Raw genomic sequence first — 115,343 nt, forward strand, 5'->3', positions numbered from 1 at the left:
GCTGGCGCAAGGTTATTTTTATAGCCGTCCGGTGCTGGCACAGGATATGCTGGAGCGCTGGACCGATCCGCTGGATCAACCACTAACCAATTAAAGGGTATCCCATGGCCGGAGAAAAAAACACGTCGCGCCGCCGTTTCCTGCTCGGCGGCCTGGGTCTCGGCGTGGCCGGCGTGGGCGCCCTGGTGCTGGGCTGGGGCGTGTTGCCGCCGCGCCAGCGCCTGCATGGCAGCGCGCCGCTGCCGCTGCAGGATGGCGCCGTGGCCCTGAACGGCTGGCTGGCCATAGGCACGGACGGCACGGTAACCCTGGCCATGCCGCGCAGCGAGATGGGGCAGGGCGTGCACACGGCCTTGCCGATGCTGGTGGCCGAGGAACTCGACGTGCCTTTGAGCAGCGTCAAGCTGATCCAGGCGCCCATGGATAAAATCTTCGGTAATGTCGCCATGCTCAAGGATAGCCTGCCGTTCCACCCGGACGACCAGGGCCGCCTGAAGGCGCTGGCGCAGTGGACTGTGGCCAAGGCGGCGCGCGAACTGGGCGTGGTCGTCACGGGCGGCTCGTCGAGCGTGAAGGATGGCTGGGGCCCCATGCGCGAAGCGGGTGCGTCGGCACGCGCCATGCTGGTAGGCGCCGCCGCCGCGCTGTGGCAAGTGCCGCCCGCGCAATGCCGCACGGAAGATGGCGCAGTGGTCCACCCGGACGGGCGGCGCGCCAGCTACGCCAGCCTGGCGCAGCGCGCCGCCGGCATAGCCCCGGGCACGCCCGCGCTCAAATCCCCCAAGGATTTCAAGCTGATCGGCCAGCCGGCGCCGCGCCGCGACACGCCGTCGAAAGTCAATGGCAGCGCGCGTTTCGGCATCGATGCGCGTCCGCCCGGCATGCTGTATGCGGCCCTGCATCTGCCGCCGCGCCTGGGCGACACCCTGGCCGCGTTCGACGCGGTGCCCATACTCGCCATGCCGGGCGTGAAAAAGGTGCTGGACCTGACGCCGCAGTTGCCCCAGCGCGGCACATCGGTCACCTCGTGCGCCGCCGTGGTGGCCGACACCTGGTGGCGCGCGAAACAGGCGGCCGCCGCCTTGCCGACGCAGTGGAAGGCCGGTCCGCAGGCGAACCTGTCCAGCGCCGGCGTGTATGCGGAGTTTGCCCGCCTGCTCGACAGTGAGGCGGGCCATGCGTACCACGCCAGCGGCGAGGTGGAAAGCAAGGCCGTGCAGGGTTTGCGCAGCGTCAAGGCCGAGTACCGCGCGCCGTTCCTCGCGCACGCCGCCATGGAACCCGTCAACTGCACCGCGCAAGTCAAGGATGGCAAGGTGATGCTGTGGGTGTCGACGCAGGCGCCCGGCATCGCCGTCGACGTGGCGGCGAAAGTGGCCGGCGTCGATGCGAAAGACGTGACGATCGAGGTGCTGCTGCTCGGCGGCGGTTTCGGCCGCCGCCTGGAAGTGGATATGGTGGCCCAGGCCGTCGCCATCGCGCTGCAATGCGGCGGCGCGCCCGTGCAACTGGTGTGGACGCGCGAGCAGGACACCAGGCACGATATGTACCGTCCCGCCGCGCTGGCCCGCTTCGCGGCCCGCCTCGACGAGCACGGCCGCATCGCTTCCTGGGACAACAAATCCGTCAGCGGTTCCATCACGCATCAGTTCTTGCAGCGCAATTTCGGCTTGCCCGGTGCGGGGCCGGACAAGACGACGGCCGAAGGCGAATTCGACATGCCGTATGAAATCGCCAACCAGCGCATCGCCCACGTGATCGCCGACAGTGCCGTGCCGGTGGGTTATTGGCGCTCCGTGGGGCACTCGCACAATGCATTCTTCAAGGAAGGCTTTATCGACGAACTGGCGCACGCGGCGGGGCAGGACGGCGTCGCCTTCCGCCGCGCCATGCTGGTGAAGCATCCGCGCCACCTGGCTGTGCTCGATGCGGCTGTTGCCAGGGCGGGCAGTCCTCCGCCCGGCCATGCGCATGGCGTGGCCTTGCATCAGTCGTTCGGCAGCATCGTCGCGCAAGTGGCGCAAGTGTCCGTGGAAAACGGAGAAATTCGCGTGCAGCGCGTGGTGTGCGCCATCGATTGCGGCATTGCCGTCAATCCGAACATCATCGCCCAGCAGATGGAGTCTGCCGTGCTGTTCGGCTTGTCCGCAGCGCTGGGCGGCGAGATCACGTTCCAGGAAGGCAAAGTGGCGCAAAGCAACTTCCACGATTATCCCGTGCTGCGCATGGGGCAAACGCCCGAGGTGGAAACCATCATCATCGCCAGCGCGGAACACCCCGAAGGCGTGGGCGAGCCGGGCACGCCGCCGATCGCGCCGGCCGTGGCCAATGCCGTGTTCAGCTTGACGGGAAAACGGCTGCGCAGCCTGCCGCTGCGCCTGGGCTGATCTTACTGATCGAGTGTCGCGGCCAGCATGTGGCGCAAGTTGCAGTCGCGCTGCCAGTCGCGCCGCTCCTGCGTGCTGTTGGCCAGCGCCGCCAGTTCCTGCGCGCTGAGCGCCTGCTGCGCCTGCACCATGCGGTGCGCCAGGCCGCCGTCGGGCAGCACGGTGCCGAAGAAGGCCACGTTGTCGTCGTGCTGGATCAGCAGGGTGGGGAAGTTGTCGATGTCGAGGTCGCCCACCACGTCGGCCTGGTCTTCGATATCGACCCAGACGAAGACGGTGTCCGGGTGGCGCGCGGCCAGTTCCTCGAACGTGGCGCGGTAGCTGCCGCAAGTGCCGCACCACAGCGCGCACAGGCAGGCCACCGTCCAGCGCGGGCCGGCCAGGGCTGCCGCGACGTCGGCGCGGTTATCGGTCGTGAGGGTCAGGCTGTGCATGGTCGTATCTATTCAGTAGGGCGATGGGCGCCGGGCGCCCGATGCGCGTATTCTACCGCGCCCGGCGACGCCAGTCGCGGGAATGCATGAGCTTGTTTATCCGTGTTTTTTGATGCAACGCACCTTTCTGGTGGATAATGCTGGTAATTGCGCGCTGATTACGCTGGTCCATGCTGTTTCCTGGCCCCGCAGCCTGACCCCTCCAGTCTGTTTTCATGCCCTGCCCGGTGTCAGCGCTCCCGCCTTTATTTATTTTTATTATGGAATTAGCCAGCTTATGTTGAGTTACCGCCACGCCTTTCACGCGGGTAATCACGCCGATGTGTTGAAACATTATGTGCAGATTCAGTTGTTGCAATATCTGAATCAAAAAGATACCGCCTATAGTTATATCGATACCCATTCCGGCGCGGGCGTGTATGCGCTCGACGGCGGCTATGCGTCGAAAAATGCCGAGTACGAAACGGGCATCGCGCCCCTGTGGGACCGCACGGACTTGCCGGCCTCGCTGGCCGAGTACATGAAGCTGATCAAGGAAATGAATCCGAGCGGCAAGATGCGCTACTACCCGGGTTCGCCGTACTGCGCCGACAAGGTCAGCCGCGAGCAAGACCGTCTGCGCCTGTTCGAGCTGCATCCCGCCGATGCCAAGATTCTGGCCGACAACTTCCGCAAGGTCGAGGCGCATGCGCTGGCCCAGGGCGAGCGTCCTACCGTGCGCGGCAAGCGCGTCATCATCACCAAGGCGGATGGCTTCCAGAGCCTGAAAGCCCTGCTGCCGCCGCCATCGCGCCGCGCGCTGGTGCTGATCGACCCGCCGTATGAAGACAAGATGGATTACCGCAAGGTCAAGGACACCCTGGCCGACGCCCTCGTGCGCTTCCCGTCGGGCATGTATGCCGTCTGGTACCCGGTGCTGCAGCGCATGGAATCGCGCCAGTTCGCCGACAAGCTGAAGCAATTGCCCAGCTCGGACTGGCTGCACGTGACCCTGACGGTGAACACCCCGTCGCCGGACGGCTTCGGCTTGCACAGCAGCGGCATGTTCATCCTGAATCCGCCGTACACCCTGGAGCCGATGTTGCGCGAAGTCATGCCGTACCTGGTCAAGGTGCTGGGTCGCGACGACGGCGCCAAGTTCGTGCTGGAAACAGGTAAAGGTGGACAGAAGAATACGGGCACCAGAAGAGTGTAATCACACTTGTCTTGGTAGTGCTGTAATAAAAAAACGCCACGGATAATGTGTCCGTGGCGTTTGTCGTTTACTGTCCCAGCAGCAAGAACACGGTCGGTTTCTTGTGGAAGTCAGGAGCCTTGCCTGCAGCCAATTGTTTCTTCCACTGTCCGCCATTCCACGTTTGCACGTTTTCCGTGTCCAGGCTCAGGTCGGTGGCGACGCAGATCAGGGTCGATGGCGCGCATTGCGCCACGAGGGCGTCGAGCATGGCGGCGTTGCGGTATGGGGTTTCGATGAACAGCTGGGTCTGCTTTTCATTGCGCGAACGCCCTTCCAGTTCCTTGATGCGCTTGGCGCGCAGGGCCGCATCCGTGGGCAGGTAGCCGTTGAAGGCGAAGCTCTGGCCGTTCAAGCCGCTGGCCATCACGGCCAGCAGGATCGACGACGGGCCCACCAGCGGGCGCACTTTAATGCCGTGCTGATGCGCCAGACGCACCAGGTCGGCGCCAGGGTCGGCCACGGCGGGCACGCCCGCTTCCGACACGAGGCCCGCGTCGCGCCCCGCCAGCAGGGGTGCCAGCAAGCCGGCCAGCGCTTGCGCCGGGGTATTCACGTTGAGTTCGGAAATCGTGATTTCCTGCAGCGGCTTGGCCAGCGGATGCTGGTTGCCGATCAATTTCAGGAAGGCGCGCGCCGTCTTGGCATTTTCCGCAACGAAATAATCGAGCTGGGACGTGATGTGCCGTACTTGCTCCGGAATGATGTGGGCCAGCGGGTCGGCCGGGCTGTCGGACAGGCCGAGGTGGTTGGGAATCAGGTACAGGGTGCCGGTCATATTCTTATTGTCGGTAAATTAAAGGGTAAAAAACGCCACGCCCGCCTTGCGCAGCATGCCGGTGAGGGCGATCAGCGGCAGGCCGGTGAGGGCGGTGGGGTCGGTGGTGGCGATGCGTTCGAGCAGGGCGATGCCCAGGCCTTCGTTCTTGGCGCTGCCGGCGCAATCGTACGGCTGCTCGATGCGCAGGTAGGCGTCCAGCTCGGCATCGGGCAAGTCGCGCACGGTGACGAGGGTCTGGACATCTTCCACCTGCGCCACAGGCACCGCCTGGCGCCCGTCCAGCAGGCATAGTGCCGTGTGGAACACGGTCTGGCGTCCGCGCATGGTTTGCAGTTGCAGCAGGGCATTCGCATGGTTGCCGGGCTTGCCGATCTGCGCGCCATCGAGGGTGGCGACCTGGTCGGAGCCGATGACGAGGCTGCCAGGATGGCGGTCGAGCACGGCCTGTGCCTTGGCCTGCGCCAGGCGCAGGGCCGTGGCGCTGGGGCTTTCGCCTAGCAGGGGGCTTTCGTCGAGATCGGGCACGGCGACTTCGAAAGGCAGGCGCAGGCGTTCCAGCAATTCCTTGCGGTAGGTCGAACTCGATGCAAGAATCAAGCGCAATGGGGCGGAAGTTGGTATCATTCGGTAGTGGATGGCGGCCGGCATGGCCGCGCTGGTCGATGTCAGTGGAATTTCACGCAAATTCCAGGGCGCAGAGCCCCTGACCGAGGCTCCATGCGGCATGACGGTGTTAATGAAGTTGTCATGTTTATGGCAATGATTGCGTCAAAAAAGATGCTTAGCCTTTGACTCCGTGCTAAAAACCCTGTTATTATCGCAGGTTTTCCGGGGAAATTTTCTACCAATGAATGCTTTTGTGATCGACGCCTTTGATTTTTGTCGTATCAGCGGGAGCCGCGAGGGTGTAACTCCTGTCGCTGAAATGACCCGGTTGACCAAGGATTGTGCAGATAATTCCGGCGAGATCGCCTGGAAGATCGTCGGCGGCACCAGCAAGCTGGGCTACCCGCAACTGACCTTGTCGGTCAACGGCACCGTTCAGCTGGTTTGCCAGCGCTGCCTGACTCCGTATGCTTACGCGATAGATTCTTCGACTGTTCTGATGCTGGGCAAGGATGATGAGCACGCGGACGAGATCGAAGAAATCATCAACGATGAAACGATCGACGTGATCGTCGGCAGCCGCAGCATGGATGCCGCGGCCCTGATCGAAGATGAAGCCTTGCTGGCCCTGCCGCAGGTACCCAAACACGACGTCTGCCCCGATACGGCGCAGCTCGATGCTCTCAAGACTGAAAAGAAGTCGCCGTTTGCGGCACTGAAAGACTTGAAGCCAGAATAAGTTAAGAGAATAAGTAGTAGCGGTAGTTTGTAGGGGGCCTCAGAAACCGTAGCGAGCGGCCCAATATCGTCTTGAGTAGCGCAAGCGTACGGAAGTACGCTGAGCAACGCCGAGGCGATAGTGGGACGCGCAGTAGGTTTGTGAGGGTCCGCTTAGAGAACGTGTCAAACGCGTGTAGTAATCGAGTATGGCAAGTGTAGTGAAATGTAATTGTAATAAACGATGTCGGTCCGGGCTATTTTCGGGTAGTCTTTGCCGCTGGGATACTCGATTCGCATGTATTTGCTAATCGATTGTGCTAAAATTTTAGAACTTATGTATTAGGAGTCATCATGGCAGTTCAACAGAACAAGAAAACCCCTTCCAAGCGCGGCATGCACCGTTCGCACGACTTCCTGGTCGCGCCGCAATTGAGCGTCGAGCCAGTTACCGGCGAAACACACATGCGTCACCATATCAGCCCTAACGGCTTCTATCGTGGCCGTAAAGTGTTGAAGACCAAAAACGACGAGTAATCGACGTTTTTGTTGGGTAAGATGAAAGCGGTGTTGCGTGGTTATTCGGCGTGGCGCCGCTTCTTCTTTTTTATCGGCTGCAATTCATCTTGCGCACCCGTCATTTTGAATCAAGCTTGCTCAGGCGGTGCATGACATGCTGCGCCCTGCATATGCTCCAGTCCGATTCACATCTTGCCGCACGCCCGCAGCGGTATTGAATCAACACAAATGACAATCAAAATTTCTATCGACTGCATGGGCGGAGATCACGGTCCCTCAGTCACTATCCCCGCAGCAATTTCCTTCGTAAAACATGAGCCTGAAGCCGAACTGATCCTTGTTGGATTGGAAGACGTGATCCGTGCCGAACTGAAAAAACATAAAGCCGACACGCATCCGCGCCTGTCGGTATTGCATGCCTCCGAACAAGTTACCATGGACGATCCCCTGGAAGTGGCCCTGCGCCGCAAGAAGGATTCCTCCATGCGCGTGGCCATCGAACAGGTCAAGAACGGCGTGGCGCAAGCCTCCGTTTCCGCCGGTAATACGGCAGCCCTGATGGCCGTGTCGCGCTATGTATTGAAAACCATGTCCGGCGTCGACCGCCCGGCCATCTGCAGCATCTTGCCGAATCAAAAGAACGGCCCCACCTACATGCTGGACCTGGGCGCCAACGTCGATTGCGAACCGCATCACTTGCACCAGTTCGCCATCATGGGTTCCGTGCTCGTGTCCGCCATGGAAGGCATCGCACGCCCCACGATCGGCTTGCTGAACGTGGGCACGGAAGATATCAAGGGCAATGAAGTGGTGAAACTCACCTCGAAGCTGCTGCAGGCCGACCACGAGCGTGGCGCGCTGAACTTCTACGGCAACGTGGAAGGCAACGATATCTTCAAGGGCACGACCGATATCGTCGTCTGCGACGGTTTTGTCGGCAATGTCACCCTGAAAGCCATCGAAGGCCTGGCGCGCTTCATGAAAGACGTGCTCACTTCCGAATTCAAGCGCAATCCGATTACCATGCTGGGCGCGCTGATCGCCCGCGGGGCCCTGAAAGCCATTGGCAACCGCTTGAATCCATCGCGTTACAACGGCGCCAGCCTGCTGGGCTTGCGTGGTCTCGTCTTCAAGAGCCATGGCAGCGCCGATGCCTATTCCTTCGAATGGGCCTTGCGCCGCGCCTTTGATGCGGCAAAAAATGACGTGCAAGCGCACCTGGCCAGCCTGATCGCCGAGCTGATGCCGCGCACGCCAGTACCGGACGAACCTACATCAACAAGCTCTACCATTTAGTGGACGGGTATTTGCATGACTGTTTTTAGCAAAACTTACAGCAAAATTATCGGCACCGGCAGCTACTTGCCGGAGAAGCGCGTCACCAACCAGGATCTGACCGAACAGCTCGCCGCCAAGGGCATCGAGACGTCGGATGAATGGATCGTGTCGCGCAGCGGCATTTCGGCGCGCCATTACGCGGCGCCGTCGCAAAACTCCTCGGACCTGGGCGTGGAAGCGGCCAGGAAGGCCCTGGAAATGGCTGGCCTGAACGGCAATGACCTGGACCTGATCATCGTCGCCAGCTCGACCCCCGATTTCTTCGGCAGCTTCCCAAGCACGGCCTGCATCGTGCAAAACAAGCTGGGCATCACGAATAACTGCGCCGCCGTCGACGTGCAAGCCGTCTGCAGCGGTTTCGTGTATGCGGTGGCCACGGCCGACAGCTTCATCCAGTCGGGCATGCACAAGAACGTGCTGGTGATCGGCGCCGAAGTGTTTTCGCGCATCCTCAATTTCGACGACCGCGGCACTTGCGTGCTGTTCGGCGACGGCGCCGGCGCCATCGTCATGACGGCATCGAAAGAGCCGGGCATCCTGGCCACCAAGCTGCACGCGGACGGCCGCCACTCGAACATCCTCAGCGTGCCGGGCAGCCTGGCTGGCGGCGCGCTGGACGGCAGCGCCTTCCTCTACATGGATGGCCCGGCCGTGTTCAAGCTGGCCGTGTCCGTACTGGAAAAAGTCGCGCACGAAGCCCTGGAACATGCCAACATGACCTCGGACCAGATCGACTGGCTGATCCCGCACCAGGCGAACATCCGCATCATGAACAGCACGGCCAAGAAACTCGGCTTGCCGCTGGACAAGATGGTCGTCACCGTCGACCAGCATGGCAACACCTCGGCCGCCTCGATTCCGCTGGCGCTCGACATCGCCGTGCGCGACGGCCGCGTCAAGAAGGGTGACAACGTCATGATGGAAGGCGTGGGCGGCGGCTTTACCTGGGGCGCCGTGCTGGCGCGCATGTAATCCCGCAACATTATTAAAAAAACGGAGTCGACATGACACAATTTGCATTTGTTTTCCCAGGCCAAGGCTCGCAAGCGATTGCGATGCTCGACGGTTTCGCCGGCAACCCCGTGGTTGCGCAGACCGTCGCCGAAGCGTCGGACGCCCTGCAATTCGACCTGGGCAAGCTGATCGCCGAAGGTCCGAAGGAAGAATTGGATCTCACCACCAACACGCAACCCGTGATGCTGACGGCGGCCGTGGCCTTCTACCGCGCCTGGCTGGCGGCCGGCGGCCCAGTGCCGACGGTCGTGGCCGGTCACAGTCTCGGTGAATACTCGGCGCTGGTCGCCGCCGGCGTCATTTCCTTCAAGGATGCCGTGCCGCTCGTGCGTTTCCGCGCGCAAGCCATGCAGGAAGCCGTGCCCGTCGGGCAGGGCACGATGGCTGTCGTGCTGGGCCTGTCGGATGACGACGTGCGCGCCGCCTGTGCGGAAGCGGCGGCGGAAAACCCGGCCCTGGTGGTCGAGCCTGTCAATTTCAATGCGCCAGCGCAAGTCGTCATCGCCGGCCATACAGCTGCGGTCGAGCGCGCCTGCGAACTGGCCAAGGCCAAGGGCGCCAAGCGCGCCATGAAATTGCCCGTCTCCGCGCCATTCCACTCGTCGCTGCTGAAGCCCGCGTCGGACCGTTTGCGCGAGTATATGGCCGGCCTGACGTTCGCCGCGCCGCAGATCGCCCTGATCAACAACGTCGACGTGGCCATCGTCAACGACGTGGCCGGTATCAAGGATGCGCTGGTGCGCCAGGCGGCCAGCCCCGTGCGCTGGGTGGAAACCATGCAAAAGGTTGCCGCGGACGGCATCACGCAAGTGATCGAATGCGGCCCGGGCAAGGTCCTGATGGGCCTGGCCAAGCGCATCGACCCGGTGCTGGTGGGCGACGCCATCGTCGACCAGGCTTCGCTGGAACGCATTTTGACGCAGCTCAAATAAACATCAGATCGCGGCAGCCTGCCTGCCGCGGTTGCTCTTAAGGATACTCATGAATTTAGCAAATCAAGTCGTGCTGGTCACGGGCGCCTCGCGCGGCATCGGCCGCGCCATCGCCACCGAACTGGGCAAGCAGGGCGCCACCGTGGTCGGCACCGCCACCTCGGAAAGCGGCGCGCAAGCGATTACCGATTACCTGGCCGCCGAAGGCGTGGCAGGCAAGGGCCTGGTCCTGAACGTGACCGATGCGGCGCGCTGCGCGGCCGTCGTCGATGAAGTGCAGAAAACCTACGGCAGCCTGTCGATCCTCGTCAACAATGCGGGCATCACGCAAGACCAGCTGGCCATGCGCATGAAGGATGAAGAGTGGGACAGCGTCATCTCGACGAACCTGTCGGCCGTCGGCCGCCTGTCGCGCGCCGTGCTGCGTGGCATGATGAAAGCCAAAACTGGGCGTATCATCAACATCACGTCGGTCGTGGCTTCGTCGGGTAATCCGGGGCAAATGAATTACGCGGCGGCCAAGGCCGGCGTGGAAGGCATGAGCCGCGCCCTGGCGCGCGAAATCGGCAGCCGCAACATTACCGTGAACTGCATCGCGCCGGGCTTCATCGATACCGACATGACCAAGGCCCTGAGCGAAGAGCAGCATGCGGCCCTGTTGACGCAAATTCCCCTGTCCCGCCTGGGCAAACCGGAAGACGTGGCAGCGGCCGTGGCCTTTTTGGCCTCGCCGCAAGCGGCGTATATCACGGGCACGACCCTGCACGTGAACGGCGGAATGTACATGAATTGATGTGAAAGGTAGACGGGGCGGGCGTTTGTGGCATGATTCAACGGTCGTTTTTGTCTATAATCGCATCTTTTAGCAGCAGCTTCGGTTGAATTAGCAGCAGACACCGAAATTAGTATTCGGACGCGCAAACCTGATAAAATGCGCGCACTTTCCGTAACACACACTTTGGAGCCATAACATGTCGGATATCGAACAACGCGTTAAGAAAATCGTCGCTGAGCAACTGGGCGTTGCAGAAGCAGACATCAAAATCGAATCCTCCTTCGTCGACGACCTGGGCGCCGATTCCCTGGACACCGTGGAACTGGTGATGGCCCTGGAAGACGAATTCGAAATGGAAATCCCTGACGAACAAGCTGAAAAAATCACCACCGTGCAACAGGCGATCGACTACGCCACCGCACACGTCAAGGCCTAAGCCTGTCTGACCGACTTCAGGAGAATCGCTTGAGCCGTTCTAAAAACCGTCGTGTTGTTGTCACCGGCCTGGGTTGCGTTTCACCAGTCGGCAATACTATTGCCGAGGCGTGGGGCGCAATCATTGAAGGTAAATCCGGCATTGCCACGATTACCAAGTTTGATGCACAGCCATTCACCACGCATTTTGCCGGTGAAGTCAAAGGTTTCAATATCGAAGAGTACATCTCCGGTAAGGAAGCCCGCCATATGGATACCTTTATCCATTACGGCATGGCTGCAGGCATCCAGGCGATGCAGGACTCCGGCCTGGAAGTGACCGAAGAAAACGCCGAGCGTATCGGCGTGATCATCGGTTCCGGTATCGGCGGCTTGCCGCTGATCGAGGAAACCAAGTCCGAGTACGAAAAGCGCGGTCCGCGCCGTATCTCGCCATTTTTCGTGCCTGCCTCGATCATTAACATGATCTCTGGCAACCTTTCGATCAAATATGGTCTGAAGGGCCCGAACCTGGCGATCGTTACAGCGTGCACCACCGGTTTGCACAGCATCGGTGCCGCAGCGCGCATGATCGAGTACGGCGATGCCGACGTCATGATCGCCGGCGGTGCCGAATCGACCGTGTCGCCGCTGGGCCTGGGCGGTTTCGCTTCGGCACGTGCCTTGTCGACCCGCAACGACGATCCGGCAACGGCATCGCGTCCGTGGGATGCCGACCGCGACGGCTTCGTGCTGGGCGAGGGCGCTGGCGTCATGGTGCTGGAAGAGTACGAGCACGCGGTGGCCCGCGGTGCCAAGATCTATGCCGAAGTGCATGGTTTCGGGATGAGCGCAGATGCTTATCACATGACCTCGCCGCTGGAAGATGGTAGCGGCGGCAGCAAATCGGTGATCGCGGCCCTCGACAACGCAGGCTTGAACGCGGATCAGATTCAGTACCTGAACGCGCACGGCACGTCGACCCCGCAAGGCGACGTGGCGGAAGTGATGGGCATCAAGCGTACCTTCGGTGATCACGCCAAGAAACTGGTCGTCAACTCGACCAAGTCGATGACGGGCCATTTGCTGGGCGGCGCGGGCGGTCTGGAAGCGGTGTTTACGGTCCTGGCATTGCACCATCAGGTGTCGCCTCCGACCATCAACATCTTCAACCAGGATCCGGCGTGCGATCTCGATTTCTGTGCCAACACGGCGCGTGACATGAAGATCGATTATGCAGTGAAAAATTCGTTCGGCTTCGGCGGCACGAATGGCACGCTGATTTTCGGTAAAGCGAAATAAGCAGGAACTTTCAAGCGCTCGCTACGGTCAAATCGTAGTGAGCGCTGATTCGCCGCCAACGTTCGTTGGCGGCTGAATTTGCCCGGCATGGTGCCGGCGCGCCTTTTTTCTCCCATGAACTATGTCGATCGCGGTAGCGGCTGTCATTCGCACGCCTGTCTGTTTGCGCCTGTTGCAAGCGGTGCTGGGACTGTGCGCCTTGCTGGCCGCCTGGCCCTTGAGCGGTCTCTGGCGCAGTCTGCCCGCGTCCGGCCAGCTGGTGGGCGGCTATGCGCTGGGCTGGAGCGGTGCCGTGCTGAGTGCGGCTGGCGGCGTGTTTTTGCTGGCTTTGCTGCGCCGGCGCAGAAAGCCGCAGGCGCTTGATATTTCGCCGGTCGGGCAGTTGCGGCTGGCGGTATATCTGGAGCATGGCGCGGCGCCGGACGCCGGTGCTGCCGGGCTGGCGCAACCGGCCGGGCCGGGGCCTGTGGCGGCGCCGGGGCTGCGCCTGTTGCCGGGCTCGACCCTGTGGCCGTCGCTGCTGGTGCTGTGCCTGGCGGATGCGGCCGGACGGCGCACGGCGGTGCTGGTGCAGCGCGGCGGCAGTTGCACCGCCTTCCGCCCGCTGGCCGTGGCTTGCCGGGCGATCGCGGCGCGGAACAGGGAAGAATAAAAGTGGGACGAACACTGAACTTCTTGCAGCGGGCCAACTCTATATCCATACAGGCGCCCACGCTGCATGACTACAGGGACATCGGGCGTGAGGACAGAGCGCGAGTATGATCAGTTACTGGTCGAGCGGGTGCAGGCTGGCGACAAACGGGCATTCGATGTGCTGGTATCGAAATATCAGCGCCGCTTGATGCGCCTGGTGTCGCGCCTCGTGCATGACCCGGCGGAGGCCGAAGATGTGGTGCAGGAAACCTTTATCAAGGCATACCGGGCGCTGCGCCATTTTCGCGGCGAGGCCGCCTTTTATACCTGGTTGTATCGCATCGGCATCAACACGGCCAAGAATTATCTCGTCACGCAGGGGCGGCGCGCCGCCACATCCAGCGACGCCGACGCCGAGCAGGCGGAGTCTTTCGATGACGGCAATAAATTGCGCGACAACAATACACCCGAATCGGTGCTGGCCAGCAAGCAGATTGCCGCCACCGTCAATGCGGCCATGGATGTGCTGCCCATCGAATTGCGCACGGCCATCGTGCTGCGCGAGATCGAGGGCCTGAGCTATGAAGAGATATCGGAGATCATGGCGTGCCCCATCGGCACCGTGCGCAGCCGGATTTTTCGCGCGCGCGAAGTGATTGCGGAGAAATTGAAGCCGTTGTTGGACATGCCGATTGACAAGCGCTGGTAATCTGGAGAGTATGAGGTTGGCATGGCTGCGACCGGTTTCCGCACCGATCCTCTTGAAATGGCAGGACCCATCATGGATACGCATACACGATTGCACGAGACTATTTCCGCGCTGGCCGATGGCGAGCTGGCGGCGAGCGAACTCGAACTGGCGTTTGCCGCCCTCGATACGCCATCGGGACGGCAAGCCTGGGATGCCTATCGCCATATCGGTGAGGTGCTGCGCTCGGAGCAGTACGGCCATGCGCTGAGCGCCCAGTTCGATGCGCGCCTGGCCAGCCGCCTGGCCGCGGAGCCGGCACCCGAAGAGTCCGCTGCCCATGCGGAACCGCTGCCGCCCCTGGCCGCCGGCATCGTGCCGCCTGGCGTGGCCGAACCGCTGGAGGCGGGGCCGCTGGCGCAGCGCTAGCTGGCCCCTCGTCCATCTTATGCCTGGCTTAACCTTCCCGTCGCCCCCTTGACACTGGCCTTCCGTACGATTGACACTGTGCGCAGGCAATATCTTGCTTTTGCGATATATTGTTGCATTGTTTGCCATGCGCGCTGTCAGGTGGGTTTGCCCCTGGATTTCCGTCATGACGGCCAATCATGCGCGCAGGCAATCGCCTGATCCGCGTTTTGAACCGTTTATATACTCGAAAAGATCCTTTCCATGAAAAAAAACATGTGTGCCGCCAGCAAGTCGTTTTCAGTGAAGACGCTTTCCGCCTTATTGTTCGGTACGGCTGGCGTCTTCCTTGCTCCCACCATGCTGGGCCTGGCGCCACAGGCGCAGGCCGCCGTGCCGGCCGTGAAACTGCCTGATTTCTCGGACCTGGTCGACGCCGTCGGCCCGGCCGTGGTGAATATCCGTACCACCGAACGCCTGAAAATGGGCGGCGCCGGGGCTGGCGTGGGCGGTCAGGATGAGCAGGAAATGCAGGAATTCCTGCGCCGCTTCTTTGGCGGCGCCATGCCCGCACCGCGCCAGCAGGCGCCCCGTGGCGGCCGCCGCGCCGTGCCGCAGGAGCAGGAAGTGCAGCGCGGCGTCGGTTCCGGCTTCATCATTTCGGCCGATGGCTACGTGCTGAGCAATGCCCACGTGGTCGATGGCGCCGACGAGGTGTATGTGACCCTGACGGACAAGCGCGAATTCAAGGCCAAGGTGATCGGTGCCGATGCGCGCACCGACGTGGCCCTGCTGAAAATCGAGGGCGCCAACTTGCCGCGCCTGACCATCGGCGACTCGAACAAGATCCGCGTGGGCGAGTGGGTGATCGCCATCGGCTCGCCATTCAACCTGGAAAATACCGTGACGGCCGGCATTATTTCCGCCAAGTCACGCGATACGGGCGATTACCTGCCCCTGATCCAGAGCGACGTGGCCGTCAACCCCGGCAACTCCGGTGGTCCGCTGATCAATATGCGCGGCGAGGTGATCGGCATCAATTCGCAGATCGCCACCTTGTCCGGCGCCTACAATGGCATTTCGTTTGCCGTGCCCATCGATGAAGCCATGCGCGTGGGCGAGCAGCTGAAAAAGACGGGGAAAGTCGTGCGCGGACGCATCGGCGTGCAGATCGGCGAAGTGAGCAAGGATGTGGCGGAATCGCTGGGCTTGCCGAACGCCAAGGGTGCGCAAGTGTCGATGGTGGAGCCGGGCGGTCCGGCCGACAAGGCGGGCATCAAGCCGGGCGACATCATCCTGAAATTCAACGGCGCGCAGATCGAGCGTTCATCCGACCTGCCGCGCCTGGTAGGCGGCGCCGCCGTCAACGGCAAATCCACGGTCACCGTCTGGCGCAAGGGCGCGCAGCAGGATATTCCCGTCACCGTCGTCGAGCTGGAAAGCGAGAAAACGGCGAAGAAGGGCGCCAAGGAGCCGGAAGCGCAAGCCGTCAATGCGCTGGGATTGAAAGTCAGCGACGTGCCGGCCGCGAAGAAGCAGGAGCTGAAGATCGAGGCGGGCGTGCTGGTCGACGATGCCGACGGCGTGGCGGCCCTGGCCGGCTTGCAGCCTGGCGACGTGATCTTGCAATTGAACAACGTTGCCGTGAAAGACGCCAAGCAGTTCAATGCCCTGGTGGCCAAGCTCGATCCGAAAAAGTCGTCGGCCGTGCTGGTGCGCCGTGGCGACGTGGCGCAATTCGTTTCGCTGCGTCCGTCTGCCAAGTGAGTTTCTGATTCCATCCGCATCCCGGCTCCGGCCGGGATGCCCTTCCCTTTTCTTCATGCACTTCACCCTCTATTCCCGCAGTTATTGCCATTTATGCCAGGACATGCTCGATGCCTTGCTCCTGCTGCAAGCGCCCGGAAAACCGTTCACCGTCGACGTGATCGATATCGATGCGTCGCCCGACGCCTCGCTGCTGGCCCGTTTCGACGAGCTGGTACCGGTGCTGTTTGGCGACCTGGCGCAGCCCGAGCTATGCCATTATTTCCTCGATGAGGCAGCGGTACGGCGCTGCCTGACGTAGCTTAAATACCAATATTGACACTGCATTGCACCATTCTGGTGCTGAAAACAGCCGAAAATGTCGGCTTGGCCCGGTGCCGGCCTCATAAGACGGGCTTTCTACTCTGAAATCCGGTAAAATGGGGAGGTCGAAAAAGCTACTGTCCGAGGCAGCAGCTTCTGTCGCTTCAAAAGCGCTCGCCTGGGCATGCAGATGTCCTGCTCGGAGCGCTTTTTTCATCATGAGTGGGGCGCCTGGTTCTGGCCCTGTTTGGCCCGGACATGATTCCCCTGATTCCTGTTAAAGCAGTGTCGTCAACTTCGCACTTATATTAGTTAATGAACAACATACGCAATTTCTCCATCATCGCCCATATTGACCACGGTAAATCGACCCTGGCTGACCGCATCATTCAATTGTGCGGCGGCTTGTCCGACCGCGAGATGGAGGCGCAGGTGCTCGATTCGATGGATCTGGAGCGCGAGCGCGGCATTACCATCAAGGCGCAAACGGCGGCCCTGCACTACAAGGCGCGCGATGGCCAGATCTACAATCTGAACCTGATCGATACGCCAGGCCACGTCGACTTCAGCTATGAAGTGTCGCGCTCGCTGTCGGCGTGCGAAGGCGCGCTGCTGGTTGTTGACGCATCGCAAGGCGTGGAAGCGCAAACCGTGGCCAACTGCTACACGGCGCTGGACCTGGGCGTGGAAGTGGTGCCCGTGCTGAACAAGATCGACTTGCCGAACGCGGATCCTCCGAGCGCCATTGCCGAGATCGAAGACGTGATCGGCATCGACGCGGGCGACGCCGTGCATTGCTCGGCCAAGACGGGCTTCGGCGTGCTGGACGTGCTCGAACAATTGATCGTCAAGGTGCCGCCGCCGAAGGGCGACCCCGATGCGCCGCTGCAGGCGCTGATCGTCGATTCCTGGTATGACGCCTATGTGGGCGTGGTCATGCTGGTGCGCGTCATCAACGGCACCCTGAAACCAAAAGACAAGATCCGCCTGATGGCCACCGATTCGGTGCAACTGGTGGAAGACATCGGCGTGTTTTCGCCCCGTTCGCAATCCTTGCCGCAATTGTCGGCAGGCCAGGTGGGCTTCATCATCGCCGGCATCAAGGAATTGAAAGCGGCGAAAGTGGGCGACACCGTCACCCTGGCCAACCGTCCTGCCGCCGCGCCATTGCCAGGCTTCAAGGAAGTGCAGCCGCAAGTGTTCGCCGGCCTGTTCCCCGTGGAAGCGAACCAGTACGACGCGCTGCGCGACTCGCTGGAAAAGCTGAAATTGAACGACGCGGCCCTGATGTACGAGCCGGAAGTGTCGCAGGCGCTGGGCTTCGGCTTCCGCTGCGGCTTCCTGGGTTTGCTGCACATGGAAATCGTGCAGGAACGCCTCGAACGCGAATTCGACATGGACCTGATCACCACGGCGCCTACCGTGGTGTACGAAGTGATCCAGCGCGACGGCACCATGATCAACGTCGACAATCCGTCGAAGATGCCCGATCCGTCGCGCATCGAGGAAGTGCGCGAGCCTATCGTCACGGTCAATCTGTACATGCCGCAGGAATACGTGGGTTCCGTGATCACGCTGTGTATCGGCAAGCGTGGTATCCAGATGGACATGAGCTACCACGGCCGCCAGGTCAAGCTCGTGTATGAGATGCCGATGGCCGAGATCGTGCTGGACTTCTTCGACCGTCTGAAATCGACGTCGCGCGGCTATGCCTCGATGGATTACGAGTTCAAGGAATACCGCGCGGCCGACGTGGTCAAGGTCGACATGCTGATCAACAGCGAAAAAGTCGATGCGCTGGCCATCATCGTCCACCGCTCGAACAGCCAGTACCGCGGGCGCCAGGTGGCTGCCAAGATGCGTGAACTGATTCCGCGCCAGATGTTCGACGTGGCCATCCAGGCCACCATCGGCGCGAACATCATTTCGCGCGAGAACGTGAAAGCCTTGCGCAAGAACGTGCTGGCCAAGTGCTATGGCGGCGACATCAGCCGCAAGAAAAAATTGCTGGAAAAACAAAAGGCGGGTAAGAAACGCATGAAGCAAGTGGGTTCCGTGGAGATCCCGCAAGAAGCATTCCTGGCAATTTTACAAGTGGATGGTTAATACATGAACCTGCAAGTGATTTTAGGAAATTTCGCTTTAATCCTGTTCGTGCTGATGGTGTTGACGGGCCTGGTCTGGTGCCTGGATGTGTTTTATCTGTCCAAGCAGCGCCGCAAGGCGGCCGACCTTGCCCTGGCCGAGTTCGATGCGCGCCAGTCCAAGCTGGCCGCCGAGGGCATCAAGTCCGATGCGGGCGGCAGCCGCGCCACCATCGAGGCGGCCCTGTTGCGCCAGCCGACCTGGGTCGAATATTCGGGCAGCTTCTTCCCCGTCATCGCCCTCGTGTTCTGCCTGCGCTCGTTCCTGTACGAGCCATTCAAGATCCCGTCGAGCTCGATGGTGCCGACCTTGCTGGTGGGCGATTTGATCCTGGTCAACAAGTTTACTTATGGCATTCGTTTGCCGATCGTCAACAAGCGCATCATTGAAGTCAACGATCCGCAGCGCGGCGATGTCATGGTGTTCAAGTACCCGAAAGATATGTCGCAAGACTATATCAAGCGCGTGATCGGTGTGCCCGGTGATAAAATCACCTATGAAAACAAGCGTTTGACGGTTAACGGCAAGGAAGTGCAATACACGCCGCTGGACGACTACCTGGACGATGAAAGCACCGTTTACCACAAGCAGCTGGAAGAAAACCTGACAGGCGTGAGCCACCGCATCCTCAACGACGAGCCCGCTCCTACGTTGAACTTGCGCGAAGTGAAGGATTTCCCGCACAAGGAGTCGTGCGACTACAACGAAGACGGTTTCACTTGTGTAGTACCAGCAGGCAACTACTTCATGATGGGCGACAACCGCGACAATAGCGCGGACAGCCGCTACTGGGGCTTCGTGCCGAACGAGAACATCGTCGGCAAGGCTTTCCTGGTGTGGATGAACTTCAGCAATCCGAAACGCGTGGGCGGCATACACTAAGCCGTCCCTATGGCTGCCGCGCCGATTCCCCGCGCGGCGGCCAGCCGAATTACTCAGATGACACAGAAACAACAATGAATCTTCAGTTATTGCAAACCCGTTTAGGCTATACGTTCCAGGATGCTGGCCTGTTGCAGCAAGCCTTGACGCATCGTAGCCACAGCAGTTTGCATAACGAGCGGCTGGAATTCCTCGGCGACTCCATCCTCAACTGCGTGGTCGCTTCCATCCTGTACGAGCGCTTCAAGTCCATCGACGAGGGCGACCTGTCGCGCCTGCGCGCGAATCTGGTGAAGCAGCAGTCGCTGTATGAAATCGCGCAAAAGCTGGAACTGTCGCAATTCCTGCGCCTGGGCGAAGGCGAGCTGAAATCGGGCGGTTTCCGCCGTCCGTCCATCCTCGCCGACACCCTGGAAGCCTTGCTGGGCGCGATTTTCCTCGACACGGGCTTCGACGCCGCCAGCACGGTGATCCGCGCCTTCTACATCCCCATCCTCGACTCGGTCGATCCGCAAACCCTGGGCAAGGATGCCAAGACCCTGCTGCAGGAGTTTTTGCAAAGCAAGAAAATTTCGCTGCCACAATACAACGTGGTGGCTACCCACGGCGCCGCCCACAGCCAGGAATTCGAGATCGAATGCCTGGTGCCGAAATTGAACATCCAGGTCTACGGCCGTGGCGGAAGCCGCCGCGCCGGTGAGCAAGCCGCCGCCAAACTGGCGCTCGACGTGGCCGAGCAGGCGCTGTTGAAGTCGCCAGCCGCCAGCCGCAAGCCGAAACCGCGCGCCGCCCAGCTCAAGCTGGCCGGTATTGCCACCATCCAGAGCGACGACGCGGCAGCCCCAGCTGCCCCGGCGATCGCCGCTCACACTAAACAGAATCGACACTAGCATGACAGCCACCAAAATGCCCGACAACTTCCGCTGTGGCTATATCGCCATCGTGGGCCGCCCGAACGTGGGCAAATCGACCCTGATGAACGTGCTGATCGGCGCGAAGGTCAGCATCACTTCGCGCAAGGCGCAAACGACGCGCCACCGCATCACGGGCATCCAGACGGTGCCGGACGCGCAATTCATCTACGTCGACACGCCGGGCTTCCAGACGCGTCATTCGAACGCGCTGAACAAGACGCTCAACAAGACCGTCACCAACACCCTGATTTCCTCGGACGTGATCTTGTACGTGATCGAGGCGGGCACCTTCGGCCCGGCCGACCAGCAAGTGATGGATCTGCTGCCGAAGGAAGTGCCGTGCATCCTCGTCATCAATAAATCGGACCGCGTGAAGGACAAGGCCGTGTTGCTGCCGTTCGCGCAAAAGATCGCCGCCATGCGCGACTTCGCCGCCATCGTGCCTGTTTCCGCCAAGCTGCACTTCCAGCTGGAAGGCTTGCAGGACGAGATCAAGCGTTTCCTGCCGGAAAACCAGCCTATCTTTGGACCGGACGATATCACGGACCGCAGCGAGAAATTCCTCGCCTCGGAAATCGTGCGCGAAAAACTCTTCCGTTTTGTCGGCGACGAACTGCCGTACACGAGCACCGTCCTGATCGAGAAATTCGAACAGGAAGGCGATCTGCGCCGCGTGTTTGCCGCCATCCTGGTCGAGCGCGATACGCACAAGTCCATGATCATCGGCAACAAGGGCGCGCGCCTGAAGGAAGTCTCCACCCAGGCCCGCCTGGACATGGAAAAGCTGTTCGGCGGCCCCGTGTACCTGGAAATCTGGGTCAAGGTCAAATCGGGCTGGGCCGACAACGAGGCGGGCTTGCGCGCCTACGGCTACGAGTAATCCGCAACCCGGGGGCGACGCCACACGCATGAGCACCACCACGCCAGCGCTGCACGATCTTGCGCCAGCTTCATCTGCTGCATCCGCACCTGTCCCCGCGCCGGCGGCCATCGCGCCGCCGGCCGCAGCTCCTGTCACTCCTGCCGCGCCGCGGCGCAGCCGTCCGCCCGCGCGCGACGGACGCATCACGGGCCAGCCAGCCTTCGTGCTGCACAGCTATCCGCATAAAGAAACCAGCCTCATCGTCGACGTGTTTACGCGCGAATACGGCCGCATCGCGCTCGTCGCCAAGGGCGCCAAGCGGCCCCATTCGCAGTTGCGCGGCGTGCTGCAAACCTTCCAGCCCCTACAGGCGGGCTGGACGGGCAAGTCCGAGCTGCGCATCTTGACGGGCGCCGAATGGGTGGGCGGTATGTTGCCGCTGGAAAAGACCGCCTTGCTGTGCGGCTTCTATTTGAACGAATTGCTGGTCAAATTGCTCGCGCGCGACGATCCGCATCCCGTCCTGTTCGACCACTACGTTGCCACCTTGAATCAACTGGCGCACAATGAGCCGCCGCCCATCGTGCTGCGCAAGTTCGAGCGCGCCCTGCTCAAGGAAACGGGCGTGGCGGCCGACCTGACGCGCTGCACGGGCACGCGCCAGGCCGTCGAGGCGGGGCAGGTGTACGTGGTCGACCCGGAACGGGGGCCGCGCCCGGCGCGCGCCAGCGATGCCTGGCCCAGGATCACGGGCAAGACCCTGCTCGACATGGAGCGCGAAGATTATCTGGACGTGGCCACGCAGGCGCAAAGCAAGCTGCTGATGCGTTTTTTGCTGGCCCATCAACTGGGCGGCGCCACCTTGAATACGCGCCAGATACTGATCGATTTAATGCAGCTGTAGCTGCGGTTTGCAGCAGGACAGCACTTTACGGATACCATCACTATGAGCTTTTTGCAGCCTTCCGGCCCCGTCATCGACCTGGGCGTCAATATCGACCACGTGGCCACCTTGCGCAATGCGCGCGGCACCGCCTACCCGGACCCGATCCGCGCGGCCCTGCTGGCCGAACAGGCGGGCGCCGACGCCATCACCCTGCATCTGCGCGAAGACCGCCGCCACATCAAGGATGCGGACGTGATCGCCATCGCCCCGCAATTGCTCACGCGCATGAACCTGGAAGCGGCCGTGACGGCCGAGATGATCGACTTCGCCTGCCGCATCAAGCCGGCGGACGTGTGCCTGGTGCCGGAAAAGCGTACGGAAGTGACGACCGAGGGTGGCCTGGACGTGGTGCGCTATTTCAAGGAAGTGCAGGCGGCCGTGCAGCAACTGCAAGGCGAGGGTATCCGCGTGAGCCTGTTCATCGATGCCGATGAGCAACAGATCGCCGCCGCCGCCGAGCTGGGTGCGCCCGTGATCGAGCTGCACACGGGCCGCTACGCCGATACGCAAGGCGCCGAGCAGCTGGCCGAGCTGGAACGCATCAAGGCGGGCGTGCTGTTCGGCGTGGGGCGCGGCTTGAATGTCAACGCGGGCCACGGCTTGCATTACACCAACGTGCAAGCGATTGCCGCCATTCCCGATATTGCCGAGCTGAATATCGGCCACGCCATCGTCGCGCACGCCGTGTTTGTCGGCTGGGAAAATGCCGTACGCGAAATGAAGGCTATCATGGTGGCCACGCGCATCGCCGGCAAGGCATAAGCGCGCATAAAGGAGGCAGCATGATCTACGGCATCGGTACCGATATCTGCAAGATTCCCCGCATCGAGGCGGCCCTGGCGCGCCACGGCGAGCGTTTCGCGAAAAAGATACTGGGACCGCAGGAGCTGGAAAAGTTCCGTGCCCGCAGCGCCAAGAATGCCGTGCGCGGCGTGCGCTTCCTCGCCACGCGCTTCGCGGCGAAAGAGGCGTTTTCCAAGGCCATCGGCCTGGGCTTGCGCATGCCGATGACCTGGCCCGCCGCGCAGATGCTGAACCATCCCAGCGGCAAGCCGATGATCGTCTGCAGCGGCGTGCTGGCCGAGTTCATGGAAAAGCACCGCCTGAGCGCGCAAGTGACCATCAGCGATGAAGAAGAATATGCGGTCGCGTTCGTGATCGTGGAGCAAGCAGTGTAACTATAAGTGCGCAATGAGCCAGCAATGACCGAAGCAAGCCCAGAATCTTCCTTGGCGGAAACGCCGCCCGACCCGCGCGCGCAGGTGCTGGCCACCGTCGCCAAGCTGCCGAACTTGCCCGGCGTGTACCGTTATTTCGATGCCGCCGACAAGGTGCTGTACGTCGGCAAGGCGCGCGACCTGAAAAAGCGCGTGTCCAGCTATTTCCAGAAGAACCTGGCCAGTCCCCGCATCGCCATGATGGTCGAGCGCATCGCGCGCCTGGAAACGACCGTCACGCACAGCGAGGCGGAAGCCTTGATCCTGGAAAACAACCTGATCAAGGCGCTGCAACCGCGCTACAACATCCTGTTCCGCGACGACAAGTCGTATCCATACCTGAAGATCACCAATGGCGATGCGCCGCGCATGGTGTATTACCGGGGCGCGGTGGACAAGAAAAACCAGTATTTCGGGCCGTTCCCCAGTTCCTGGGCCGTCAAGGAATCGATGCAGATCCTGCAAAAGGTGTTTTTGATCCGCACCTGCGAGGACAGCGTGTACGCCAACCGCACGCGGCCCTGCCTGCTGCACCAGATCGGCCGCTGCAGTGCGCCGTGCGTGGACCTGATCAGCAAGGAAGACTATAAGAACGACGTGGAAAATGCGGCGCGCTTCCTGCGCGGACGCCAGAGCGAGGTGATGGCCGACCTGGAAAAGAAGATGCACGCGTTTGCCGCCGAGCTGAAGTTCGAACAAGCTGTGGTGGTGCGCAACCAGATCGCTTCGCTGTCGCGCGTGCTGCACCAGCAAAGCATGGAAACGACGGGCGACGCCGATGTCGACATCCTCGCCGTGCTGGTGCAGGGCGGGCGCGCCTGCGTCAACCTGGCCATGGTGCGCGGCGGACGCCACCTGGGCGACCGCGCCTACTTCCCCAGCCAGCTCAGCGATGCGGCTGCCATTGCCGAGGAGCCGATCGAGGTGGAAGTGCTGGCCGCCTTCCTGGCCCAGCACTACACGGAAAAATTCATTCCCGGCACCCTGATCCTGAATATCGAATTCGACCAGCCGGCCCTGATGGTGGCGCTGATGGAGCAGTGCGGCCACCGCATCAACCTGATCTTCCAGCCGCAGGGGCAGCGCCGCCAATGGCTTGAGATGGCGCAAAAGGGCGCCGAGATTTCGCTGGCGCGATTGTTGTCGGAGCAGGGCTCGCAGCAATCGCGCACGCGCGCGCTGGCGGAGGCGCTGCGCCTGGAAACGGAAGACCTCGACAGCCTGCGCGTGGAGTGTTTCGACATCAGTCACACGCAGGGCGAGGCGACGCAGGCGTCGTGCGTCGTATTCCACCACCACGCCATGCAAAACGGCGAATATCGGCGCTACAACATCAACGACATCACCCCCGGCGACGATTACGCGGCCATGCGCCAGGTCCTGATGCGCCGCTATGAAAAAGTGGCGAATGGCGATGGCGTCATGCCCGACGTGGTCTTGATCGACGGCGGCAAGGGCCAGATCGAAATGGCGCGCCAGGTGTTCGCCGAGCTGGGACTCGATATCAGCTTGATTGTCGGCGTGGCCAAGGGGGAGGGGCGCAAGGTGGGCCTGGAAACCCTGCTGTTCGTCGATGGCCGCGCGGCCCAGGAACTGGGCAAGGAATCGGCGGCCCTGATGCTGATCGCGCAAATTCGCGACGAGGCGCACCGCTTCGCCATCACGGGCATGCGTGCCAAGCGGGCCAAGACGCGCCAGACCTCGCGCCTGGAAGAGATCGAGGGCATCGGCGCCAAGCGCCGCCAGAAGCTGCTGTCGCGCTTTGGCGGCTTGCGCGGCGTGGTCGACGCCAGCGTCGAAGACCTGATGTCGGTGGAAGGGATTTCCACGCAGCTGGCGGAAGAAATCTACAAGCAGCTGCACTGATGATAGAGCTGCCTGGTCCGGTGCCGCGGCAACCGGACTAGGCTAATACCCTGGGGCCATGTAGACTAGTGGCGCTTTCTTCACACTTTCTTCATATTCAATTTACCCGTCGGCCGATTGCACCCTTATGCCTTTTAATATTCCCATCCTTTTGACCTGGCTGCGCGTGGCCCTGATTCCGCTCGTCGTCGGCGTGTTTTATTTGCCGCCGTCGATGCTGCTGCATGGCGACCAGAACCTGGTTGCCACCCTGGTCTTCATTGTTGCCGCCGTCACCGACTGGTTCGACGGCTTCCTCGCGCGACGCTGGAACCAGACCTCGGCCTTCGGCGCCTTCCTCGACCCGGTCGCCGACAAATTGATGGTGGCGGGCGCCTTGCTGGTGCTGGTGCAGCTGGACCGTGTCAATGCCGTGCTGGCCTTCATCATCATCGGCCGCGAAATCACGATTTCCGCGCTGCGCGAATGGATGGCGCAGATCGGCGCCTCGAAATCGGTGGCCGTCAGCTCGATCGGCAAGATCAAGACGGCCGCGCAAATGACGGCCATTCCCTTGCTGCTGTATCACGAAGTGATCTTTGGCGCGATCGATACCCATGTATGGGGCGAGAAGCTGCTGTGGATCGCCTGCGTGCTGACGGTGTGGTCGATGTTCTATTACTTGCGCCTGGCATGGCCGCTCATCAAGGAAAAAGCGGGAAATTTGCACTAAGAATAGGCAGGCGGCTGCTTTGTGCGGAATATTTTGCAAAAGACCAGATATTGCCCGTTGACAGCCCTTGTAATCCCTCTATAATGCTGGCCTGTTGTTGATGACGCGGGAGTAGCTCAGTTGGTAGAGCGCAACCTTGCCAAGGTTGAGGTCGAGAGTTCGAGACTCTTCTCCCGCTCCAGTTTTCTGGATCGTGTCATAGGTAAAAACAGCAAATGCAGTAAAAAGTAGTACTGGCGATGTAGTAGAGCTTCTGATACAATGTTGTCCACTGCGGGAGTAGCTCAGTTGGTAGAGCGCAACCTTGCCAAGGTTGAGGTCGAGAGTTCGAGACTCTTCTCCCGCTCCAGTGAATACTGGATCAGCAGTAAAGCAGCACTGGTAAACGGTAGCAAAAGGCAGTAAAATAGCGGTTCGTATGCGGGAGTAGCTCAGTTGGTAGAGCGCAACCTTGCCAAGGTTGAGGTCGAGAGTTCGAGACTCTTCTCCCGCTCCAGCGAAAGCTGAAGCAGTACAGCAAGAATGGCAGTAGCAGAAAATAGAAGCTCCAATGCGGGAGTAGCTCAGTTGGTAGAGCGCAACCTTGCCAAGGTTGAGGTCGAGAGTTCGAGACTCTTCTCCCGCTCCAGAATTCTAAAGGGAAGCTAAGCTGGCTTCCTTTTTTTATCCGCCGCCATGCGCGGCGCGATTATGCGGTAACCAAGCTCCAATGCGGGAGTAGCTCAGTTGGTAGAGCGCAACCTTGCCAAGGTTGAGGTCGAGAGTTCGAGACTCTTCTCCCGCTCCAGTTTTCAAGGTGGGCCGCAAGGCGCATCCAAGCAGTTCCTCTGGCGAGGTAGCAAAGAGGTTATGCAGCGGCCTGCAAAGCCGTTTAGACGGGTTCGATTCCCGTCCTCGCCTCCAGATGAAAAAAATAGCCCACTTTCGAGTGGGCTTTTTTTTTGTCTGCGCTTTGGCCAGGCTTTTGCCGGCGGCGCATCTTGTATAATGCCGGCAAGCTCAGCCGCGCCGCCTGGCGCCTTGATGAACCTCCCCCTTTCCGCCATACCGATGTAGTCACTGACGACTTTCCTGTTCCGTTCGACCTCAGCGCCGCGTTTCTGTGACGCCCGTTGGCATGGCTGCGCCTGATTATTCTCCATCCGGCCGGCATTTTCCTGTTCCGACTTTGGATACGTATCAATGATCAACACAACTTTTCGGGATGAGTGGTACTCGAACCTGCAAAAAAACGTTTTGGCGGGCTTGACCACGTCATTTGCCCTGGTGCCAGAATGCATCGCCTTTGCCCTGGTGGCGCAGCTCAATCCCCTGATGGGCCTGTATGGCGCCTTCATCATCTGTGCCATGACGGCCATCTTTGGCGGACGTCCCGGCATGATTTCGGGCGCCGCCGGCTCCATGGCCGTCGTCATCGTGGCGCTGGTGGCGCAACACGGCGTGCAATACCTGCTGGCCACCGTGGTGCTCGGCGGTATCTTGATGGCGCTGTTCGGTATCTTGCGCCTGGGCAAGTTGATTCGCATGGTGCCCCATCCCGTGATGCTGGGTTTTGTGAATGGCCTGGCCATCGTCATCGCCATGTCCCAGCTGGAACACTTCCGCCAGGCCACGCCGCAGGGCGAAGCCTGGCTGCAAGGCACGCCCTTGCTCGTGATGGGTGGCCTGGTGCTGCTCACCATGGCCATCGTCTACGTGCTGCCGCGCCTGACAAAAGCCGTGCCGCCGGCGCTGGTAGCCATCCTGGGCGTGGGCGTACTCAGCCATGTTTTGAGCTTGCCTACGCGCACCCTGGGCGACCTCGCGCATATCGCCGGCGGCTTGCCGGCCCTGCATTGGCCTGCTGTGCCGCTGGATATGGCTACCTTGCACATCATTTTCCCGTATGCGGCGCTGATGGCCATGGTGGGCTTGCTGGAAACCTTGCTCACTTTTAATCTGACAGATGAGATAACGGAAACGCGGGGGCAGCCGAACCGCGAATGCATCGCCCTCGGCGCATCGAACGTCGTCTCGGGCCTGTTTGGCGGCATGGGCGGCTGCGCCATGATCGGGCAGACGATGATCAACCTGAGTTCCGGCGGCCGCTCGCGCCTGTCGGGCGTGACGGCCGGCGTGATGATCTTGCTGTTCATTCTGTTCCTGTCGCCGCTGATCGAGCGCATCCCGCTGGCGGCCCTCGTGGGCGTGATGTTCGTCGTGGCGCAGCAGACGTTTGCCTGGGGTTCCTTGCGCGTGCTGGGCAAGGTGCCGTTGCAGGATGCGCTGGTGATCGTCGCCGTGACGGTGATCACGGTATTCACGGACCTGGCGATGGCTGTGCTGTGCGGCATCGTCATCGCCGCCTTGAATTTTGCCTGGCAACATGCACGCGACATGCGTGCCGACATTGATGACAGCACGCAAGGCATGCGCGTCTACCTGCCGCATGGCACCCTGTTTTTTGCTTCCACCACGCATTTCCAGGAACTGTTCCAGGCAGCGTCGGACCCGGCCCGTGTCATCCTCGACTGCCGGCATCTGCACATGGCCGACCACTCGGCCATCGCCGCCATCGAATCGCTGTATGAGCGCTATGACAGGGCAGGCAAGCATCTGCAGGTGACGCATCTGTCCGCCCGCAACGAGGCTTTGCTGCAGCGGGCCGGGGTGGATGTGGGCGTGGCGTAAAATATTGGATTGCTGAATGTCTGTGGAGTGTGAATGCTGTCGAACGAACAAGAACAATTATTGCAACAAAGCCAAACGGCTTTTGATGCCTACTATGACGCGCTGGGCGCTTCGCTGGTGAATTTTGTTGAGCGCCTGGGCATCCAGCCGGCGCACGAAGTGTTGACGAACGCGGCCGAATACCTGCCGTACATCGATGCGGCCATGCGCACCATCGTCATTCGCGACGAGAGCTGGCAGTGGGTGAAAACCATGCTCGGCTACTTTATCGGCGAATATTTCGTGCAAGGCCATGCGGGCTGCTGGTATGTGGAAACGCGGGCGGAGTCGCCGCATTTTTGCCGCATCATGGTGGGGGGCTTCGAGCATGGCTTGCCGGCGGATGCCGCCATCGATCCGGATGCGCTGGCGCTGGAATTTCTGGGGCAATCCGCGCCGCGCGAGCTGGCGGCACTGATCACCCAGGCGCAAGCCCGCGCGGCGTGATGCCGCACGGCTTGCAGAAGCGGATTTAAAACTCTTCCCACTCGCCTTCGGCCGGTGCGCTCGCCTTGCTGCTGGCGCGCGTCACGGGCAGGCGTAGGGCAGGGGCCGTAGCCTGGCGGGCCGGCGCGGCTGCGGGCGCTGCGGGCGCGCTGCGCTGCGCGGTTTTCACGCTGAAACGGTCGGTGGCCGCCGCGTTGGCGTCCAGGCGGAAGACGCTCACCACCTGCGCCAGTTCGCTCGCCTGTTCCTGCATCGCTTCGGCCGCTGCCGAGGCTTCTTCCACCAGGGCTGCATTTTGCTGCGTTACCTGGTCCATTTCGGAAATGGCCTGGTTGACTTGCTCGATGCCCGCGCTCTGTTCTTCGCTGGCGTTGCTGATCTCGCTCATGATCGACGTGACGAAGCCGATGCTTTGCACGATTTCTTCCATCGTCTTGCCGGCCTTGTCGACCAGGTCCGTGCCCACGTCGACTTTTTGCACGGAGTCGTCGATCAAGCCCTTGATTTCCTTTGCCGCCGCTGCCGAGCGCTGCGCCAGGTTGCGCACTTCCGTGGCGACCACGGCAAAGCCGCGACCCTGTTCGCCGGCGCGTGCCGCTTCCACGGCCGCGTTCAAGGCCAGGATGTTGGTCTGGAAGGCGATGCCATCGATGACCGAGATAATATCGACGATTTTCTTCGACGAGGTATTGATCTCGCTCATGGTAGCGACCACTTCGGCCACCACGGCGCCGCCGCGGCTGGCGATGCCGGCCGCGTCGCCAGCCAGTTTATTCGCCTGGCGCGCATTGTCCGCGTTTTGCTTGACGGTCGAGGTCAGTTCTTCCATCGACGAGGCCGTTTCTTCCAGCGAACTGGCTTGCTGTTCCGTGCGCGACGACAGGTCCTGGTTGCCGGCGGCGATTTCCGCGGAGGCCGTGGCGATGGTGTCGGTGCCGCTGCGCACCTGGCCGACGATGCCGACGAGGCTATCGTTCATGGTTTTCAGGGCATGCATCAGCTGGCCCGTTTCATCGCGGCCTTGCGCCGTGATGACGCTGCTCAAGTCGCCCGCTGCCACGGTTTCCGCCACTTTCACGGCGGCGCGGATGGGGCCGGTGATCGAACGCGTGATCCACCAGGCAAAGCCGATGCCCATCAGCACGGCCAGCACGCCCATGGTGATCAGGAAGATGCGGGTGCCGCTGTAAGCTTCGATGATGCTGGCGCCGACGCCGTCGGCCGCCTTGATCTGCATGCCGGCAAAGCGCTTCACTTCGGCCAGGTAAGCCACGGTGATGGGCGCGACTTCCTTGTCGAACACGATCTTGGCGCCCGCCACGTCGCCGTCGGCCTTCATCTTGAAGGCGCGTGCGCGCGTCGTCACGTAATCGGTGCGCACCTTGCGCACGACCTTGAACTGCTCGATCACGGCCGGGTTGAGCAAGGACGCGATGATGTCGTCCTGCAGCTTGCTGGAACGCTCCGCATCGACTTTCAAGTCTTCCTCGATCTTGGCGCGCACGACCGGATCGGTGATCTCGAACGAGGCGACGCCGCGCACGCTGTTCAGTTCGATGATCTTCGACCATTCGGCCACCATGCGCTGGTTCTTGATGCTGGTATTGATGAGGCGATAGGTCAGGTCGCTGGCCGTTTGCATGCGCACGAGGGCGGTGATGGTCAAGGCGGCAAGCAACAGCAATACGACAGCAAAGCCGACGCCAAGGCGGCTGCCGATGTTCAGGTTTTTCATGTAATTCCTAACAGTTTAATAGTCATGATCGCCGCCGCCAGCAGGGGCAGACAGGCGCCGCAAGGCGCAGGGGATCGGGGTCTTCGGGTGCCGCGTGATGGCTGTGCGGCGCGCCACGCTGAGCGTGGCGATGGAGGTAAAGCAAGGGGCATATCGGTCAGGCTGACCGCTGCCCAGCAAGCCGCAAGTATAGCATTGACGCAGGGAAATAGTTTCTGACGGCAATTTTAATTATTTTTTGATATTGATTTCCTGTTGCTTTTTTACGTCAAGTACCTAGTTAATAAGTACTATCACTTACATTCATCCTTACTTTTCCCATCGCTGGCTGATAAAATACTAATGATAATCATTCGTATTAAAACTTCGACCAGGGAATTGTATGCAGCAACAGCGCAAGCCAGGATGTAAACCGATCACCATCGCCGTACTGGGCGCCTTGACCTTGGGCGCCACGCCACTGGCGGCGTGGGCACAGGAAAGCTTGCCCGCCGTCACCGTGACGGCGTCGAAGGACAAGGATGGCTACGTGGCCGCCACCTCCGCCAGCGGCACCAAGACGGAAATGGCCTTGCGCGACGTGCCGCAAACGATCAACGTGGTGCCGGCCGCCGTCATCCGCGACCAGAACGCCATGTCTATCCAGGACATCATGAAGAACATCCCCGGCGTGGGCTTGTCCACGGGCGACGGCCAGCGCGACCAGGTGTTCATCCGCGGCTTCACGGCCATCGGCGACCAGTTCGTCGACGGCTTCCGCGATGATGCGCTGTATTTCCGCGACCTGTCGAACGTGGAGCGCCTGGAAGTGATCAAGGGACCGGCCGCCGTGCTGTACGGCCGCGGTTCCTCGGGCGGCCTGGTGAACCGCATCACGAAGAAGCCGGGCGTGGATATCGCGGACGTGGCGCTGAGCTTGACGAACACAGCAGGGCGCCGCGGCGAAGTCGACGTGGGTCGTGTCGGCGAGACGGTGGACTGGCGTGTCACGGGCGCGCGCGAATTGTCGGACAGCTACCGCGACCAGCAATTCATCAACCGCACGGCGCTGGCGCCGTCGGTGGCCATCCGCCTCTCCAGCGCCACCAAATTGCTGCTGCAGGGCGATTACCTGGAAGACCGCCGCCTGACGGACTTCGGCATCCCGTCCTACCAAGGCCGTCCCGTCGCCGTCGATGCGGGCACGTATTACGGTGCCGCCAACGCCCGCGATGCCGACTTCAGTCAGTCGCGCGTGGTGTCCACGGCCGCCACCCTGACGCACAAATTCAGCGATAGCTTGTCGCTGCGCAATGCTTTCCGTTACTACGACTATCACCTGGACCGCAACAACACGAATATTTTCGGCAACGTCAACGAAGTCAATGGCATGATGCAGCTGAGGCACGCCAAGCTCAACCGGGACGAGAGCGGCTGGTTCAACCAGACGGAACTGACGCAAAAGCTGGTCACGGGCACCATGCGCCACGAAGTGCTGTACGGCGCCGAATTCGGCAAGCAAAACAAGGATTCCAGCAGCTGGACTGGCCCTGTGCCGAAGGACTTTATATCGATCTTCAACCCCAAGTTGCCGGTAGTCGATCCGCGTAATCTCGGGTCGCGAAGCGATACGTTCGGCACCTACGACACGGCCGCCGCTTACGTGCAGGACGCCATCAGCTTCAGCGACGAGTGGAAGGCGCTGGCCGGCTTGCGCTACGACCGCTACAAGCAGCAGTCGCGCCTGGCCAATGCGCTTGGCGTGACGACGGCGGATCTGTCGCGCACGGATTCGGCCTACAGCCCCCGCGCCGGCCTCGTCTGGCAACCGGGCGCGACGCAATCGTACTACGCGTCGTGGAGCCGCTCGTTCCAGCCGAGCGGCGAGAACTTCGCCCTGGCCGCCAACAATGCCGACCTGGCGCCGGAAACCACGCGCAACACGGAAGTGGGCGCCAAGTATGACCTGTGGGGCGGCCGCGCCAACGCCACCGTGTCGCTGTTCCGCCTGGAGCGCGACAATATCAAGACCAGCGACCCGATCACGAACCGCATCGTGCCCGTCGGCACGCAGCGTACGGATGGCCTGGAACTGACCTTCAACGCGGACTTGCACGATGGCTGGAAAATGATGGCCGGCTACGCTTACCTGGACGCCACCATCACCGATTCCATCGCCAAGGACAAGAGCGTCAATGTGCCGGGCGGCACCGTCGCCAGAGAAGTGCCGGTCAAGGGCAAGCGCGCGACCTTGACATCGCGCAATACGGCCAACCTGTGGCTGACGAAAGACCTGGGCCACGGCTTCACGGTGGGCGGCGGCGCGAACGCCGTCGGCAGCCGCTTCGCCAATCCGGGCAACACGGTGGTGCTGCCAGGCTATGTGACGGCCGACGCCATGGCCGCGTACCGCACGGGCCGCTATGAAGTGCAGCTGAACGTCAACAATATCGGCGACACGCGCTACATCGTGTCGGGCCACGGTTCCAGCCCGAACCTGAGCTTGCCGGGCGCGCCGCGCAATGTGGCGCTGACCTTGCGCTACAGCCTGTAATTTGGCCTGGCAGTTCGGCCGCATCCCCAAAAACCCGCTCGCGAGCGGGTTTTTTTTCGTGGGTGGGTAGCGATGTGCAAGCGTGCCGGGCAGGCTGGCATTGTTTAGAGGGAACGTTCGGTATCGTCAAATTAATATTGACTAAAGGCAATTTTTCCAGCGGACTAAGCCTTGTCGGAGTTTGAGGGGTAAAATACTGTCATACGGCACAGGCATGGTGCTTATATCTTAGTGATATGACACTACCACGACGCCGTATGACTTTTTATTTACTCACATCATAGAGGCCTGAATATGGTTCAGATGTCCAGGCGCCAGTTCCTTCGGGTAACTGGCGCGACCATTGCTGGTTCCAGCCTCGCCCTGCTCGGTTTCGCACCGGGCCAGGCGATGGCGGAAGTGCGGCAATACAAGCTGTCTCGCACCACCGAGACACGCAATACCTGTCCCTACTGTTCGGTAGGATGTGGCGTCCTGCTGTATGGACTGGGCGACGGCGCGAAAAACGCCGTCTCCAGCATCATCCACGTGGAAGGCGATGCCGATCACCCGGTGAACCGCGGCACCTTGTGCCCGAAAGGCGCCAGCCTGGTCGACTTCATCCACAGCCCGAACCGCCTGAAAGTGCCCGAGTACCGCGCACCGGGCGGCACGGAATGGCAACCGATCTCCTGGGATGTGGCGCTCGACAAGATCGCGCGCCTGATGAAGGATGACCGCGACGCCAACCTGATCGAAAAGAATGCCGACGGCAAGACCGTCAACCGCTGGCTCTCCACCGGCATGCTTGCCGCGTCCGCCGGCAGCAACGAGGTGGGGTATCTGACCCACAAGACAGTGCGCAGCATGGGGATGCTGACCTTTGATAATCAGGCGCGTGTATGACACGGACCGACGGTGGCAGGTCTTGCCCCGACGTTTGGCCGTGGCGCGATGACGAATCATTGGGTCGATATCAAGAATGCCGATGTGATCCTGGTCATGGGCGGCAATGCAGCAGAAGCACATCCTTGCGGATTCAAATGGGTAACGGAAGCGAAGGCGCATAACAAGGCCAAGCTGATCGTTGTCGATCCGCGCTTTACCCGTACCGCATCCGTGGCAGATTACTACTGCGCCACGCGTACCGGCACGGACATCGTCTTCCTCGGCGCGATCATCAATTATCTGCTGACGAACGACAAGATCCAGCATGAGTACGTGCGCAACTACACGGACATGCCCTTCATCGTGCGCGAAGACTATGCGTTCGAGGACGGCCTGTTCTCGGGTTTCGACAAAGAAAAAGGCAAGTACACCAACAAGGCCACCTGGGATTACGAGATCGGCGAAGATGGCTATGCCAAGGTCGACCCGACCCTGGAACACCCGCGCTGCGTCTACCAGATGATGAAGAAGCACTACGCGCGCTACACGACCGAGATGGTCGAGCGCACGTGCGGCGTGTCGGCCGACAAGTTCCACAAGGTGGCGGAAGCCCTGGCTTCGACCGCCGTGCCGGGACGCGCAGGTACCATCCTGTACGCGCTGGGCTGGACGCACCACTCGACGGGCGCGCAAACCATCCGCACGGGCGCCATGGTGCAATTGCTGCTGGGCAATATGGGCATCGCGGGCGGCGGCATGAACGCCTTGCGCGGCCACTCGAACATCCAGGGTCTGACCGATCTGGGCTTGATGTCGAACCTGTTGCCAGGCTACATGACCTTGCCGAACGAGTCCGAGCAGGATTTCGACGGCTATATCGCCGCGCGCGCCACCAAGCCGCTGCGGCCGAACCAGCTCAGCTACTGGAGCAATTACCGCAAATTCCACGTCAGCTTCATGAAGACGTGGTGGGGCGACTTTGCCACGGCGGAAAATAACTACGCCTTCGACTACCTGCCGAAACTCGACAAGCCGTACGACTTGATGCAAGCCATCGAGAACATGCACCAAGGCAAGATGACGGGCTATATCTGCCAGGGCTTCAATGTGCTGGCGTCCGCGCCGAACAAGCAGAAGGTCACGGAAGCGCTGTCGAAGCTGAAGTTCCTCGTCATCATGGACCCGCTGGCCGTGGAAACGGGCGAATTCTGGAAGGCGCACGGGCAATATCACGAAGTCGATCCCACCAAGATCATGACGGAAGTGTTCCGCTTGCCGACCAGCTGCTTCGCCGAAGAGCGCGGTTCGCTGGTGAGCTCCTCGCGCGTGCTGCAGTGGCACTGGCAGGCGGCCGAACCGCCGGGCCAGGCGCGCAGCGACCTGGAGATCATGTCGGGCCTGTTCTTGCGCATGCGCAACATGTACAAGAAAGAGGGCGGCAAGTTCCCCGATCCTATCGTCAACCTGACGTGGAATTATGCGCAGCCGCATAACCCGCAGCCGGAAGAAATCGCCCGCGAATTCAACGGCAAGGCGCTGGCCGACTTGTACGATCCGAAAGATCCGACCAAGCTGCTGGTGAAGAAGGGCGAGCAGCTGGCCTCGTTTGCGCAATTGCGCGACGATGGCACGACCACCAGCGGTTGCTGGATCTTCGCCGGCAGCTGGACGCAGGCGGGCAACCAGATGGGCCGGCGCGACAATAGCGACCCGACCGGCATCGGCCAGACCCTGGGCTGGGCCTGGGCGTGGCCGGCGAACCGCCGCGTGCTGTACAACCGCGCTTCGTGCGACTTGAAGGGCAAGGCTTTCGACCCGACGCGCAAGTTGATCGAGTGGAATGGCACGAACTGGAGCGGGGCCGATATTCCCGACTTCAAGGTCGACGAACCGCCGGAAAACGGCATGGGTCCGTTCATCATGCTGGGCGAGGGCGTGGCACGCTTCTTTGCACGCGGCGCCATGGCCGAGGGGCCGTTCCCCGAGCATTACGAGCCGTTCGAAAATCCGCTGGGCTACAACCCCATGCATCCGAAAAACCCGCAAGCGACCAGCAATCCGGCCGCGCGCGTGTTCGCCGATGACCGGAAAATGTTCGGCACGCATGAGGAATACCCGCATGTGGCCACCAGCTACCGCCTGACCGAGCATTTCCATTACTGGACCAAGCATGCGCGCCTGAATGCCATCATCCAGCCGCAGCAATTCGTCGAAATCGGCGAAGAACTGGCCAAGAGCATCGGCGTCGTTGCCGGTGGGGAAGTGCGCGTCAGTTCCAAGCGCGGTCACATCATCGCCAAGGCCGTCGTCACCAAGCGCATCAAGGCTTTGATGATCGAGGGCAAGCCGGTGCATACCGTGGGCCTGCCGCTGCACTGGGGCTTTACGGGCGTGGCCAAGCCGGGGTATCTGATCAATACCCTGACGCCGGGCGTGGGGGATGCGAATTCGCAAACGCCGGAATTCAAGTCCTTCCTCGTGAAGGTGGAAAAAGCATGATGGGAGCTCAATAATGGCACTGCAATCCTTAGATATCCGGCGCCTGTCGGCTACCACGGTAACGCCGCCGCAAGCACGCAGCCCGGTGACGGGCACCGTGGCCAAGCTGATCGATGTGTCGAAATGCATCGGCTGCAAGGCTTGCCAGACGGCGTGCATGGAATGGAACGACTTGCGCGATGAAGTCGGCGAAAACCATGGCACCTATGACAATCCGACGGACCTGACGCCGCAATCGTGGACGGTGATGCGTTTTGCCGAACACGAAAACAACGACGGCAACCTCGAGTGGCTGATCCGCAAGGATGGCTGCATGCACTGCGAGGACCCGGGCTGCCTGAAAGCCTGTCCTGCGCCGGGCGCCATCGTGCAATACACGAACGGCATCGTGGATTTCCATCAGGAAAACTGCATCGGCTGCGGCTATTGCGTAGCCGGCTGTCCTTTCGACGTGCCCCGCATTTCGAAAAAGGACGACCGCGCCTACAAGTGCACGCTCTGCTCGGACCGCGTCGCCGTGGGCCAGGAACCGGCCTGCGTGAAAACGTGCCCGACGGGCGCCATCGTCTTCGGCACCAAGGAAGACATGAAGGTGCATGCGGAAGAGCGCATCGTCGACCTGAAGTCGCGCGGTTTCGAGAATGCGGGCCTGTACGATCCGCTGGGCGTGGGCGGCACGCACGTGATGTACGTGCTGCACCATGCCGACAAGCCGAAGCTGTATTCGAACTTGCCGGAACGCCCGCGCATCAGCCCGATGGTGGGTTTCTGGAAGGGCTGGTCCAAGCCGCTCGCGGTGGCCGGCATGGCCGCCACGGCGCTGGCAGGCTTCTTCCATTACACGCGTGTCGGTCCGAACGAAGTGAGCAAGGACGAAGAGCACGAGGCGCTGGAAGAGGCCAAACGCATCCGGGAGGAAGACCATGAGCCACAGTGATCTGCATGATGGCAAGCTGCGTGACAAGGATGGCAACCCGCTGATCCAGCGCTACGACCCGAACGAGCGCACGAATCACTGGGTGACCGCCATCACCTTCGTCATGCTGGCCCTGTCCGGCCTGGCCATGTTCCATCCCTCGATGGCGTGGCTGGCCAACCTGTTCGGCGGCGGGCAATGGACGCGCATCCTGCATCCGTTTGCCGGCCTGGTGATGTTCGTCTCGTTCGCGATCCTGGTGGTGCGCTTCTGGCACCATAACAAGTTCGAGGACGGCGACAAGCAGTGGCTGAAACAGATGGACGACGTGCTCAACAACCGCGAAGAAAAGCTGCCGAAGATCGGCAAATACAATGCCGGCCAGAAGATCCTGTTCTTTGTGCTGCTGGCCTGTATGGCGGGATTGTTGCTGTCGGGCATCGTGATCTGGCGCGCGTATTTCGCGTTCTACTTCCCGATTCCTGTCATCCGCGCGGCCGCCTTGCTGCACGCCGTGTGCGCGTTCGGCATCATCTGCGCCATCATCGTGCACATCTATGCGGCCCTGTGGGTCAAGGGTTCGATCGGCGCCATGGTGCGCGGCACCGTCACCTACGGCTGGGCGCGCAAGCACCATCCGAAGTGGTTCGAGGCGGTGATGCGCAGTACAAAAGACTAAGTTCTTGCTATTGATGCCAGCGGCATTACCCGGGGTCAGTCCCAGGACTGACCCCTTTCTTTTTATCGATTAAAATACTTTCGAAACACAGCCGCATCCGCCGGATGGGCTGGCCAGCTACGCTCGGCCTTTTTTGATGGGAAAACTCCATTGGTACAACGCATTCTTCAGCCAGGCGAAATCGAAGGTCTGGACCACAACGCGATTCCGCGCCTGCTGCTGCCGCAGCCTGACAGCCTCTTCAAGGCGCGCGCCTCGCGCCTGCGCGAATTGGCGCAGGGAAACATCAAGGGCATCCCCGTCGACGCGGGCATGAAGGGTTACCTGGTGCTGATGGCCGCGCTGGCCGATGCGCAAGCCGCCGTCGTGGGAAAACTGGCGCCCGGCGCCGTGCCTGCCGCCGACCCGGACGCGCTGCGCCGCGCGATGCAGCACCGCATGCCGGTGCTGCCCGTCAACGGCGCCCGCCCGCCCGTCTGGCGCGACATATTCGCCAGCCTGCTCGATGAACTGGCCGCCACGGCGGCAAGCCAGCCGGCCCTGTCCGGCGGCCTGACGCAGGTGCTGGCCCAGCTGCGCGTGCTCGACGCGCCGGCGCTGGACGCCTGCGCCGATGCCGTGCTCGATGAAAATGGCGATAACCTCAATCCCATGCATGCGCCGTTCGTCGCGGCCGCGCTGCAAATCTTGTGGTCGGTGTCGGCCAGCGAACTGCGCGCCGCGCGCGTGCCGGACCTGGAAACGGGCACCCTGTGCCCCGTCTGCGGTTCGCACCCCGTCGCCAGCGTGATCCGCATCGGCGGCGGGTCGCAGGGCTACCGCTACCTGCACTGCGGCATTTGCGAAAGCGAATGGCATATGGTGCGCGTGAAGTGTTCGACCTGCGAACAGAATGGCAAGATCGCCTACCAGGGCCTGGACGCTGCCGATGCGGCGCCGTTCGACCCCGTGACGGCAAAGGACGACAAATTGCCGAACAAGGCGAATGATCCGAAGAAAGTGGCGCGCGCGGAAACCTGCGACGATTGCCATACCTACCGCAAGGTCTTCAACCAGGAACACGATTACAACGTCGAGCCCCTGGCCGACGACCTGGCCAGCCTGATGCTCGACCTGCTGGTGGGCGAAGCGGGCTACCAGCGCGCCAGCGGCAATCCGCTGCTGTGGCTGGGGAAGAGCGACGGCAGCGAGGGCCAGCCAGCATGACGACGGGGCAAACCGTGCGCCTGCCATCGGTAGACCGTATCCTGGGCGACGCGGCTTGCCTGGCCCTGATTGCACACTATGGCCGCGCGCAAACCCTGGCCTGCGCGCGCGCCGTGCTGGCCGAACTGCGCACGGCCATGCTGGCGGGCGCAGTCTGCGAAGAGGGCGCATCGATCGCCGCCATCGCCGCGCAGATGACCGAACGGCTGCAGGCGCAATCGCGTTCGCAGCTGCGCGCCGTCTTCAACCTGACGGGCACCGTGCTGCACACGAACCTGGGCCGCGCGCTGCTGCCCGATGCGGCCGTGCAAGCCGTGGTGGAAGCGTTGCAGTGGCCGATGAACCTGGAATTCGACCTGGACACGGGCAAGCGGGGCGACCGCGACGACCTGGTCGAGGAATTGCTGCGCGAATTGACGGGGGCCGAAGCGGCCACCATCGTCAACAACAATGCGGCCGCCGTGCTGCTGATGTTGAACACCCTGGCGCAGGGCAAGGAGGTGGTGGTGTCGCGCGGCGAGCTGGTGGAAATCGGCGGCGCCTTCCGCATCCCCGACGTGATGACGCGCGCGGGCGCCGTGCTGCGCGAAGTGGGCAGCACCAACCGCACCCACCTGGCCGATTACGCGAACGGCGTGAATGCAGATACGGCCCTCTTGATGAAGGTCCATTGCAGCAATTACGCCATTACCGGCTTCACGAAAAGCGTGGAGCTCGACGAACTCGTGCCGCTGGCGGCACAACACGGCGTGCCGACGGCCGTGGACCTGGGCAGCGGCACCCTGGTTGACCTGGCGCAATACGGTCTGCCGCATGAAACGACGGTGCGCGAAACCATCGAGGCGGGCGCCGACCTGGTCACCTTCAGCGGCGACAAACTGCTGGGCGGGCCGCAATGCGGCGTCATCGTCGGGCGCGCCGACCTGATCGCGAAGATCAAGCGCAACCCCCTGAAACGCGCGCTGCGGGTCGGCAAGCTGACCCTGGCCGCCCTGGAACCCGTGCTGCGGCTGTACCGCGCGCCGGATTTGCTGGCCGAACGGCTGACCACCTTGCGCTTGCTGACGCGTCCCGCCGCCGCCATGCGCGCGCAGGCGGAAATGCTGCTGCCGCTGCTGCAAGGGGCGCTGGGCGCCGCGTACGCAGTCACTGCCGAAGCAATGACCAGCCAGATCGGCAGCGGCGCCTTGCCCGTCGACCAGCTGCCCAGCTTTGGCCTGGCCATCCGCAGCGCGCCAGGCTCGCGCCTGAGCAACCCCTTGGGAGCGCTGGAACAGCGGCTGCGCGCCTTGCCGTGCCCCGTGATCGGGCGCATCGGGCAAGACACCCTGTGGCTCGATTTGCGCTGCCTGGAAGCGGCGCACGAGACGGCCTTCGTCGCGCAGCTCGCCGAGTTGTCCGCATGATCGTCGGCACCGCGGGCCATATCGACCATGGCAAGACGACGCTCACGCGCGCGCTGACGGGCGTGCACACGGACCGCCTGAAGGAAGAGCAGGCGCGCGGCATCTCGATCGAACTCGGCTACGCCTATCTGCCGCTGGCGGACGGCACGGTGCTGGGCGTGATCGACGTGCCGGGCCACGAAAAATTTATCCGCACCATGGCTTCCGGCGTGACGGGCATCGATTTCGCCTTGCTCGTGGTGGCCGCCGACGATGGCGTCATGCCGCAGACGCACGAACACCTGGCCATCTTGCAGCTGCTGGGCGTGACGCGCGGCGCCGTGGCGCTGACGAAGGTCGACCGCGCTGATAGCGCCCGAGTGGCGCAGGTGGAAGCGGACATCGAGGCGCTGCTGGCCGGCACGCCGCTGGCGGGCAGCCCGATTTTCCCCACCGCCGCCAATCGCGACGGCGATGCCGGCGTGGCAGCCCTGCTGGCGCACCTGACGCAGGTGGCGCGCCGCTTGCCGCAACACGACGAGCGGCGCTTGTTCCGCCTCGGCGTGGACCGCGTGTTCACCTTGTCGGGGCAGGGCACCATCGTCACCGGCACGGCGCTGGCGGGATGCGCGCGGGTGGGCGACATGCTGCAGCTGGCGCCCGGCGGCGCGCCAGCGCGGGTGCGCAGCATCCATGCGCAGAACCGCGCCGCCGAGACGGGCACGGCGGGCCAGCGCCTGGCGCTGAACCTGGCCGGCATCGACCGCGAGCGCATCGAGCGGGGCAACTGGATCGTCGCGCCCGAGCTGGCGCAGTGTTCCGAACGCCTCGACGTGGAACTGACCCTGCTGCCCGACGCGGGCGTGCAACTGAAAGCCTGGTCGCCGCTGCACGTGCACCTGGGCGCGGCGCACCAGCTGGCGCGCGCCGTCATGCTCGATGGCGAGACCCTGTCGCCGGGGCAGACGGGTAGAGTACAACTGGTGTTCGATGCGCCCATGCACGGCGTGCCGGGCGACCGCTTCGTCGTGCGCAATGCGCAAGCGACGCAGACGGTGGGCGGCGGCATGGTGCTCGATCCGTTCGGCCCCGCGCGCAAGCGGCGCAGCCCGGCCAGGCTGGCGTGGCTCGATGCGCTGGCCGCGTTCGTCGCGCACGGCGACTATGCGGCCCTGCTGGCGCAAAGTCCGCTGGGGTTGCGTTTATCGCTGCTGGTGCGCTTGTCCCTGCTGCCGGCGGGAGCCCTCGCGCTGCCGCCCGACACGCGGCGCATCGCCCTGCGCGCCGGCGACGCCCTGCTGCTGGCGCCGGATGCGTTGCTGGCGCTGGAAGCGCGCGTGCTGGCAGCCCTGGACGTCTTCCACGCGCGCGCGCCCGACGAGGCCGGACCGGAACTGTGGCGCCTGAAACGCATCGTCGACGCCGAGATGGAAGATGCCTTGTGGAGCCACCTGGTCGAAGGCTTGCTGGCGCGCGGCGAGATCCTGGCGCGCGGCGCCAGCCTGCACTTGCCGACGCACAGCGTGGAACTGACGCCGCAGGAGCAGGCCATGGCCGAACCCTTGCTGGCCGCCCTGGAGCAGGGGCGTGCCGATCCGCCGTGGACGCGCGACCTGGCACGCGGCTTCGGCATGGCCGAGGATGACGCTCGCCGGCTGTTGCGCAAACTGGCCAAGGCTGGGCAGATCAGCCAGGTCGTGCACGACCTGTTTTATCACCAGGCGGCGCTGGCCGAACTGGCGCAACTGGTGCGGCAACTGGCGCACAAGGCGGAAGAGGATGCAGGCTTGCCAGCGGGCAATGGCGCCGTGGGCGCGGCCACGTTCCGCGACGCCAGCGGCCTGGGCCGCAAGCGGGCGATCCAGGTCTTGGAATTCTTTGACCGCGTCGGTTATACTCGCCGTGTTGGCAATGGGCATCTATTGCGCCCGCAAGCGCTGTGGTCCTACACCGCGGCCTTGCCCAACAGCTAAGTACTAGCTCAGGCACCGCGGAAAGCACACTCATCCGGTGATGTGGCCGGGCTTCAAACCCGGTGGAGGGCGTCAGACGTTCTCCCGTAGGTTCGACTCCTACTGTTTTCCGCCAGTTATTCTTCCTTCCCCCTGCACGGTGATCGTCCCGGCGTTGGCTTGTTGTCACGTTTCGGAAAATAAATGGTGTTATTGACAATATGCAACGATGCCAGGGTGAGCCGATGGTAACATCGGCTTGTATCCCCTGTGGCAGATGAAAGCAAGCATGAAACAAGCAAGCATGGCGTGGCTGCTGGCAGTGGCGCTGCTGATGCCGGCGCTGGCCGCGGCGGTGGATGTGCGCATCGTCGGCGAGCATTTGCCGCCGTCGAGCATGATGGAAGGCAATGTCGTCGTCGGACGTGAAACGCTCAAGGTGCGCGACATCATGGCGCGCGCCGGTCTTTCCTACAGCATCGAGCTGTTGCCGTGGAAGCGCGCGTACGCGCAGGCGCTGCGCGAAGCCGACACCTGCATCTTTTCCACCAGCCGCACGCAGGAGCGCGAAGCGCAATTTCGCTGGATCGGACCCTTGAATGAAGCGGAATGGATACTCTACGGCCTGGCCGAACGGCATTTGGCGCTGCGCACGCTCGATGATGCGCGCGGCCTGGTGATCGGCACGGTGCTGGGCGACGCGCGCGACGATTTCCTGCGCCAGCGCGGCCTGAACGTGGCGCCCGTGACGCAGGAGTGGCTCAATCCGCAAAAGCTGCTGCTCGGACGCATCGACCTGTGGGCCGTCGGCATGGCGGTGGGCAGCAAGCCGTTTGCCGGCAAGGAGTGGGAGGGCAAGGTGGTGCCGCTGCTGACCTTCAACCGCGTGCAGACTTACCTCGCCTGCAACAGGCAGTTGCCCGAGGCGCAGGCCTTGGCCATGCAGCGGGCGGCGGCGGCCATGCGCCGCGACGGCAGCATGGCGCGCGAACATATCCGCTAAGGCCCGCTTCAGCTTTCCAGCCACTGGCGCACGCAGTTGCGCCCCTCGCGCTTGGCCTGGTACAGGGCCTGGTCCGCGTGGCTGTAGGCCGTTTCGAAGGCCGTGCCGGCGCGGTTCCAGCTCAGGCCCACGCTGACGGTGATGGCGCGCGTGATGGGCGCCGCATGGCGCTGGCGGCCGACGCTCTCGCAAATGCGCTGCGCCACTTGCGCCGCGTCGTCGCGCGAGGAAGTGGGCCAGACCACGGAAAACTCTTCGCCGCCGACCCGGCCGATGGCCGTTTCCTGTCCCAGCAGTGCCTTCAGGCAGTCCACCACGGCCTGGATCACGCCGTCGCCGGCCGGGTGGCCGAAATCGTCGTTGACCTGCTTGAACAAGTCGATGTCGAGCACGATCAGCGCCATGTCGCCCTGCGCCAGGCAGCGCGAGGCGTGGTCGATCACGGCGCCGCGGTTCAGGGCGCCCGTCAGCGGGTCGTGCGTGGCGCGGTATTCGAGCTGGCCGGCCAGGGTTTGCAATTGGCGGTTCAGCAAATGCATGTCGCGCTCGGCGCGGTCGCTGCGGCCGATCAGGCGCCGCGTCTCGCGCATCAGTCGTTCGTAGTGATTGATCAGCTCACCGAGCACGCGCCGCTGCGCCTCGCCGCTGGCGTGAGTATCGGCGTGCATGCGGCGCGCGGCAGCCAGCGCCGCCGCTTCCACGGTGAACAGGTCGGGCTCCAGGTCGGACTCGGAGATGGCGGCGCGCATGCCCTAGCTGCCCTGCACGGGATGGTCGTGGAAGTCCAGCGCCGTAAAGTCCTGCTGCAGCTCCTGGCCGAATTCCAGGATGGTGTCGTCGTCCTCGTCGTGATACCAGTTCAGGCGCACCTGGTTGCCATCGACGGCCGCCTGGTTCAGGGTGTCGAACAGGGTAAACAGCATCTTCGTGCTGGAGCTGTTGAAGTAGGCCAGCGAGACGTTGACGGTGATGGCGCTTTCGCGGCAGCCTTCCAGGTAGGCGCGCACGGCGGCGATCAGCGGGCCATAGAAGGCGGCTGCGTTTTCCGGATACGACTCGCCCTTGATCGACAGGGTGTGCTGCTCGAAACGGAAGTCGATTTCGGGCGAACTCGGGGTCGCGGCGATGAACAGTGGTGACGGTAATTGCATATGCTTTCCTGAGTCGGCTCTTTCAAATGATGGCTTTGATGCAGAAGATGGTGTGGCCCGGCTCCTGGGGATCCTGGACGAATTCGAATTCCAGCGGCTCGCTGGCGTCGCGCGCCATGGTCAGAAAACCCAGGCCCGCGCCCTTGCTGTCGGCCGGCGCTTCCTCGCGCAGGGCCTTCTTGTACGCCAGGCGGATTTCTTCCATCGTCATGGTGTGCAGCGGTTCCAGCCGGGCGCGGATCTGCGCCACGTTGTCCGTCGAGACGGGGTTGGCGCACAGGAGGAAAAAGCTGTCGCCGCGCGTGCCGATGCAGAACGAGCCGCGCCGCATCTGCTGGTCCAGCTGTGCATCGGGCGTCAGGCTGTCGGCGGAATAGTGCATGATGTTTTGCGACATCTCGATGAACGAGGAAAAGATGCGCCGCCGCGTGGGCCCGGCCGCGCCGGCCGTGTCCAGGCGCGCCTTGATGGTTTCGGAAATGGCGCTGACCACGTGCTGCGAGAAATAGCCCACGTAAAAAAAGATGATGTTGCGCTTGCGCGCCACATCCCAAAACTCGTTGAATTCTTCGTACAGCACGTCCGTGCTCCTGGCTAGCCGGTGACCCGGTTTCTTGTTGATAAGGTGGCTCGTTGGCGCCCGACTACAGGCGAAAACAGAAAAAGGTCAGGTCGTCGCGGCGCGGCTGCTTGCCTTGCCATGCCGCGCTGTCCTGCAGCAGCGCCGCCGCCACGTCGCCGGCGGGCGCATCGCGCTGCGCCAGCAGCTGTTCGCGCATGCGCCGCTTGCCGTAGGCGATGTCGCGCGCGCCGCCGATCTGGTCGAGCAAGCCGTCGGTGGTGAGGAACAGCAGGCTGCCGGCGGGAACGTCCAGCGTCTCGTTGTGCCAGCAGTAGCCGGCCGGCGTGTCGACATAGCCCACGCCCATGCGCGCGCCATCGATGGCGCGCACGGCCTCTTCGCCCGGCGCGACCACGTGCAGCGCCAGTTTCGCCCCCGCGAAACGCAGGCTGGCGCCGGCCGTGTCGTAGCACAGGAAGGCGCAATCCATGCCGTCGTTCGAGCCGGCGTGGCCGGTGGCTTCGCCGCTGCTGGCGCCGTCCTGGCCCAGCAGGGTCTTGATGGCGCGGCTGACGGCGCCGATCAGGGCGGCCGGATCGTGCGGCCCCAGCTCGCGCAAGGCCTGGCTAAGGGCCGACGAGGCGATCAGGGTCATGAAGGCGCCCGGCACGCCGTGACCCGTGCAGTCGGCGATGGCGGCAAACCAGCCGCCCGCGTGGCGCTCGAAAAAGTAAAAATCGCCGCCGACCACGTCGCGCGGCTGCCATTCCAGGTGCGCGTCGGGCAGGGTGGCGCGCAATTCCGCATCGGAGGTGCGCAGCAGCGCGCGCTGGATCACGCTGGCGTAATCGATGCTGTGCATGATTTGCCGGTTCTTTTCCGCCTGCATGGTGGCGACCACGTTCATCAGCTGCAAGCCGAAGCCCACGCCGGCCAGCGCGCCATCTTCGGTGATGATGAAACCGTCGGCCAGCGCCTTCTCGCCCGCTTCCACGGCGCGGAAGGTGAGGTCTTCGATGCTCATGGCGCCATCGACGATCAGCGGCTCCTTGTCCATGAAGGCGATGCAGCTCTTCTTGCCGTACACCTCGTGATAAAAGGGCTTGGACATCTGCGACATGAAGATGTTGCGGCTGATCAAACCGATGGGCTTCTGCTGCTCCGTGACGGGCAGGCTCATCATGTCGCGCCGTTCCGTGAACAATTCCAGCACGGCGAAATTGCTGGCGTCGGCCTGCACGGATTCCGTGGGAATGCACAGATCAAACGCCACGGACGTGCGATAACGGGGAAGATGCAATCGAGAAGCGTTGAACTCCACAGCGGCTACCTTTACATGACGATCGGACCCTTGTTGTCGCGACGGCAAGGCGACTGACAAACAGGCAATATCATCATGGTAGCCTTGGAATATGACGGCTTGATTACCAGCTTGTCAAAACCGTATGCAAGATGGCTGCATGGCAAGCCGTTGCCGGGCTTACAGATGGCGCGCCAGCGTCCTGGCCTGGGCCAGCCAGCGTTCGCGCTTTGCTTCGGTGGAATCGATGAGGGGGCCGAAACTGGCTACCCTGACGGGTTTGATGCCGCAAAATTCCAGCGTCGTCTTGCGCAGCTGGTGGATGCCGGGCATATGGTAGATCCAGCGGAAATACCACGGCGGCGTGTCCATTGCCACCAGCAGCTGCGCCGTGCGGCCCTTCAGCAGCTGCGCCGGGAAGGCCTTGCCGGGGCGGTACTTGAAGGCGTAGCCAGGCAGGAAGACGCGGTCGACAAAGCCTTTCAGCAGGGCTGGCGCGCCGCCCCACCAGATCGGATAGGCAAACACCAGGTGTTCGGCCCAGCGGATGGCTTCCTGCGCGGCCAGCAAGTCCGGCTCCAGCGGCTGCACCTGGCGGTAGCCTTCATGCAGGACGGGATCGAAGTCCAGCTGGCCCAGGCGCAGTTCGCGCACGGTGTGGCCCGCGCTGCGGGCCGTGGCGGCATAGGCCTCGGCCAGGGCGGCGCAAAAGCTGTCGCCCGACGGGTGGCCGAGGAGTATCAAAATGCGCTTGGGTGTCGTCTTGGTCATGGTGCAGGCTGTCCGTTAAAGAAGAGCTTGCATGCTAAAGCCTGCCCCTGGGGGCAGAGTCAAGCGGCCGCTTGAAGGTATTGGTGTGCCAGGCAGTCGTGGATTTCCGTGTCGATGTCGGCCAGTTGGGCGTCGAGCTGGCGCAGGCGGGCGATATCCTGCTGTATCTGCGTGCGCTTGGCGGCGATGTGCTGCGACAGGGCGGCCCAGTCCGTATCGTCGCCGGCCAGGATGGGCAGCAGTTCGGCCAGGCGGAAGCCCAGCGCCTGCGCCTGGCGTATGAGTTTGACTTGCGCCAGGTCTTGCTGCGTGTAGACGCGGTAGGCGCCGGCGCGGCGCACGTCGCCCAGCAAGCCCAGCGCTTCATAGTGGCGCAAGGCCTTGGGCGAGGTGCCCGCCAGGCGGGCGATTTCTCCGATGTACATGGGTGATCCTTTCTCAAGCTTGAGCGAATCTTACCGTATGGCAGCGGCGCCCAAACGGCCCAGGTATCCTCAGGCCCGGCGCGGCGGCACTTTCTTCGCCGTGCACTCGGCGCAGGTGCCGTACAGCGACAGCGCGTGCTCGTGCAGCACGAAGCCCCGCTCGGCGGCGATCTCGTTCTGGCGCAGTTCGATGCCTTCGTCGACGAATTCATCGACCTTGCCGCAACCCGTGCAGACCAGGTGGTCGTGGTGCTGCCCTTCGTTCAGTTCGAAGACGGCGTGGCCCGATTCGAAATGCCGGCGAAACAGGATGCCCGCTTCGGCAAACTGCATCAGCACGCGGTAGATGGTGGCCAGGCCCACGTCGATCTTTTCAGCCAGCAAGAGTTTGTAGACATCGTCCGCACTCAGGTGCTTGATCGTGCCTTCTTGAAACAGCTGCAGAATCCGCAAGCGGGGGATGGTCACTTTCAAGCCCGATTCACGCAGTTCCCTCAATATATCCATGTCTCCCATTCCTTTTTGTAGTCGCCCTAGCGAGGTATTGCATTATATCGCAAATGATAATCATTACCATTCTCATGTGTGTACTGTAAATAGTATGCCGCGCGGGCGGGCGGCAATCCAGTGACATCGGCGCAAGTGGCGCTTGCGTGGCAGGCAACTGATGCCAGCAGTATTGGTTGCTGATGAAAAGTGGCGGTCGAATCGCTATACTGTGCAGCAAGAAATAACAATGGAGGGGGCATGGACCGATTTGATGCGATGCGCATCTTTGCGCGCATCGTCGAACTGCGCAGTTTTACGCAGGCGGCGCATGACCTCGGTTATCCGAAGGCCACCGTCACGCATGCCATCAAGCAACTCGAAGCGCGGCTGCGCGTGCGTCTGCTGCAGCGGACCACGCGGCAAGTGACGCCCACGCCCGATGGCGACGCGTATTACCAGCGCTGCGTGCGCCTGCTGGCGGATCTGGAGGAAACGGAATCCGTGTTCACGTCGGCAGCGCAGCAGCCGGCCGGCAAGCTGCGCGTCGACTTGCACGCGACCCTGGCCATGCATTTCGTGATGCCCGTGCTGGACCGGTTCTGCGCCCGCTATCCGCTGATCGAGCTGGAAATCGGCATGGGCGACCGCCTCGTCGACCTGGTGCGCGAAGGCGTCGATTGCGTGCTGCGCGTGGGCGAACTGGGCGACTCGTCCATGGTGGCGCGTCGCGTGGCGCTGCTGGAACAGGTGACGTGCGCCAGCCCCGCCTACCTGGCCGCGCACGGCACGCCGGAGCATCTGGCGCAGCTGGACGGCCACCGCGCCGTCAATTTCTTTTCCGCCCAGACGGGCAAGGTCTGGCCCTTCGATTTCAAGGTGGCGGGACAGCGCCACAGCGTGGCCTTTGGGGGCACGGTATCCGTCAACAATGCCGACGCGTATCACGCCTGCTGCCGCGCGGGCATGGGCTTGATCCAGGCGCCCCGCTATCACCTGGAGCAGGCGCTGGCGGCCGGCGAACTGGTGGAAGTGCTGCGCGACTTGCGGCCCGACCCGCTGCCCGTGTCCGTGCTGTATCCCCATCACCGGCAATTGTCGCCGCGCGTGCGCGTGTTTGCCGACTGGGTCGCCAGCCTGTTTATCGCAGTGAATTAATTTTGCAATGCGGCATTTCTTGACCTGTGCAAAGGAAAAAATCCCTCTTTCCAGCCCTTCTGGCCCTATTTGATGTGGATCAAAGTTTTTGTTGCGCTGCACTCTTAGACTTCGCAGCGTTACTTAACGACAAAAAGAGGGAACTAGAATGAAGAAGTCCGCAACTGCAGCAGCAATCGTCCTGGCCGCCATTGGCGCATTCGCCGGTAACGCAATGGCACAGGAAGGCCCATGGCTGGTTCGTGCACGCGCCGTGCACCTCGACCCGGCCGACAAATCTGCTCCGATCGGCGGCGTGGGCGCATCCGACCGTTTGCATGTCAGCAGCAAGACGATTCCTGAAATCGATATCTCGTATTTCTTTACCCCCAATATCGCTGCCGAACTGATCCTGACGTATCCGCAAAAGCATGACGTCAAGCTCGACGGTAACAATATCGGCACGTTCAAGCACCTGCCGCCGACCCTGTCGCTGCAATATCACTTCATGCCTGAAAAACAGTTCAGCCCTTACGTGGGCGCGGGCGTGAACTACACGAATATTTCCGATGTGAAATTGCTGAACGGCGCCGGCCGCCTGGAACACGACAGCTGGGGCTTCGCGCTGCAAGCTGGCGTCGACTACAAGCTCGATAAAAACTGGTCGCTGAACTTCGACATCAAGAAAGTGCAGATCCGCAGCGACGTCTTCATCGGCGGCGCCAAGGCCAGCGAAGTCAAGGTGGATCCGCTGCTGATCGGCGTCGGCGTCGGCTACCGCTTCTAAGCAAGGCATGACTGCGCCCGCGCGGCGCGGACAATAAAAAAGGACGGCCTTGGCCGTCCTTTTTGCATGACATGTAGCGGTCTATTTTTTCAGCGTCTTTTCCAGCGCCAGCTGGTAATCCGTCTTTTCGTAGCCGGCCAAATACTTGTTCGTCGCGTCGAGGAAGGCGCGCGAGCGGTAGGCCGCTTCCAGGTCCTTGACCCATGGCTTGGCCTTGTCGGCCGTGCGGATGGCGACCAGGTTGATGTAGCTGTCCGAAATCTTTTCCACGCTCAGGGCCGAGGTCAGCTTCATGCCGGCGGCCAGGGCGAAGTTACCGTTCACGAAAGCGTAGTCGGCGTCGGCCAGCGAACGTGGCAGCTGCGCCGCTTCCAGCGGCACCAGTTTCAGCTTCTTCGGGTTTTCCAGCACGTCGCGCTCGGACGCGCGCAGCGGGTCGACGTTCGGTTTCAGCTTGATCCAGCCCATCTTGGCCAGCATCACCAGCGCGCGCGCCTGGTTGGTCGGGTCGTTCGGCATGGTGATGGTGGCGCCGTTCTTGACTTCCGCCAGCGTTTTCTGCTTGCCGCCGTACAGGCCGATCGGCATGGTCGGCACGGTGATCAATGAGCTCAGTGGCAGCTTGTTATCGGTGGCGAACTTGGTCAGGTAGACGATGTGCTGGAACACGTTGGCGTCCAGCGAGCCTTCGGCCAGTGCGTAGTTCGGCTGCACGTAGTCGTTGAATTCCACGATCTTGACCTTGTAGCCCTGTTTTTCCAGGATAGGCTTGATGCCCAGCTTCAGCTGGTCCGAATACGGGCCGGAGCTGGTGCCGATGACGAGTTCTTTCGGGTCCTTGGCGTGGGCGGCGGTGGCGAAGGTCAGGCTGGCAGCGGCCAGGAGCAGATTGCGGCGAATGTGGTTCATGCTTTTCCTTGTACTGAAATACTGAATATGAATTAACGTTTGTCGAGGCGCTTGGCGATGCGCGTGCCGGCGAACTGGATGGTTTGCACCAGCACGATCAGGATGGCCACGGTGGCGACCATGATGTCCGTCTCGAAGCGGTAGTAGCCGTAGCGGATGGCCAGGTCGCCGATGCCGCCGCCGCCCACCACGCCGGCCACGGCCGAATACGACAGGAAGCTGATCGACAGCACGGTCAGGGCCAGCACCAGGCCGGAGCGCGCTTCCACCAGCAGCACGCGGAAGATGATCTGCATTTCCGACGCGCCCATGGCGTGCGCCGCTTCGATCACGCCGCGCGGCACTTCGCGCAGGTTCTGTTCCACCAGGCGCGCCAGGTAGGGAATGGCGGCGAACGACAGGGGCACGCTGGCCGCCAGCGGGCCGATCGAGGTGCCCGCGATGATGCGCGTAAACGGCGTCAGGGCCACCAGCAGGATGATGAAGGGGAAGCTGCGCACGGTATTGACCAGCCAGCCGAGGATCATCGACAGAGGGCGGTTTTCCAGCGACTGGCCTTCCGAGACGAGGAACAGCAAGATGCCCAGCGGGCCGCCGATCAGGATGGCGGCCGTCAGGCCGATGCCCAGCATGGTCATGGTCTGGCCCAGCGCCACCCAGATTTCCGGCAGCAGGTTGATGACGTTATTGATCGATTCTTCAAACATGTGTTGCATCCTTCCATGCGGTGGCTTCAAACGCCTCGGTGCCGTAATAAGCCAGCTCGCGTCCCAGCGCCGTCTTGCGCGGGGTGGCCGTGTCGCTCAGTTCGAATTGTTCGGCGATGGCGCCGCTTTCCACGACGGCGACCCGGTTGCAGATGGCGCCCAGCACCGACAGCTCATGGCTGACGATGACGATGGTCACGCCCAGGCGCGCATTGATGTCGCGCAAGGTATCGAGCAGGGCGCGCGTCGTTTCCGCGTCCAGCGCGGACGTCGGTTCGTCGCACAGCAGCACGTCCGGGTGGCTGGCCAGGGCGCGGGCAATCGCCACGCGCTGTTTCTGCCCGCCCGACAATTGCGCCGGATAGCTGTGCAGCTTGTCGGACAGGCCCACCAGCGCCAGGCATTCCTCGACGCGGGCGGCGATGTGCTCGCCCTTGGTGGTGCCATGGATTTTCAGGGGGAAGGCGACGTTGTCGAACACGCTGGCGTTTTGCAGCAGATTGAATTGCTGGAAAATCATGCCGATATTCTGGCGCGCGTCGCGCAGTTCGCCCTTGCTCAAGCTGGTCAATTCGCGCCCGGCGACCGTGATGCTGCCGCTGTCGGGACGCTCGAGCAGGTTAATCAGGCGCAGCAAGGTCGATTTGCCGGCGCCGCTCTTGCCGATCAGGCCGAAAATATCACCGGGATAGACTTCCAGCGTGACCGATTTGACCGCGTGGAATTGTTCGCCCTTGGGCAGCGCGAAGGTCTTGTTTGCGCCATCGATGCGAATCACCGGCGTACGGTGTGGTGTGGTCATGCAGTGTTTCCTTTTTTATTGGACCGTGACAGGCGCGCTTGCAGGGGCCAAATCGCCCAGCCTGTTACGTCGGTTGCGTAGTATACCTCCGATCGTGTTATTACTCCTACGACAGAATCTTGCTTTGAATATGCAAATAATGTCTATATGGGTGTTTGGCGAGAGTAAAAGCGGTTTTTACGCGATCAGCCGATGGAAAATTCGACGGGAATCGATAATTCCAGCGGCTCCGGCCGTTCCTTGGGAATGCGCGGCAGTGGCGCCGCCCGTTGCAAAGTGTCGAGCGCGGCCTGATCCAGCGCAGCGGAACCGGAACTGCGCTCGATGGCGGCCGCCAGCACCTGCCCGTCGCGGTCGATGCGGCAGCGCAGGTATACCACGCCCTGTTCCTGCTTCGCGCGCGACGCCGTCGGATAGCGGCGGAAGCGTTCCATGCGCGCCAGCACCTTGCCTTCCCAGCTCGATACGCCGCTGCGCAGCTCCTGTGGCGCGGGCGGCAGGGCGGGCGAGGGAGGCGCCGCCGCGACAGACGCCGTGGCCACCGGTGCCGGCGTGACGGGGGCAGGGCGCACCTCGGCGACGGCCGCGACGGCCTCGGCTTGAGGCGGCATGGGCGCGGCATCCGGCTGCGGCGGCACGAATTGCGGCAGGGCCGGTGCTGCCTTTTTGGCAAGGGCGCGCGACGGCGCGGCCGCGGCGCTGGCCTGTTCAGCAAGATTCTGCTCCAGCGGGCGGGGCGGGGCGGCGGCCGGCAGGAACAGCAGCATGGCCGGCTGCGCGGAGTCGGGCGCGATGGCCAGCACGGGCGCTGCCGGCGCGCGGTGGTACACGGCCCATCCCAGCAGGGCACCATGCATGGCGAAGACCGTGGCGATGGTCAGCGGCTTGTGCCAGTCCGCCGGCGGCGTCTTTTTTGCTGCCGGCCCTTCCGGGCGGCGCAGCAGATAGATGATGACGGCGATTTCCATCGTTGCCACGAGGACGATGACCCACCAGGGCGGATGTCCGAGGCACATGGCGACAAAGCCGATGGCCATGCCCAGGCAAGCGAGGACCTTGCCGCGCCGCGACACGGCGCGGTGTTCGCGCCACTGGCGCAGCGGCGCGCCGAAGCGCGGGTGGTGCAGCAGCCAGTGTTCCAGGCGTGGCGAGGCGCGGCTGAAGCAGGCCAGCGCCAGGATCAGGAAGATCGTCGTCGGCATGACGGGCAGCAGGGCGCCGATCACGCCCAGCGCCACCATCAGCATGCCGGCGGCCGTCCAGGCCCAGCGGCGCAGCCGTGCCGTATGCGCTTCCGCGCCGGCCTGGATTACTGGCTCTTCCATCAGGCGCAAGCCTCCACGTGGCCATGCATGCGCAGGAAGGCGGCGCGCGCGCCGTCGATCACGCGCGCTTCACCGGTGGCGTCAAGGACGGCCGTATCGAGCACGGACGTAAAATCGCGCCAGTGGCGCGCGCGTCCGTCCGGATGGCCGGCCAGGTGGCGCGCGCCGTGATGCTCGTCCAGGCCGATCTTGCCGGCCAGCTTATACAGGATGGCCGCGCCCAGCTTCGAGCCTTCGCTCACGTACAGCCAGCCCAGCGCCGTGGCCAGGTCCAGCTGCGCGTCGAACGGCGGCGTGGCCGCATCGGCCGGCAGGACGGTGCCCAGGTCGTGCAGGTCGGCCGCGATGCTGGCGTAGCGGCGGCGCTGTTCCAGGTCCGGCAGCAGGGCGGCCAGCTGCGCGTTGTCGTACAGCGCGTCGACATCGCGCAGGAATGCGTACTGCGCCTGCAGGAAGCGCGCGTAATTGTCGCGGCTGGAAAACGGCGCGCTGGCCATGATGCGCTGGTCCAGCAAGTCGTGGGTGGCCATGGTGTCGGCTTTCAGGCGCTGGCTGCGGCTAGGGGCCGCGTTAATCGGAACGGTGTTCAAGGTGCTGCTGGTGTCGCTTGCTGCATGCATGGAGTATCTGCTCTCTATTATAAGGATGAATCAAATCAGAAACGAACGCCAAGCGTGACGCGCGCCGTGCGGCCCGGCCCCGGCATCAGGCTCAGGGTCAGCGGATCGAGGTAGTAACGGTCCGTCAGGTTGTCCACCGCCACGTCGACGGTGGCGTTGGGCGTGATCTTGTAGCTGGCGAACAGGTCGGCCAGGGTGTAGGCCTGCGTCAGCACCTGCGGCGAGGTGCCCGTCCACGACTGCCACACGGCCTTGTCATCCTGGCGCGCCAGCGGATGGCCGACGTGCGTCAGGCGCGTGCCGACGGTGAGTTTTTCCTGCAGCCAGCGCGTGCCCAGGGTCAGGTTGGCGCTCAGCTTGGGCTGGATATGGTTGCTCACGTAGGAACTGGAAAAGCCGATGGGCGAGCAGTCGGGCGTGTTCCAGATATCCGATTTCCACTTGCTGGCCTTGCGCAAATAGGCCGCCGTGGCCGCGTCGCAGATCAGGGTCTTGCGGTTCCAGGTGCCGGAAAAGTCGGCAAACACGCTACCCCGGTCATATGACGACTGCAGTTCGATGCCCGAGACGCTGTATTTGTCCGTATTCGCCATCGAGAAATTCTGCGCGTAGGCCGGCAAGTCGGGAATCGGACGGCGCGTGATGTAGCCGTGCGTGACGTTGTCGAAGTAGGAGATGCGCAGGCGCAGCTTGTCGGCGGCGCTCCACACGCCATCCTTGATCACGCTCACGCCCACTTCGCGGTTGTGGCTGCGCTCGGCGTTCAAGGGGGACGAATACGTGGCCGAGAAGCCCATCGTCGATTCGTACAGGCTGGGCATGCGCAAGCCGCGCGCATCGCGCAGGAACAGGCTGACGCTGTCGGACAGGCGCGCCGTCAGCGCAAACGTGGGCGCAAAACCGTGGTCCTTGCGGCGGATCGGCGTGCTGTACTTGAACAGGCCGGGAATGGCGTCTCGGTAGACATAGCCATTGCCGCTCCACTGATCCACCTGCGAGACGTCCAGCGGCGCCGGCTCGGTGCCGTAGTTTTCCACCATGCCGCCCACCAGCGCGGGATTGGTGGCGGGCGTGAACCGGCCCTGCGCATCCTGGTACCACTTCGCCGCGCCGATCTGATCGCCGTCCTTGTCCCACATGGTGACCCATTGCCAGCCTTGCGGATGGTATTGCTGCTCGGCACGGCGGTTGCGGTCGCGCGTATCGAAGCGCTGGAAGCGTCCGCCCGCCTCGACACTCAGCCAGTCGCGCGCCTGCCACTGCAGCGAGGCGAAGGCGCTTTGCTCGTGGCGCTTGCCGTTGCGCAGCGTGTGATTGGCGTTCAAGTCTTCATCGAGGATGCGCACGCTGTCGGCCGGGCCGATATCTTCATTTTGCAGGGACAGGCCGTAATCGAGCTTGAGCGCGCCCATGCCGGTGGCGAAGCGCGAGGTATTCGTCAGGTCCGCGCCGACGCGGCGCGCCTGGTTCTTTGCCAGGTACAGCACTTCCACGCATTCCTTGCATTCGTGGTCGCCTGGATTGGTCTTGCCTTCCAGCGGATTGCTGAAGATATCGCCGTTGCGCGACTTGCTCTGCATGTCCGTCAGCCACAGGTTGGCCTTCAAGTCGATCAGGTTCTGGCCGTCCGGCTTCCACTCGTAGCGCGCCGTCAGCGCGTTCGTGCGCACCTGGCTGGGGTCCCATTGCGGGATGCTGCCGGTGCTGTTGCGGTAGATTTGCGAGGGCATGATTTCGCCATAGCTGCTGTCGAAATAGCGGTAGCCCAGTTCCAGCTTCTGCGCGTGCGGCAGGCGCAGGTTGGCCTTCAGCAGGGCCGAGGTGGTGCGGTTGGCCGTGTTCAGCACTTCATCGCCTTTCTTGAAGAACTGCGTCACGCCATCGTCGTCGCCCCATTCGTTGAGCAGCTGATAGCGTTCGAAACCGCGCGTGCCGGAAAAGTAGTTGCCGATGCTGCGCTGGCTGATGGCGGCCACCAGGTCGTAGTCGTCCTGGCGCGTGGCCACGGCGATGCTGCCAAAGCCGCTGCGCGGGTTGCCCAGCTTGTTGCGGTGCGTGCGCGGCGTGCTGCCGAAATCGTCCGGCGCCGAGACGCTGTTGTCCTGGATGCCGCCGCGCAGGCGCACGCCCGTGCGCTGGCCCGGCCGCAGGATGTCTTCCGGGCGCAGGGTCTGCATGCTGACCATGCCGCCGATGGCGCCCGCGCCTTGCGCCGACAGGTTCGGCCCCTTGTCGATGCGGATGGCGCTGATCAGGTCAGGGTCGATGTAGCTGCGGTCGGCGATACCCGCGTAACCGCGGTAGACGGTGGACGATTGCAGGCTGCCGTCGATCAGCACGGGCACGCGGCCCTGGCCCTGCATGCCGCGCACGTTGACGTCGACGGCGCCGCTGTTGCGGCTGTCTCCCACCTGCACGCCGGCTACGCCCTTGAAGATGTCGGCCGGCGAGGTGCCGCGGAAGCGTTCGATCTGTTCGCGCCCGATGTAGGCGGAGGAGGCGGACGTGACGTAGGGCAGGTCGGCCGGGTCCGTGTCGTCCGTCTCGAACGTGCCGCTGCCGCCCTGGCCATTCACGCGCAGGGTGCCGATCTGCACGGCGCCTGCGGCGACGGGGGCGGGCGCGCTGATGATGATGGTCGTGCCGCCTTGCAGCTGCGCCTGCAGGCCGCTGCCAGCCAGCAGCTGGCGCAGCGCCTCGGGTAGCGAATGGCGGCCTTGCAGCGGTGCGCTTTGCCGTCCCTGCGTCAGGCGCGCGTCGGCCAGCAGCACCATGCCGGCCTGGCGCGCCAGTTCGTTCAGCGCGCGGTTCAAGGGCTGCGCGGGGATGTGCCATTCGACCTGCGCCACCGGCGCGGCGGCGGCATGCACGGCGGGCGTGGCGAAGGCCAGGCCGATGGCCAGGAAGAGGGGAGACAGACGGGCGTGCAAGGGATGGCGCGGTGGAGTCATATGCATGTTTTTCCTATGGTGATGTGGTGATCCTTCATAGTTAAAACGAATGAGTCTCATTTACCCTGACGTGCGGATGCATTTTATTTCGCTGCATGTGGAATACATCAGCGGGCGAGAATGTGCAGCTTGCCGTCCTGGCGCTGCAGGCGCACGGGCAAGGCCAAGGGCAGGGCGGCGGCAAACTGCGCCGGCAGCTTCGCGTCGAAGCTGCCGTTCAGGCGCAGGCCGGCCAGGGCCGGGTCGTCAAGCACGAGGCCCGAATCGCCATAGCGCTCGAATTCGGCCAGCGCCTCGGCCAGGGTGGCGTCCTCGAAATCGAGGCGCCCGGCACGCCAGTTGCCCACCGCTTGCGCGCTGACCCTGGCCAGCGCTTGCACGCCCTGCGGCGTGACGGTGACCGTGTCGCCCGCCCGCAGCACTTCGGCGTGCGCGCCGGCTTCGCTTTCCACGCGCACCGTGCCTTGCGCCACGCTCACCTGGGTCGTGGCGTCCACGTGGCGCACTGAAAAATGCGTGCCCAGTACCGTCGCCGTGGCCGCTCCCGCGATGACCTGGAACGGACGCGCAGGGTCGGCGTGTACATGGTACATGGCCTGGCCGCGCAGCAGGCGCACGCTGCGCCGGTCGCGGTACAGGGCCACGTCGACGGCGCTGCCGCTATCGAGTTCGATGCGGCTGCCGTCGGGCAGGACTTGCGTGGCGAACTGGCCGCGCGCCGTGCTGTAATCGTGCTGGAAGCTGGGGCGCTGCAGATGGCCGGCCAGTGGCCAGGCCAGCAGGCCGCACAGCAGCAGGCAGCCGCCGGCCAGCGCGCCGCGCGGCGGGAAAGAGGCCGCCTGGCGCAGCCGCCGCAGCAGCGATGACGGCGCGCCCGCCGCCGCGACGGGCTGGCTGAAGGCTGCCACGCGCTGCGCGGGCAGGCTGGCCAGCAGCGCATCGGTGCGGGCCAGCGCCTGCCAGGCCTGCTGGTGGCGCGGGTCCGCTTCCAGCCATTGCTGCAATGCCGCCAGGTTGTGCGCGGCCAGGCCCGCGTCGCGGCGCAGCAGCCATTGCGCCGCCAGGAAGTCGATGTCGTCGGCCGTCGTGTCTTGTGATGTCATGTGCTGTTTCATAGCGTATCCCGCTCGGGCAAGCCTTTTTTACAGGCGAGCATGCCGTTGATGATGTGTTTTTCCACCATGTTGACGGAGATACCCATCTGCGCGGCGATCTCGATCTGGCTCAGGCCATCGAACTTGTACAGCGCGAAAGCCTGGCGGCAGCGCGGCGGCAAGCCCTCGATGATGAGCAGCAGGCGTTCCATGGTTTGCCGGTCGTGCAGCCGTTGCTCGGGTTCATCGGCGCGCGGCGCGCGCAGCTGCATGTGCGGCTCGTCGAGCGCGTCATGGGGCCGCCTCTGGCGCAAGCGCTGTTCGTCGATGGCGATGTTTTTCGCCGTGACGTACAGCAGGGCGCGCTGGCCGCTGTCGGGCGGCGTATCGCCATGCAGGGCGCGGGCGCCGCCTTGCGGCTGGCGTGCCAGGAGGCGGGCGTAGGCTTCCTGCACCACGTCCTGTGCCTTGTCGCGGCATCCCGTGGAGCGCGAAATCAGGCGCAGCAATTCCTGGTAATAGCGTTCAAGCACCGCGCATGTCCCCGTGATCAAAGCGCGCCATGATAGCAAGCCCATCAAATAATAACAAGAATCATTCTCATCTATGGTGTAATCTGAGGCGCCGGATAACGCTGGATATTTTTGGCAATGCAGACAATAATCGGCAGCAGAAGGCGCTGTCGCAGAGAATATCGCCATGTATTATCGATTTTATCGATGCTAACTAGGTATATTTTCCGTTTTACATCGATCTTCATGCCATGCATAATCTGTTGCAACTGAAGCCAGACAATCAGCCGCATGCGCCAGTCGCCTGCAGCCGGTTGCGGTTTTGACATCCTCCACTTTCTGTTAGGAACCTACAATGAAAAAACTGCTCGCTTTTATCGCCGCCGCCGGCTTCTCGCTGTCCGCCGTTGCCGCTCCTGAAGTCTATGTCATCGATGGCAGCCACACTTTCCCCCGCTTCGAGTACACCCACATGGGCTTCTCGACGCAGCAAAGCCGTTTCAATAACACCACTGGCAAGGTCACCCTGGACCGCGCCGCCAAGACGGGCGCCGTCGAAGTGCTGATTGACACCAAATCCGTCGACACGGGTTCGACCCTGTTCAACTCGCACATCCAGGGCGAAGATTTCCTCGACACGGCCAAGTTCCCGGTCGCCACCTACAAATCGACCAAGTTCAATTTTGACGGCGACAAGCTCGCTTCCGTCGACGGCAACCTGACCCTGAAAGGCGTGACCAAGCCAGTCACCCTGACCGTCACCTCGTTCACCTGCGCACCGCACCCGATGCTGAAAAAAGACGCTTGCGGCGCCAACGCCACGGCCAAGATCAAGCGCTCGGAATTCAACGCCGGCAAATATGCGCCAGCCGTCAGCGATGACGTCACGCTGACGTTTGCCATCGAAGCCATTAAGCAGTAATTGTTGGCTGCATGATGCAAAATGGCGGCGGACTTCGGTCCGCCGCCATTTTTTTATCTGCTTGCCCCTGCCATCACGCCAGGTGATGCACTTCCTGTTGCCCATACACGGGGGTGGTCAAGCCTTCCATGCGCGCCTTCAGTTGCAGCGACAGGTATTGCGAGTAGTGGCGCGACTGGTGCAGGTTGCCGCCGTGGAACCACAGCGCCTGCTGCTGCGTGGGTTTCCACATATTGCGCTGCTCGCCCTCCCACGGGCCCGGGTCTTTCGTCGTGTCTGACCCGAGTCCCCACACCTTGCCCACCTTGTTGGCCACCTCGGGCGAGATCAGGTCGGCCGCCCAGCCATTCATGGAGCCGTAGCCGGTGGCGTACACCACCAGGTCGGCCGGCAGTTCCGTGCCGTCGGACAGCACGATGGAATGGGCTGTCAGTTCCTGTACGCCGACGCCGCTTTTCAGCTTGATCTTGCCCTCGGCGACCAGCTCCGAGGCGCCCACGTCGATGTAGTAGCCGGAGCCGCGGCGCAGGTACTTCATGAACAGGCCCGAATCGTCGTCGCCGAAATCGAGCATGAAGCCCCGTTCTTCCAGGCGCGCATAAAAGTCCGCATCGCGTTCGCGGATGGCCTTGAAGACGGGCTTCTGGAAGTCGGCCAGTATCTTGTACGGAATCGAGGCGAACGTCAGGTCGGCCTTGGCCGTCGTCATGCCGGCCGCCAGCGCCCGTTCCGAATACAGGTCGCCCAGGGCCAGGTCCATCAAGGAATCGGACTTGACGATGTGCGTCGACGAGCGCTGCACCATGGTCACGTCCACGCCCGCTTCCCACAGGGCGGCGCAGATATCGTGCGCGGAATTGTTCGCGCCGATGACGACCACCTTCTTGCCCGCATACGCGTCCGGCCCCGGATGCTGCGACGAGTGCTGCTGCTCGCCCTGGAACACGTCCATGCCTTTGAACTTCGGCATGTTCGCCTTGCCCGACATGCCCGTGGCCAGTACCAGCTGCTTCGGTTTCAGGGTGACGGGCTGGCCGTCGCGCAGCACTTGCACCGTCCACTCGCCGGACGCTTCGTCGAAGCTGGCCGATTCGCAGGAAGTCGAGCCCCAGTAGTTCAGTTCCATCACCTTGGTGTACATTTCCAGCCAGTCGCCCACCTTGTCCTTGGGCGTGAAGACGGGCCAGTTGTCGGGGAAGGGAATATACGGCATGTGGTCGTACCAGACGGGGTCGTGCAGGCACAAGGACTTGTAGCGCTTGCGCCAGCTGTCGCCCGGGCGCGCGTTTTTCTCGATGATGATGGTGGGGACGTTCAACTGGCGCAGCCGCGCGCCGAGCGCGATGCCGCCCTGGCCGCCGCCGATGATGACGCAATAGGGCTCGCGCGCGTAGCCCAGTTCCTTTGCTTCCTGCTCGCGGCGCTCCAGCCAGCTGCTGCGGTTGGTGCGCGCGCCGTGTTCCGCGCCCATGGGCCGCCGGCCGCCCTTGGCTTCCTCAAAACCCTTCAATTCGCTCATGGTGGTGAGCAGGGTCCAGATCTTGCCGTCGCGGATGCGGATGAAACCCACGCCGCGCGCCGCCTTCGTTTCCACCGTGATCCAGCTTTGCAGCACGCCGCCGGCCTCGCTGGCATGTTCGCCGTCGGCGATGCGGATGGAGAGCGGCTGCACGGCGCCCAGTTGGGCGGCCAGCATGGCGGCGATCTGCTCGCGGCCTTCCAGGGTTTTCAAATTCCAGGTAAACAGCACCAGGTCGCGCCAGTAGCCGTCCTGTTCGAACAATTGCGCGGCGCCCGTGCCGTCGCCGGCGCGCAGCGCGCCTTCGAGCTGCTCCAGGATGCCGGCCACGGCCAGGTCGTGCGGGTTGCTATCGGTTTGCATCGTGTCTCCTCCAAGTCTGCTGACTTTATGATGGGATGCGGCTGTGTTGCCGCTGACGATGTTGTAACACTGGCGTTCCGGCGCTGCATTGCGCAGCGCAGCATGGCTGAATTTGAGACGGAAATCTCAGCTTTTCGGATGGCTACTGGCGGTGCGGCGGCACGATGTGCAACTGCTTGAGACGCCGGTACAGGGTGGCGCGCGAGATGCCCAGCATGGCCGCCGCTTGCAGCGGGCGCCATTTGGCGGCGTTCATGGCGTGGACGATGCGCGTGCGTTCGGCCTGTTCCGGCGCGGTGTATGCCAGTGCGTCCGGCGCGACAGGCGCCTCGCGCGTGGCGCGCACGCCGGCCTGGCGCAGCGGTGCGCGCACGCGGGCGTGCAGCCAGGTGCTGCCGCCGGCCAGGCGCAAGGACAGCAGATTGTGTCCCGCGCGCGAATCGAACAGCCGCTCGGCGCGCACTTCCAGCACGTCGCCGATGGGACGCGGCAGGGTGTCCAGGCCCCCGATGACGTCGCGCGCACAGCGGTTGGCGGCGACGATGTCGCCATGCTCGTCGATGGCGAGCAGCATCTCCGGCTGCACTTCCACGAAGTGGCGGTTGCGGTGCGCCAGCAGGATGCAGCAATGGCCGTAGGACTTCAGGAAAAAGCCGTCTTCGATCAGGGTCGCGCCTTGCCGCACCAGTTGCCTGACCAGGCGCTGGCTGTCGCGCGCATCGGGGGAAGTCAGCGCGGAGGCATCAAGTACGCCGATCAAGTCGCCGTGCGGCGAAAAGATCGGTGCGGCGCTGCAGGTCAGGCCCGTGAACGCGGCGCGAAAATGGTCGGTCTTGTGCACGGTGATGGCTTCATGGTCGAGCAGCACGGAGGCGATGCCGCACGTGCCTTCCTCCTCTTCCGACCAGCACGAACCCGGATACAGGCCCGCCTTCTTGAAATCCTTGCGCTGGTCCGCATCGACCGCGTAGTCGATCGTCACGCCGCGCGCATTGGCGAGGATGACGCAGTAGCCCGCTTCGCGCACCATGGCGTGCAGGCGCGGCAGGCACTGGCCCGTGGAGCGCAGAAAATTTTCCTCGGATTGCTGGATGGCGCGCAGCTCGGCGCCCGTCAGGATGCGCGGCCCCGTGGTGGAGGCGGGGTCGAGCCGGTAGTCGTCCAGCGAGCGCCGGTACGACGACGCCAGCCTGGCCGTATCGGCCCCTGGCTTGACGATGCGGCCGGCGATCAGGTCGCGCACGCGGTCGATATGGCTGGTCTGGCGGACGTAGGGCATGGCGCTCTCCGGTGTCTCGGTATTTTTTATGGTATGCCCGTTTTTAGCACGAAGCGCCGGCACATGCATGCCGCATTGCAGCATGGGACTGCCGTGAGACGTTCGTCTCACCACAGCCGCGCCGCACAATAGGATGCTTTACAACAATAAAAAAGAGCATCTCTGATAACATTCGCTCAAATTGACAGTCAGCCAGCGCAAGGGATATCTATGGCAATGCAAACGATGTTCCTGGCACGCAGAACGATGGTGCTGGCCTTGCTGGGAGCGAGCGCCTCCTGCGGCGCCGCCGGCCAGCTCGATCCCGATGGCCAGAGCAGCCTGGAAAAGGAAGTGGCCCGGCGCGCCGCCGTCGAACCGGCCATCGGCGCCGACTGGCAAGTGACGCGCTCCGTGGAAGCGGGCGTGCAGGTGGCCGGCGAAAACAACTTGTTCTGGAAGCTGTCGAATACGCCTGCGCGTAATCCCGGCTTCGAATTCAACCCCTATTGGTACGAGTTCTATGTCAAGCCGGCTCTTGGCTTCAAGCGCAATCTGGGCGACGGCAAGCAGCTGTATGCGCGCGTGTCCGCCGTCGGCTCGGGCACGGCGCGCCATGATCCATTCGGTGCCGGCGATACGGGCCGCATCTCGATCGAGGAATTCGTCGCCGGCATCCGCATGCCGCTCGGCGGTACGCGCGCCACGCTCGACTTGTCGGCCGGCGCGCAAAATTTCACGCTGGGCACCGGCATGCTGATCGCCAATGGCGGCTCGAACGGCTTTGACCGTGGCGCACTGAAACTGGGGCCGCGCAAGGCTTTCCAGAATTCCGTGGTGGCGAAAATAAGCCAGGATGCGGTCAGCGCCCAGGCGTTCTATCTCGACCCGAATGAAAACCCCGACAACGATTCGGGCACGCGCGTCGTCGGCGTTGATTTCAGCTATGCGCCAGCGAACGACCGCAAGGCCGGCATTGCATATGGCAAGGTGCCCCGTTCGCATGCCGCGTATCCGCAGGCGGCGCCAGGCGGCATCGGCGCGCCGCTGGCCGTGCCCGAAGGCCGCAAAGACTTGCAGTTCGTGTATGGCTACGCGCGCGTTCCCGTATTGCCCACCGTGCTGCCGAAAGGCTGGTTCGGCGTCGACGCGGCGCGCGAATGGAATACGCGCGAGCCGATGCGGGCCTGGGGCTGGCGCACGGAAGGGGGCTTTTCGCTGCCCGACGTGGCCTGGACGCCGAAGTTCACGCTTGGCTACCAGAGTTTTTCAGGCGACGATCCCCGCACGGCGCGCAACGAGCGCTTCGACCCGCTGTTTTTCGAAGGCACGCCGGGCGCCTGGGCTTCTGGCAGCAAGGCAACCTGGGTCTTCGTCAATGCCAACGTGAATGCGCTGCAGGCTACCATCGAGCTGCACCCGACGCCGAAAGATACCGTGACCGCCTACCTGGCCCAGGTACGGGCCAACCAGATGGGCAGCCCGCTGCAGTTCGGCCAGGCCACGCGCCTCGACGTGCCGGGCGACGCGCCCGTGGTGATCGCCGGCGTGCTGCGTCCGATGCTGGCGAACGATGTCTTCGTCAAGTATGTGCGCGTGGTCAACCCGAATACCTACCTGACCCTGGGCTTCAGCGCTTCGTTCGCGCAGTCGGGCGTCAACCAACTGGTGAATGGCCAGGCCAGGACGTGGACGGGCTGGCTGGCCAACGTCGTCTGGGTCTATTAAGTATTCTGTCTATCAAGGAGAGCATCACATGAACAATTTCCCCAGCATGAAACGCCTGGCCCTGGCCGCAGCCTGCCTGGCGCTGGCCGCCGGCGCCCATGCGGCAGAAGCGACGGCGCCGCTGTCGGCCGCCGCCAGCGACCCGGCTACCTTGCAATGGATGGTGGGCGCGCCGCCGCCGGCCGATAAAATCATCCGCTTCGACGATGGCAGCTATTTCAATTTCCCGCAGTTGCGCTGGAGCGTGTCGCATTTCCGCCAGCTGATGCCGACGGTGGAGGTGTCGCGCGGCTTGAAAGCGCCCGTGCCCTTGCCGCGCGCGCTGCGCACGGATATCGACAGCCTGCGCTTCACGCCCCTGGGGGCGACGGAAACGATGACCTGGGAGCAGTCGCTGGGCGCCAACTACACGGACGGCATCGTCGTGCTGCACCGGGGCCGCATCGTGTATGAGCGCTATTTCGGCGTGCTGAAGGACAGCGGCCAGCATGGCGCCATGTCCGTGACGAAGTCCGTGATGGGCACCATCGGCGCGGCACTGGTGGCCGAAGGCAAGCTCGACCCGAACAAGAAAGTGGCCGAGTATGTGCCGGAACTGGCCAGGTCCGCGTTTGGCGACGCCACCGTGCGCCAGGTGCTCGACATGACCACGGGCCTGAAATTCAGCGAAGATTACGCCGACCCGAAAGCGGAAGTGTGGCAGCACGCGGCGGCCGGCAATCCGCTGCCCAAGCCGAAGGATTACACGGGGCCGCGCAGCTATTTCGAGTATTTGCAAACGGTGCGGCACGAGGGCCGGCATGGCGAGGCGTTCGGCTACCGCACGGTGAACTCCGACGTGCTGGGCTGGATCATCGCCCGGGTCACGGGGCAGAACGTCAACGCCTACCTGTCCGAACATATCTGGCAAAAGCTGGGCGCCGAACAGGATGCCTACATGAGCGTCGATTCGACGGGCACGCCGTTTGCCGGCGGCGGCTTGAGCGCGGGCTTGCGCGACCTGGCCCGCTTCGGCGAAATGCTGCGCAACGATGGCCGCTACAACGGCCAGCAAATCATCCCCCGCGCGGCTGTCGCGGATATCCGTCGCGGCGGCGACAAGCAACTGTTCGCCAAGGGCGGCTACGATTTGCTCAAGGGCTGGAGCTACCGCGACATGTGGTGGGTCACGCATAACGACCATGGCGCCTACATGGCGCGCGGCGTGTATGGCCAGCGCATCTACGTCGACCCGAAGGCGGAAATGGTGATCGTGCGCTTCGCCTCGACGCCGACGGCAGCCAATGCGGCCAATGACCCGACCACCACGCCGGCCTTCGAAGCGCTGGGCAAGCTGCTGCTGGCCAAGCCGAAGTAGGGTGCCAGGCTGACCCTTGCCAGCCGTGCGGCGGAACGGGCACAACTGCAATATACTGTCTCTTCGTCATCGCTTGTTGCTTTGGTGATAATTTATTCATTGCGCGCAAGGAGCAGGCACCGTGGAAACCCGCCAGCCGGATCAACCGCACCCGCCGCTCTGGCGGCGCCTGCTGTGGCCGGTCACCCAGCTGGGTTCGGCCTTCAAGCTGACGGGCACGCACTTGCTGCACCACGTGATCGGCGCCAGCCTGATCGCCGCGCTGATGCTGGCGCTGGAAGGTTTTCACGTGCTCGAATGGCTCGATGCGGCCATGCTGCGCGCCAGCGCGGCGCAGGAGCAGCTGCTGGACCGGGGCAAGGACCCGGGCGCCGCCTACCGGCCCGGCATCATCGAAATCGACCAGCCCGCGTTCGAACAGGTCTTCGACGAGCGCGAACCGCTGGAACGCACGCGCCTGGAGCAATTGATCGCCGGCGCCGCCGCGCGCGGCAGCCAGGTGCTGGCCATCGACCTGGACCTGGCGCCGGCCGTGTACGAGCAGCACAAGGCGGGAGAGCGGCCGCTGGACCGCCTGCTCGACCGGCTGGCCGCCGATGGCCGGCAACTGGTGCTGATCCTGCCCGAGCAGTCGGACGAGAATGCGAACCTGCCGTGGATACGCGCGCGCTGCGCGGCCGGCATCCACTTTGCCAGCCCGCGGATCCGCGAACGCATGGGCGCCGTCACGCGCATCGAGCTGAAAAGTCCCGTGCTGGCGGCCGTGGCCTTCGAGCTGGCGCATGGCGCCGATGAACAGGAGCAGAAGCAGCCCATGCCGGCCGTCCTGTCCGAGCAAAAGCAAGGGCTGGCGCTGGCCGGCCGCGTGTGCCAGCTGGCGCGGAGCACTGGCAGCGAAAAGGAATTGGCGCGCTGGGCGTTCGAACCCGTCATCCGCGGCGACGCCAGGGCGGCGGCCGAACAGAATGCCGTCACGGCGCCGTTTCACCCGGCCGCCGTGGCACCCCAATTCCTGAACCCCACGCGCACGCGCGTCAAGCTGATCGAAGGCCAGGCCGGCGTGGATGCCGGGGCGTTGCGCAAGAACGTCGTGTATATCGGCAGCACGTATGATGTGCGCGACCGCTATACGACGGCCGAAGGCGAGCAGGCCGGCCTGCACCTGCATGCGGCCGCCCACACGTCGCTGGGCATCGGCACGGCCGACGTCAATAAATATGCGGTGTTCGCGGCCGATATCGTCATCGGCGTGCTGCTGGGCTGCCTGTTCGGCGGCCTGTGGACCCTGTATGGCCGAGCCGAACTGGCCATCGACAAGCGCATGGAAGACCACGATTTCAGCCGCCTGCACCGCATGGGCACCCTGGCGGAATTCTATGGCATACGCCTGATGCTGGCGCTGGTGTGGGCTTCGCCGTTTGCCATCGGCGCGCTGGCCATCTACCTGTCGCGCGGCTTGCTGGAGCTGGGCTGGTGGGTCAATCCCGGCCCCCTGATCGCCGGCATGTTCCTGCACGCGATGTCGCTGCGCGACGAAGCCCACCATCCGCACGAGGAAGTGCCGGGCCTGTCCGTGTGGGCCCAGCTGCGCCGCACGCATCCCGGCATCGTGCTGGTGCAGGCGCCGCTGGCGGTGGTGTTGCTGGTGGTGGCGCTGGTGTAGCGAGATGGCAGTTGATTAATTGATCAGCTTCAACCCCGGCGGCAGCGCCTCGCCCAGCATGCGCTTGGTGTTCGCTTCGTCCAGCTGCGTCACTTCGCTGACCATCGCTTGCCACAGGGGCGGGGCGCCCACGGCTTTCAGGCGGGCGAGGATGGTGGCGCGCAGTTCGTCGGCGATGTCGCGCGAGCGGTCGCCCGTCATGCGCGCCAGGTGGGTGGCGGCGAAAGCGGCCGGTTCCACCTTTTTCCAGTCCAGCGCCAGCAGCACCTGCAACCAGTCGGCCACGGCGGCGCTGTCGACCACTTCGTGCGCGCTGCCGTGGAAGGGCTGGCGCGCGCCGACCCTGGCCAGCGCCCACAGGGTGTTCGTGTCCGCCGTTTCGCCCTGCTTGCCGGCTTTCTCCAGGCGTTTCAGCAGCCAGGCGCCCACTTCGGCCTTGTAGGCGCCGGGGATGCGCTCCAGAGAGGCGCCCAGGCGCAGCATGTCGTCGTCGCTGCCATTGACGAGGGTGACGGGGCGGCTGCCCCGCTGGGCCGCATCGGCTTGCAGGTTGAAGGCAAAGTCGTCGAGCAGGCGCAATTGCTGCTCCGAACTCAGGCCGCCGGCCACCCGGCGCCACAGGGTCCACCATTCGGCGCACACCTGGCTATCCTTGTGGTGCTGCACGCCCGTGTCGAACATCGCCCACAGCTGCTCGATGCGCCACGGGTCCAGCGCATCGCCGTAGCCGGGACGCAGGCAGTAGCCGGCCAGGTTCAGCCAGGCCCGCTCATGCTCGGCGGAGCGGCGCCGGCCGCGGGCGCGCAGCAGGAGGGCGTCGAACAGCTGGCGCAGCAGGGGCGTATCCCAGCTTTCGCGTCCGCCCAGCCCCCGTTCCAGGTGCTGGCGCAGCTGGCGCACTTCCTTGACGTCGACTTTTTGCGCCTTGCCGCCGAAAATGCGCTCGATCTTCTCGACCGCTTCCTTGATGCGTGGCGGCACGGTAGACGTTTCGGCGGGCGCTTCCTCTTCGCCACGCAGCTGGAATTCCAACAGCCAGCGCTGACTGGCATCGGCTTCGGCCACGCAATGCACTTCCAGGGTGCCCACTTCCGTCATGACCGTTGCCAGCTGCACGGTGATGTCGCGCTTGTCATTGCCGCCGTCCCTGGCGTGCAGCACGCTGGCCAGCGGCGGCAGGCGCAGGTAGTCGCCCGCGTCCAGGTCGACGAGGTCGCCCAGTTGCGGCGGCGTCCCCGTTTCCGCGATCGAGGACGCCAGGTGGAAGCGCACGGGCCGGCCCAGGCGCAAGGCGAACAGGCGCTCCGTCAGGCGGATTTCCTCGCCGCTGGCGCTGCCGCGGGGCAGGATGCAGACGGCGCGCCGCTCCTTGCCCGCCTCGCCCAGCACGAGGAAATAGCTGCGCGGCGAACCGCCGCCGATGCGCGGAGCCTGGCCGCGCCGGGCCAGCGCGTAGGCGACGGCGCCACGGGCCACGGCCACGTCGGGATTGTCGTTGTGCAGGATGGTCAGCGGCTGCCCGCGCCAGTGCGCCAGGGTGTCGGCCAGGCGGCGCGCCAATGCGTCGGCGCGGAACACGCCGCCATTCAGCAGCAGGGTATCGGGCAGAGCGCCCGCATGCTGTTGCAGAAAGCTGGCCAGGTGGCGCGTGATGGCCGCGTCCTGCGCATATGGCAGGCCGAATTCGACGATGCCGGTGCGGCCTTTTTTCGCCGTGTCGCCCAGCTCCACCTTCGGGAAGAAGCCGTCGACCACCATAGCCGCCACTTCCTCGCGCGTGACGTCGGCGGAACGGCTGCCGCCGATCAGGCGCGAGCCCGCGCCCAGCAGGGTGACGGTGGTTTTCTCCGGCGCGTCGGCGGACAGCAGCAGCTCCTTGGCGGCGCGGCAGCGTTCCATCAGCTGCGACAGGCGCGCGGCGGACAGCTTCATGCCGCCTTCCTGGCCAGCTGCCAGGCGCGCTTCCACCAGGTGGGCCAGCGCCAGATCCATATTGTCGCCGCCGAGTATCAAATGGTTGCCCACGCTGCTGCGCGTGAGCTGCGGTTCGCCGTCGTCATCGAAGGCCACGTCGATCAGACTGAAATCGGTGGTGCCGCCGCCCACGTCGCAGACTAAAATGCGGCGCGTATCGGCCAGGTCGGCGCGCAGGGTGGCGCGCCGGCGCTGCAGGAAATCATAGAAGGCGGCCTGCGGCTCTTCCACCAGGCGCAGCGCGGGCAAGCCCGCCATGCGGGCCGCTTCCAGGGTGAGTGCGCGCGCACCCTCGTCGAACGAGGCGGGGATGGTCAGCACCAGTTCCTGTTGCGCCAAAGGAGCGTCGGGAAATCGGTGGTTCCACGCGGCGCGCACGTAGGCCAGGTAGCTGGCGCTGGCCGCCACGGGCGATACTTTCGCGACATCGGCATCCGCGCCCCAGGGCAGGATGGGCGCCTGGCGGTCCACGTTCGCGTGCGACAGCCAGCTCTTCGCGCTGGCCACTAACCGGCCCGGCACCTGGGCGCCCAGCTGGCGCGCCAGCGCGCCCAGAACGGCATGCTCGACGCCGGCCACGTCCTGCTGCGGCCACGGCAGCGTCAAGTCGCCCGCCGCCAGTTCGCCGGCGGCGGGATGGTAGCGCAAGGAAGGCAGCAGGGGGCGTGCGCCCACTTCGCCGGGAGCGACCAGCTGCTCGATGGCGAACAGGTTTATTCCTGCCTGCGCATCGCCAGCCGCCGCATACGCCACCACCGTGTTGGTGGTGCCCAGGTCGATGCCGACCAGGAAGGCCGGCTTGCCCACAGCGCTGCGCATGCCTATGGCTGCGGCGTGCCGCGCACGTCGAATTCCACCTTCCAGCGCTCGGCGCCGTCAGGGGAAACGGCCAGCAGCTCCAGGGTGCCCGCTTCCGTCACGCGCGCGTGCAGTGTCACTTGCACCACGTCGCCGGCCGACCGGCCTTCGGCGGACAGGGTGGCCTGGATTTCGCTCAGCTCCTGCAATTCGTCGGGACCCCAGAAATCGAGCAGGTCGCCGATCTGGTCGTTGCGGCGCGTGGACGAGGCGAAGAAGCGGAAGTGCACGGGCTCTCCCACCACCAGGCCGAATTGCTGGCCCGGCAGTTCCAGTTCGCTGCCTTCTTCCATGCCGAACGGCGCCACGCACAGGGCCTGGATCGGCGGTTCCATGCCAGGGATGGCGGGCATGGCCGATTCGATGGCGACATAGAAGGAACTGGCCGTGCCGCCGCGGATGCGCACACCATGGCCGCGCCGCACGTAGCTGTAGTAGGCGGCGCCGCGCGCCACGGCCAGGTCCAGATCGGCCCCGGCCAGCATGCGGGCCGGTTCCGCGCCTTCCATGTACAGCCAGTCGTTGACGGTGGCCATGATGCGCTGCACCAGCAGGTCGGACTTGAAGACGCCGCCGTTGAACAGCACGGCCGTCGGGTGTAAAAAGCTGGCGTCGGCCGACTGGCGGCCCGCAAAACCTTCCAGTTCGGCGGTGGCCGCCACTTGCCGGCCCAGGAACGCGGCCAGGTGGCGCGTGATGGCCGCGTCCTGCGCATACGGCAAGCCCAGTTGCGTCAGGCCGGCGCGCGTGCGCACGGCAGGGCGGCTCGACGCTTCCACTTGCGGGAAGAAGCCGTCGAGGATGAAGGTGGACACTTCCGCGCGCGTCAGTTCCGTGCGGATGGAGCCGCCGATCAGTTTCGAGCCGCGGCTCGGCACGACGATGGGCGCCGTTTCCATGCCGCTGTCGGCCAGCAGGCTTTCCTTGGCGCTGCGGCAGCCATAAGTGAGCGCGCGCATCTGCCAGGCGTCCAGCTGGGTGCCGTTGGCGGCCAGCTTGCGGGCCACCAGGTGGGCCAGCGCCAGGTCCATATTGTCGCCGCCCAGCAGGATGTGTTCGCCGACGGCCACGCGGTGCGGTTCCAGCACGCCGTCGCGTTCCAGCACGGCGATCAGCGAAAAGTCGCTGGTGCCGCCGCCCACGTCGACGACCAGGATGATGTCGCCCGGCTTGACTTCCTTGCGCCAGCGCCCTTCGCTGGTCTGGATCCAGCTGTACAAGGCCGCCTGCGGCTCTTCCAGCAGGGTCAGCGAAGAGTAGCCGGCTGCCTGCGCCGCTTCCATCGTCAGCTCGCGCGCGGCCGGGTCGAACGAGGCGGGAATCGTGACGGTGATTTCCTGCTGCGCGAACGGCGCTTGCGGGTGGACGTTGTCCCAGGCCTGGCGCAAATGCGTCAGGTAGCGCGTGGCGGCCGTGATGGGCGAAATGCGCGCGACTTCCGCCGGCGCATCGTTCGGCAGGATCGCCGCGCGGCGGTCCACGCCCGGGTGGCACAGCCAGCTTTTCGCGCTTGACACGAGACGGATCGGCGTGGTGGCGCCGCGGCTGCGGGCCATTTCGCCGACGACGAACGGCGCTTGCGCTTCCTCGGTGACCCAGGGCAGGGCCAGGTCGCCCGCCGCCACTTCGTCGGCGTGCGGCAGGTAGACGAACGACGGCAGCAGCGACAATTCTTCGACGGTGCCCGGCGCCGACAGCTGCGGCACTTTCAGCACGCCGTGGCTCGATTGCTCGCCGTCGCTCTCGACCAGGTTCACATACGACAGGGCGCTGTGGGTGGTGCCCAGGTCGATGCCGATGGCGTAGCGCGGGCTTGGGTTGGCTTGATCGTTCACAGTTCCACCTCGGCTGGCGCCAGGATGGCCGCGTCGTGCTGCTCGCTCAGTTTCGGCAGGCGCACGCCGGACGCGCGCCAGCCGCGGTGGCTGAGGGTGCCCGTGAACGGCGCGGAACCGACGACGTTGCCCGTCAGGCGTACTTGCGCGGAATCAAAACCTTCCTGCAGCACGATGCGGCTGCCTTCGGCTTCCTGGCGCACGGCCTCGATGGTGAAGTATTCGCGCATGACCTTGGCGCAGCCTTCATGCACGACGCGGGCGGCCGCGCCGATGTCGGCATCGGCATGGCTGCCCAGGTTTTCCTGGGTAAAGTCGATCAATCGCGCTTCGCGTTGCAGCAGGGCCAGCAATTGCAGGGCGGCATCGGGCGTCGCTTCCTTCAAAATGACGGGCGCGGCGGCCGGCGTCGGCATGGGGGCGGGCGCCGGAGCCGGGGCCACTGGCGCCACCGGGGCGGCTTCAGGCAAGGACAGCTTTTCCACGCGGGCCGCATAGGCGGCGTCCGACAGGGTGCTGAAGAAGGCGCCGAAAGCCAGCGGGACTCGGCGCCAGAACGATGGGTGGGACGATGAAGTGCTCATAGGGAACTCGTTTCTCTGATCTGTAGGGAGGCGTCGGCGGCGGGGGCCGCTTCGCAAGGTAGTGCCATGTGCGGGGCCAACAGGGCCGGCTGCGTTTGCCCGCATGATACCAGCTACCGGGCCGCCGCCAAAGTCGCCGCCCCCCTGGCAGGCAGGCCGAAGCGTGGATTTTCTTTGTTCTTGCGCAAGGAAACGTTCGATTTCGTGCCGCTTCGACTAGAATCGCGCATTATCTTTTTGCATGACCTCGATGCCATGTCTACCGACTTTTCCCTGTATTTAGCCAGCAGCACTTACATCGACAGCGACCATCCTGCCGTGCGCGCCAGGGCGGCCGCGCTGGCGGAGGGCGCGGTGGGCGACGCCGCGATCGCGGCCCGCTGCTTTGCCTTCGTGCGTGACGAGGTCGCCCACAGCTGGGATTACCAGCGCAATCCCGTCACCTGCCGCGCGTCCGACGTCTTGCAGCATGGCACGGGCTACTGCTATGCGAAGAGCCATCTGCTGGCCGCGCTGCTGCGCGCCAACGGTATTCCTGCGGGCCTGTGCTACCAGCGCCTGGCCGTGGGCGAGGTGGGGCCGCCGTTCTGCCTGCATGGCTTGAACGCCGTGTATCTGCAAGAGTTTGGCTGGTACCGCATCGATGCGCGCGGCAACAAGCCCGGCGTCGCTGCCGCCTTCACGCCGCCACGGGAACAGCTGGCCTTTCCCGTGCTGGCGCCCGAAGAGCGCGACTTGCCGGAAATCTGGCCGGCGCCGTTGCCGCAGGTGATCGCCTCCCTGACGGGCCATGCGACGGTGCAGGATGTGGCGGCGCACTTGCCCGATATCGAATTGTTGCCGCTGCAAAAATAATCCAAAGAAAGAAATCATGAAAAAAATATCCATATGCCTGTTTGGACTGTTGCTGCTGGCCGGCTGCGGCAGCAAGGGCGAGAGCGGCGGGCAATCGAGTGCCGCGCGTCTCGATGGCAAGGAAAAGGGCAGCGAGTTTCTTGCCTATGAGCATAATGTCAGCGTCGATACGCACGAAGCGCAAGTGCGTCCCCTGTATGAAAAAGTGGTCGCCGCCTGCAAGGCCGATACGGAAAACGGCTGCCTGCTGCTCGATTCCAGCGTCGACAGCGGCCGCTACGTGCATGCGCGCATCAGCATGCGCGCCAAGCCGGCCGGCATCAAGAAGCTGGTCGCGCTGGTCGCGGCCGAAGGCGACGTCACCAGCCAGGGCACCAAGGTGGAAGACCTGGGCCGTCCGGTGCTCGACAGCAAGAAACGCCTGGAAATGCTCAAGCAATACCAGGCGCAGCTGCAAGACCTGGAAAAGCGCTCGGGCACCAACGTCGATGCCCTCATCAAGGTGACCAAGGAGCTGGCCACCGTGCAAGTGGAGCTGGAGCAGGCGACGGCCGCCAACGCGCTATTGATGCAGCGCATCGATACGGACTTGTTGAACGTGGCCATCAGCGCCGAAGGCAAGCAATCGTTCTGGCGCCCCGTCAAGCGCGCGCTGGGCAATTTCACGGAAAACCTGTCGGAAGGCGTGGCCAACGCCATCACGGCCATGGCCTACATCCTGCCGTGGCTGATCGCTTTCGTGCTGCTGTTCCCGCTGGGACGCAAGGGCTGGCGCCGCCTGCGGGGCGCGCCGTGCAAGGATTGATGTCGGGATTGTTGCGTCCTACGCACCGTTTTACGGCAATTTGAAACCTGGCTGCACAGTCCTTGTGCAGCCAGGTTTTTTTTCGTGCGGCGCCGGCCTCGTGCACCATGGCGGACGCCCGCCGGCGCTGGCATGCATTCTGCTTTAACAACATCGCAGGCCCAGCTCGACCCCCACGAACCCATCACAGGAGTCCCCATGTCACGACGTATCATCCTGAAAGCGGCCGCCGCCGGCGCACTGGCCCTGGCCACGTCCACTTATATGCAGGCAGCCTTGGCCGCCGACACGATCAAGGTGGGCATTTTGCACTCCCTGTCGGGCACCATGGCCATTTCCGAAACGTCGCTCAAGGATGTGGCGCTGATGACGATTGCCGAGATCAATGCCAAGGGCGGCGTGCTGGGCAAGAAGCTGGAAGCCGTCGTCGTCGACCCGGCGTCGAACTGGCCTTTATTTGCGGAAAAAGCGCGCCAGCTGGTGGCGCAGGACAAGGTTGCCGTCGTGTTCGGCTGCTGGACGTCCGTGTCGCGCAAATCCGTCTTGCCGGTGTTCAAGGAACTCAACAGCCTGCTGTTTTACCCGGTGCAATACGAGGGCGAGGAGCTGGAAAAGAACGTGTTTTATACGGGCGCCGCGCCGAACCAGCAGGCGATACCCGCCGTGGAATACCTGATGAGCAAGGATGGCGGCGGCGCCAAGCGCTTCGTGCTGCTGGGCACGGATTACGTGTATCCGCGCACCACCAACAAGATTTTGCGCGCCTTTCTGAAAAGCAAAGGTGTCAAGGATAGCGATATCAGCGAGGTCTACACGCCATTCGGCCACGCCGACTATCAAACCATCGTCGCCAACATCAAGAAGTTTTCCACGGGCGGCAAGACGGCCGTCATTTCCACCATCAATGGCGATTCCAACGTGCCGTTCTACAAGGAATTGGGCAATGCGGGCTTGAAAGCCACGGACGTGCCCGTCGTCGCGTTTTCCGTGGGCGAGGAAGAGTTGCGCGGCATCGACACCAAGCCCTTGCTCGGTCATCTGGCGGCCTGGAATTATTTTGAATCCGTCAAGAATCCCGTGAATACGGCCTTCATCAAGCAGTGGAAGGCGTATGCGGTGGCGCAAAAGCTGCCGAACGCGGGTTCGGTGGTGACGAACGACCCGATGGAAGCGACCTATGTCGGCATCCACATGTGGGCGCAAGCCGTGGAAAAGGCGAAATCGACGGATACGGACAAGGTGATCGCCGCCATGGCCGGCCAGAGCGTCAAGGCGCCATCCGGCTTTACCCTGACCATGGATGCCACGAATCACCACTTGCACAAGCCCGTGATGATCGGCGAAATCAAGGCCGATGGGCAATTCAATGTCGTGTGGAAAACCAAGGAGCCGATACGCGCCCAGCCGTGGAGCCCGTTTATCAAGGGCAATGAGGGCAAGCAAAAGCTGTAAAAGCCACGCCGGCGCCATCGGGCCATGCGTCCGGTGGCGCCGACCATCAACGCTTTCCCGGGATATCAATGAGGCTATTCACATCGCTGCTGGTCTTCGCCTGCCTGTGCCTGTCGTCCATGGCGCAGGCTGCCATCCCTCCAGACCTGCTCAAGCCGCTGGCCGGCGATGACCCTGACGCCCGTGTCGCCGCTGTCGCGCAGATCGCCGCCCTTGCCACGCCCGAGGCCGCCCGTGTGCTGCAAGCCTTGCAGGACGACGCGTTATACGCCACGCCCGACGGCAAGGTGTATATCGTCGACGGCGAGCAGGCGCTTGACCCGGCGCTCGGCAAGAACGTGCCGCTGCCGGACGGCATCGATGGCGTGATGGTCAACAACCGCTTGCGCTTGGCCGTGGCAGGCGCCTTGTCGGGGCTGAAACTGCTGGCGCCGGAACGGGCCGAACGGCTGGCGGCCGCGCAAGCGTTGCAAAAGGCGATTGATCCCGCGCAGCTTCCCTTGATCCGCGCGGCGCTGGCGCAGGAAAACGATGCTGAAATTACACAGATATTGCAGGTGCTGATCGCCAGCGCCAACCTGCATGCGCCCGACGTCGCCACGCGTAAGGCCGCCGTGCAGGCGCTGGCCGGCAGCAGCGATGCGCGCCTGCTGCCCGTGCTGCAAGCCATGCTGGAAAAAGGGCCAGATGGCAAGGTCGGCGAGCCGGACGAGGCTGTGCAGCTGGCCGCCATCGAGACCATGCGCCAGATCAAGGGACGGGTGGCGCGCATGGAGTTCGCCGGCAATGTGTTCTACGGCATTTCGCTGGGCAGCGTGCTGCTGCTCGCTGCGCTGGGGCTGGCCATCACGTTCGGCTTGATGGGCATCATCAACATGGCGCATGGCGAACTGCTGATGATAGGCGCTTACACGACGTATCTGTGCCAGCTGTTTTTCCGCCACTTCCTGCCCGGCGCGCAAGACTGGTATTTGCTGACCGCCTTGCCTGCCGCTTTTTTCGTCTCCGGCCTGGTGGGCGTAGTGCTGGAACGCACGGTGATCCGCTGGCTGTATGGCAGGCCGCTGGAAACCCTGCTGGCTACCTGGGGCATCAGCCTGATCCTCATGCAGGCGGTGCGCACGATCTTTGGCGCGCAAAACGTGGAAGTGGCCAATCCGGCCTGGATGTCGGGCGGCGTCACCGTGCTGGGCGGCCTCGTGCTGCCGTACAACCGCCTGGCCATCATCGCCTTTGCCATCGTTGTCGTGGTGGCCGTGTGGTTGATCTTGAACAAGACGCGGCTGGGCCTGTTCGTGCGGGCCGTCACGCAAAACCGGCGCATGGCCGATTGCGTGGGCGTGGCCACGGGCAAGGTCGACATGCTGACCTTTGGCCTCGGCTCCGGCATCGCCGGGCTCGGCGGCGTGGCCCTGTCGCAGCTGGGCAATGTCGGGCCGGACCTGGGCCAAAGCTACATCGTCGATTCCTTCATGGTGGTGGTGCTCGGCGGCGTGGGCCAGCTGGCCGGCACCGTGATCGCCGCGCTGGGCCTGGGCGAAGTCAACAAATTCCTCGAACCGGTGGCGGGCGCCGTGCTGGCGAAGATCGCCATTTTGATATTCATCATCATTTTCATCCAGCGCCGGCCGCAGGGCCTGTTTGCCATGAAGGGACGCAGCGTCGAATGATTACCTCCCATCAAATCAAGCCTGGCCTGTTCACGCGGCCCGTCTGGCTGGCGATTGCCGCCTGCACATTACTGGCGGCGTTGTTGCCGATTTTTAACCTGGCGTTTGCCGAAGGGCATGCCTTGCACGTGTCCGCTTACACGGTGGCGCTGGTGGGCAAGTTCATGTGCTACGCGCTGGCCGCGCTGGCGCTGGACCTCGTCTGGGGCTACACGGGCATATTGTCCCTGGGCCACGGCGTGTTCTTTGCCCTGGGCGCGTATGCGCACGGCATGTATCTGATGCGCGCCATCGGCGACCAGGGCCAGTACCACAGCAGCTTGCCCGACTTCATGGTCTTTCTCGACTGGAAAACCTACCCCTGGTACTGGGCGTTTACGGAACATTTCTGGTATTGCATGGCCCTCGTCGTGCTGGTGCCGGGCGTGCTGGCCTTTGTGTTCGGTTACTTCGCGTTTCGCTCGCGCATCAAGGGCGTGTATTTTTCCATCATCACGCAAGCGATGACGTATGCGTTCATGCTCTTGTTCTTCCGCAATGACACTGGCATTGGCGGCAACAACGGTTTCACGGACTTCAAGACGATATTGGGCCACAGCATCACGGCACCCGCCACGCGGGCCGTGCTGTTCCTGCTGACCCTGGCCTTCCTGCTGGCCGCTTTGGTCGGTGCGCGCGCCATCGTCCGCTCGAAGCTGGGACGGGTGCTGCAGGGCGTGCGCGATAGCGAGGCGCGCTTGATGTTCCTCGGCTACAACCCGCTGTGGTTCAAGCTGTTCGTGTGGACCTTGTCGGCCGTGCTGTGCGGCATCGCCGGCGCCCTGTACGTGCCGCAAGTGGGCATCATCAACCCGTCCGAGATGTCGCCGGCCAATTCCATCGAGATGGTCGTGTGGGTGGCCGTGGGCGGACGCGGCACCTTGCTCGGCCCGATTCTGGGCGCCTTCACCGTCAACGGCTTGAAAAGCTGGTTCACGGCCGCCATGCCGGAACTGTGGCTGTTTGCGCTGGGCTTGCTGTTCATCGTCGTCACCCTGTTCATGCAGCAAGGCATGCTGGGCGTGTTGAGCAAGCTCAAACGTAAAAAAGCCGCCGTCGTGGCAGAGGAGGCCGCATGAGCATCCGCATGCTGCCCGGTATGGCCAGCGCGGAAGCGGGCCCCACGTATGCGCGCGTGAAAGGCGAGGGCGTCGACACGACGCATGGCGCCATTTTGTATCTGGAAGATATCAGCGTGTCCTTCGACGGCTTCAAGGCCATCAACAAGCTCAGTCTCGATATTTCCGTGGGCGAATTGCGCTGCATCATCGGGCCTAACGGCGCGGGCAAGACGACGATGATGGATGTCATCACCGGCAAGACGCGGCCCACGTCCGGCACGGCCTGGTTCGGGCAAACCATGAATCTGGCGACCATGACGGAAGCGCAGATCGCCCACGCGGGCATCGGCCGCAAGTTCCAGCGTCCCACCGTGTTCGAGCAGCACACGGTGTTCGACAACCTGGAACTGGCGATGAAGATGGACAAGCGCGTGGCGCCCACCCTGTTTGCGCGCCTCACGTCGGAGCAGGCCGGCAAGATCGAAGCGGTATTGCGCTTGATCCGCCTCAACGGCCACGAAGCGCGGCCGGCCGGTTTGCTGTCGCACGGGCAAAAGCAGTGGCTGGAAATCGGCATGCTCCTGATGCAGGAGCCGCAGTTGATTTTATTGGATGAACCGGTGGCCGGCATGTCGGACGCGGAAACGGCGCGCACGGCGGAATTGCTCAATGAATTACGGGGCAAACATTCGATCATGGTGGTCGAGCACGACATGGGCTTTGTGACGGAAATCGCCCGGCAAGGCATCGTCACCGTGCTGCATGAGGGTTCCGTGCTTGCGCAGGGCCGCATGGACGAGGTGCAAGCCGACGAGCGGGTCATCGAAGTCTATCTGGGAAGGTAATAGGGGAGATCGCAGACTATGTTGGAAGTGCAACAGCTAAATCAATACTACGGCTCCTCGCACACCTTGCGCGGCATCAACTTGTCGGCGCGCAAGGGCGAGTGCCTGGCCTTGCTGGGCAGGAATGGCGTGGGCAAGACGACCTTGCTGAAATGCCTGATGGGCGTGCTGCCCGTGGCGCAGGGCCAGGTGGTGTTCCACGGGCGCGATATCACGAAGCTGGCGCCCCATGCGCGGGCCAAGCTGGGCATCGCTTTCGTGCCGCAGGGGCGCGACATCTTTGCGCGCCTGACGGTCGAGGAAAACTTGCTGATGGGCATGGCGGTGAAGCGGGGCAGGCAAGCTGCGCGCATCGATCCCCACGTGTATGAACTGTTTCCGGTATTGAAAGAGATGCTGCAGCGGCGCGGCGGCGATTTGTCTGGCGGGCAACAGCAGCAACTGGCCATCGCCCGCGCCTTGCTGGCCGAACCGCAGCTGATCATCTTCGACGAGCCTACGGAGGGGATTCAGCCGTCCGTCATCAAGGATATCGGCAGGGTCATTTCCTTGCTGAAACAGCGCGGCGACATGGCCATCGTGCTGTGCGAACAGTATTTCGATTTCGCCCGCGAACTGGCCGACGACTTCATCGTCCTGTCGCGCGGCAGTGTCGTGGCCAGCGGCAATGCAGAACAGATGGATGGCGAGGAGGTGAAGCGGCACCTGGCCGTGTGAGGTCAGATGAGTTGGAGCCACCCCAGCACGGCGCCGGCCGCCAGCAGCCACAATAAATGGATCTTCGTACGCCATATGATGAGGCCAGCCACGATGGACAGGGTCCACAGGGGCCAGTCGGTGCGCCATTGGTGGTTGGCGCCGCCCAAAATCATGCCCGTGGAAATCAAGAGGGCGACGACGATGGGCGCCATGCCTTGCTTGAAGGCGCGCACGGGGCGCAGGTCGCGGTTGCGGTAGCCCCACTGGGCTGCCACGTAGGTGAGGGTGGTGCTGGGCAGCATGATGCCCACCATCGTGATGAACACGCCAAGCCAGGCGGCCGTGTAGCTGCCCGCATTCATGCCCACGTTCCAGCCCATCAGGGCGACGAACAGCACGTTCGGGCCGGGTGCGGCCTGGGCGATGGCGATCGACTCGTTGAATTGCGCCTGCGTCAGCCAGCCATGCTGCTCGACGAGGAAACGGTGCATTTCGGACGTGGTGGAAATGGCGCCGCCGATCGACATCAGCGACAGCATCAGGTAATGGCCGAACAGGTTCAGCCAGTCGCCCGCGCTCAATACCAGTTGCAGGGGCGGCGTCATGCGGACAGCTTTCGATACGTAATCAGGCAGCCGATGCTGCCCAGGCCCAGCAGGATGTACAGCAGGGGCCAGCGGAAGATTGCCACCATCAGCACGCCCAGCACGGTGATGGACAAGGTCAGCCACAGGGGCAGCGGATGCTTGGCCAGCGCGGTCGCCAGTTTCACGCCCGTGGCGGCGATCATGCCGGCCGAGACGGCCGCCATGCCGCGCAGGGCGCCCGCCATCTGCGGATTGTCGCCGAAGCGCGTGTACAGCACGCCCAGCACGAGCACGATGACGAGGGGCGCGGCCAGCATGCCGGCCAGCGCCGTCAGCGCGCCTTTCAAGCCGAAATAGCGTCCGCCCACCATCAGGGACAGGTTGACGACATTCGGCCCCGGCATGATTTGCGCCACGGCCCAGTCTTCCAGGAATTCCTCTTGCGTCAGCCAGCGCTTGCGCTCGACCATCTCGCGCTGGATCACGGCCAGCACGCCGCCGAAGCCTTGCAGGGCCAGCCAGGTGAACGAGAAGAACAGGTCGGCAAGCGAGGCGGGCTGGGGGCGGGGGAGGTCGGGCTGGGTGGCGGCGGGGGCAGGCATGGCTGATTATCGCCGTGGCCGCTCGCGCTTGTCCATCGCTTTCGGCTGCGGTTGTGCCTGGAAGAAAAAAACCGTGGCTCATGTTTCCCTGCCATTGACATCGAGAGTTTATCGGCAATACTTTTATCGGCACCATGATCGCTGTCCCTGTCCGCGCTGTCGCGGTTCGCACCGCTACGCCGTCTCCCCCCTCCGTCCCCTTCGCAGGAGTTGTCCATCATGCCTCAATCCACAGAAACGCTGCATATGCCCGTCAAAACCGTGGTGCCGCATGCCCGGGTCGACCAGAAGATGTGCGATATCGTCAATCTGGGCATCGCCGTGCAGGCGGCCTTCAGTACCTTGTGTGCGCTGGAATACCTGAAGTCATACAATGTCGCCCCGGAATTGATCGAGCGCGTGCTGCTGCACCCGGAGCAGCGCCGGCAGACCGTGCATTGAGTATCCGCACGGCAACTGTGTTGCCGGCGGCCGCGATCCGCTGTTGTCGGATTGATCATTACGGCTCAGTTATGCACAAATGATGAGTTAACGAAATTGGCGAAATAATTTTCTTGTGATTATGTGTGAGTTTCTAAGTGCTTGATTTTAATGAGTTTTATTTTTGCTGTTTGATTGAGCAGTTTATTGAAAGCCGCACGGGCTGTGGCTTTGAGGGCTGTCAATAGGCGCTTATCCACAAAGATATCCACAGTCCGTGTGGATATCTGAAAAAGCGCTTAACAATCCGCCACTTAGGAAATTGACGCCGTTCAGCCCATGCAATCGGCGGGCAAGATGGGCCGGAATGGGGCATGCCGCAAGCCTGTATGCCTATCCAGTGCTCTTGTTTTTATGACTGAAAGTAGCGGCGCAGGGTCAGGGCGTGCCGCCGGCCGGCGCCGCTGGCGTATCGCCGCACTGGGCCAGGGCGGCGGCCAGTTCGGCGACCTGTTGCTGCGCTTCGCGCAAGGTGGCGTAGGTGCGCAGCGAGGCGATCACGGTGGTAAACAACTTGCGCGTGGTGAGGTCGGTCTTGCACCAGAAATCGTTGATGTCGTAGTCGATGATGATGCGGTGTTCCAGCGCCTGGCCGGGCTGGCCCGTGCGCAGGATGATGCGCACGGCGCTGTTGTGCAAGTCTTCGCGCACCTGGCGCGCCACTTGCAGGCCGGCATCCTGGGTTTCCATGATGACATCGAGCAGCACCACGGCGATATCTTGTGTGCCGCGCAGCAAGGCCAGCGCCTCGGCGCCCGAATACGCGTGCAAAAAGCTCAGCCGGCGGCCCTGGAAGCTGGCCTGGCTGAGGGCGAACTTGGTCACCACATGCACGTCGACATCGTCATCGACGATCAGCACGCGCCAAGGCGCCGCGTTGGCGGGTTCCGCCGCCGCTTCTGCCCGTTCCAGCGGTTCGTCGACCAGCCAGTCGGGTTCGTCCGCCCCCTTGGCGGAATTATCGCTATCCATATTCATGCGTTTATCCACCGTTGATCGTCGTCGCTACTCCACACTATGCCAGTCTGCGGGGTTTGTCAAAACAATGCTGTTCAAGCAAGACGGCCTGGGACAGGGATTGCCAATGCACCGCAAAATATATTTTCCTGGTGGCAGAGTAAGTTTGTTCTAGCGCAAACTCCTGATTGCAAGTCATTGATTTCATTGGGGTAAAAAATTGCCTGTGAAATCAGCAAATTGTTGAAACCCGCATCAATACTGGTGTTGCGGCTTGTCAAGAGGGGCTTATCAACAACTTTATCCACAGTTGCTGTGGATATCTAAAAAAGCCGTGCAAAAACCGGGGCTTAGCGCCCGTTCGTGCGGCTGGGGGCAAGCATTCATGCGGCGAGCCCGAGGCCGCCCAACTGGGCAAACGCATGCAGGAAGCGCTGCTTGGCTTCGGCCGGACCCATGGCCTCGATTATACCGGGCAAGGGGGCGATGCCGTCAAGGTAAGCCCAGCGCTCGGCCGAGTGCGGCATCAGGTCGCGCTTTTCCGTGGCCAGCGCGATCAGGTCGGCCCGCTTGATGGGCGCGTAATCGGAAAAGTCCAGGTCATAGGTGGCGGCGATGATGGCGCTGACCTTGTCTTCCAGCACGGCAAACTCCGGCAACAGCACTTTCAGGGGCTTCACCATGTCGCCCAGGTAGGCTTCGGCCGCATCGTGCAGCAGGGCGGCCAGGCGCAAGGGGGGCGGCACCAGCTCGGCGACGATCAGGCTGTGCTGGGCGACCGAATAAAACACTTGCGTCTGTCCATTGAAGCGGCACTGGTAAGCGAGGCCGTGGGCGATGTCTTCGATGGCGACCTTGTCGATATGCGGGCGCAAGGGATAAAAGCGGTTGCCTGAATAGGTGGATACGTAGTCGGTAGTAATCATTTCTGGATCAGCTCGCCTGCTTTGCACGGATGATCCATCCTACACCGGATGGCCGCCGCTTGCCTCCCGCCTGTCCTGCCCCCTCCCGGCCGAGCCTATGCATCTTGGCAAATCCTTTAATTTATTTCATATCATTCATTGATATTTCTCAAATACACTGTGGAAATCTTGTTTGTCTGAAATTTAAATTGGGGGCAGGGCAATGACGGCGATACCTTCGGCAAGACCTTCGTATATCTATCAGGGCGGTTCGGTGATGATGCACTCGCCGCTGCAATTGAAACAGTCGGAAATGTACGGCTATTTCGTCAGGGGCGACCTGGCGAAGCTGCAGGCGACCGTGAATACCACCCTGAATCAGGTGGCGGGCAGCAAGATGACCCTGAAAGCCCTGTCGCCGTATGTGATGTTGACGTTTACGCGCGTCAACCATGCGGATTCCGCCAACCCCGTCGACCAGGCCAAGGGCTGGATCACGGAAGTCGATATCGTCACCTGGATCATGGTCGGCCAGATGGATGCCGCCGGCAAGCTCGCGCATATCTACTGGTATCCGTGCCATATCTTCGTCGATGACGCCATGGCCCTGATCAACGGGCGCGAACTGTTCGGCTACCCGAAGTATCTGTGCGACTACGAGATCCCCGCCGCCGGCAGCGAGCCGCTGCGCTGCTCCGTGGCCGCCAAGGGTTTCCAGCATTTTTCGCCGGAAACAAAACTGGCACTGCACCCTTTGCTGGAAGTCAACGCCACCGTGCAGACGGGGCAGCACAAACCCATCAACAGTTTCCTGGAACTCATCGAGCAGGCGTTCCAGATTTTCCTGTCCATCCCCGATTTCTTTGACATGGATCAGGCCGGCTGGGCCGATGTTTTGTCGCTGCTGCGCAATCCCCGCATCGACCAGATTTTCCTCAAGCAATTCCCCGACAGCGCGGGCGTGAAAGCCGTGTACCAGGCCCTGGTGGCCGCGCCGGCCGAGATCAACCGCCTGCACAGTGCGCGCCTGCTTGGCTACGAATACGAATGCACGCTGCACGCCTTCGACAGCTTCCCGCTGGACCAGACCCTGGGCCTGAAACTGGGGCCGCAGGCGGCGATCTTGCCGTTCCAGGTGAATTTCGACTTCACGGCCATGCCGGGCGAGGAACTGGTCGACAATTCCCGCATCGCGCCGGAAAAGATCGCCATCCTCGGCGGCGGCGTGGCGGCCATGACCACCGCGTATTATCTGACGAACCAGCCGGGCTGGCAAAACCGGCACGCCATCACCGTCTACCAGCTGGGCTGGCGCCTGGGAGGCAAGGGTGCCAGCGGACGCAATGCGCAAGCGGGCCAGCGCATCGAGGAGCACGGCCTGCACATCTGGTTCGGCTTTTATGCGAACGCCTTCAGGATGATCAAGGAAGCGTATGCGAGCCTGGACCGTCCGCCCGGCGCGCCGCTGGCCACCTGGCGCGACGCTTTCAAGCAGCACGACTACGTGGCCCTGTCGGAAGACGTCAAGGGCAAGTGGCGCAACTGGTCCATCGTCTTTCCCACCTTGCCGGGCGAGCCGGGCGAGGGCGGCGAAGACATCACCCTGTGGCAGATGGCCGTCGCCATGGTGGGCTGGATCGAGCAGTGGATACGCCAGATCCGGCAGGTGGCGGACGCCGATGCGCGCATCGTGCGTGCCAGCGCGTCGCAAGGCGAGGGCGTGTGGCCGGGCTGGCTGCGCCGCCTGGCCGATGAAGTGGTGGGGCAGGCCGACGAGCTGGGACTGGACGTGGGCCTGTCCGTGGGCGCGCTGGTGGCGCTGGTGGCCGACCTGGCGCCGGACTCCACGCGCCATGACCAGGCCCGCCACCAGCTGCTGGCCAGCACCCTGAACGGCATCCGCGCCTGGCTGCGCCTGCGCTACCGGGCCCTGATCGATGGCGACGACGAATTGCGCCGCCTGTTCATTTGCCTGGACCTGGGCATCACGGTCATGAAGGGCATGTTCCAGGATGGCGTGTTCAAGAACGGCTTCGACGTCATCAACGATATCGATTTCCGCGACTGGCTGCGCAAGCATGGCGGCGACGAGCAGTTCAGCGTCAACTCGGCGCCCGTGCGCGGCTTCTATGACCTGGTGTTCGCCTACGAAGGCGGCGATTTTGCGAAACCGAACATCGAGGCGGGGACGCTGTTGCGGGCGATGGCGCGCATCGGCCTGGCCTACAAGGGCGGCATCATGTTCAAGATGCAGGCCGGCATGGGCGACACGATCTTCACGCCGCTGTACGAAGTGTTGAAAAAAAGGGGCGTGGAATTCAAGTTCTTCCAGCGCGTGGAAGAACTGGTGCCGGGCGCGGGCGATATCGACAGCATCCGCATCACCGAGCAGGTGCAATTGAAGGACCCCGCCGCCGGCTATGCGCCGCTGGTCGACGTGAAAGGCCTGGCGTGCTGGCCCAGCGCGCCCGATTACGCGCAGATCGAACCGGCGCAGGCGGCGCTGCTGCAGGAGAAAGAGGTCAACCTGGAATCGTACTGGAGCGACTGGCCGCAGCAGTACCGGCAAGCGTTCGGCCGCGCGCTGCCCGCCACGGTATTGAAGAAGGGCGTCGATTTCGACAAGGTGGTGTTCGGCATTTCCATCGGCTCGTTGCCAGCCCTGTGTCCGCAACTGCTGGCGCAAAGCCCGGCCCTGCAGCTGGCGGCCGACAAGGTGAAAACCGTGGCTACGCAAGCCTATCAGGTGTGGCTCAACAAGGACTTGCGTCAGATGGGCTGGACCACGCAACCGAAGGGCCAGCAGCCGGTGCTGTCGGCCTTCACGGAGCCGTACGACACGTGGGCGCCGATGGATCAATTGTTGGCGCACGAGGATTGGCCGGCGGGACTGGCACCGAAAAACGTCTCGTACTTTTGCAGCGCCTTCCCCGTCGACAGCTATCCGCCCGTCACCGACACGGATTTCCCCGCCCGCTGCGCGGCCAGGGCGAAGCAGGGCGCGCTGCACCAGCTGGAGCACGAGATCGGCGCGCTGTGGCCCGAGGCGGGCGGGCCGGGCGCGTTCCCGTGGCAATGGCTGGTCGACGCGAAGGCGGCCACGGGCGCGGCCCGGTTCGACAGCCAGTACTGGCGCGCCAATGTCGACCCGTCCGAGCGCTATGTGATGTCGGTGGTGAACAGCACGCAGTACCGGCTGGCCGCCGACCAGTCGGGGTTCAGCAACCTGTTCCTCACGGGCGACTGGATCAAGACGGGCATCAACGCAGGCTGCGTGGAGGCGGCCGTGATGGCGGGCATGCAGACGTCGCGCGCCATGACGGGGTATCCGGCCGTGATCCAGGGCGAGACGGATTTTTAGTTATTTCGCTATGATGGCGTTTCATTGTTCCCTGCGCGAGCGAATCATGCAACGCCTGATGCTGTTGTTTCTGATCTGTATCAACCTGCACGCGGTCGCCGCGCCGCCCGGCGCGATCATGCTGTGGCCCGGCGCGCCGCCCGGTGGCGCGGCGTCGGGCCCGCAGCGCGACAGCGCCAGGGGTTCCATCACGCAGGTCGAACAACCGTATTTGATCGCGCACCGCCCGGCGCAGCCGAACGGTATCGCCATGCTCCTGGTCAGCGGCGGCGGCTATGCGCATATCGAGGCGGGCAAGGAGAGCGGCCCCACTGCCCGCTGGCTGCAGGCGCAGGGCGTCACGGCGTTTGAACTCGTGTACCGCCTGCCGCAGGAGGGGGGAGGCGTCAGCGCGCCGTTCCAGGATGGCCAGCGCGCCATGCGCGTGATCCGTGCGCGCGCGGCCGAATGGGGCATCGACCCGGCACGCATCGGCATGCTGGGATTTTCCGCCGGCGCCCACCTGGCCGGCATGACGGCCGTCCAGCCCGACGCGGCCCGCTACGCGCCCGTCGATGCGGTCGATGCCGTCTCCGCGCGCCCGGACTTTGCCGTGCTGCTGTATCCCGTGCTGACCATGCAGGCGCCATTCGACACGACGCACGCGAAAAAGCAGTTGCTGGGACGTCACCCCGCGCAGGCGGCGCGCGATGCGCTGTCGGTGGAATTGCACGTCCATGCGCGCACGCCGCCCATGTTCATTGCGCAGGCGCTCGATGACCCGATTGCGCCGCCCGAGAACAGCCAGCTGATGGCGGCCGCCCTGCGCCGCGCGGGCGTGCCCGTCGAGCTGCATTTGTTCCAGCGCGGCGGCCATGGCTGGGGCCTGGGCAAGCCGGGCAGCGAGCCGGCCGCATGGCCACGGCTGTTGCTGGCGTGGCTGCAAGCGCACGGCTGGATGGCTCAGCCGGCGGGCTGAGTTTCCAGGTCGCGCCGCGCCACGCTCAGCGCCTCCTGTAACTGCGGCAGGAACTGTTCCACGTTATCGAGCTGGCCGTTCGAGGCCAGGGTTTCCATCTGGTGGCACAGGCCGTGCAGGGTGGGGCGGCTCAGGTAGCCGGCGCTGCCCTTCAGGGCGTGGAAGGCGGCCGCCGCCGCGCTGGCGTTGCCATCGCGCACGGCGTGGCAAGCCAGGTCCAGGCGCCGCGGCGCTTCCGTCAGGAACGCTTGCGCGATGCGCTGCAAATGCTGCGGCGACAGGCCGGCCAGCGGCAAAATGTGCACGGGCGCCGTCATGGGATCGGCCGGCGTCTCCGCCTGCGCCGTGTTGGCCTCGTCCAGGCCGAACTGGCGCGCCAGGCTGTCGTCCCCGGTGGGCGCGGCAGGCGGCAGCGCGTGGCCGCGCGCCAGCAACAGGTCGATGAGGGCGTCGATTTTCTCGAACAGCAGCGCTTCGTCGACGGGCTTGCTGAGGAAGTCGTCCATGCCGGCGGCCAGATAGCGTTGCCGGTCATGTTCGCTGGCGTTGGCCGTCAGCGCGAGGATGGGAATGTGCGCGTCGGGAATGGGGAATTCGGCGTTGCCGCCGTCGCGGATCAGGCGCGCCGCCTGCTCGCCATCCATCAGCGGCATGCGGCCATCCATCAGCACGCAATCGTAGGCGCCCGCACCCAGCGCGCGCAGCGCCTGCTCGCCGTTTTCCACGATGGTCACGGCATGCCCCATGCTTTCGAGCAGGGTGCCGATGATGATCTGGTTGGTGCGCACGTCTTCGGCGCACAGGATGCGCAGGCGGCAGGCGTGGCGCGCGTGGCGTGCCGGCCGGCGCGCGTCGGCCGCCGGCGCGCTGCCTGGCGTCAGCGGCAAGGTGAAATGGAAGCGCGAGCCGATGCCGATGCGGCTTTCCACGCCGATCGTGCCGTTCATCAGTTCGACCAGCTCCTTGCAGATGGCCAGGCCCAGGCCCGTGCCGCCGTAGCGCCGCGTGGTGGAATGGTCGGCCTGCTCGAATTTCTGGAACAAGCGCGGCAAGGTGTCCGCGTCGATGCCGGGGCCCGTGTCGCTGATGATGAATTCGATCTCGCTGCGGCCGTCGCGGCGCGGCGGCGTGCGGGCGCGCCGCACTTCCAGCAGCACTTCGCCATTCGCCGTGAATTTCAGCGCATTGCCCAGCAGGTTGATGAGGATTTGCCGCAGGCGCGTGGGATCGGCGCGCACGTAGCGCGGCAAGTCCAGCGCCAGTTCGCGGCGCAGCAGCAGGCTCTTGGCGTCGGCCTGGCCCTGCACGATGCCGGCCGCGTCGCCGATCAGCGCCAGCAGGTCGAAGTCCACGGTTTCCAGGGTCAGCTTGCCGGCGTCGATCTTCGAGAAATCGAGGATGTCGTTGAGAATGGTCAACAGCGATACGCCATTGTGCAAGCCGATGCGCAGGTATTCCTGCGTGCGGCCTTTGACGGACTGGTCGCGCAGGGCGAATTTCAGCATGCCGATCACGCCGGCCAGCGGCGTGCGGATGTCGTGGCTCATGGCGGACAGAAAATCGATGCGGTGGCGGCTGACCACTTCCGCGTGCTCCTTGGCTTTCAGCAGGGCGTCGTTGCTGAGGGTGAGCGCCAGGGTGCGCTCCTGCACGCGCTGTTCCAGGTTGTTGCGCAGCAGGCGGATCTGGTCGGCCAGGGCAAAGGCCAGCAGCAAGCCGTCGAGCGTGCCGCCGAGCAGGGTCACCAGCTGGGCGTTGGCCACCATGGCCGGCATCAGGCCCAGGTTGGCCGGCAGGATCAGGAAGCCGGGCAGCATCAGGGCGACGAAGGCCAGCACGAAGAAGCGCGCCGGCTGGTAGCCGCGGCACCAGACGACGATGCCGCAGACGAGCGCCAGCAGCATCCAGATGCTGATGACGATGGTGGCCAGCGTGTGCGCATACGACAGGGCGAAGAAGCAGCTGGGCAGCAGCAGCAGGGGCAGCACCAGGTTGACCTTGCTGATGCGGTGCAGCAGGGGCGAGTAGTCGCGCAGGCGCAGGAAATGCGTGTAGAACAGGGTGCTGAAGACGGGCAGCAGGAAAAACGGCACGTAATGCAGCTGCAGCAGGCGCCAGTCGAACAGGTCGGCAAAGACGTGGAAGGTCATGGCCCAGGCCAGGCCATAGGTCAGCACGTACAGCGCGTAATAGGCCGAGGCTTTTTCCAGGGTGATGGAAAAGATGAAGAAATTGAACAGGCCCAGCGCCAGCAGGGCGCCGATGGACGCCACCATCAGGAAGTTTTCCTTGCCCACCAGCTTGCGGTAATCCTGCTGCGTCTGCACGCCGAACAGCGGCGCGCGCGCGTAATAGGGGCTGGAAAAACGGATCAGGATGTCATACGTGGCGCCGGGCGCCAGTTGCACGTTCCTGCCGTAGTGCAACAAATACTCGTGCGGACGCTGGTAGCCCGTCAGCAAGGTCTGCGGCGCCGCCTGCAGTCCGGGGCCATACACGTACACGTCGACCAGGTCGATCAGGGTGTCGTTCGGGTCGATGACCCAGGCCGTTTCGCCGCTGTCGTTGCGCACCTGCGCGTGCAGCCAGTAGGCGCCGCCGAACAGGTCGACCTGGCTGGCCGGGCGCTGGTGCGCCAGCCAGGCGGGCAGGGCGGCCGCATCGGCGGGCACGGCGTCATTTCCGGCGAGAAACAGTTGCCCACCGTTGCCCAGGTGCTGGATGCCTTGCTTGCTCAGGGGCAAGGGCGCCGCCTGCGCCCCACCCGCCAGGCCCAGCAGGCCGATCAGCAGGCCGAACAGGAGCGGCCAGCCGCATAGCCAGGCGCAGACGCGGGAGCTGGAAGCGCGGTGGCGGGAAAGGGGCGGGTGGGCTGGCATCGATGGGTTTGGTGATGGTCGCGCGGGAAGCGGCGGCAACGCCGTTTGCTGTGGAGTGCCCATTTTAATCGACTCTTGCTGGCATACGGGCAATTTCATGTCCTGCCGGCATGACGCCCGCTCCGGTATCATGGCGCCTTTGCTCGCGAGATATTCATGCTCAGTCCCGACCAGTTCCTGGCCTTCCTGGCCGCCGCCGTCCTCATTACCGCCAGTCCCGGCCCCGACAACCTGATGGTGCTGGGCGTGGGCATGTCGCGCGGACGCCGTCAGGGCATGGCGTTCGGCCTGGGCTGCGCCCTTGGCTGCCTCACGCACACCGTGCTGGCGACCATCGGCGTATCGGCCCTGCTGGCCGCCTCGCCCACGGCATTTACCGCGCTGAAAGTGGCCGGCGGGCTATATCTGGTGTGGCTGGGCATCGGGGCCTTGCGCAGCCGCGGCGGCGCCAAGGTCGATGGCGCGGCGGCCTTGCCGGACGAATCGCTGCTGCGCCTGTTCGGCAAGGGCTTGTTTGCCAACAGTATCAATCCGAAAGTCGTGCTGTTTTTCCTGTCGTTCCTGCCGCAGTTCATCGTCGCGGGCCAGGGTAATGCCAGCTGGCAAACGGCGCAGCTGGGCCTCGTCTTCACGGCGCAGGCTTGCGTGCTGTTCGGCCTGCTCGGCTATTTTTCCGGCGCCGTCGGACACTGGCTGAACCGCCGTCCGCGCGCCGGCCTGTGGCTCGACCGCGTGGCCGGCACCATCTTCATCGGCCTGGGCTTGCGCCTGATCCTGGCGCGCTGAGCTCTTGCCTGGCGGTAATGCGAAACGCCAGTTCCATCTGATCCTGCACGGCCATGGCGCCGCCCAGGACGGCGAAGGGCACGATGCCGAAGTCGCTCTGTTTCAAGAGCAGGCTGCCGCTGGCCTGCAGCTGGCGGCCATCGGCCGATTCCTCAATCCGCACCGGCAGCTGCAGCGTGCGCGTCACGCCATGCAGGGTGATGTCCGCCTCGAGCACTTCCTTGTCGCCCGTGCGGCGCGCTTCGATGTTTACCCACGGATAGCGTTCCGCCTCGAGCACGCGCACCAGCATGTTGTGGCGCGTGCCCGCGATGGCGTCGGCCGACGGCGTCGTCGTCAAGCCGGCCGCCTGGCGCAGGCCGGCTTCATCCACACTCATCTCGTCGAGCCGGAAGCGGAACTGCGCGCGTCCCGGCGCGGGCGCCACCACGCCCTGCAGGCTGCGGCTGGCCACCACGTGGTCATGCCCGAGCCGCGCCAGCGCGCCGCCGCGGCGCACGGTGATGGTCAGCAGGGATTCCTGCGGGGCGATGTGCAAGATGCGCACGCCCGGCTGTTGCCAGGGCGGCGCCTGCATGGCTGGCGCGGCTACTGGCGCGGCCGGGAGCGAGGCGGGCGGCGGCGGGGCGAACGGGCTGCAGGCCGCGAGCAAGGCGCAGGCGCAGGCCAGCAGCAGGCGGCGAGGGGCGTGGGGCATCAATGAGGACTCCTGGCAAAGGGGTGGCGGTGGCGCAGGGCGCGATGGGGCGATAGTAAGCGATCCGGGCACCGGTGCGATAGCCGCGACGCATATGCGGCCGTTTTGCAAGACCAATTCCTTCAGCCGCATGCCCTGTCTTGCAGGGAAGTGGACGTAAATGCAATGGAATTGGTATTAACAGCAGGCGCCAGAAAATGAATGTGCGGCGGTGCAAAATCGAATGGCGGGATTGCCGCGCATGCCGGGAAAAGGCGTATTCGAATTAATGCTGTTAATTAGCATTAATAGTTTCTTTTGAAAAACAAACTACGCGTTTGATAGTTTCGCATGATTATGTAAATGATAATTTAAATATAATGTCGAGCTAATCAGTATGCGGTAAAAATAGAATGTCGGCGTGACTACACGATGAATTCGATGAATGTGTTGTGAAATATCAACGAGATAATTTAATTTCATTGTTGGAAACAAAAAAACCACTGTTGTCGTACGCTTGAAGTGTTACTTGTTCATATAATCATGACAAATAAATGTCATTTTTATATTTGTCTGCATCTTGCAGCGGTACATTTCTTAGCGAACAACATGATCAAAACACACCAGGAAACGGCAGGCCGTTCCGGCCGCCACGCAGCTTTTTCGTCCGCCGGGCGCTATCTGGGGATGCTGGCCGCGCTTGCCGGCCGCGCCCGCCTGCCTCATCTTTCCAAGTGTCATGTTGCGCCGCTGGCGCTCGCTTCCCTGCTGCTGGGCGCCGCCGCGCCCGCCGCCGCACAGGTGTTGTGGGAGGATTACCGCGGCATCGAGCGGGTGCCGGCCAATCCGCCCGCGCCCAATTACAACAACGGCTTCAACGCGGGCAGCACGGGCCGGCTCGCCAGTCTGGCGGCGCTGGCCGCCAATCCCGCCACCAACGCGGCGCGCACGGGGACGTCGGCGCAGCTGGACTGGGCCAATGGCACGACCGCCAATCCCGGGCAGCTATGCAACTTCGATACGCAGCAAACGTCGGCCGCCTGCCGGGCCTGGATCATGGGCCGCGTGATGTACACGCTGGTGGTGTTTCCGCAGGCGGGCAATTACAAATTCAGCGTCGCGCACGATGACGATGTGAAGGTGGATTTCTCGACCCAATATTCGACCAATTACCGCAATACCGTGTACAACGTGGCCGTGGGCAGCGTGGCCGAATATTCGAATAATGAAACGGATTTCCAGAATTTGGCCGGCAATTTCAATAGCGCCACGCCCGGCGGCTGTTATCTGGCCCGCGTCCTGTGGAATAACGTCGGCGGCATCAATTATTTGCACATGCGCTGGACGCGTCCCGACAATGTGACGGAAATTATTCCTGCTGCGCAATTGCGCGATCCCGGCCTGGCCAGTTCCTATGCCGACTGTACCAATAGCAAGACGGACCTGGCCGTCAGCAAGGTGGGACCGGCGCAGTTTTCCGTCGGCAAGCCCCTGAGCTACACCATGAAAGTGTGGAACCGCGGCCCGGCCCTCAGCACGGGCGCCACCTTTAGCGATGTGCTGCCGGCTAGCCTGAGCAATGTCAGCTGGACTTGCGCCGCTAGCGGCAGCGCTTCCTGCGGCACGAAAACCTCGGGTTCGGGCAGCAACAACGTGAGCATAACCATGGGCAACCTGCCCGTGAATGGCGCCGTCAGCGATCCCACCGCGGGTGCCTACCTGACGGTGACGGTCACGGCCACGCCGGGCGACGCCGCCAGCATCGTGAATACGGCCAACGTGACCGTTTCGCCCAACGAAACGGATAGCGATCTGAGCAACAACAGCAGCAGCACCACGGCCACGGTCAGGACGAATACCTTGACGGTGCTCAAGGTGCTGGCGCCGGCCGGCGACAGCGGCCTGTTCATCATGAATGCCAACGGCACGGCAGGCGTGCAGGGCGGTAACGGCGCCACGGCCAGCGCCGTGGTGCGCGTGGGCAACCTCGCGACGTTTGCGGAAACCGGGGGCGCGGCCACCGTGCTGGCCCAGTACCAGAGCAGCTACAGTTGCGTGCGCACGGATACGGCGGCCGTCATTTCCAGCGGCGCGGCCAACGCGGGCAACTTCACCATGCCCGAGGCGCCCGTCACCTGTACCATCAGCAACCGCCGCCTGCAGGCGGACATGCAAGCCGTCACGACGGTGCCGGCCGGTCCCTACAATGCCGGTTCGCCCGTGACGGTGACGGGCGTGTGCACGAACAACGGCCCCGACAGCGCGGCCGCGCCCACCTGCGTGATGAGCGGCTTGCCCGCCGGCGCCACGGCCACCTGCAGCGCGCCCGTGTCGCCCTTCATTCCCGGCTCGCGCATCAATTGCAGTTCCACCTTCAACCTGCCCGCCAGCGGCAGCCTGACGATCACCACCACGGCCGGCGCAAGCACGCTGGACCCGATCCCCGCGAACAACGTCGACAGCGACACCCTGGGCATCGTCAGCCCGCTCGTGCGCGTGCAAAAAAGCGTCGACAAGACCAGCGCCTTCATCGGCGACACCGTGCAGTGGACCTTGACGGCGAACAACACCGGCACGGGCGCCACCACGGCCATCCTGACCCTGACCGATACCTTGCCGGCCAACCTGGCCGGCATCGTCGTCACGCCCACGGCGCCCGCCACCTGCGCGCCGCTGGCCGGCAATACGCTCAGCTGCACCGTGCCGGCCGGCCTGGCGCCGGGCACCAGCGCCCTGGTCAGCCTCACTGGCGTGCCGATGGCGGCGGGCAGTTTCATCAACAGCGTGGCGCCGTCCGGCGGCAATGGCGCCAGCTGCGCCACGGCCGGTGCCTGCCAGACCACCACCGTGGTCAGCAAGGCGCTGGTGGACGTCACCACCACCCTGAACGGCTTTCCCGGCTCGACGAATGCGGGCGATGCCATCAGCGGCACGGTTACCTACCGCAACATGGGACCGGGCACGGCGGAAAACGTCACGTACACGCTGCAATTGCCGCCCGGCTTGACGGGCGTGTCCGTCGGCGGCGTGACGGGTGTGTACAACGCGGGCACGGGTTTCATCGTCCTGTCGGGCCTGCCGCCGAACCTGGCGGCCGGGCAGGGCGTCACCTTCAATCTCAGCTATACGCAGCCGCCCACGAACACCTCGTTTGTCACCAGCGTGGTCGGCACCTCTTCGGTCGAAGTGGCCAACGATTTGCCGAATACGGCCACCGTGATGGTGCCGGGGCCGAACGTGCGCGTCACCAAGGTGGCCGACAAGCTGACGGCCAACGTGGGCGAGAACATCACGTGGACGATTACGGCCAGCAATACGGGCAATATCGCCAACCAGGGCATCGTGAGCCTGGCCGATCTGCTGCCGCCCAACCTGGTGGTGACGAACGTGGTGGCGGCGTCCGGGGTGACCTGCCCGCCGCTGGCGGCCTGGGTGGCGTCGAGCACCCAGACGTGCACCATCGCCGCCGGCCAGCTGGCGGCCCTGAACGGCAGCCGCAGCGTCAGCATCACGGCGCATGCGACGGCGGGCGGCAGCCTGGCCAACCGCATCATGCCGGCCGGCCCCGATAATCCATCCTGCGCCACGGCGGAAAATTGCAGTACGGTCACTGCGATCACCAGCCCCAAAGTGGCGGTGACGAAAACCGTCGACCACGCCAGCATCAATATCGGCGCCACCCTGACCTGGAGCGTCACGGCGACCAATAGCGGCGATGGCGCGAGCACCGCGCCCATCACCCTGACCGACACCTTGCCGGCCAACCTGACGGGCGTGAACGTGGCGCTGGTCGGCAGCGCCACGTGCGCCGCGCCGGTGGGCAATACCCTCACGTGCACGGTGCCGGCCGGCCTGGCCGCGAATGGCGGCGTGGCCGGTTTCACCGTCACGGCCCAGCCTGCGGCGGCGGGAACGTATGCCAACAGCGTCGTGCCGTCCGGCGCCGACAACCCGGCCTGCGCCACGCCTGCCGCCTGCGCCACCACCAGCACGGTGACCAGCCCCAGCGTGGCCGTGACGAAAGGCGTCGACAGGACCACCGTCAACCTCGGCGACACCATCACGTGGACCCTGAAAGCCATCAACAGCGGCAGCGGCCCCACGAATGGCCCGATCACCCTGACCGACACCTTGCCCGCCAACGTGGGCGCGCTGCAGATCCTGCCGGTGGCGCCCGCCAGTTGCGGCGTGCCCGCCGGCACCACGCTGACCTGCACGGTGCCGCCTGGCCTGGCCAGCGGCATGCAGGCAACGGTGACCATCAAGGCCGTGGCGAATGCGGCCGGCACGGTGGCCAACAGCCTCGTGCCGGGCGGCGTCGACAATCCTGCCTGCGCCACGCCGGGCGATTGCCAGACCACCACTACCGTCACCAGGCCGAACGTGGCCGTGAAGAAGACCGTCGACAAGGCCAGCATCAACGTGGGCGACACGCTCACGTGGACCTTGACGGTGAGCAATAGCGGCACGGGCGCCAGCACGGGCGCCGTCACCTTGGCCGACACCTTGCCGGCAGGGCTGTCGAACGTCGTCGTCAGCCCGCAGGCGCCCGCCACCTGCGCGCCCGTGGCGGGCCAGAACCTCGCATGCAGCGTGCCGGCCGGCCTGGCCCCCGGCGCCTCGGCGAAAATCGTCGTCAGCGCTACAGTCACCGTGGCTGGCGCCGCCGTCAACAGCGTGCTGCCATCGGGTCCCGACACTCCCGCCTGCGTGCTACCCGGCGATTGCGGCACCACCACCACGGTGGTCAAGCTGCTGGTCGACGTCACCACCACCCTGAACAATTTCCCGCCGAATACCCTGGCGGGCGACATGATTTCCGGCACCGTCACCTACGCCAACGTGGGACCGGGCCCGGCCGAAGGCGTCACGTACACCCTGCAACTGACGCCCGGCTTGAGCAATGTCACCCTGACGGGCGCCGTGGGCAGCTACAATTCCGCCACGGGCGTCGTCACCCTCAGCGGCTTGCCCGTGGGCCTGGCGAATGGCCAGAGCACCAGTTTCAATGTCAGCTACACGCAGCCGGCCGACAACCTGTCGATGGTGACGTCGAGCATCGCCACCACCTCCGTGGAAGTGGCGAACCACTTGCCGAACACGGCCACGGCAACCGTGCCCGGCCCCATCATCCGCGTGACGAAACTGGCCGACAAGACGACGGCCAACGTGGGCGAGACGATCACCTGGGCCATCACGGCCACGAACACGGGCAGCCTGGCCAACCTGGGCGTGCTGACCCTGACCGACATCCTGCCCGCCAACGTGGCGGTGCTGTCCGTCACGCCGGGCGCGGGCGTCAGCTGTCCGCCGCTGGCCAGCTGGCTGGCCAACAGCGCGCAAGCGTGTACCGTCGCGCCAGGCCAGCTGGCCGCCGTGAATGGCAGCCGCAGCATCACCATCACGGCCAGGGGCACGGCTGGAGGCAGCCTGGGCAATAAAGTGTTGCCGAGCGGGCCAGACAATCCCGCCTGCGCCCAGGCCGCTTCGTGCCAGACGACCACCACCATCCTCAGCCCGCAAGTGGCCGTGCGTAAAACCGTCGACAAGAGCAATATCAACGTGGGCGAGGCGCTGACGTGGACGATAGCCGTGGCCAATACGGGCACGGGCGCGACCATGGGCATCGTCACCCTGACGGACACCTTGCCGGCCAACCTGACCCTGTGGCAAGTGTTGCCCGCGTCGCCCGCCACGTGCGCGGTGCCGAACGGCAACCAGCTCGTGTGTTCCATTCCCGCCGGCATGGCGGCAGGCGCCACGCTCAATATCGTCGTCAAGGGCGTGGCCAATGCGGCCGGCGCCTATGTCAATACGGTCGTGCCGAGCGGTCTTGATAATCCCGTCTGCCCGCAGCCCGGCGATTGCAGCACCACCAGCACGGCCGTGAAACTGCTGGTCGACGTGACCACCACCCTGAACGGCTTTCCCGGCAGCACACATGCGGGCGACACGATAGCGGGCACCGTCAATTTCAGCAATATCGGCCCCGGCCCGGCCGAAGGCGTGACGTACAGCCTGCAACTGGCGCCCGGCCTGGCCGGCGTCAGCATCGGCGGCGTGACGGGCAGCTACAACGGCGGCTCCGGCCTGGTGACCTTCAGCGGCGTGCCGGCCACCCTGGCGGCGGGGCAGGGCTTCAGCTTCCAGCTCAGTTACATCCAGCCGGCCAGCAACCTGTCGACCGTGGTCAGCCGTATCGCCACGACATCGACGGAAGTGCCGAACGACCAGCCCAACGTGGCCACCGTCACCATGCCTGGCTCTATCATTCGCGTCAGCAAGACGGCCAACAAGGCCGTGGCGAATGTCGGCGAGGAAATTATATGGACGATTACAGCCAGCAACACGGGCAGCCTGGCCAACCAGGGCGCAGTGATCCTGACGGACTTGCTGCCAGCCAATATCGTCGTGACGAATGTGGCGCCCGACAGCGGCGTCACCTGTCCGCCGCTGGCCAGCTGGGTGGCCAACAGCAGCCAGAGCTGCAGCGTGGCCATCGGCCAGCTGGCGGCCGGCAACGGCCAGCGCCAGATCGTGCTGACCGGCAAGGCCAGCGCGGGCGGCAACCTGGCCAATCAGGTCATGCCGAGCGGTCCTGACAATCCAGCCTGCTTCCAGGCCAACAGCTGCCAGACGCAGACCACCATCACCAGCCCCAGCCTGGCGCTGAGCAAGAGCGTCGACAAGCTGGCCCTGAATATCGGCGACAGCCTGACGTGGACGGTCACGCTGGCCAATAGCGGCACGGGGGCCAGCACGGCCGTCGTCACCCTCACCGACACCTTGCCGGCCGGCCTGGCGAATATCGTCGTCACGCCCGCCGCGCCCGTCACCTGCGCGCCGCTGGCCGGCAATGTGCTCACGTGCAGCGTGCCGGCCGGCCTGGCTGCCGGCGCCAATGCCACGCTGCAAGTGACGGCGCGCGCCGCCGCCGCTGGCAGCCTGGTGAATGGCGTCAGCGCCAGCGGCACGGATAACCCCGTCTGCCTGCAGGCGGGCGATTGCAGCACCACCAGCACCGTCAGTTCGCCGCTGCTGCACGCCAGCAAGACGGTCGACAAGACGGCGGCCAACGTGGGCGATACCCTGACGTGGACCTTGACCCTGCGCAATAGCGGCAGCGGTCCCAGCACGGCCATCGCCACCCTGGCCGATACCTTGCCTGCGGGCTTGGCGAACGTGCTGGTGACGCCCACGGCGCCCGTCACTTGCGCTGTGCCGGCGGGCAATGTCGTCAACTGCAGCGTGCCGGCCGGCCTGGCCGCCGGCAGCGCCGCCACCGTCAAGCTGAGCGCCACGGCGACCCTGTCGGGCAGCCTCGTCAATGCATTATTACCGGGCGGGCCGGACAATCCCGTCTGCGCCGTGCCCGGCGATTGCCAGACCACCACGGTGGTGTCGAAACTGCTGGTCGACGTGACCACCACCCTCAACGGTTTTCCCGCCAGCAGCAATGCGGGCGACGCCATCCGCGGCGTGGTGACGTTTGCCAACGTGGGGCCGGGCGTGGCGGAAACGGTGACTTACAGCCTGCAGCTGGAAGCGGGCCTCGGCGGCGTCTCGCTCAGCCCCGTCAGCGGCGCGCCCGGTATCAGCGGCGTCTACAACAGCGCCACGGGCTTGTACGTGCTGAGCGGCTTGCCAGCCACCCTGATCGCGGGGCAGAGTGCCAGTTTCAACCTGTTCTACACCCAGCCGGCCAGCAACAGCTCGCGCATCACCAGCGTGGTGGGGACCAGTTCCACGGAAATCGTCAACGACTTGCCGAATACGGCGACGACGAACTTGCCCGGCCCCGTGATTCGCGCCAGCAAGACGGTCGACAAGGTGAACGCGGCCGTCGGTGATATCCTGACCTGGAGCATCACGGCGACGAACACGGGCAACTTGCCGAATCAAAACGCCGTCGTCATCGCCGACGTGCTGCCCGCCAATATCGTCGTGCTCGGCGTGACGCCCGATGGGGGCGTGAGCTGTCCGCCGGCCGCCAGCTGGACGGCAGGCAGCGTGCAGTCATGCACGATTGCGGCAGGTCAATTGGCCGCCGGCAATGGCAGCCGCAAGGTCGTCATCACGGGACGCGGCACTGCGGGCGGCAGCCTGTCGAACCGCGTCGTGCCCAGCGGCGGCGACAATCCCGCCTGCGATACGGCCGGCGCTTGCCAAGCCACGACGACCCTCGTCGCGCCGCAAGTGACGGTGCGCAAGAGCGTCGACAAGAGCAGTGTCAGCGTGGGCGACTTGCTGACCTGGACCATTACTGCCAGCAATGGCGGCACGGGCGCGACCAAGTCCGCCATCGTGCTGACCGACAACCTGCCAGCGGGCGTCAGCGGCGTGCAAGTGCTGTCCACGCAGCTGGCCACCTGCGCGCCCGTGGCAGGCAATATCGTCACGTGCAGCGTGACGGCCGGCCTGGCGCCGGGCGGACAGGCGCAAGTGGTGCTGCGGGCCACGGCCAGCGCGGCCGGCGTGTTGCAGAACACGGTGTTGCCAAGCGGCCCGGACAATCCTGTCTGTGCGCAGGCGGCGGACTGCACCACCACCACCACGGCCATCAAGCTGCTGGTCGACGTGACCACCACCCTGAACGGTTTCCCCGGCACCACCAGCGCCGGCGACCAGATCAACGGCATCGTCAGCTACAGCAATGTGGGTCCCGGCACGGCCGAGAACGTGACGTACAGCCTGAAACTGGCGCAAGGCCTGATGGGCGTGACCCTGAGCGGTGCGGCCGGCAGCTATGACGCCGTCAGCGGCATGCTGACGGTGACGGGCTTGCCCGCCAGCCTGGCGGCCAACGAACTGCACAGCTTCGGCCTGTCGTATATCCAGCCGGCCAGCAATGTGTCGACCATCGTCAGCATCATCGCCACCAGCTCGACGGAAGTGCAGTACGACTTGCCGAACACGGCCACGGTGACCATGCCTGGTCCCGTGATTCGCGTCAGCAAGACGGCCAACGTCGGCAATGCCAACGTGGGCGACAGCATCATCTGGACCATTACCGCCATCAACAGCGGCGGCGTGGCCAACCTGGGCGTGGTGACCCTGGCGGACATCCTGCCGCCGAACCTGACGGTGCTGGCGGTCAACGCCGATGCGGGCGTGACGTGCCCGCCGCTGGCGAACTGGGTGGCGAACAGCGTGCAAAGCTGCAGCATTGCTGCTGGTCAATTGGCTATCGGCAATGGCACGCGCAGCGTGCGCGTGACGGCCACGGGCACGCTGGAAGGCGTGCTGTCGAACCGCGTCATGCCGAGCGGACCCGACAATCCAGCCTGCGCGCAGGCGAACAGCTGCGAATCGAGCGTCGTGCTGACGGGACCCAAGGTAGCGGTGCGGAAAAGCGTCAACCGTGCCAGCGCCAATGTGGGCGATACCGTCGTATGGACCATCACGGCCAGCAACACGGGAACCGGCCCCACGCGCGCCGTCATGACCCTGGTCGACACCTTGCCGGCCGGCCTGGCGAATGTGGTGCTCACGCCCGTGCGCGCCACTTGCGCGCCCGTGGCCGGCAATGTGCTCACTTGCAGCGTGCCTGCCGGCCTGATCGGCAATGGCGGCGAAGCCAGCGTAGAAGTGTCGGCGACCGTCACCCAGGCGGGCGCGGCGCTCAACCGCGTCGTGCCGTCCGGGCCCGATGCGCCGCTGTGCTTGTCTCCGGCCGATTGCCAGACCACTACCAACGTCACCAGCCCCAGCGTGATGGTGAAAAAAGTGGCGGACAAGGCCAATGCCAGCATCGGCGACACCGTCAGCTGGACCATCACGGCCACCAACAGCGGCAGCGGCGCCACCACGGCGGCCATCACCTTGACGGACGACCTGGCCGCCAGCCTGGCGGAGATCGTCGTCACGCCCGCCGCACCGACCACGTGCGCGCCGCTGGCGGCGAATAAACTCGTCTGCACGGTGCCGGCCGGCCTGGCGCCGAATGCCGTGGCCGCCGTCACGGTGAGTGCGAAAGTGGCGGCCAGCGGCACCCTGAGCAATACCATCGTGCCGACAGGTCCCGACTTGCCGCGTTGCGCGCAGGCATCCGATTGCACGGCCGTCACGGAAGTGGCGAATCCCGCCATCGGCGCGGCGCTGGGCGTGGGCAAGGTGACCCAGCTGTCGGCCAAGGTCTTCAACGTGCCGTACACGGTGGTGATCCGCAACGTGGGCAAGGGCGCGGCGCAGAATGTGCAGGCGCTCGACAGCCTGCGCGCCGCCTTCCCCGAACCGGTCGCGTGCCGCATCGTCGCGCCGCCTGCCGCGCCCGCCATTGGCGGCAGCCGGCAGCTGGCCGTCAATCCGGGCTTTACGGGCGGTTGCGGCGGCAGCGACTTGCGTTTGCTCAATGGTGATGCTGCCTTGGGCGAGGGCGAGTTGAGCGTCATTACTTTCACCGTGGAAATCACGGTGCAGGAGACGACCTTGCCGCAGTACAACAACAGCGTGTTTGCCAGCGCGCTGGGCGGCAATGTCGCCAACGGGGGCGGTACCATCAGCGTGCCGCCCGCCCCGGCGGCAGGCGTGATCGCCGCCAACCCCACTTACACGCCGCCCGTGGGCAGCCTCGTGTTCGATGCGTCCAACAATGGCGGCGGCCATGCGGGCGCCGCGGCGACGGCGGCGGAGGTGGCCGCGCTGGCGGACAAGGTCGATCCTAACCGCAACGGCAATGCGTCGGATACCGTGGGCGGCGTCGCCTTCACGGGCGAAGACACGCCCACGCCCGTGGTGTTGCTGCGGCAAGTGGTCGATGTCATCAAGGCCGTGTCGGCGCAGCAGCAGGTCGATGCCAGCAAGTTCGAGATCAGCTACACCGTGCAGGCGGCCAACCGCTATCCTGCCGGTTACCCGACCTCGACCATGGTGCAGGTGGCGGAAAACCTGAAGGCCGTCTTCCCCACGGCCACCAGCGTCACTTTCAAGCCGGGCAGCCTGGCCGTCACGGCGCGGCCCGCCGGCGCCACGGCTTGCGCGGCGAATGCCGACTTCAACGGCGTCACCGTGTTTGGCTTGCTGAGCGGCCAGGGCGACTTGCAGCCGCAGGAAAGCTGCAACATCGTCTTCACGGTACTGGTCGACTTCGGCAGCGTGGCGGCGATTCCCACCGTGCCGCAATTGAACCAGGTGTATGCGAGCACCATGCTGGGCACGGATGGGAGCGGGCGCAACATCGGCCATAGCTACAGCGGCGCCGGCGGGATCAGCACGCCGGTGGCGCCGGCCAGCGTGCTGGCCCTGGCCAGCTCGGCCGACACCTTGCTGCTGCCGGCCACGCCAGGCGCCACGCCGCCCAGCTTTACGCCCGTCGTGTTCAACACGAAGGACAAGCCGATGTTGTTGATCAGCAAGAGCGTCAACAAGGCGCAAGCCGAGATCGGCGACAGCCTGCAATACACGATCGAGGTGAAGAACACGGGCCTGGCGACGGCGTTCGGCGTCAGCGTGCTCGATAAACTGCCGGCCGGCTTCCGCTACATCGACGGCACCACCACGCGCAACAATGTGTTGCAGCCCGATCCTTCCGGCAAGCCCGGTCCCCAGCTGAGCTTCAAGCTGGAATCGCTGGCGCCGAACGCCAGCGCCAGCTTCCGCTACCGCCTGCGCGTGGGCGTCGGTTCGCTGCAGGGCGACGGCATCAACCGGGCCCAGGCAACGACCACCAACGGCCCGCCCTCGAACGAGGCGCGCGCGAAAGTGAAGGTGACGGGCGGTGTGTTCACGACGGATGCCTGTATCGCCGGCAAGGTGTTTGTGGACTGCAACAACAACCACGTGCAGGACGGCGAGGAACTGGGCATCCCGGGCGTGCGGCTGTACATGGAAGATGGCACGAACTTCACCACGGACGTGGAAGGCAAGTACAGCTATTGCGGCATCACGCCGAACAGCCATGTCATCAAGGTCGATGGCGCAACCTTGCCGCGCGCCAGCCGCATGATGGAAGCGTCGAACCGCAACCTGGGCGATCCGCACAGCCTGTTCCTCGATACCAAGAACGGCGAGCTGCTGCGCGCCGACTTCATCGAGGGTTCGTGCTCGAATCCCGTGCTCGAGCAAGTCAAGGCGCGCCGCGCGCAGGGCGAGGTGCGCAGCGTGGAAAGGGAGGGCGGCAAGGGAGGGGGCTTGAGTTTCAGCAGCCAGCCGGCCGCCGCGCCGGCCCAGGCAACGGACAGCGCCAACCAGCCTGTCGTCGCACCGCGCGTACCCGCCGCCGCGCCAGCCGCAGGAGGCAGCCATGCGCAATAAGCTCCTGTCACCTTACTTGCCGCTTGCCAATGCTGCTAAAGAGAAACAAGCCATGAAGAGAACTCTCCCCGCGCCCCGGCGCATGGCGGCCGCGCTGGCCCTGCTGGCCTTGCCGGCGGCCAGCCTGGCGCAACTGCCCTTGCCGGACAGAGCGGCAGGCTCCGCCGTGGCGGCGCCATCCTTCCTTGCCGGCAAGGTGGGCGCCACCGATTACGCCATCAACCGGGGCGTGGCGCGCATCGCCGTCGAGACGGACGGGAACGGCGTGCCGGCCGATGGCCAGAGTCCCGTCAAGGTGACGGTGAGCCTGTTTGACGAGCGGGGCCAGCCCCTGGCGGGCAAGGCTTTGCTGACCATCGAAGCCAGCGGCGGGCGCATCCTGCTGCCCGGCGCCCGCACGGATGAACTGGGTCCCGAGCGGCGCGACGCCGACAAGGTCACGCCCGGCACGCAGCTGGCGGTGGAAAACGGCGTGGCGACGTTCAGCCTGCTGGCTCCCGCCACGCCGCAGGACGTGCTGCTGCGCGTGTCGGCCGGTGCCGTGGCGGCGCAGGGCACGATCAGTTTCTTGCCGGAATTGCGCGACATGCTGGCCGTGGGTTTGATCGACGGCATCATCAGCAAGCGCAGCCTGTCGAGCAGCGACATTGCGCCGTCGCGCTTCAATGACGGTTTCGAGCGCGACATCCAGCGCTGGAGCCGTGCTTTTAATAATGGCAAGGCCAACGTGGCAGGCAGGGCGGCGATGTTTTTGAAGGGAACCATCCGAGGCGACGCCTTGCTGACGGCCGCCTACGATTCGGACAAGGATACGCGCGCGCGCCTCTTGCGCGATGTCAATCCGGAAGAGTTCTATCCCGTGTACGGTGACAGTTCCGTGCGCAATTTCGACGCCCGCTCCAGCGACCGTTTATATGTGCGCATCGACCGGCAAAAAAGCTATGTGCTGTACGGCGACTTTGCCACGGGAGACGGCTTCAGCCAGATGACGGGCGGCGGCGCCGTGGCGAACTTGCAGCAGAGAAAACTGGGCCAGTACAACCGCACGGCCACGGGCGGCCGCGGCCATTATGAACAGGATGGCATCGTCGCGAATGCCTTCGCCATCAACGATAGCCTGAAGCAGGTGGTCGAGGAATACCGGGCGAACGGCACGTCGGGGCCGTTCGCCGTGCGCAACAACAACGCCATCGAAAACTCGGAAAAGATCGAGATCGTGGTGCGCGACAAGAATCAGAACGGCAATATCGTGCAGGTAACGCAGTTGCGCCGCTTCGAGGATTACAGCTTCGAGCCGTTCAGCGGGCGCATCCTGTTCAAGCAGGCGATCCCCGCGCTGACGCCGAATGGCGACCCGCAATCGATACGCATCAGTTATGAGGTGGATCAGGGCGGCGAGAAATTCTGGACCGTGGGCGTGGATGGGCAAGTGCAGCTGGGCAAGATGGTCTCGCTCGGCGGCTCGGCCGTGGAAGACAGGAATCCCTTGTCGCCGTACAAATTGCATAGTGTCAATGCGGGTGTACGCCTCGGCGAGCACAGCCTGCTGGTGGTCGAGGTGGCGCGCACCACGTCCACCAGCTACAGCGCGGGCGGCAGCATCTACACGACGCCGTCGGGCCAGGCGGGCGAGTTGCGCGATGAAGTGAGCGGCAATGCGGCGCGGGTCGAGTTGCAGCACAAGGATGAGAAGCTGGAAGCGAAAGCCTTCTGGAGTCGTTCCGACCAGGATTTCAATAACACGGCGGCCGGCATCACGGGCGGGCGGGGCGAGGCGGGGCTCAAAGCGGGCTACAAGCTCAGTCCCGCCGTCACCGTGTATGGCGAGGCCATCCGTAGCGACGAGCGCAGCACGGATGCGCGCCGCGATGCGCAGCGCCTGGGCGTGGCGTGGAATGCCAGCGAGCGCTGGCTGCTCGACGTGTCCGTGCAGCACATGAAGGAATCGGGCGGCATGCCGTCGACGGCCGGCATCGCGCCGAACACGTCGCCGCTGGGCACGGGCTTGAATCCCACGGGCGGCTTTTTCGGCAACGGCACGGCGAACACGGCCATCGACCCCGTCACGGGCGGCAGCATCACCACGTTTGCGCCGATCAATCCCGGCGTGGGCGCGGGCGCGACGGTGCCGCTGGATGCCACCACCGTGCGTCTGGGCGCGCAATACAAGGCCACGGACCGCTGGACCCTGAATGGCGACGTGGAAAAAAGTATAGCCGACGCGGACCAGCACCGCTACGGCCTGGGCGCGCAATACCAGCTGGCCGAACGCAGCCGGTTGTATGCGCGCTATGAAAACCAGACGGGGCTGGCATCCGCGTATTCGCTCAATCCGGCCGACCGCAGCACCAGCTTTGTCGCCGGCGCGGATACGGGCTACATGCCGGGCGGCACCGTGTTCGGCGAGTACCGCATGCGCGACGCCATGGATTACAGCCTCAGCAACCAGCGCGACTTGCAGCTGGCGTCCGGCTTGCGCAACACGTGGAACCTGGGCGAAGGGCTGGCGGCGAACACGAATGTGGAATACCTGAAAGTCATGAACGGCCAGCAACAGCAAGCCGTGGCCGTGGCGGCAGGTTTCGACTATGCCGTCAATCCCCTGTGGCGCGGCTCCGTCAAGCTCGAGTACCGGCGCCTGTTCGACAGCGACATCGCGCCGGGCAACCAGCGCCAGGATCAATGGCTCAATACCATCGCCTGGGCGCGCAAGCTGAGCCGCGACTGGACTTTGCTTGCACGCAACTACCTGCTGTACACGCGCAACAACGACGACGCCAGCGGCGCGCCCGTGGGCAATGTGCTGCAGGATAGGGCGCAACTGGGTTTTGCATGGCGCCCCGTCGACGACAACCGTTTCAACGGCCTGGCCCGCTATGAGTACAAGACGGTGCGCGACCAGTCGCAGATCGATGGCGACAATTACCGTGCGCATATCGTTTCCACGCACCTCGATTACCACCCCAGCCGTCCGTGGTGGTTCACGGGTAGGGTTGCCGCCAAGCACAATAACGACAGGAACCTGCCCGCCGGGCAAGAGAAGTACACGGCGTGGCTGTTTTCCGGGCGCACTGTGTACGACATCAGCAAGAACTGGGACATCGGCGTGCTGGCGGCCGTGATGGGCAGCCCGCAAGGGGGCAGCCGCCAATGGGCCAACGGCGTCGAAGTGGGCTATCTGCTGGCGCAAAACCTGTGGCTGTCGGCCGGCCACAACTGGTCGGGCTTTTCCGACCGCGACCTGACGGGCGCCGACTACACGGCCCGCGGCCCCTATTTGCGCCTGCGCTTCAAATTCGATGAAAACTTGTTCAAAGGCAAAGACGCCACCATCAACCGTACCCTGGCCCGGCCATGAAAGCTACCATGACTCCTTCACTGATACCGACGATGACACCGATGATGACCACGACGATGAAACTGCTGCCGCTGGCCGGCCTGCTGGCCATGGGCCTGGCCCGGGCGGCTACGCCGACCCTGCCGGCGACGCCGCTGGCCATGCCCCAGCTGCGCATCAGCGACCAGGCCGTCTCTGCCGACCAGCAGGCGTACCGGCTGCTGCAGGAGCGCATCAAGAAGCTCAACGACGGCGGCGTGCGCGTGGGCGACTATTACCTGTCCAAGGCGCAATGCTGGCTGGACGTATCGTTCCACGAATACACGCGCAACGACCGCTCGGCCTTTCCCCTGCAGGCGCTGCAGGAATCGGCGAAGATTGTTGCCGCGCTGGAAGACGGCAGCACGCCCAATCCCGGCGATGCGACGCCGCTGGTGAACGACGCCCCGCGCTTGCGCGACGACCTGTGGGCCGGCTTCGGCAAGCTGCGCGCGTCGCCCGGCTTCGCCTGCGCGGCGCAAAAGGTGGCGTGCGGCGAAGTGGAGCTGGCGCATGCGGGCAATGAATACAAGCAGCAGGGCTGGCGCCACGCGAACCCGTACGTGCAACTGGCCGAGGATGCGCAGGCGGCCGCCCAGTCCGCCGCGGCATCCTGTCCCGCCGACCAGCCGAAGCGGGTAACGCCGCCGGACATCTTGCCGCCGCGCATCGAGCATGAACGCATCACCCTGGACATGGACGCCCTGTTCCGCTTCGACAAGGCGGGTGCGGCGGACGTGCTGCCGCAGGGCATCGAGAAAATCCGCGACCTGGCGGCGCGCCTGAAGCAGGGCTATGTGCAGATCGATACGCTGTCCGTGACGGGGCACACGGATCGCCTGGGTTCGGACAGCTATAACCAGGCCTTGTCCGAGCGGCGCGCCTTGACGGTGAAACAGTTGCTGCGCGAACAGGGCATCGCCAATGTCATCAGCGCGTATGGCAAGGGCAAGGCGGAACCCGTCGCCGCTTGCGAGAAGGTGGCGCCGGGCGCGGCCCTGATCGCCTGTCTACAGCCGAACCGCCGCGTGGAGATCGAGTTGACGGGTATCAAGAGTTCCGCAAAGGAGGGCGGCGCACCTTAGCGCTACGTCATAAGGCGGTCATATGCCGCTGTTATGATGCTTTTGTTGGCACACAGCATGCGGTGCGCAAATCACTACGTTCCGGGAGCGATAGGATGCAGGCATGACTCAACAGCTTAGCCGGTGAGCTCAACCATCGGCACCAGACAGGCCGGCGCAGCGTGAAATTGCTGCGATGGCAAGGCATGCAGGGTGAAAGCGGGAAAATGAAGGGACTTTAATGAAGTCCTAAGCCTGACTAAGTGAAGGGCTGGCATAGTGGATACATGGCGCACGGAAACCCCGGGCGCAAGGTTGCCGGACACCTCAATGACCGGCACGATTTCCACTTTTTCATGTGTTTTCCGTTTTATCCCTGCGCTCTGAAACAGCGTTTCAACCGGCTGCCGCGACTTGCGAAGCCGGTTTTTTTTGCCCGGATTTTCGTGCAGGGCCGGAAAATGCCCGGCGCCGCCATACTGCGGCGCCGGGCGCGGGCGCTTAACCCGTTTGCTTGGCCAGCCATGCATCGACGGCCGGCAGGCGCTCGGTACGCACCTTGATGCGGTACTTGATGCCGGCCACGGAACTGTCGGCGTCGCCGCGCGCGCTGGCCGGCAGGTTGGCCTGCGCATACGCTTCCAGCTTGGCGATCATTTCCGGCTGCGCCGAGCCGGCGGCCAGGCGGGGGAAGTAGCGGCTGCGCGAACTGGCGTCGATGCGCGCATTGACTTGCTCCAGGTGCGCCAGCGCGAAGTCGAACGCCAGTTCCGGATGCCTGCGCGACACGCGCGAAATCATGGCCGGACTGTTGGTCACGCCCGGTTCATCCGTCAGCGCCAGCGCCAGCGCGCGCTGCGCCAGGGCCGCGTCGTCGGTCGAGGCCAGCAAGTCGTACAGCTGGTTCTTGACCAGCGGCGTCTTTTCCTGCTGCGCCCTGGCATGCAGCTGTTCCCAGGTGGCGGCGTCCGCATGCTGTGCCACGACGCCCAGGATGGTGCGGCGCAGCGGCGCGGGCATGGCGGACGGATCCTGCTCGCTGGCCGCGTAGCGGCGGCGCGCTTCCGCGATCACGCCCGGCTCGCCCATGTCGCCGAGGATGGCAATCAGGCGGCCGCGCAGGGTCGCCACGCTCGATGCTTCTCCCGCGCGCGCTTCCCAGCCCGTCTGCGCCATCATCGGCGCCAGGCGCGCCATGGCAAAGCGGGCGAAAGCCTGCTGGCGCGCCGTGTCGCCTGCATACTGTTCATACAGGCCGTTCAGCGCGCCGGCCACGCGGCCCAGCACTTGCGGGTCGGCCGACAGGGGCGTGGCCTTCACCAGTTCCAGGAAAGCGGCCGGGTCTTGCAAGCCCGCCATGCCCAGCGACTGGCTGTCCGCCAGCAAGCCCAGCTGGTCGATCGGCGCCAGGCGCGCGAAGCTGCCCGCCAGCGCGTGCGTGCCGGCCGGCGCGTACAGGGTGCGGTAGTAGCCGCTCTGGCCCGCGTTCACCAGCAGGGCGCCGCAACCGGGCACGTTCAGGGTGGCCTTGCCATTCTTGACCAGCACGCGGGCCAGCTTGCCGTTGCCGACCGTCGACGCGATGACGGGCACTTTCCACGACAGCGGTTTCTTGTCCGACTGGTCCTTGGAAAATTCCGTCTGCGTCAGGGTCACGCGCGTATTGCCCTTCCGGCACACGGCGTCGCCCACGGTGATCATGGGCACGCCCGGCTGCAGGGTGAAATCATGGGCGATGGCGCTGACAGGCTTGCCTGCGGCCGCGTCGACTTCGCGCCACAGGTCGTCGGATACCGTATTGCCATACGCATGCTTGCGCATGTAGCTGCGCACGGCCGTGCGCCACGTGTCGGCGCCCACGTACGCTTCGAGCATGCTGATCACGGCCTTGCCCTTCTGGTAGGTGATGCCGTCGAAGGCCTGGCTGGCCTGTTCCACGGTGGCGATGCGCTGCACTACCGGATGCGTGGTGCGCAGCGCATCCTGGCTCATGGCCGATTCGCGCCCGCCCACGTTGGACAGGGCCGTGTTCCATTCCGGGTGCAAACGCTCCGTGGTGCGGCTTTCCATCCACGAGGCAAAGCCTTCGTTGAGCCACAGGTCGTCCCACCAGCGCATGGTGACCAGGTCGCCGAACCACTGGTGCGCCATTTCATGCGACAGGGTGGTGTAGATGTTTTCCTTGTCCGACTGGGTCGAGATGGCCGGGTCGAGCAGCAGGCCGTATTCGAAGGTGAACACGGCGCCCCAGTTTTCCATGGCGCCGAAGAACTGGCTGCGGCCCGGCGCGGCGATGTTGTCGAGCTTGGGCAGCGGGTAGCGCACGCCGAAATAATCGTTGTATTCGCGCAGCAGGGCGGCCGACTCGTCGAGCGCGAAGCGGCTTTGCGCCAGCGCGCCCTTCTTCGTGATGACGCCCAGTTCCGTGCCGTCGGCCATCTTTGTCGCCCGTTCGAAGTCGCCCAGGCCGAAGAACAGCAAATACGTCGACATGCGCGGCGTGGTGGCGAAATACACGTGCTTCATGCCATTGCCCAGCTCTTCGCTGCTGGCGATCGGCATGTTGCCGACGGCCATCTGGCTGCTCGGGACGACCACGTCCAGCGCGAAGGTGGCCTTGTAGTCCGGTTCATCCCACGACGGCAGCATGCTGCGCGCGTCCGAATTCTCGAACTGCGTGTACAGCGCGCGCTGGCGTCCTTGCGGCGTGTCGTAGTCGAGCGAGAACAGTCCCGTGGCCTGCGTGCCGATCTTGCCGGTGTAGTCGATGCGCAACAGGTACTCGCCCTTGGCCAGCGGCTCGGCGAAATGCACGGTGGCCGTCTGCTTTTCCGCGTCGATATCGATCTTGCGCGTCATCTGCTTGCTGCCGCCCGCGCCTTCGATGGCGGCGGCGGCAAACGCCAGGTTCAGGGCATTGAAAGTGATGCTGGCCGTCGGCGTGTCGACGGCCACCTTGATGGCGGCTGCGCCCTTGAAGGTGGAGGCGGCGGCGTCCGGCGTGATCGACAGGATGTAGTGCAAGGGCGTGACGCCGCGCGGCAGCTGCGTGGTGGTGCCAGGGGAGTGGCTGGCCGAGGCGTATTTGGCGGCGGGTGCGGCGTGGCCCGGGGTAAAGGCGGCGACGGCGGCCAGGGCCAGGACGGCGGCGGCCAGTTGGCTGCGGCGGAAACGCGGAGTCGGTGTGCGATGCATGGTATGCCCTTCGTTCATGGGTAAAACGCCCGCCAGCCGGGTAGGCTGCGAGCGTTGATGGCGGTTGGGGGACATCGCTGGAACTGGAAGCCAGCGTTCCCGTACAGCAATCTAAGTGGAAACGGGGGCAAAGTCAACGCGCCGGGAGCGCCGCACCATCACGGTGCGCTGGTATGATGGGCGCCTGACCGCCTTGCCACAGGCCGGTGCCGCACCTGATTGTCAACCACCCTAACGAGACGAGACTTGCACATGAAACTGTATATCAGCCCCCGCACGCCGAATCCACGCCGCGTCACCATGTTCATCGCCGAAAAAGGCATCACCGGCATCGAGGAAGTGGCGCTCGACCTGATGGCGGGCCAGCACCGCGATCCCGCCTTCCTGGCGAAAAACCCGCTGGGCCGTGTGCCCGTGCTGGAATTGGCGGACGGGCGCGTGCTGACCGAGACGCGCGCCATCTGCACTTACCTGGAAGGCTTGCAGCCGCAGCCGAACCTGATGGGCGAAGGTTTCGAGGAGCGCGCGTTCATCGAAATGGCCGACCGCCGCGTGGAACTGCATTTGTTCAGCGCCGCCGCCAACTGGGTGCGCCACAGCCATCCGGCCCTGGTGGCGCTGGAAAACCCGCAGTTTCCCGATTTCGCCACGGCGCAGGCGGGCAAGCTGCGCGAGACGGCGCAATGGCTGGACCAGGTGCTGGCGCAGCAGCCGTACATCGCCGGCGAGCGCTTCACCATTGCCGACATCACGGCCTTCTGCGCGCTGGAATTCGCGCGCGGCCTGATGAAGTACCGCCCCGGCGCGGAAGGCTTGCAGCACCTGCAGGCTTACCGCGACCGCATCGCTGAGCGCCCCAGCGCGCAGGCGAAGTAAGCGCCAAAAGCAGAACGCCTGCGCCGGAATCCGGTGCAGGCGTTCTGTCTTGCGGAGGGCCGTCAGGCCGGGTTTACTTCGACTTCCTTACTTCAGCTGCTCCAGCAGGAAGGTGTAGGTCAGCGCCCACATCAGCGCCTGCTGGTCGTTGTTGGCGGCGCCCGCATGGCCGCCTTCCGTGTTTTCCCAGTACAGCACGTCGTGGCCTTGCTCTTCCATCTTGGCCACCATCTTGCGCGCATGGCCGGGGTGGACCCGGTCGTCGCGCGTCGAGGTGGTAAACAGCACGCGCGGATATTTCTTGTCCTTGAAGACGTTCTGGTACGGCGAGTACTTGCTGATGTACGCCCATTGTTCCGGCACGTCCGGGTCGCCGTACTCTCCCATCCAGGAGGCGCCCGCCAGCATCTTGTTATAGCGGCGCATGTCGAGCAGCGGCACCTGGCTGACGACGGCGTTGAACAGGTCGGGACGCTGCACCAGCACGGCGCCCGTCAGCAGGCCGCCATTGCTGCCGCCCATGATGCCCAGGTGGCGCGGACTGGTGACCTTGCGCTGGATCAAATCCTGCGCCACCGAGATGAAATCGTCATACGCGCGCTGGCGGTTTTCCTTCAGCGCCGCCTGGTGCCAGCGGGGGCCGAATTCGCCGCCGCCGCGGATATTGGCCAGCACATACACGCCGCCTTTTTCCAGCCACGCGACGCCCGTGGTGCCGCTGTAGCTCGGTTTCAGCGACACTTCGAAGCCGCCGTAGCCATACAGCACGGTGGGGTTGCTGCCGTCGAACTTCGTCTTCTTGCCCATGATGGCGAAATACGGCACCTTCGTGCCATCCTTCGACGTCGATTCGAACTGCTCCACCTTGTACGGCGCCGCGTCGTAGTAGGCGGGCAGCGACTTGATCTTGGTCCGCTTGTCGCTTTGCGCCGTGGCCAGGTACAGGGTGGTGGGGTTGAGGAAGTCGGTCACCGTCAGGAAGTACTGGTCCGAGTCGACGGGGTCGAGCGCGCTGACGGCCAGGGTGCCCAGCTTGGGCGCATCGACGGCGCGGCGCTGCCACTTGCCGTTCACGTGGCGCAGTTCCGTCAGGCGGTTCTTGACCTTGTCCAGGGTGGTGACGAGGATGGCCGATTTCGTCGCCGTGACATTGTCCAGCGACGACGTGGCCGTGGGCGCGTACAGCACTTCCAGCACTTGCTTGCCCTGCATGAAGGACTTGAAGTCGGTCGCCAGCAATGAGCCTTGCGCATAGGTCTTGCCGTTGACTTTCCAGTCCGAGCGCAGGGTGATGACCAGCTGGTCGCGCACGGTGAAGGCCGTCGCGTCGTCCGGTTTCGGCACTTTCTTCAACTCGGCGCCATCGCGCAGGAACATTTCGCCGCTGTAGAAATCGATTTGCCGCTCGATGAACTGGTGTTCGTGGCCGGGCGTGAAATCCTTGTAGGCGCCCGCGCTCAGGTCGTCGGCTTTGGCTTCATACAGCGTTTGCGCCTGCGCCAGCGGCGTGCCGCGCTGCCACTCTTTGATGACGCGCGGGTAGCCGGAGCTGGTCATCGAGCCGGGGCCGAAATCCGTGGAGACGAACAGGGTGTCCTGGTCGATCCAGCTGGCGCTGCCCTTCGCTTCGGGCAGG

The 115,343-nt window shown here is 64.0% G+C and carries 91 protein-coding genes, 7 tRNA genes and 1 pseudogene (2 of these 99 only partly in view); 63 read left to right on the forward strand and 36 right to left on the reverse strand.

Going from position 1 to position 115,343, the window contains the following annotated elements; translation table 11 throughout:
• Both OX459_RS06975 and OX459_RS06980 read left to right on the forward strand, forming a co-directional pair.
• On the forward strand, positions 1–94 hold the end of the coding sequence (locus OX459_RS06975) for an EAL domain-containing protein (RefSeq protein WP_289904336.1). 3,044 nt of this gene lie to the left of the window's left edge; only the last 94 of its 3,138 coding nucleotides appear in the window; the start codon falls outside the window, past its left edge; the stop codon is at positions 92–94.
• A 10-nt stretch (positions 95–104) separates the two neighbouring features.
• Positions 105–2,387 (forward strand): xanthine dehydrogenase family protein molybdopterin-binding subunit, encoded by a 2,283-nt coding sequence (locus OX459_RS06980; protein WP_289904337.1) that lies wholly within the window; start codon positions 105–107, stop codon positions 2,385–2,387.
• Positions 2,388–2,389: 2 nt separating this feature from the next.
• On the opposite strand, the gene OX459_RS06985 is transcribed toward OX459_RS06980, so the two are convergent.
• Together OX459_RS06985 and OX459_RS06990 are read right to left on the reverse strand one after the other, a co-directional pair.
• Positions 2,390–2,821, reverse strand: a complete 432-nt coding sequence (locus OX459_RS06985; protein ID WP_289904338.1) for a thioredoxin family protein — start codon at positions 2,819–2,821, stop codon at positions 2,390–2,392.
• A 52-nt stretch (positions 2,822–2,873) separates the two neighbouring features.
• Positions 2,874–3,179, reverse strand: coding sequence for a hypothetical protein (locus tag OX459_RS06990; RefSeq protein WP_289898426.1), 306 nt, complete (start codon positions 3,177–3,179; stop codon positions 2,874–2,876).
• Here OX459_RS06990 and rlmJ point away from each other — a divergent pair.
• Positions 3,099–4,016 carry a 23S rRNA (adenine(2030)-N(6))-methyltransferase RlmJ gene (gene rlmJ, locus OX459_RS06995; RefSeq protein WP_070255356.1) on the forward strand — a complete coding sequence of 306 codons (918 nt, stop codon included), beginning with the start codon at positions 3,099–3,101 and terminating at the stop codon, positions 4,014–4,016. The two genes, OX459_RS06990 and rlmJ, sit on opposite strands and share 81 nt — an antisense overlap.
• Before the next feature lie 67 nt (positions 4,017–4,083).
• Here rlmJ and OX459_RS07000 read toward each other — a convergent pair whose 3' ends face one another.
• Together OX459_RS07000 and OX459_RS07005 are read right to left on the reverse strand one after the other, a co-directional pair.
• Positions 4,084–4,833 carry an SAM-dependent methyltransferase gene (locus OX459_RS07000; protein WP_289904339.1) on the reverse strand — a complete coding sequence of 250 codons (750 nt, stop codon included), beginning with the start codon at positions 4,831–4,833 and terminating at the stop codon, positions 4,084–4,086.
• An 18-nt stretch (positions 4,834–4,851) separates the two neighbouring features.
• Positions 4,852–5,460 carry a Maf-like protein gene (locus OX459_RS07005; RefSeq protein WP_289904341.1) on the reverse strand — a complete coding sequence of 203 codons (609 nt, stop codon included), beginning with the start codon at positions 5,458–5,460 and terminating at the stop codon, positions 4,852–4,854.
• A gap of 223 nt (positions 5,461–5,683) precedes the next feature.
• Between OX459_RS07005 and OX459_RS07010 the strand changes: the two genes are divergently transcribed.
• The 30 genes from OX459_RS07010 (at position 5,684) to OX459_RS07155 (ending at position 28,952) form a co-directional block, all read left to right on the forward strand.
• Positions 5,684–6,181, forward strand: a complete 498-nt coding sequence (locus OX459_RS07010; protein WP_099667258.1) for a DUF177 domain-containing protein — start codon at positions 5,684–5,686, stop codon at positions 6,179–6,181.
• Between the two features lie 332 nt (positions 6,182–6,513).
• Positions 6,514–6,696, forward strand: a complete 183-nt coding sequence (rpmF, locus tag OX459_RS07015) for a 50S ribosomal protein L32 (protein ID WP_034749653.1) — start codon at positions 6,514–6,516, stop codon at positions 6,694–6,696.
• Between the two features lie 210 nt (positions 6,697–6,906).
• Positions 6,907–7,974, forward strand: coding sequence for a phosphate acyltransferase PlsX (gene plsX / locus OX459_RS07020; protein WP_034779241.1), 1,068 nt, complete (start codon positions 6,907–6,909; stop codon positions 7,972–7,974).
• Positions 7,975–7,989: 15 nt separating this feature from the next.
• Entirely contained in the window at positions 7,990–8,988 is a 999-nt protein-coding gene (locus OX459_RS07025) for a beta-ketoacyl-ACP synthase III (RefSeq protein WP_077406720.1), read from the forward strand.
• 32 nt (positions 8,989–9,020) lie between these two features.
• The gene (gene fabD / locus OX459_RS07030) at positions 9,021–9,962 is read left to right on the forward strand and encodes an ACP S-malonyltransferase (protein ID WP_077406717.1); all 942 of its coding nucleotides are present in this window, start codon (positions 9,021–9,023) and stop codon (positions 9,960–9,962) included.
• Between the two features lie 49 nt (positions 9,963–10,011).
• Positions 10,012–10,755: a 3-oxoacyl-ACP reductase FabG gene (fabG, locus tag OX459_RS07035; protein WP_035820245.1), complete on the forward strand. Its 744-nt coding sequence runs from the start codon at positions 10,012–10,014 to the stop codon at positions 10,753–10,755.
• Between the two features lie 178 nt (positions 10,756–10,933).
• Positions 10,934–11,173: an acyl carrier protein gene (acpP, locus tag OX459_RS07040; RefSeq protein WP_008449912.1), complete on the forward strand. Its 240-nt coding sequence runs from the start codon at positions 10,934–10,936 to the stop codon at positions 11,171–11,173.
• Between the two features lie 29 nt (positions 11,174–11,202).
• Positions 11,203–12,453 (forward strand): beta-ketoacyl-ACP synthase II, encoded by a 1,251-nt coding sequence (gene fabF / locus OX459_RS07045; RefSeq protein ID WP_099667260.1) that lies wholly within the window; start codon positions 11,203–11,205, stop codon positions 12,451–12,453.
• 163 nt (positions 12,454–12,616) lie between these two features.
• A complete protein-coding gene (locus OX459_RS07050; RefSeq protein WP_289904346.1) occupies positions 12,617–13,105 on the forward strand; it encodes a hypothetical protein in 489 nt (162 codons plus the stop codon).
• Positions 13,106–13,171: 66 nt separating this feature from the next.
• Positions 13,172–13,795, forward strand: a complete 624-nt coding sequence (gene rpoE, locus OX459_RS07055; protein WP_171985072.1) for an RNA polymerase sigma factor RpoE — start codon at positions 13,172–13,174, stop codon at positions 13,793–13,795.
• Between the two features lie 72 nt (positions 13,796–13,867).
• Positions 13,868–14,203 carry a sigma-E factor negative regulatory protein gene (locus OX459_RS07060; protein WP_077406705.1) on the forward strand — a complete coding sequence of 112 codons (336 nt, stop codon included), beginning with the start codon at positions 13,868–13,870 and terminating at the stop codon, positions 14,201–14,203.
• A gap of 243 nt (positions 14,204–14,446) precedes the next feature.
• Positions 14,447–15,949 (forward strand): DegQ family serine endoprotease, encoded by a 1,503-nt coding sequence (locus tag OX459_RS07065; RefSeq protein WP_099667262.1) that lies wholly within the window; start codon positions 14,447–14,449, stop codon positions 15,947–15,949.
• A 55-nt stretch (positions 15,950–16,004) separates the two neighbouring features.
• Positions 16,005–16,250 carry a glutaredoxin family protein gene (locus OX459_RS07070; RefSeq protein WP_289904347.1) on the forward strand — a complete coding sequence of 82 codons (246 nt, stop codon included), beginning with the start codon at positions 16,005–16,007 and terminating at the stop codon, positions 16,248–16,250.
• 317 nt (positions 16,251–16,567) lie between these two features.
• Positions 16,568–18,358 carry a translation elongation factor 4 gene (gene lepA / locus OX459_RS07075; protein ID WP_034749621.1) on the forward strand — a complete coding sequence of 597 codons (1,791 nt, stop codon included), beginning with the start codon at positions 16,568–16,570 and terminating at the stop codon, positions 18,356–18,358.
• A 3-nt stretch (positions 18,359–18,361) separates the two neighbouring features.
• Positions 18,362–19,279 carry a signal peptidase I gene (gene lepB, locus OX459_RS07080; protein ID WP_099667264.1) on the forward strand — a complete coding sequence of 306 codons (918 nt, stop codon included), beginning with the start codon at positions 18,362–18,364 and terminating at the stop codon, positions 19,277–19,279.
• Positions 19,280–19,353: 74 nt separating this feature from the next.
• A complete protein-coding gene (gene rnc, locus OX459_RS07085) occupies positions 19,354–20,169 on the forward strand; it encodes a ribonuclease III (protein ID WP_077406693.1) in 816 nt (271 codons plus the stop codon).
• Between the two features lies 1 nt (position 20,170).
• Positions 20,171–21,073, forward strand: a complete 903-nt coding sequence (era, locus tag OX459_RS07090) for a GTPase Era (protein WP_099667265.1) — start codon at positions 20,171–20,173, stop codon at positions 21,071–21,073.
• Between the two features lie 28 nt (positions 21,074–21,101).
• A complete protein-coding gene (recO, locus tag OX459_RS07095) occupies positions 21,102–21,959 on the forward strand; it encodes a DNA repair protein RecO (protein WP_289904348.1) in 858 nt (285 codons plus the stop codon).
• Positions 21,960–22,001: 42 nt separating this feature from the next.
• Positions 22,002–22,763: a pyridoxine 5'-phosphate synthase gene (pdxJ, locus tag OX459_RS07100; RefSeq protein WP_289904349.1), complete on the forward strand. Its 762-nt coding sequence runs from the start codon at positions 22,002–22,004 to the stop codon at positions 22,761–22,763.
• 20 nt (positions 22,764–22,783) lie between these two features.
• On the forward strand, positions 22,784–23,179 hold the full coding sequence (gene acpS / locus OX459_RS07105) for a holo-ACP synthase (RefSeq protein ID WP_092714701.1): 396 nt from the start codon (positions 22,784–22,786) through the stop codon (positions 23,177–23,179).
• Between the two features lie 24 nt (positions 23,180–23,203).
• Positions 23,204–25,084: an excinuclease ABC subunit UvrC gene (gene uvrC / locus OX459_RS07110; protein ID WP_077406680.1), complete on the forward strand. Its 1,881-nt coding sequence runs from the start codon at positions 23,204–23,206 to the stop codon at positions 25,082–25,084.
• A gap of 127 nt (positions 25,085–25,211) precedes the next feature.
• Entirely contained in the window at positions 25,212–25,796 is a 585-nt protein-coding gene (gene pgsA, locus OX459_RS07115; protein WP_034749601.1) for a CDP-diacylglycerol--glycerol-3-phosphate 3-phosphatidyltransferase, read from the forward strand.
• Positions 25,797–25,901: 105 nt separating this feature from the next.
• Positions 25,902–25,977, forward strand: a tRNA-Gly gene (locus tag OX459_RS07120).
• Between the two features lie 92 nt (positions 25,978–26,069).
• Positions 26,070–26,145 (forward strand) — tRNA-Gly (locus OX459_RS07125).
• Positions 26,146–26,216: 71 nt separating this feature from the next.
• Positions 26,217–26,292 (forward strand) — tRNA-Gly (locus tag OX459_RS07130).
• A gap of 56 nt (positions 26,293–26,348) precedes the next feature.
• Positions 26,349–26,424, forward strand: a tRNA-Gly gene (locus tag OX459_RS07135).
• Positions 26,425–26,507: 83 nt separating this feature from the next.
• A tRNA-Gly gene (locus OX459_RS07140) sits at positions 26,508–26,583 on the forward strand.
• Between the two features lie 42 nt (positions 26,584–26,625).
• Positions 26,626–26,699, forward strand: a tRNA-Cys gene (locus OX459_RS07145).
• A 279-nt stretch (positions 26,700–26,978) separates the two neighbouring features.
• On the forward strand, positions 26,979–28,466 hold the full coding sequence (locus tag OX459_RS07150; RefSeq protein WP_289904352.1) for a SulP family inorganic anion transporter: 1,488 nt from the start codon (positions 26,979–26,981) through the stop codon (positions 28,464–28,466).
• 33 nt (positions 28,467–28,499) lie between these two features.
• Complete coding sequence (locus OX459_RS07155) at positions 28,500–28,952, forward strand: hypothetical protein (RefSeq protein ID WP_289904354.1); 453 nt, start codon at positions 28,500–28,502, stop codon at positions 28,950–28,952.
• 25 nt (positions 28,953–28,977) lie between these two features.
• Here OX459_RS07155 and OX459_RS07160 read toward each other — a convergent pair whose 3' ends face one another.
• Entirely contained in the window at positions 28,978–30,687 is a 1,710-nt protein-coding gene (locus OX459_RS07160) for a methyl-accepting chemotaxis protein (protein WP_289904355.1), read from the reverse strand.
• A 382-nt stretch (positions 30,688–31,069) separates the two neighbouring features.
• Between OX459_RS07160 and OX459_RS07165 the strand changes: the two genes are divergently transcribed.
• The 9 genes from OX459_RS07165 to OX459_RS07205 all read left to right on the forward strand — a co-directional run bounded on the left by OX459_RS07165 (position 31,070) and on the right by OX459_RS07205 (position 43,727).
• Complete coding sequence (locus tag OX459_RS07165) at positions 31,070–33,220, forward strand: TonB-dependent siderophore receptor (RefSeq protein ID WP_289904356.1); 2,151 nt, start codon at positions 31,070–31,072, stop codon at positions 33,218–33,220.
• Positions 33,221–33,514: 294 nt separating this feature from the next.
• Positions 33,515–36,586: a formate dehydrogenase-N subunit alpha gene (gene fdnG / locus OX459_RS07170; protein WP_143451508.1), complete on the forward strand. Its 3,072-nt coding sequence runs from the start codon at positions 33,515–33,517 to the stop codon at positions 36,584–36,586.
• A 13-nt stretch (positions 36,587–36,599) separates the two neighbouring features.
• On the forward strand, positions 36,600–37,523 hold the full coding sequence (fdxH, locus tag OX459_RS07175; RefSeq protein WP_034779207.1) for a formate dehydrogenase subunit beta: 924 nt from the start codon (positions 36,600–36,602) through the stop codon (positions 37,521–37,523).
• Complete coding sequence (locus OX459_RS07180) at positions 37,510–38,181, forward strand: formate dehydrogenase subunit gamma (protein ID WP_289904359.1); 672 nt, start codon at positions 37,510–37,512, stop codon at positions 38,179–38,181. Before fdxH ends, OX459_RS07180 begins: the two co-directional genes overlap by 14 nt.
• Before the next feature lie 150 nt (positions 38,182–38,331).
• Positions 38,332–39,387, forward strand: coding sequence for a formate dehydrogenase accessory protein FdhE (gene fdhE / locus OX459_RS07185; protein ID WP_289904362.1), 1,056 nt, complete (start codon positions 38,332–38,334; stop codon positions 39,385–39,387).
• The gene (gene selA, locus OX459_RS07190) at positions 39,384–40,793 is read left to right on the forward strand and encodes an L-seryl-tRNA(Sec) selenium transferase (RefSeq protein WP_289904364.1); all 1,410 of its coding nucleotides are present in this window, start codon (positions 39,384–39,386) and stop codon (positions 40,791–40,793) included. The genes fdhE and selA overlap by 4 nt, the downstream gene beginning before the upstream one ends.
• Positions 40,790–42,745: a selenocysteine-specific translation elongation factor gene (selB, locus tag OX459_RS07195; protein WP_289904365.1), complete on the forward strand. Its 1,956-nt coding sequence runs from the start codon at positions 40,790–40,792 to the stop codon at positions 42,743–42,745. The genes selA and selB overlap by 4 nt, the downstream gene beginning before the upstream one ends.
• Before the next feature lie 19 nt (positions 42,746–42,764).
• Positions 42,765–42,860, forward strand: a tRNA-Sec gene (locus tag OX459_RS07200).
• 153 nt (positions 42,861–43,013) lie between these two features.
• Complete coding sequence (locus OX459_RS07205; RefSeq protein WP_251348080.1) at positions 43,014–43,727, forward strand: transporter substrate-binding domain-containing protein; 714 nt, start codon at positions 43,014–43,016, stop codon at positions 43,725–43,727.
• Positions 43,728–43,735: 8 nt separating this feature from the next.
• On the opposite strand, the gene OX459_RS07210 is transcribed toward OX459_RS07205, so the two are convergent.
• The 7 genes from OX459_RS07210 to fur form a co-directional block, all read right to left on the reverse strand.
• A complete protein-coding gene (locus OX459_RS07210; protein ID WP_251348081.1) occupies positions 43,736–44,476 on the reverse strand; it encodes a GGDEF domain-containing protein in 741 nt (246 codons plus the stop codon).
• A 3-nt stretch (positions 44,477–44,479) separates the two neighbouring features.
• Positions 44,480–44,878: a DUF1987 domain-containing protein gene (locus OX459_RS07215; RefSeq protein ID WP_077406607.1), complete on the reverse strand. Its 399-nt coding sequence runs from the start codon at positions 44,876–44,878 to the stop codon at positions 44,480–44,482.
• 22 nt (positions 44,879–44,900) lie between these two features.
• Positions 44,901–45,458 carry a SiaB family protein kinase gene (locus OX459_RS07220; protein ID WP_071076508.1) on the reverse strand — a complete coding sequence of 186 codons (558 nt, stop codon included), beginning with the start codon at positions 45,456–45,458 and terminating at the stop codon, positions 44,901–44,903.
• Between the two features lie 64 nt (positions 45,459–45,522).
• A complete protein-coding gene (locus OX459_RS07225) occupies positions 45,523–46,740 on the reverse strand; it encodes a SpoIIE family protein phosphatase (protein WP_289904367.1) in 1,218 nt (405 codons plus the stop codon).
• 180 nt (positions 46,741–46,920) lie between these two features.
• A complete protein-coding gene (locus tag OX459_RS07230) occupies positions 46,921–47,511 on the reverse strand; it encodes an NAD(P)H-dependent oxidoreductase (RefSeq protein WP_289904369.1) in 591 nt (196 codons plus the stop codon).
• Between the two features lie 59 nt (positions 47,512–47,570).
• Positions 47,571–47,936 carry a MerR family transcriptional regulator gene (locus OX459_RS07235; protein ID WP_099667280.1) on the reverse strand — a complete coding sequence of 122 codons (366 nt, stop codon included), beginning with the start codon at positions 47,934–47,936 and terminating at the stop codon, positions 47,571–47,573.
• 69 nt (positions 47,937–48,005) lie between these two features.
• A complete protein-coding gene (gene fur / locus OX459_RS07240) occupies positions 48,006–48,443 on the reverse strand; it encodes a ferric iron uptake transcriptional regulator (RefSeq protein ID WP_099667281.1) in 438 nt (145 codons plus the stop codon).
• 240 nt (positions 48,444–48,683) lie between these two features.
• Here fur and OX459_RS07245 point away from each other — a divergent pair, with 240 nt between their 5' ends.
• Both OX459_RS07245 and OX459_RS07250 read left to right on the forward strand, forming a co-directional pair.
• The gene (locus OX459_RS07245; RefSeq protein ID WP_289904370.1) at positions 48,684–49,580 is read left to right on the forward strand and encodes a LysR family transcriptional regulator; all 897 of its coding nucleotides are present in this window, start codon (positions 48,684–48,686) and stop codon (positions 49,578–49,580) included.
• A gap of 148 nt (positions 49,581–49,728) precedes the next feature.
• Positions 49,729–50,346 carry an OmpW family outer membrane protein gene (locus OX459_RS07250; protein WP_152284250.1) on the forward strand — a complete coding sequence of 206 codons (618 nt, stop codon included), beginning with the start codon at positions 49,729–49,731 and terminating at the stop codon, positions 50,344–50,346.
• Positions 50,347–50,427: 81 nt separating this feature from the next.
• On the opposite strand, the gene OX459_RS07255 is transcribed toward OX459_RS07250, so the two are convergent.
• The 10 genes and pseudogenes from OX459_RS07255 to OX459_RS07300 form a co-directional block, all read right to left on the reverse strand.
• Positions 50,428–51,255, reverse strand: a complete 828-nt coding sequence (locus tag OX459_RS07255; protein ID WP_289904373.1) for a MetQ/NlpA family ABC transporter substrate-binding protein — start codon at positions 51,253–51,255, stop codon at positions 50,428–50,430.
• A 32-nt stretch (positions 51,256–51,287) separates the two neighbouring features.
• Complete coding sequence (locus OX459_RS07260; RefSeq protein WP_058051319.1) at positions 51,288–51,962, reverse strand: methionine ABC transporter permease; 675 nt, start codon at positions 51,960–51,962, stop codon at positions 51,288–51,290.
• Positions 51,955–52,764 (reverse strand): methionine ABC transporter ATP-binding protein, encoded by an 810-nt coding sequence (locus tag OX459_RS07265; protein WP_289904376.1) that lies wholly within the window; start codon positions 52,762–52,764, stop codon positions 51,955–51,957. Before OX459_RS07265 ends, OX459_RS07260 begins: the two co-directional genes overlap by 8 nt.
• Before the next feature lie 185 nt (positions 52,765–52,949).
• Entirely contained in the window at positions 52,950–53,621 is a 672-nt protein-coding gene (locus tag OX459_RS28050) for a TonB family protein (RefSeq protein ID WP_354669658.1), read from the reverse strand.
• A 36-nt stretch (positions 53,622–53,657) separates the two neighbouring features.
• Positions 53,658–54,089 (reverse strand): annotated as a pseudogene (locus tag OX459_RS07275) (YbaN family protein); the annotation flags it as partial.
• Positions 54,089–54,709, reverse strand: a complete 621-nt coding sequence (locus tag OX459_RS07280) for a biliverdin-producing heme oxygenase (RefSeq protein WP_289904378.1) — start codon at positions 54,707–54,709, stop codon at positions 54,089–54,091. The gene OX459_RS07280 and the pseudogene OX459_RS07275, both read right to left, overlap by 1 nt.
• A 35-nt stretch (positions 54,710–54,744) precedes the next feature.
• On the reverse strand, positions 54,745–57,666 hold the full coding sequence (locus tag OX459_RS07285; protein ID WP_289904379.1) for a TonB-dependent receptor: 2,922 nt from the start codon (positions 57,664–57,666) through the stop codon (positions 54,745–54,747).
• A gap of 101 nt (positions 57,667–57,767) precedes the next feature.
• Positions 57,768–58,763: a FecR domain-containing protein gene (locus tag OX459_RS07290; RefSeq protein WP_289904380.1), complete on the reverse strand. Its 996-nt coding sequence runs from the start codon at positions 58,761–58,763 to the stop codon at positions 57,768–57,770.
• A gap of 8 nt (positions 58,764–58,771) precedes the next feature.
• Positions 58,772–59,287: a sigma-70 family RNA polymerase sigma factor gene (locus tag OX459_RS07295; RefSeq protein WP_251348086.1), complete on the reverse strand. Its 516-nt coding sequence runs from the start codon at positions 59,285–59,287 to the stop codon at positions 58,772–58,774.
• Between the two features lie 71 nt (positions 59,288–59,358).
• Positions 59,359–59,595, reverse strand: coding sequence for a hypothetical protein (locus tag OX459_RS07300; protein ID WP_289904381.1), 237 nt, complete (start codon positions 59,593–59,595; stop codon positions 59,359–59,361).
• A 26-nt stretch (positions 59,596–59,621) separates the two neighbouring features.
• Between OX459_RS07300 and OX459_RS07305 the strand changes: the two genes are divergently transcribed.
• Positions 59,622–60,188, forward strand: a complete 567-nt coding sequence (locus OX459_RS07305; RefSeq protein WP_099667289.1) for a YceI family protein — start codon at positions 59,622–59,624, stop codon at positions 60,186–60,188.
• Positions 60,189–60,261: 73 nt separating this feature from the next.
• On the opposite strand, the gene OX459_RS07310 is transcribed toward OX459_RS07305, so the two are convergent.
• Together OX459_RS07310 and OX459_RS07315 are read right to left on the reverse strand one after the other, a co-directional pair.
• A complete protein-coding gene (locus OX459_RS07310; protein WP_289904382.1) occupies positions 60,262–62,070 on the reverse strand; it encodes an NAD(P)/FAD-dependent oxidoreductase in 1,809 nt (602 codons plus the stop codon).
• Between the two features lie 142 nt (positions 62,071–62,212).
• Positions 62,213–63,349 carry a helix-turn-helix domain-containing protein gene (locus tag OX459_RS07315; RefSeq protein WP_289904383.1) on the reverse strand — a complete coding sequence of 379 codons (1,137 nt, stop codon included), beginning with the start codon at positions 63,347–63,349 and terminating at the stop codon, positions 62,213–62,215.
• A gap of 210 nt (positions 63,350–63,559) precedes the next feature.
• On the opposite strand from OX459_RS07315, the gene OX459_RS07320 reads away from it, so the two are divergent.
• The 3 genes from OX459_RS07320 to OX459_RS07330 all read left to right on the forward strand — a co-directional run bounded on the left by OX459_RS07320 (position 63,560) and on the right by OX459_RS07330 (position 68,076).
• Complete coding sequence (locus OX459_RS07320) at positions 63,560–65,056, forward strand: alginate export family protein (RefSeq protein ID WP_289904384.1); 1,497 nt, start codon at positions 63,560–63,562, stop codon at positions 65,054–65,056.
• Positions 65,057–65,216: 160 nt separating this feature from the next.
• Positions 65,217–66,413 (forward strand): serine hydrolase, encoded by a 1,197-nt coding sequence (locus OX459_RS07325; RefSeq protein WP_289904828.1) that lies wholly within the window; start codon positions 65,217–65,219, stop codon positions 66,411–66,413.
• Between the two features lie 121 nt (positions 66,414–66,534).
• Positions 66,535–68,076, forward strand: coding sequence for a CHASE2 domain-containing protein (locus OX459_RS07330; RefSeq protein WP_289904385.1), 1,542 nt, complete (start codon positions 66,535–66,537; stop codon positions 68,074–68,076).
• Positions 68,077–68,091: 15 nt separating this feature from the next.
• Here OX459_RS07330 and OX459_RS07335 read toward each other — a convergent pair whose 3' ends face one another.
• From OX459_RS07335 to OX459_RS07345, 3 genes are read right to left on the reverse strand one after another with little or no spacing between them, the layout of a single operon-like run.
• Positions 68,092–70,869 carry an Hsp70 family protein gene (locus OX459_RS07335; protein WP_289904386.1) on the reverse strand — a complete coding sequence of 926 codons (2,778 nt, stop codon included), beginning with the start codon at positions 70,867–70,869 and terminating at the stop codon, positions 68,092–68,094.
• 2 nt (positions 70,870–70,871) lie between these two features.
• Positions 70,872–72,743 carry an Hsp70 family protein gene (locus tag OX459_RS07340; protein WP_289904387.1) on the reverse strand — a complete coding sequence of 624 codons (1,872 nt, stop codon included), beginning with the start codon at positions 72,741–72,743 and terminating at the stop codon, positions 70,872–70,874.
• Positions 72,740–73,327, reverse strand: a complete 588-nt coding sequence (locus tag OX459_RS07345; protein ID WP_289904388.1) for a DUF2760 domain-containing protein — start codon at positions 73,325–73,327, stop codon at positions 72,740–72,742. The genes OX459_RS07340 and OX459_RS07345 overlap by 4 nt, the downstream gene beginning before the upstream one ends.
• Before the next feature lie 255 nt (positions 73,328–73,582).
• On the opposite strand from OX459_RS07345, the gene OX459_RS07350 reads away from it, so the two are divergent.
• The 7 genes from OX459_RS07350 to urtE all read left to right on the forward strand — a co-directional run bounded on the left by OX459_RS07350 (position 73,583) and on the right by urtE (position 80,771).
• Positions 73,583–74,182 (forward strand): transglutaminase family protein, encoded by a 600-nt coding sequence (locus tag OX459_RS07350; protein WP_289904389.1) that lies wholly within the window; start codon positions 73,583–73,585, stop codon positions 74,180–74,182.
• A gap of 16 nt (positions 74,183–74,198) precedes the next feature.
• On the forward strand, positions 74,199–74,987 hold the full coding sequence (locus OX459_RS07355; RefSeq protein WP_289904390.1) for a DUF4349 domain-containing protein: 789 nt from the start codon (positions 74,199–74,201) through the stop codon (positions 74,985–74,987).
• A gap of 198 nt (positions 74,988–75,185) precedes the next feature.
• Positions 75,186–76,439, forward strand: coding sequence for an urea ABC transporter substrate-binding protein (urtA, locus tag OX459_RS07360; RefSeq protein WP_070305111.1), 1,254 nt, complete (start codon positions 75,186–75,188; stop codon positions 76,437–76,439).
• A 68-nt stretch (positions 76,440–76,507) separates the two neighbouring features.
• On the forward strand, positions 76,508–78,109 hold the full coding sequence (urtB, locus tag OX459_RS07365; protein WP_289904393.1) for an urea ABC transporter permease subunit UrtB: 1,602 nt from the start codon (positions 76,508–76,510) through the stop codon (positions 78,107–78,109).
• Positions 78,106–79,227, forward strand: a complete 1,122-nt coding sequence (urtC, locus tag OX459_RS07370; protein WP_289904394.1) for an urea ABC transporter permease subunit UrtC — start codon at positions 78,106–78,108, stop codon at positions 79,225–79,227. Before urtB ends, urtC begins: the two co-directional genes overlap by 4 nt.
• Complete coding sequence (urtD, locus tag OX459_RS07375) at positions 79,224–80,054, forward strand: urea ABC transporter ATP-binding protein UrtD (protein ID WP_251348099.1); 831 nt, start codon at positions 79,224–79,226, stop codon at positions 80,052–80,054. The genes urtC and urtD overlap by 4 nt, the downstream gene beginning before the upstream one ends.
• Positions 80,055–80,072: 18 nt before the next feature.
• Positions 80,073–80,771, forward strand: coding sequence for an urea ABC transporter ATP-binding subunit UrtE (gene urtE, locus OX459_RS07380; protein ID WP_289904396.1), 699 nt, complete (start codon positions 80,073–80,075; stop codon positions 80,769–80,771).
• A gap of 2 nt (positions 80,772–80,773) precedes the next feature.
• On the opposite strand, the gene OX459_RS07385 is transcribed toward urtE, so the two are convergent.
• Together OX459_RS07385 and OX459_RS07390 are read right to left on the reverse strand one after the other, a co-directional pair.
• On the reverse strand, positions 80,774–81,358 hold the full coding sequence (locus tag OX459_RS07385) for a chromate transporter (protein ID WP_289904397.1): 585 nt from the start codon (positions 81,356–81,358) through the stop codon (positions 80,774–80,776).
• Entirely contained in the window at positions 81,355–81,942 is a 588-nt protein-coding gene (locus OX459_RS07390; protein ID WP_289904398.1) for a chromate transporter, read from the reverse strand. Before OX459_RS07390 ends, OX459_RS07385 begins: the two co-directional genes overlap by 4 nt.
• A 219-nt stretch (positions 81,943–82,161) precedes the next feature.
• Here OX459_RS07390 and OX459_RS07395 point away from each other — a divergent pair, with 219 nt between their 5' ends.
• Entirely contained in the window at positions 82,162–82,383 is a 222-nt protein-coding gene (locus tag OX459_RS07395) for a hypothetical protein (RefSeq protein ID WP_099667305.1), read from the forward strand.
• A 417-nt stretch (positions 82,384–82,800) separates the two neighbouring features.
• On the opposite strand, the gene OX459_RS07400 is transcribed toward OX459_RS07395, so the two are convergent.
• Positions 82,801–83,400 (reverse strand): response regulator, encoded by a 600-nt coding sequence (locus OX459_RS07400; RefSeq protein WP_251348103.1) that lies wholly within the window; start codon positions 83,398–83,400, stop codon positions 82,801–82,803.
• 362 nt (positions 83,401–83,762) lie between these two features.
• A complete protein-coding gene (locus OX459_RS07405; RefSeq protein WP_289904400.1) occupies positions 83,763–84,305 on the reverse strand; it encodes a phosphohydrolase in 543 nt (180 codons plus the stop codon).
• A 202-nt stretch (positions 84,306–84,507) separates the two neighbouring features.
• On the opposite strand from OX459_RS07405, the gene OX459_RS07410 reads away from it, so the two are divergent.
• Together OX459_RS07410 and OX459_RS07415 are read left to right on the forward strand one after the other, a co-directional pair.
• On the forward strand, positions 84,508–87,645 hold the full coding sequence (locus OX459_RS07410) for an NAD(P)-binding protein (RefSeq protein ID WP_289904402.1): 3,138 nt from the start codon (positions 84,508–84,510) through the stop codon (positions 87,643–87,645).
• Positions 87,646–87,691: 46 nt separating this feature from the next.
• Complete coding sequence (locus OX459_RS07415; RefSeq protein ID WP_289904403.1) at positions 87,692–88,603, forward strand: alpha/beta hydrolase; 912 nt, start codon at positions 87,692–87,694, stop codon at positions 88,601–88,603.
• Here OX459_RS07415 and OX459_RS07420 read toward each other — a convergent pair.
• Positions 88,588–91,482: a hybrid sensor histidine kinase/response regulator gene (locus OX459_RS07420; RefSeq protein WP_289904405.1), complete on the reverse strand. Its 2,895-nt coding sequence runs from the start codon at positions 91,480–91,482 to the stop codon at positions 88,588–88,590. The two genes, OX459_RS07415 and OX459_RS07420, sit on opposite strands and share 16 nt — an antisense overlap.
• A gap of 156 nt (positions 91,483–91,638) precedes the next feature.
• Between OX459_RS07420 and OX459_RS07425 the strand changes: the two genes are divergently transcribed.
• Positions 91,639–92,268, forward strand: a complete 630-nt coding sequence (locus tag OX459_RS07425; protein WP_251348108.1) for a LysE family translocator — start codon at positions 91,639–91,641, stop codon at positions 92,266–92,268.
• On the opposite strand, the gene OX459_RS07430 is transcribed toward OX459_RS07425, so the two are convergent.
• Entirely contained in the window at positions 92,231–92,965 is a 735-nt protein-coding gene (locus OX459_RS07430) for a YceI family protein (protein WP_289904406.1), read from the reverse strand. The genes OX459_RS07425 and OX459_RS07430 overlap by 38 nt on opposite strands.
• A gap of 588 nt (positions 92,966–93,553) precedes the next feature.
• Here OX459_RS07430 and OX459_RS07435 point away from each other — a divergent pair.
• The 3 genes from OX459_RS07435 to OX459_RS07445 are packed head-to-tail and all read left to right on the forward strand — an operon-like array spanning position 93,554 to position 109,657.
• Positions 93,554–105,196 (forward strand): hypothetical protein, encoded by an 11,643-nt coding sequence (locus tag OX459_RS07435; protein ID WP_289904408.1) that lies wholly within the window; start codon positions 93,554–93,556, stop codon positions 105,194–105,196.
• Between the two features lie 52 nt (positions 105,197–105,248).
• Positions 105,249–108,554 carry a hypothetical protein gene (locus OX459_RS07440; RefSeq protein WP_289904409.1) on the forward strand — a complete coding sequence of 1,102 codons (3,306 nt, stop codon included), beginning with the start codon at positions 105,249–105,251 and terminating at the stop codon, positions 108,552–108,554.
• Positions 108,555–108,562: 8 nt separating this feature from the next.
• Positions 108,563–109,657: an OmpA family protein gene (locus tag OX459_RS07445; RefSeq protein WP_289904410.1), complete on the forward strand. Its 1,095-nt coding sequence runs from the start codon at positions 108,563–108,565 to the stop codon at positions 109,655–109,657.
• Positions 109,658–109,773: 116 nt separating this feature from the next.
• On the opposite strand, the gene OX459_RS07450 is transcribed toward OX459_RS07445, so the two are convergent.
• Together OX459_RS07450 and OX459_RS07455 are read right to left on the reverse strand one after the other, a co-directional pair.
• Positions 109,774–110,166 carry a hypothetical protein gene (locus OX459_RS07450; RefSeq protein WP_289904411.1) on the reverse strand — a complete coding sequence of 131 codons (393 nt, stop codon included), beginning with the start codon at positions 110,164–110,166 and terminating at the stop codon, positions 109,774–109,776.
• Positions 110,138–112,831: a M1 family metallopeptidase gene (locus OX459_RS07455; protein ID WP_289904412.1), complete on the reverse strand. Its 2,694-nt coding sequence runs from the start codon at positions 112,829–112,831 to the stop codon at positions 110,138–110,140. The genes OX459_RS07450 and OX459_RS07455 overlap by 29 nt, the downstream gene beginning before the upstream one ends.
• Positions 112,832–113,083: 252 nt before the next feature.
• Here OX459_RS07455 and OX459_RS07460 point away from each other — a divergent pair, with 252 nt between their 5' ends.
• Positions 113,084–113,707 carry a glutathione S-transferase family protein gene (locus OX459_RS07460; protein WP_289904414.1) on the forward strand — a complete coding sequence of 208 codons (624 nt, stop codon included), beginning with the start codon at positions 113,084–113,086 and terminating at the stop codon, positions 113,705–113,707.
• 87 nt (positions 113,708–113,794) lie between these two features.
• Here OX459_RS07460 and OX459_RS07465 read toward each other — a convergent pair whose 3' ends face one another.
• Positions 113,795–115,343: the 3' portion of a prolyl oligopeptidase family serine peptidase gene (locus OX459_RS07465; RefSeq protein WP_289904415.1), read on the reverse strand. 557 nt of this gene lie beyond the right edge of the window; only the last 1,549 of its 2,106 coding nucleotides appear in the window; its start codon lies off the right edge, out of view — the gene reads right to left on this strand; the stop codon is at positions 113,795–113,797.

It is taken from the genome of Janthinobacterium sp. SUN026, assembly GCF_030397625.1.
Classification (GTDB): domain Bacteria; phylum Pseudomonadota; class Gammaproteobacteria; order Burkholderiales; family Burkholderiaceae_D; genus Janthinobacterium; species Janthinobacterium kumbetense.

What these genes read in the sequence shown, in the direction of transcription:
- OX459_RS06980 (WP_289904337.1), top strand. Translation starts at nt 105, where the DNA reads ATGGCCGGAGAAAAAAACACGTCGCGCCGCCGTTTCCTGCTCGGCGGC.
- OX459_RS06985 (WP_289904338.1), bottom strand. Translation starts at nt 2,821, where the DNA reads ATGCACAGCCTGACCCTCACGACCGATAACCGCGCCGACGTCGCGGCA.
- rlmJ (WP_070255356.1), top strand. Translation starts at nt 3,099, where the DNA reads ATGTTGAGTTACCGCCACGCCTTTCACGCGGGTAATCACGCCGATGTG.
- OX459_RS07000 (WP_289904339.1), bottom strand. Translation starts at nt 4,833, where the DNA reads ATGACCGGCACCCTGTACCTGATTCCCAACCACCTCGGCCTGTCCGAC.
- OX459_RS07005 (WP_289904341.1), bottom strand. Translation starts at nt 5,460, where the DNA reads ATGATACCAACTTCCGCCCCATTGCGCTTGATTCTTGCATCGAGTTCG.
- OX459_RS07010 (WP_099667258.1), top strand. Translation starts at nt 5,684, where the DNA reads ATGAATGCTTTTGTGATCGACGCCTTTGATTTTTGTCGTATCAGCGGG.
- rpmF (WP_034749653.1), top strand. Translation starts at nt 6,514, where the DNA reads ATGGCAGTTCAACAGAACAAGAAAACCCCTTCCAAGCGCGGCATGCAC.
- plsX (WP_034779241.1), top strand. Translation starts at nt 6,907, where the DNA reads ATGACAATCAAAATTTCTATCGACTGCATGGGCGGAGATCACGGTCCC.
- OX459_RS07025 (WP_077406720.1), top strand. Translation starts at nt 7,990, where the DNA reads ATGACTGTTTTTAGCAAAACTTACAGCAAAATTATCGGCACCGGCAGC.
- fabD (WP_077406717.1), top strand. Translation starts at nt 9,021, where the DNA reads ATGACACAATTTGCATTTGTTTTCCCAGGCCAAGGCTCGCAAGCGATT.
- fabG (WP_035820245.1), top strand. Translation starts at nt 10,012, where the DNA reads ATGAATTTAGCAAATCAAGTCGTGCTGGTCACGGGCGCCTCGCGCGGC.
- acpP (WP_008449912.1), top strand. Translation starts at nt 10,934, where the DNA reads ATGTCGGATATCGAACAACGCGTTAAGAAAATCGTCGCTGAGCAACTG.
- rpoE (WP_171985072.1), top strand. Translation starts at nt 13,172, where the DNA reads ATGACTACAGGGACATCGGGCGTGAGGACAGAGCGCGAGTATGATCAG.
- OX459_RS07060 (WP_077406705.1), top strand. Translation starts at nt 13,868, where the DNA reads ATGGATACGCATACACGATTGCACGAGACTATTTCCGCGCTGGCCGAT.
- OX459_RS07065 (WP_099667262.1), top strand. Translation starts at nt 14,447, where the DNA reads ATGAAAAAAAACATGTGTGCCGCCAGCAAGTCGTTTTCAGTGAAGACG.
- OX459_RS07070 (WP_289904347.1), top strand. Translation starts at nt 16,005, where the DNA reads ATGCACTTCACCCTCTATTCCCGCAGTTATTGCCATTTATGCCAGGAC.
- lepA (WP_034749621.1), top strand. Translation starts at nt 16,568, where the DNA reads ATGAACAACATACGCAATTTCTCCATCATCGCCCATATTGACCACGGT.
- lepB (WP_099667264.1), top strand. Translation starts at nt 18,362, where the DNA reads ATGAACCTGCAAGTGATTTTAGGAAATTTCGCTTTAATCCTGTTCGTG.
- rnc (WP_077406693.1), top strand. Translation starts at nt 19,354, where the DNA reads ATGAATCTTCAGTTATTGCAAACCCGTTTAGGCTATACGTTCCAGGAT.
- era (WP_099667265.1), top strand. Translation starts at nt 20,171, where the DNA reads ATGACAGCCACCAAAATGCCCGACAACTTCCGCTGTGGCTATATCGCC.
- recO (WP_289904348.1), top strand. Translation starts at nt 21,102, where the DNA reads ATGAGCACCACCACGCCAGCGCTGCACGATCTTGCGCCAGCTTCATCT.
- pdxJ (WP_289904349.1), top strand. Translation starts at nt 22,002, where the DNA reads ATGAGCTTTTTGCAGCCTTCCGGCCCCGTCATCGACCTGGGCGTCAAT.
- acpS (WP_092714701.1), top strand. Translation starts at nt 22,784, where the DNA reads ATGATCTACGGCATCGGTACCGATATCTGCAAGATTCCCCGCATCGAG.
- uvrC (WP_077406680.1), top strand. Translation starts at nt 23,204, where the DNA reads ATGACCGAAGCAAGCCCAGAATCTTCCTTGGCGGAAACGCCGCCCGAC.
- pgsA (WP_034749601.1), top strand. Translation starts at nt 25,212, where the DNA reads ATGCCTTTTAATATTCCCATCCTTTTGACCTGGCTGCGCGTGGCCCTG.
- OX459_RS07150 (WP_289904352.1), top strand. Translation starts at nt 26,979, where the DNA reads ATGATCAACACAACTTTTCGGGATGAGTGGTACTCGAACCTGCAAAAA.
- OX459_RS07155 (WP_289904354.1), top strand. Translation starts at nt 28,500, where the DNA reads ATGCTGTCGAACGAACAAGAACAATTATTGCAACAAAGCCAAACGGCT.
- OX459_RS07160 (WP_289904355.1), bottom strand. Translation starts at nt 30,687, where the DNA reads ATGAAAAACCTGAACATCGGCAGCCGCCTTGGCGTCGGCTTTGCTGTC.
- OX459_RS07165 (WP_289904356.1), top strand. Translation starts at nt 31,070, where the DNA reads ATGCAGCAACAGCGCAAGCCAGGATGTAAACCGATCACCATCGCCGTA.
- fdxH (WP_034779207.1), top strand. Translation starts at nt 36,600, where the DNA reads ATGGCACTGCAATCCTTAGATATCCGGCGCCTGTCGGCTACCACGGTA.
- OX459_RS07180 (WP_289904359.1), top strand. Translation starts at nt 37,510, where the DNA reads ATGAGCCACAGTGATCTGCATGATGGCAAGCTGCGTGACAAGGATGGC.
- selA (WP_289904364.1), top strand. Translation starts at nt 39,384, where the DNA reads ATGACGACGGGGCAAACCGTGCGCCTGCCATCGGTAGACCGTATCCTG.
- selB (WP_289904365.1), top strand. Translation starts at nt 40,790, where the DNA reads ATGATCGTCGGCACCGCGGGCCATATCGACCATGGCAAGACGACGCTC.
- OX459_RS07205 (WP_251348080.1), top strand. Translation starts at nt 43,014, where the DNA reads ATGAAACAAGCAAGCATGGCGTGGCTGCTGGCAGTGGCGCTGCTGATG.
- OX459_RS07210 (WP_251348081.1), bottom strand. Translation starts at nt 44,476, where the DNA reads ATGCGCGCCGCCATCTCCGAGTCCGACCTGGAGCCCGACCTGTTCACC.
- OX459_RS07215 (WP_077406607.1), bottom strand. Translation starts at nt 44,878, where the DNA reads ATGCAATTACCGTCACCACTGTTCATCGCCGCGACCCCGAGTTCGCCC.
- OX459_RS07230 (WP_289904369.1), bottom strand. Translation starts at nt 47,511, where the DNA reads ATGACCAAGACGACACCCAAGCGCATTTTGATACTCCTCGGCCACCCG.
- OX459_RS07235 (WP_099667280.1), bottom strand. Translation starts at nt 47,936, where the DNA reads ATGTACATCGGAGAAATCGCCCGCCTGGCGGGCACCTCGCCCAAGGCC.
- fur (WP_099667281.1), bottom strand. Translation starts at nt 48,443, where the DNA reads ATGGATATATTGAGGGAACTGCGTGAATCGGGCTTGAAAGTGACCATC.
- OX459_RS07245 (WP_289904370.1), top strand. Translation starts at nt 48,684, where the DNA reads ATGGACCGATTTGATGCGATGCGCATCTTTGCGCGCATCGTCGAACTG.
- OX459_RS07250 (WP_152284250.1), top strand. Translation starts at nt 49,729, where the DNA reads ATGAAGAAGTCCGCAACTGCAGCAGCAATCGTCCTGGCCGCCATTGGC.
- OX459_RS07255 (WP_289904373.1), bottom strand. Translation starts at nt 51,255, where the DNA reads ATGAACCACATTCGCCGCAATCTGCTCCTGGCCGCTGCCAGCCTGACC.
- OX459_RS07260 (WP_058051319.1), bottom strand. Translation starts at nt 51,962, where the DNA reads ATGTTTGAAGAATCGATCAATAACGTCATCAACCTGCTGCCGGAAATC.
- OX459_RS07265 (WP_289904376.1), bottom strand. Translation starts at nt 52,764, where the DNA reads ATGACCACACCACACCGTACGCCGGTGATTCGCATCGATGGCGCAAAC.
- OX459_RS28050 (WP_354669658.1), bottom strand. Translation starts at nt 53,621, where the DNA reads ATGCATGGTGCCCTGCTGGGATGGGCCGTGTACCACCGCGCGCCGGCA.
- OX459_RS07280 (WP_289904378.1), bottom strand. Translation starts at nt 54,709, where the DNA reads ATGCATGCAGCAAGCGACACCAGCAGCACCTTGAACACCGTTCCGATT.
- OX459_RS07285 (WP_289904379.1), bottom strand. Translation starts at nt 57,666, where the DNA reads ATGCATATGACTCCACCGCGCCATCCCTTGCACGCCCGTCTGTCTCCC.
- OX459_RS07290 (WP_289904380.1), bottom strand. Translation starts at nt 58,763, where the DNA reads ATGACATCACAAGACACGACGGCCGACGACATCGACTTCCTGGCGGCG.
- OX459_RS07300 (WP_289904381.1), bottom strand. Translation starts at nt 59,595, where the DNA reads ATGTCAAAACCGCAACCGGCTGCAGGCGACTGGCGCATGCGGCTGATT.
- OX459_RS07305 (WP_099667289.1), top strand. Translation starts at nt 59,622, where the DNA reads ATGAAAAAACTGCTCGCTTTTATCGCCGCCGCCGGCTTCTCGCTGTCC.
- OX459_RS07310 (WP_289904382.1), bottom strand. Translation starts at nt 62,070, where the DNA reads ATGCAAACCGATAGCAACCCGCACGACCTGGCCGTGGCCGGCATCCTG.
- OX459_RS07315 (WP_289904383.1), bottom strand. Translation starts at nt 63,349, where the DNA reads ATGCCCTACGTCCGCCAGACCAGCCATATCGACCGCGTGCGCGACCTG.
- OX459_RS07320 (WP_289904384.1), top strand. Translation starts at nt 63,560, where the DNA reads ATGGCAATGCAAACGATGTTCCTGGCACGCAGAACGATGGTGCTGGCC.
- OX459_RS07325 (WP_289904828.1), top strand. Translation starts at nt 65,217, where the DNA reads ATGGTGGGCGCGCCGCCGCCGGCCGATAAAATCATCCGCTTCGACGAT.
- OX459_RS07335 (WP_289904386.1), bottom strand. Translation starts at nt 70,869, where the DNA reads ATGCGCAGCGCTGTGGGCAAGCCGGCCTTCCTGGTCGGCATCGACCTG.
- OX459_RS07345 (WP_289904388.1), bottom strand. Translation starts at nt 73,327, where the DNA reads ATGAGCACTTCATCGTCCCACCCATCGTTCTGGCGCCGAGTCCCGCTG.
- OX459_RS07350 (WP_289904389.1), top strand. Translation starts at nt 73,583, where the DNA reads ATGTCTACCGACTTTTCCCTGTATTTAGCCAGCAGCACTTACATCGAC.
- OX459_RS07355 (WP_289904390.1), top strand. Translation starts at nt 74,199, where the DNA reads ATGAAAAAAATATCCATATGCCTGTTTGGACTGTTGCTGCTGGCCGGC.
- urtA (WP_070305111.1), top strand. Translation starts at nt 75,186, where the DNA reads ATGTCACGACGTATCATCCTGAAAGCGGCCGCCGCCGGCGCACTGGCC.
- urtB (WP_289904393.1), top strand. Translation starts at nt 76,508, where the DNA reads ATGAGGCTATTCACATCGCTGCTGGTCTTCGCCTGCCTGTGCCTGTCG.
- urtC (WP_289904394.1), top strand. Translation starts at nt 78,106, where the DNA reads ATGATTACCTCCCATCAAATCAAGCCTGGCCTGTTCACGCGGCCCGTC.
- urtD (WP_251348099.1), top strand. Translation starts at nt 79,224, where the DNA reads ATGAGCATCCGCATGCTGCCCGGTATGGCCAGCGCGGAAGCGGGCCCC.
- urtE (WP_289904396.1), top strand. Translation starts at nt 80,073, where the DNA reads ATGTTGGAAGTGCAACAGCTAAATCAATACTACGGCTCCTCGCACACC.
- OX459_RS07385 (WP_289904397.1), bottom strand. Translation starts at nt 81,358, where the DNA reads ATGACGCCGCCCCTGCAACTGGTATTGAGCGCGGGCGACTGGCTGAAC.
- OX459_RS07390 (WP_289904398.1), bottom strand. Translation starts at nt 81,942, where the DNA reads ATGCCTGCCCCCGCCGCCACCCAGCCCGACCTCCCCCGCCCCCAGCCC.
- OX459_RS07395 (WP_099667305.1), top strand. Translation starts at nt 82,162, where the DNA reads ATGCCTCAATCCACAGAAACGCTGCATATGCCCGTCAAAACCGTGGTG.
- OX459_RS07400 (WP_251348103.1), bottom strand. Translation starts at nt 83,400, where the DNA reads ATGAATATGGATAGCGATAATTCCGCCAAGGGGGCGGACGAACCCGAC.
- OX459_RS07405 (WP_289904400.1), bottom strand. Translation starts at nt 84,305, where the DNA reads ATGATTACTACCGACTACGTATCCACCTATTCAGGCAACCGCTTTTAT.
- OX459_RS07410 (WP_289904402.1), top strand. Translation starts at nt 84,508, where the DNA reads ATGACGGCGATACCTTCGGCAAGACCTTCGTATATCTATCAGGGCGGT.
- OX459_RS07415 (WP_289904403.1), top strand. Translation starts at nt 87,692, where the DNA reads ATGCAACGCCTGATGCTGTTGTTTCTGATCTGTATCAACCTGCACGCG.
- OX459_RS07420 (WP_289904405.1), bottom strand. Translation starts at nt 91,482, where the DNA reads ATGCCAGCCCACCCGCCCCTTTCCCGCCACCGCGCTTCCAGCTCCCGC.
- OX459_RS07425 (WP_251348108.1), top strand. Translation starts at nt 91,639, where the DNA reads ATGCTCAGTCCCGACCAGTTCCTGGCCTTCCTGGCCGCCGCCGTCCTC.
- OX459_RS07430 (WP_289904406.1), bottom strand. Translation starts at nt 92,965, where the DNA reads ATGCCCCACGCCCCTCGCCGCCTGCTGCTGGCCTGCGCCTGCGCCTTG.
- OX459_RS07435 (WP_289904408.1), top strand. Translation starts at nt 93,554, where the DNA reads ATGATCAAAACACACCAGGAAACGGCAGGCCGTTCCGGCCGCCACGCA.
- OX459_RS07440 (WP_289904409.1), top strand. Translation starts at nt 105,249, where the DNA reads ATGAAGAGAACTCTCCCCGCGCCCCGGCGCATGGCGGCCGCGCTGGCC.
- OX459_RS07445 (WP_289904410.1), top strand. Translation starts at nt 108,563, where the DNA reads ATGACTCCTTCACTGATACCGACGATGACACCGATGATGACCACGACG.
- OX459_RS07450 (WP_289904411.1), bottom strand. Translation starts at nt 110,166, where the DNA reads ATGCATGGCTGGCCAAGCAAACGGGTTAAGCGCCCGCGCCCGGCGCCG.
- OX459_RS07455 (WP_289904412.1), bottom strand. Translation starts at nt 112,831, where the DNA reads ATGCATCGCACACCGACTCCGCGTTTCCGCCGCAGCCAACTGGCCGCC.
- OX459_RS07460 (WP_289904414.1), top strand. Translation starts at nt 113,084, where the DNA reads ATGAAACTGTATATCAGCCCCCGCACGCCGAATCCACGCCGCGTCACC.